Below are 115,343 nucleotides of genomic sequence, written 5' to 3'. Positions count from 1 at the left end.
AGTGAAAAGTGAAAATGCAAAATTAAAAAGAGAACTGATTCGTAAAGAAAAAGCACTAGCTGAGGCGGCAGCGATTCTGGTTCTTCGAAAAAAGCTCAACGATTATTACGGGGAAGTCGACGAGGACAATTAACGAGTATTGATCATCGCCAGCTAATTATTTTATGGATTGGTGAAGCAGTAACAGCAGGTGCGCGCTTAAAAATAGCCCTTAAAGAGGTTAATTTAAGTTTACGGACTTGGCGTAGATGGCAGAAATCGAGTGAAGATCGTAGAACGACTGTTATCCGCCCAACACCAGTCAACCGATTGAGTATTGAAGAAGAACAACAGATATTAGAGATCTGTCATCAGCCTCGATATGCTGAGCTTCCACCTTCTCAAATTGTTCCAAGGCTTGCAGATCAAGGCATTTACATCGCCAGTGAGTCTACATTTTATAGAGTGCTTCGACGCCATGGGGAGATTCATCACCGAGGACGACAGCACAAACCAAGGAACATAAAACCACCGACAACTTTCAAAGCCCACACCTCATGTCAGGTGTGGAGTTGGGATATTACTTGGCTCCCCTCAAAGGTCCGTGGTCGTTGGTATTACTTGTATCTGATTGAAGATATATTTAGTCGCAAGATTACTGGAGCTGAAGTACATGAAGTTGAGAGTGGTGAGCTTGCGGCTGAACTCGTTCATCGTACGGTACTGCGTGAGCAATGCTATCGCCAACCATTAATACTGCATGCAGATAATGGGGCTGCAATGAAATCTCAAACTTTACAGGTGAAGTTAACGGATTTAAATATCTCGCCTTCACACAGTAGACCGCGGGTGAGTAATGACAATGCCTATGTTGAGTCATTATTTAAGACCTTGAAATACGTACCTTATTGGCCATCGTCAGGCTTTGAAAGTTTAGATCAAGCCCGAGTTTGGGTTGACGGTTTTATTCACTGGTATAACGAAGAACATCGTCATAGTGGTATTAGTTATGTTACGCCATCACAACGGCATAAAGGTGAGGATATTGGGTTATTAGCGCAACGGTCTGAAGTATATCGTATAGCGCGAGAAGCAAAACCAGAACGCTGGTCAAAGCAGATTAGAAACTGGCACAGAAAAGATGTTGTTATGCTTAATCCTGAGCGATTAAAAATAGCGGCTTAAAATCAACAAAGGGTGACAACTACCTTGACATTTACCGGCCATCATCAGGCTTTGAAAGTTTAGATCAAGCCCGAGTTTGGGTTGACGGTTTTATTCACTGGTATAACGAAGAACATCGTCATAGTGGTATTAGTTATGTTACGCCATCACAACGGCATAAAGGTGAGGATATTGGGTTATTAGCGCAACGGTCTGAAGTATATCGTATAGCGCGAGAAGCAAAACCAGAACGCTGGTCAAAGCAGATTAGAAACTGGCACAGAAAAGATGTTGTTATGCTTAATCCTGAGCGATTAAAAATAGCGGCTTAAAATCAACAAAGGGTGACAACTACCTTGACATTTACCGCGCCTTAGCGAACTCAAGTGAATCTATAGCAGCAATCGCCAATAAGCTTGGTATTGGTTACTCAACACTTGATAAATGGGTTCGTCAATCTAGCGAGGCTGGCTCTAGCAAACGTCAGTTTACACCTGAGCAGCAGCGTATTCTGGATTTAGAAAAAGAGAATAAACGTCTCCGCGAGGCGAATGACATATTAAAAAAAGCGCATGTATACTTTCTCACCGAGGATGCCAAGAGAAATACACGTTAATCAAAGGAATAGCACCAAAGATTGTTTCTGTTACCTCCGCCTGTGATTACATTGGTGTGAGTCGATCAGGCTATTATGCGTGGCTTAAACGAGCTCCTAGGTGTCAGAAACAACTCAATGATTTACAGTTACTTTACTGGGAGCATCATGCTCGTTTAGGTGCCCCATCATTGGTCTATGAAATGCGTGCTAAAGGTTATTGCTTGAGTGAAAGAACTGTGGGTAGAATGTTAGGTAAACTGGGTATTACCGTAGTAAAATAGCTCGTAAATTCAAGTATAAAATTGATCCAGCAGATCGATCACCCGCAGCACCAAATTTATTGGAACGCCAGTTTAAAGTATCGAAACCCTATAAGGTATGGACCACGGATATTACTTATATTTGGACTCAACAAGGTTGGGTATATTTATGTGTGATGTTGGATTTATTTAGCCGTCGTATTGTCGGTTGGCAGACCAGTAAATATATTGATCGTCATCTGGTTTGTGATGCATTTAATTATGCGATGGTACGGCAAGGCTATCCTCAGGAAGTAATGGTTCATTCCGATCAAGGTAGCCAGTATGGCAGTCATGACTACAGGGACTTATTGGTCGCCAATGGAGCTATTCAGAGCATGTCACGACGAGGCAACTGTTGAGATAATGCAGTCACTGAAAGCTTCTTTCACACATTAAAAGGACATATCGTACATGGTAGTGTATTTAAAACGCGAAAAGAGGTCTATAAGGACTTGTTCGAATATATTGAGGTTTACTACAATCGGATTCGACGACATTCTGCAAATGGCTGGATTAGTCCAGAAGCTTTTGAACAAGAATATTTGAAAAACTTAGAGGGAAATATTGTCTAATAATATGACTAGGATCAAGGATCAAGGATCAAAGAGAACATGGGAGTCGCCAATATTCCGGCTTTCTTAGGAGCTACGCGTGACATTCCATACTTCCTCAACAGCACTGGATTGCATGATGCTACGATACAACGCATTCTTCAAGAAGAGGGGCTCGAATCGGAAGCCGATGACGACATAATACAATTGGTTAAACAAAAGCTCGACACGATCCTTATGGATACCTATTCAAATAAGTATATATAATTCAATAAGATAAGAGAAGATTTGATCCAGTTCTATACATCCAATGTCATCTATGCATCCACTGTTGGCCATTATGTAAGAGACTTGATCGCCACTCAGTACTCAAGGGACGGAGCATCATAGAATAATCACAAACAAGCTTCAGAACACATACGGATCTGAGGTTCTCTAGTCACTCAAAGAAACCCAAGAGAGATAACTCATGTTCTTGATCGTAATGCCAATATTTCTCGTCATCCTCGTTGGCTATGTCTATGGAAGACTGAAACCTGACAGCGGTGAAGCGGACAAGCTGATCAACGACTATGTTCTCTATATCGCGCTACCAGCCTTGCTATTCATTGCTGTTGCTCGTGCTGACATAGCAGACCTCAAACAGTGGGGATTCGTCATGTCTACCCTCATCGGAATCGTGGCGTCATATGTCATTGCCACAATGTTTGCTAAAAGCATGAAGATCGGGCTACCACAATCCTCTATATTCAGCATGGGGGCATGCTACGGAACGACAGGCTATATGGGGGTACCAATTTTGATTTCAATTTATGGTGAGCAAGCAACATTACCGGCTGCCTTGGCAACGATTTTGCACAACATACCCGCCATCATGGCCGTCATCATCAGTTGGGGTGTGTTTTCAAATCGAACGACTAAAAACCAAATATCACTATTTCGTAGTGTGATAACTGCTGCATTGACTACGGTAAAAAATCCCCTAACAATCTCTGTTCTAGCGGGGCTCGCCTTTGTGCTATTCGACATCCGTGTACCGATTTTCATTGAGTCCTTTGCAAGTTTCCTTGGTAACGCAGCAGGTCCAACGGCACTCTTCGCACTGGGCTTAGGACTGTCCCGTCTCAACGTCAGGAAACATTTGAATGTAACGGCTGGCAGAATAGTCATCCCTATGATCGCATTGAAGTTATTCGCACAGCCCGCAATAACCTTTGCAGTAGCAACCTATGTCTTTGGCATGAGTCAAGGCGTTTGGCTAGCAGTGGCGGTAGTAATGGCAGCACAACCCATCGGTGCAGGGGTATATGTCTTCGCCAAAAAGTACAACTACCTTCAAGATATCATTTCGCTCTCCATCATCGTCTCGCTGCCACTTGCCCTAGTGACCATTCCGCTAGTACTGAATCTATTTTAAAAATTCTTATAGCACTATTCATCCACGCCAAATCCTTTATTTTATGTGATAGTTCTTTGAATATATAAGAATTAGCGTTTTATCTTTAGATCATAGACCTATATAAATGGGAGATTTATGTAGTACTTCAAGTTTTAGCTCGCCCAGCATTTAAGCATCTTTTTCGTAAAAATTGTCAGTCAAATTTGATTTAAAACTTATACCCGTTGATCTATTCTTTGATGTTATCCACTTCAGTTTTACATTCACTTAGAAATCTTTTTATCATAAAACCAACAATATCAGCTTGACCTCTGGATGCTCTGATTTCCCCCCCTATCCTGCGCATCATTATGGATTTGCCACACTTTATTCCAATGTGTTTCTATATAATCAACCATACACGCTTTATAGGGTGCTGGTGTATTAAAATATACCTGTCTTAAAAAATTTTCTTTGGGTTTAATTTTAGAATTGACACAAGCCAATAAAGAAAATACCAAAGTTAATCCTATACTGAATATTTTCATTTTTAAATATCCCTCTGCAAGCATCAAACTATTCAATTGCCTACTTAAACCGCAAAGTTTATAAATAAATCACGAAGCGACTCCATAAAATTGTAGCGTATCCACCACCCACAAAAAAGCCACCCGAAGGTGGCTCTTTGGCAATCGGCAATATTACATTGCGCGATTTTTAATTTTACGAATCGTCTCGAGCTGAGCTGCGGTTTCTGCCAAAGCTGCAAGTGCAGCGGCTGAGTCCATATCGCTTTTTTGATTGGCAAGCAAATGTTCTGCGTTTTTACGCGCTTCTAAAATTGCTGCTTCATCCAGGTTTTCAGCACGTACTGCAGTATCTGCAAGCACTGTCACCACATGCGGTTGAACTTCTAACACGCCACCAGATACATAAATTAATTCTTCTGAGCCATTTTCTAATAGCACACGAATTGCACCTGGTTTTAGCAAAGTGACGAGCGGAGCATGTCCTGGCATGATACCAAGCTCACCGCCTGCACCTTTGGCAATCAGCATCGAAATCGTGCCAGAGTACAAAGACTCTTGAGCACTTACGATATCACATTGCAAAGTTGACATGAGAATCTCCTAAAAGAGTGCTAATTAAAGTTTCTCAGCCTTAGCAATCACTTCGTCAATACCACCAACCATATAGAACGCTTGTTCAGGAAGGTGATCGTATTCACCAGCTAAAATACCTTTAAAGCCACGAATAGTTTCTTTAAGCGGTACCAATTTACCAGGCGCACCGGTAAATACTTCAGCAACGTGGAAGGGTTGAGAGAAGAAACGTTGGATTTTACGCGCACGGTAAACCACCAATTTATCTTCTTCTGCCAATTCATCCATACCCAAGATTGCGATGATGTCTTTCAACTCTTTATAGCGTTGTAGGACGTTTTGTACAGCACGCGCAATTTCGTAATGCTCTGTACCCACCACAAGCGGATCAAGCTGACGTGAAGTTGAGTCCAGTGGATCGATCGCTGGATAAATACCAGAAGATGCGATGTCACGGCTCAATACCACTGTTGCATCTAAATGCGCAAAAGTAGTCGCAGGTGAAGGGTCAGTCAAGTCATCCGCAGGTACGTATACCGCTTGGATTGAAGTGATTGAACCTGTTTTGGTAGAGGTAATACGTTCTTGAAGTACACCCATTTCTTCTGCAAGTGTTGGTTGATAACCTACTGCAGATGGCATACGACCAAGAAGTGCTGATACTTCAGTACCGGCCAAGGTATAACGGTAGATGTTGTCAACGAACAAGAGTACGTCACGACCTTTACCATTTTCATCTTTTTCATCACGGAAATATTCAGCCATGGTCAAACCAGTCAAGGCTACACGTAGACGGTTACCTGGTGGCTCGTTCATCTGACCGTAGACCATTGCTACTTTGTCTAGAACGTTAGAATCTTTCATTTCGTGATAGAAGTCGTTCCCTTCACGGGTACGCTCACCCACACCAGCAAACACAGACAAACCTGAGTGTGCTTTTGCGATGTTGTTGATGAGTTCCATCATGTTTACGGTTTTACCAACACCGGCACCACCGAACAAACCAACTTTACCACCTTTCGCAAACGGGCAAAGTAAGTCGATGACTTTAATACCAGTTTCGAGTAGGTCAGTCGAAGCTGCTTGGTCTGCATAAGAAGGTGCTTGACGGTGAATTGGCAAACGCTCTTCAGTTGCAACTGGACCCGCTTCATCGATTGGGCGTCCAAGAACGTCCATGATACGACCTAGTGTTGCCGTACCGACAGGTACAGAAATTGGTGCACCTGTGTTGGTCACGTTCAAACCACGTTTAAGGCCTTCTGTAGAACCCATCGCGATGGTACGAACTACGCCATCACCAAGTTGTTGCTGAACTTCTAAAGTGGTTTCAGTTCCGTCAACTTGGAGAGCGTCATAGATCTTAGGAACGCTAGTGCGTTCAAACTCGACGTCGATAACCGCGCCGATGATCTGAATGATACGACCGCTACTCATTGCTGTCTCCTCAATTCAAAATAGTGTTAAACGGCAGCGGCACCACCAACGATCTCAGAGATTTCCTGAGTAATCGCGGCTTGACGCAGCTTGTTATAAATGAGTTGTAGGCTCTTGATCAATTCACCTGCGTTGTCTGTAGCAGCTTTCATCGCCACCATACGTGCAGACTGTTCACAAGCAATATTTTCAATTACACCTTGGTATACCATAGACTCAATGTAGCGTACCAATAGACCATTCAGCAGTGTCTCAGCTTCAGGTTCATAGAGGTAATCCCAACCATAGGTACGGTTGAGGTCCATTTCTTCAGCAGCAGCTGCCAAAGGAACGAGTTGTTCTACTTTTTGGTTTTGAGTCATGGCATTGACAAAACCATTAGATACCAAATAAATGCGATCAATCTCGCCTTTATCGAATGCATCTAACATGATTTGTACTGAACCAGATAACTGTTCCAAACTTGGTGTATCGCCTATATGCGTCGTTACACCGAGCACTTTACCGCCGTAGTTTTTAAAAAACGAAACCGCTTTTTGCCCAATTAAAGCAAATTGAACTTCAATTGATTGCTCTTGTTGCTGTTGCACATGCTTGGCAACTTTTTTAAACAAGTTAATGTTTAAGCCACCAGCCAATCCACGATCCGAAGAAACGATGATATAACCCACACGTTTTACCGGACGTTCCACCATATAACGATGTTTATATTCTGGATTTGCTTGGACTAAGTGAGCAATAACACGGTGCATATTTTCGGCATACGGACGGCCTTGAGCCATGCGCTCTTGCGCACGACGCATCTTCGAAGCAGCTACCATCTGCATCGCACGCGTAATTTTCTGCGTGCTTTTGATACTAGCTACTTTGGCGCGAATTTCTTTTAAATTTGCCATACGCTTAACCTAGTATTCGAAGGCCCTTGCAAGCCTCCGAAGGTTGATCCGTGATTCAAACTTAACTGTGATTTAGACACGGCTAAACTTAGTAAGTTTGAGTCGCTTTAAAGCTCTCAATACCTGCTTTGATTGCAGCTTCGATGTCTTTGTCATAGTTACCAGTTTCATCGATTTTTTGCATCAATTCAGCATGCTCTGAACGGAAGTAAGAAATGAGTGCAGCATCAAAATCTACAATTTTCTTCACGTCAACGTCAGTCATATAACCTTCGTTCGATGCATAAACTGAAACAGCTTGGTCAGCAATTGAGTAAGGCGCATATTGTTTTTGCTTCATTAACTCAGTAACGCGTTGACCATGCTCAAGTTGCTTACGTGTTGCTTCATCAAGATCAGAAGCAAACTGAGCAAATGCTGCCAATTCACGGTATTGTGCAAGCGCGGTACGGATACCACCTGACAATTTTTTGATGATCTTCGTTTGTGCAGAACCACCAACACGCGATACCGAAATACCCGCGTTCACCGCAGGACGAATACCCGCGTTGAATAAAGAAGTTTCTAAGAAGATCTGACCGTCAGTAATCGAAATTACGTTGGTTGGTACGAATGCAGAGACGTCACCCGCTTGAGTTTCAATGATCGGTAAAGCAGTTAAAGAACCTGTTTTGCCAGTCACTTCACCCTTGGTGAATTTCTCTACATAGTCTGCAGATACGCGCGAAGCACGTTCAAGTAGACGAGAGTGAAGATAGAATACGTCACCTGGGTACGCTTCACGACCTGGTGGACGACGAAGGAGCAATGAAATTTGACGATAAGCAACAGCTTGCTTAGACAAATCATCATAAATGATTAATGCATCTTCACCGCGGTCACGGAAATACTCACCCATTGTACAACCAGAGTATGGTGCAAGATACTGCATCGCTGCAGGATCTGCAGCCGCCGCTGCGACAACAGTGGTATATGCCAATGCGCCAGTTTCTTCTAGTTTACGTACCACGTTGGCAATGGTCGATTGTTTTTGACCGATCGCAACATAGACACACTTAATACCAGAATTTTTCTGTGCAATGATGGCATCGATGGCCATTGCAGTTTTACCAGTTTGGCGGTCACCAATGATAAGCTCACGTTGACCACGACCGATAGGAATCATTGTATCTACTGATTTATAACCAGTTTGTACAGGTTGGTCTACAGATTGACGCCAAATTACGCCAGGTGCTACTTTTTCAACAGCATCTGTCAATTTTGCATCGATTGGACCTTTACCATCAATTGGATTACCAAGAGCATCGACCACACGGCCTAAAAGTTCTGGACCAACCGGAACTTCTAATACACGACCTGTGCAACGCGCTTTTTGGCCTTCTTGAAGGCTTAAGTAGTTACCTAAAACGACGGCACCCACTGAATCCTGTTCTAGGTTCAGTGCCATACCATATAAGCCGCCGTCGAATTCGATCATCTCACCGTACATTGCATCTGCAAGACCGTGAATGCGCACAATACCGTCGGAAACCATTACAATGGTCCCTTCGTTTTTAGCGGTCGCGCTGGTGTCCAGATCGCCGATTCGCTGTTTAATGAGCGCACTGATCTCGGATGGATTCAGTTGTTGCATTGCGCTATACCTCAATCTTTTATAAGTTCAGTCTTCTTCAAGCAATTAAGCAAGAAGACGTGTCCGCATTTTCTCAAGCTTGCTAAGCGCAGAATCATCTATCACTTGGTCGCCTGCACGAATAACAACACCAGCGATTAATGCTTTATTCACCTCAACGGTGACTCGAACAGCACTGTTAAAACGCTTTTCAAGCGCTTGAGCAATTTTCTGTTCTTGTTCGGCATTAAGTGGAAATGCTGATTCAATCACAACATCAACAACATTGTTATTTTGTGCTTTGAGCTGCTCGTATTCGGTTGAAATTTCGGGTAATAAAGCTAAACGACCATTCTCTGCAAGCAGTGTCAAAAAGTTAGACACAGCAGCAGATTGTTGGTCACCCAAAATCTTAGCAAATAAGCTAACTTGCTCAGCAGGCGTTAACTCAGGGCGATTCAAATAATCTGAAAATGCATCGTCTTGTACCGTAGCACCAAGCACTTGTAACGCATTTGACCAGTTGTCTGTTGCACCTTGCTCAGAAGCATAAGCAAATGCTGCTTTGGCATATGGGCGTGCTAACGTCAAGAGTTCAGCCATATCTCGCCTCGCTTAAAGTTTAGCAGCCAGCTGATTTAGCATGGCATTGTGAGCTTCTGCGTCAACTTGTTGATCCAGAATTTTCTCTGCACCGGCTACGGCAAGCGCAGCGACTTGTTGACGTAATTCTTCGCGAGCAGTATTGATTTCTTGATCAACAGCTTCTTTCGCTTGTTGACGAATACGCTCACCTTCAGCTGCTGCTTGGGTACGCGCTTCTTCTACCAATTGTGCTGCACGGCGGTTCGCTTGTTCAATCAATTGAGCCGCTTGTGCTTTCGCTGCATCGATTTCTTGCTTCACTTGTGCTTGCGCATCGGCAAGGTCAGATTTGGCTTTCTCAGCAGCATTCAAGCCATCAGCGATACGACGCTGACGCTCACTAATCGCATTGATTAGTGGTGGCCATACAAACTTCATGCAGAATGCGACGAATATCGCAAACGCAATCGCTTGGCCAATCAATGTGAGGTTGATATTCATTGCAAATTCCTCAAATAGTGGATTTCGGAATTAAGCTGATTAACCTGCAAACGGATTAGCGAAGATGAAGAACAAGCCAATACCAACACCGATCATAGGTACAGCATCTAAAAGACCTGCGATTAAGAACATACGCGTTTGAAGTTGTGGCGCCAATTCTGGTTGACGAGCAACAGCTTCAAGGAAGCGACCACCCAAAAGACCAAAACCGATCGCAGTACCGAGAGCACCAAACGCGATTAAGATAGCAGCTGCGATCGCAACAAGACCAAGACCTAGTTCCATGATAATTCCTCAGAGGTTAGGTTTTCACCAAATTAAATTAAAAATCAGCGCCCAATCACCATGAGATAATTAGGCAATTCTATTAATGTTTTTCGCTTGCCATGCTTAGATAAACAATAGTAAGCATCATAAAAATAAAGGCTTGTAAGGTGATAATCAAAATATGGAATATCGCCCAAGGCACAGAAAGTGCCCATTGAATCCACAAGGGTAATAATGCAATAAGGATGAAGATCAACTCACCCGCATACATGTTACCGAATAGTCGAAGCGCCAATGAAATTGGTCGCGCCAAAAAGGTTACCAACTCTAAGAGTAAGTTGAATGGAATCAACAACGCTTTAAGAACTGGATTTTTTGGATTAAATGGGTTCAGCGCCAACTCACCAACAAAGCCACTAATGCCTTTTTCACGAATACTGTAAAAAAGAATCAGCGCAAATACAGATAGAGACATGCCTAGCGTCACGTTCGGATCTGTTGTTGGGACAATTTTGAAAAACACACTGTGTGGGTCCATACCAAATACGTTACTACCAATCACAGCAGCAAGATGAGGGATGAAATCAATCGGCATCAAGTCCATTAAGTTCATGAGGAAAATCCACACAAAAATGGTTAATGCAAGTGGTGCAATCAAACGTGACTTGCCATGAAAGGTATCACGTACGCTTGAATCTACGAACTCAATGATCATTTCAATTGCAGATTGAAATTTACTTGGCACACCAGCATTTGCGGCACGGGCAACCAACCAAAACAATAAACAAAAAATCACACCAAGGCCGATAGACCAACCCATTGAATCCAAGTGAATTGCAGTGAATCCCATATCTTGAGCTTCTTGAGCACTCTCAGCCAACTTCCATGTACCATCTGGCATTTTGCCATAGGTCATATTGGTCAAGTGATGCTTAATATACTCAGTCGATGTCAGGGCATGTTCTTCAGCAGCCATAAAATCACACCTGGTCAATGTCAAATACAAAAGTGAGTTTCCGAATACCTGCAATCTGCACAGTATCTCGTACACTCCCTAAAAAAAACTTTAAAGCACGTTTATACTTGTTTCTGTAGTCGTGCTAGCCAAATTGGTGCAATCCACGACATGCTCTGTACAAGCATAAAACCACAAATCAATGCCAAAGGCGACAATGTTTTTACACTGCTTAAAATAATGATAAAACCGACAACCACGATCGCAAACTTCCCAATCATTCCACGATACATATTGGAGAGGATTTGTTGTGAAGCTCTAGCACCTGCGACACGAAAAGATTGCCAACAAAAATAACTACTGGCGAGCCAACAGACAAACGCGCCTAAAGCAGCACTCTGTGCTGCTTTGAGATCTTGTATTGCCCATGCCAATAATGCGACCACAGGAACCATCACAGTTTGTAATAGAACGATCGCTTTGGCTAATCTTCGATCGACCAAGCGCTGAGGTCGGCTCATTTCTTTTTCCTACCTACAGTGTATCTGCTTGACAAGTGGTACTTTAGGTTAACAATCGATTTTAATCGCAGGCATTATAGAGTTACCCCCCTAAACATGCAATCATTTCCCGACCTTAGTCGAGTTTTTTTGCAAGCTATTTTTAATTTTTGCAAACTATTTTTAGCTTATTTTTCCGACTATTGCCGCGCATTCATCACACATTGTTGTACATTCTTTGCCAAAGCCTGCCACGCTTGAATAAAATTCTGTTGCTCAGATAGATTTTCATCGACTTTTTGAAACCAAACATCACCTAATTTTTGGTATTGGCTAGGGCTGGTATTGGCTTCTGCTAATAAACACATTTTCTTGAATGGACGGTTGTCATTGAGATACTTAATCTGATTAATATTCATCGGTACATGCGGGTCATCAGTCAAAGCACCAGCAAATTTAATATTTAATGGGCGCTCAAGATATTGATATGCATCATGAAATGCCCAGTATGGACGCGCAGCACGCTGTGTGTTGAACTGCTGAGATGCTTGGAATAACTCTTTACCAAACTTACGTGCGTTGTTCCAATATTGCTGTTTATGTTCTGGATATTGCTGTGAACGTAATGCTGCGATAAAGAATCCAATCCGTATCGCATTATTGGGATCTAACCAAACATGCGTATCTACTGTATTTTTTAATGCAACACCACGCGTATTCCGTAGTGGCAGTGCCTCAATAATGCCCGAGTCCAAAATTGAAATGGCCTTTTTATTTGAACTCAACAGTTTTTCTAAGGGGGCTTCATGTGCTTTGCCCACCCAAATCACCAAACCCGCATCTTGAATGGCTTTACGATCAGCTGGTGTTAACTGTACATCATGACCCGTCTGATTTTTTAACAATAAAACGGGCTGCTCAACCCCTTGCGTGACTTCCTTGGCAATCAAATAAATTGGATAGGTGGAAATCAGCAAAGGTGACTGTGCAGCCCACCCTGCACTGAACATGCATACACTGCATACACTAAGAAAAAAAATTAAATATCGCAACATGGCACCGCATACCTTTAGCTATTTTTTGTTATATTATAACAAAAGTTATCAATCCACTATTCTTAGATGACACTTTAGTGTCATGATATCATTCCAATTTAAAGATTATTTTTAAATACTCTTTTTCATTATTTGTGTTTACCCGCTGCAAAGAGGTTGATTATGAGTGTTTGTTCACATGGGCATCATGACGCTTTACATGGCGTGCACGATCATGTCAGCACAGTACAACGCCTAAGAGATGCTGAAACGATGTGTGCAAATGCCGGCACACGCTTAACCCCTTTGCGTAAAGAGGTGCTTGAGCTCATCTTAAATGCCAATGCCCCGATTGGCGCCTATGACCTTTTAGCCAAACTCAAAAGCGCCTCGGAACGCCCTGCCGCACCGCCGACGGTATACCGCACGCTAGATTTTTTACTTGAACAAGGGCTTATTCATCGACTGACCTCGATCAATGCGTATATCCCCTGCTGCCATCCTCGTGAAGGACATCAAGCAGCTTTTTTAATTTGTACCCAATGCCGTACCGTCAAAGAAGCATCTGCACAAGCGCTAATTGAAGAAATTAATCAAATTGCCAGTGCGGGTCAATTCAATGCACAACACAGTATTATTGAAATTTCTGGAACCTGTCAGCAGTGCAATCACGCCTAAAAACCGATGCGCTGATTCAGCTCCAACAGATTAATGTTGAAATTGATCAGCGTAATATTTTAAAAAATATAGATTTTGCTTTATATCCTCAAGAGATCGTTACCTTAATTGGTCCCAATGGCGCAGGCAAATCGACACTCATAAAAGTATTGCTTGGCATTATTCGTCCAAGCACAGGTCAAATCATCTGTGCTGATGCATTAAAAATGGCTTATGTGCCACAAAAATTTAATCCTTCGCATAGTTTGCCCTTACGTGTGCATGACCTATTACAACAAGAGCAGTGTAATGCCCAGATCCGCCAAGAAATCATGCGAGATGTCGGCATAGAGAAACTACAATATGCCAAAGTACAGCAATTGTCAGGCGGAGAACGACAACGGGTCTTACTCGCCCGCGCCTTACTCAGACAACCCGATATTCTGGTATTGGATGAGCCGATGCAAGGCTTAGATATTCAGTCTGAAGCCGAACTATATGATTATGTCCGTAGCCTACCTGAACGTTATGGCTGCGCGATTTTAATCGTGTCACACGATTTACAATGGGTGATGCAAGGCACTCAGCGCGTGATTTGCCTCAATAAACATATCTGTTGTAGCGGCACACCAGAACATATTCAACAAGATCCAGCTTATGTTGCTTTGTTTGGTCAGTCTCGCGTGCTGTATCAGCATCATCATGACCATTGCTTACATGGTGATACCGCAACACCTTGCCAACAACATCGTCCTCCTCATATTCACCCCGAACCGGAAGCCTAAGTAATGATCGAATGGCTTAATTTATTACTGCCCTCCTGGATTATGGGGAGCTTATTGGTCTTTCTAACAGCACCTCTGGGCTGTTTGATGCTGTGGCGCCGCATGTCTTTTTTTGCAGATACCATGGCACATGGCACGCTCTTAGGGGTTGCCATTGCCGCAGCCCTCAGTTTACCGCTCTGGTTTGGTGTCGGTTTGTTGGCTTTATTGTTGGTCGGAATTTTATGGATACTCTATGACCCGCGCCTCCCCAATGACGCACTCTTGGCATTATGCTCGGCAACTTTACTCTGTGCAGGCTTAGTCTTTATCCAAAACATTCCAAGCCTTAGACCTGAGCTACTGAGCTACTTATTTGGTGACTTACTCACCATCAGCTGGGAAGACCTGCCGATTTTTGCAGTCATTATTGCGCTGTCTCTGGTGATCCTATGGAAAAATTGGCGCGCACAATTACAAGTCGCCATAGACCCAGATATTGCCGTCAGTGAAGGCGTCAATGCCAAATGGCAACGTCTCATCTTTATGTTATTACTGGCATTATTTACGGTATTGGCCTTGCGTGCGGTCGGTTCACTGCTGATGGGGGCGCTACTGGTGATCCCCGCACTCAGCGCTAGACTGTTGGCACACTCACCGCGTCAAATGGTGATCATCACTTTTATCTTGGCACAGCTGGGCATCGCCATTGGCTTATGGTCCAGTGCTTGGGTCAATATTGCCACCGGTTTAAGCATTGTTTTATGTATGGCTTTTATTTTTGCACTGATTTTTGTGCTACAGAAATTTAGCAAAACCAGCTAAAACCATGCGCAAATCGGCGCATATTGCTTCAAACAAAGCGTAAAATAAATGCCAAGCAGCTCAACTATTTATAGGATAATTTCCAGGAGAGTCACAGAAGCTTCTCGAATAATGCCCAACTTGTTATGATAGTGAGCAATCGTTGTATTGACTGTTTTTCTTTATTTTAAAGTTCACTATACATTGACGTCAGCCGTTGAATTTTGAAATTAGCCGTTGAAATTGCCATATGCATTTAACTTAGATGAATGAGTTCGCTTATTCACATGGGCAAGCGCCCTTAGGAGCCATCGATTCATGACAGCACAATCCTTAATTTTGCCTTTACCCTCACCGCATGCACGTTATTTGGTCTTAAATTTAACAACGCTCTCTCTTGAAGAGCTAAAGAAAAAACTCACGCAATTGCTGAGCACCAGAGATCGACTCATCACTCAAGATCCAAAGGCCAACTTAAAAACAGTCATCGCTTTTGGTACGCAGTTATGGTCGCAGCTCTATCCTGAACGTCCAGCAGGCTTTCACGATTTAGCTGCCATAGACGGTCCGCTACCAATGCCGGCACGTGCAGCGGATTTATTTATTCATATTGCAGCTGATCGGGAAGACTTTTGCTTTATCTTAAGTCAGTGTTTTTTTGAAGGGATTCGTGAGCAGATTGAAGTATTAAACGAACGTGTCGGTTTTCGTTATCTCGACAGCCGTGATTTGACTGGGTTTATTGATGGTACTGAAAATCCACAGCAACTGGATGAGCGCGCTGAAACCACCTTACTCGATGCACAACATGGTGTATTCCAAGACAGTTCTTTTGTCTTTGTCCAGCGCTATGTTCACCATTTGGACCGCTGGCAAAAGCTTTCTGTAGATCATCAAGAAAAAGTCATTGGTCGGTCTAAACTAGAAAGTATCGAAATGGCTGATGACGTCAAACCGGATGATGCGCATATTGCCCGTGTGGTGATTGAAGATGATGCCGGTGAAGAGTTGGAAATTCTACGTCACTCCTTGCCTTATGGTGAGGGTCATGGCGAACAAGGTTTATTTTTTGTGGCCTATACCCGTGATTTAAACATTATTGACCGTATGTTGGGCAATATGTTTGGTCATACCGCAGATGGTATCAATGACCACTTAATGCGCTTTACCACGCCTGTTGATGGTGCGTATTTCTTTGTTCCAAGCCAACAACTCTTAGAAGATGTCATCGACGCAGATTAATTTCATCGACCTCATCTGCCCAATCTAGCTGATTTACAATGCGCTCCGAGGTGAGCGCATTGCTATTTATGCCGCAGCACAGTATTAATGATAAAACCTATTTTAAAATACAGAGCAAGCCAATATCTCCCAACGCAATGTTACATGCCTCAGCACAAAGCACACATGCGCTGACCTAGAGTACTTTGCAAGGCATTGGCGATATGCTATATACATGAGTATCCAACAGTTTTGTTGGAAATCCACCGTATTTGAGCACCCATCAAATACTTTTTTCAACCCCATAGACCATCGAAATATTGCATCTTCAAAGCTGATTAATTGATTAAGAAATAAACAGATTATCATCAAGGCGCAACCTAAGCTCGATAAGCTAGCAATGCAGCACAACAATCGACTTTAAACTGCAAGTTGTACTAATCGAAAACTGCTATTCCGGAGTGACTATGAATAACAGCATCAATTATGTAAAACAGATCAAAAATGCTAAACGTGGCGGTTACACCCCAACTATTGCTAAAGACATCAACAAACATAAAGTGCAAAAGGCAACCAAATTAATTGAAGAATGGAGAAGGCTCGCCAATGAACTCAAACCGCAAATGCAAATCGATATGGCACTCACACTAGAAGAATGTGCCCAAGCTTTAGATAGTGCGCTTAGAGGAAGATAACCACTCCATAACAATCACATGATTTAAATCCAAATATTTACGGATAACACAATATTTAGATTTTTAAATACCCAATCACTCCCATGTAGCGCTACATGGGAGCCTATCATCCCCCTGCAATATCGCTTTATTTTTATACAAAAAAACACAGCAAATTAAATCAGAGCTTGCATTCATCTGAAAAGCCGCTAAAATTCACGCCATATTGCCGACATAGCTCAGTTGGTAGAGCAACTGACTTGTAATCAGTAGGTCCTCAGTTCGAATCCGAGTGTCGGCACCAGTATTAAACCTCATAAGTCTAAGATTTATGGGGTTTTTTATGGTCTAGTGTTTTTGGAGCCGTGCTGTTTCTTGGTCCATAGCTTCGATAGTCTGATGGTCTAGGTCTTTGGCGTAGCAAAAAACTTGGTGGATATAGTAGGGGGAAAATTTGATCGCTGTCATTTTTTTGGTTTGCTGTTGGCTTTCCTTCTGCCTGTGTCATTTGCTAGGGGGAGTTTCGCTTATGATTATTTTTTGGCTGCGCTACGCTTTGGGCACAGCCATAATTACGAGGATCGACACAGATTCGGTTGCTCTCACCCTCAATACAGGACCCCAGCAATGCTGTTTACTTAGGGGCATTTTGGAGCAATCTCGCCGTAAGCATGGTCTGTGACGATGAACATCATAAATCAGACATTTTTATTGGTGAGGATATAGACACTTTAAATGGGTTCTAACAATGGTGTTTCGTATAATGCCCATTATGTTAAATAGAAACAGAATTTAAGTTTGTTATTTGGATTTCTAACATGTTTTTCTAACTTCAGATACATTTTAAATTTTCTCAATTGTATCGACATCCTTAGATGGGTGCCTCTAGAGTTTTTAGTAACATAGCTAAGTGTTCATCAAGATTTTTAAGAACATCTGCGGGCAATTTTTCAAGTATTATATGTTCATTCTTAACATGTTCCTCTACAGCAACATCAATCAGCTCAAGCCCCTTCTCTGTAAGTTGTACAAGTGTACTACGAGCATCTTCTACGTTTGAGACGCGCTTTATCAGATTTCTACTTTCCAGTCGCTTTAGTCGATGAGTCATCGTTCCAGAAGTGACCATCAGCATTGAGAAAAGTTCTGTTGGACTTAGGCAGTATGGGGCACCTGAACGCCGCAATGTAGCCAACATATCAAACTCCCAAAGATTAAGATCAAACATTGCAAATTTTGATTCAAGTTGGCGTTCTAAAAGAATTGCACATCGCTTAATACGCCCAATAGGTCCCATAGGTGAGATATCAAGATCTGGGCGTTCTTTCTGCCATTGCTCAAGAATGACATCCACCATATCAAAATTATTACGATTAGATTGTTTATTCATTTATCTTGACTTCAAGGTAATTGGTCTGCACAATTATTTTATCTTAAATTCAAGATAAATGGTAAAAATATGCCAATAAAAACTTCTTTCCCATGGAAAGATGCCATGCTGACCGCTTTTGCACCCATTATTTGGGGGTCTACTTACATCGTAACATCTGAGCTACTTCCAGCAGATCGACCTTTCACAGCTGCTCTGATACGTGTATTGCCAGCGGGATTTTTATTACTTTTATTTACCCGACATATGCCTGCAAAAAAAGACTGGTGGCGTTTATTAATTCTTGGGGCATTAAATATCGGTATTTTTCAAGCTCTTCTATTTATCGCTGCTTACCGTTTACCCGGAGGATTAGCAGCAGTACTCGGTGCAATTCAACCATTATTAGTGATGCTAATAGCTTGGCTAATAGATGGACGGTCTCCTTTATTATCCACTCTATGTTCAGCTATGGCAGGCATATGTGGAATGGCGATTTTATTATTATCACCTCGCACAGTATTTGATCCTATTGGTATTGTAGCAGCATTACTGGGAGCGGCTTGTATGGCTTGTGGAGTATGGCTTACAAGTCGATGGAAACTGGACTTACCATTATTAGCAATGACAGGCTGGCAACTTGTCATTGGTGGTTTGATGCTTATGCCTATGATGTATTTCTTTGATGCGCCTCTTCCTCTATTAAAACCATTGCAATACTTTGCCTACATTTACCTTAGCATGGCAGGTGCTTTACTTGCATATGCACTCTGGTTTAGAGGAGTCGTACGGTTACCCACAGTAGCTGTTGCATCACTTGGTCTACTCAGTCCACTGACAGCTGTAGTATTAGGTTGGTGGCTACTTTCACAATCAATTTCTGGAACTGCACTTTGGGGGTTAATCATTGTGCTAATTAGTGTGTTCGCTGTCCAATGGACAAGTTCACGAGCTATTTAAATTTTATTTGGTACTTATTATGAATACTTCTCTAAAAAATATTATTAATACTCGAATTTCGGTAAATAGCTTCCAGCCGAATCGTCCACTAAAAGATGAAGTCATTACATCATTGGTTGATTTAGCGACCAAGTCACCATCAGCCTACAATTTGCAAAATTGGCGGTTTATTGCTGTAAGGTCAGAAAGTGCAAAAATACGTTTGCAAGCTGCAGCATTTGGGCAGGACAAGATTCTGAATTGTTCAGTAAATTTCATCATATGTGGTACTTTGGAAGCACATAAACAATTACGCTCAGCGTTACAGCCCAGCTTAGAAGCAAATATCATGGAGCAAAAGGTTGTCGATGCATGGGTTACCCAAATCGCTTCCCATGAGGGAAACTTTATATTACAGCGAGATGAAGCTATTCGATCAGCATCTTTAGCAGCGATGTCTTTAATGCTTTCAGCTCAAGATATAGGTTTAGGAACCTGTGCAATAGGAGGTTTTGATGGGACACAGGTCGCTTATGAGTTTGGACTTAACTCAACTGAGATACCTGTTTTGATTGTTGCTGTAGGTTATGCAACGAGTAATAATTGGCCTCAGAAACCAAGAAAACCCCTCTCTAAAGTTCTGACTATAATTTAATCAATATGAGTGGATAATTAAGATGCCTTATTTCTTCCATTAGTGTATTTGATTCTTAAAAATATCTAAAATTAACATGGTACACCTTATGCGAAATGGCCTAACTTTCTCTTTTTAAATCAGTCTCTTAAAACACAAAAAAAGCCCCATCCTTACGGATCGGGTTTTTTTATGAATTTTCATGTTCCACGTATTTTTTTTTGATCAAAGTTCCACAATGTTGATTAGTTAAACTTCATTTTTCTATCTGCCTAGTATTTCTGGGCAGTTTGTCTTTGTATTTTTAGGCTATGAGAATCACAGACCAGCATTATTTTCACTTCATCCAAGCCCATGCTCGACAGGTGTATTGCGGACTCGCAATGTGCTTTGGCGAGGTAAAAACTGAGGTGGAGTATTCAGGGGGAAAATTTGATCGCTGTCATTTTTTTGACTTGCTGTTGGCTTTCCTTCTGCCTTTGTCATTTGCTAGGGGGAGTTTCGCTTATTTTTTTATTTGACTGTGCTGCCATTTTGGCGATGAGCATTTTGCAAGGATTGCCTTGAATTTGGACTGCTCTCACACTGGGCACAAGACCTAGCCAATTGTGTTGATTGCGGTATATTTTTTGGCAATCTGACACCCCCTGTAATTTGTTCTGCCGAACAAAACACTTTGCGAAATTGGACTATTTGGGTATCACTCGCCATCTATGGGTACTGGGAATTTGCAATGACTCATCCCAGAAAACAATAGGGTCTACGACGGTCTTTGAAAAGATTCTTTATTTTCTTCGAGTTACGTTTAGGGTTCATCAGGATAACGACTGCGAAACAAGGTCCAAAACGTGGTCTATCTCCAAAAATAATTACTTATTATTCTGATACTTAGCTATTTTGGAAATTTGAATATCGAGCGACCTCATATATGCTTTTCCTTACAAAACAACGCCTTACATTTTATACTATAGCCCTCTTGATTTTATTGATCTTGATACAAAATAAATATTATAACTTATTGTTTTTTATATATTTTATGTTAATTTACCTTTACTTGTAATCAGTAGGTCCTCAGTTCGAATCCGAGTGTCGGCACCAGTATTAAACCTCGTAAGTCTAAGATTTATGGGGTTTTTTATGGTCTAGTGTTTTTGGAGCCGTGCTGTTTCTTGGTCCATCGCTTCAATAGTCTGATGGTCTAGGTCTCACCATATCTTCTCACCCTTCCCTACTTTCTCTCACGCATAGGCATTTTCAAGCACCCCACTTTCCAGTCGGGCTACGCTAGAGATGCGGAGACGTATGTGAGTTGTTTGTTTGCTACAGGATTTTTAGGTTTGTAATCTATCATTAAGTATTTCCAAGCCTACTTCTGCCCACTCGGCAACCTCACCACCTTGTTTTAAGTAATCTGTATAAATTTTACGTATTTTTTTATTACCAGAAGAAGCTCCCAACGTTATAGACAATGCTATCCTAACCACTTTAGATTTATCTTTTGAATGCCTAATGACTAGATTTTCAATGTCTTTATCCAATCCATCGATATACAGATGTCCGAGGCCTGCTATTGCTGCTGCCCTTACAGATTTTGATCTATCATCCACTAAACTCATTAACAGAGATTTTGACTGTAATTTAAAAGGATATTTTTCAGATCCAGTAAATAGACAACCTAATTGTCCTAAAATAAATGCAGCGATCTCTCTTTGGTAGACTTTAGATGATTTTGTTCTTTTCTTTGCAAATTTATAAACTTCTTTTGTACCTCGACACTGCAAGTTCCTTGCAACCAAAGTTCTAACTTCTGCACTCTTATCATCAATCCATTCAAATAATTCTGCTGTCGGTAATGTATCTAAATATCGACTTGCAAAAATCGCTAAACTAGTTTCATTATCTTTAATCATTTTTTATCCCTACTTGCTCTACTATGACGACAGCCCCAAGCCTTTTCAGTTGCTTTAACCGCTGCTTTCGGAAATCTATGAGCATTTCTTCTAAGCCATTCACATCTATCATCAGATCTACTAGCTTCTCGCCCAAACGCATCAACTATCGCTGAGTCTGCTTGGTTTCCTGGAGCCGCCATTAACGTCGTGACAGAATCCCAAGCCTTTCCACCAGCCTCCATTGCTACAGGAATAACTTCACCGCAATTATTTATATAACATGCACCACCAGCTATAACAGCAGCACCGAACGCATATACCCCAGTCCCTGCACCGACATGTGCTGGGGTTTCTCCTCTTGGATCTGTATATGATAATGGATTCTGCTAGAAGATGATTGATGCTGTGTATTCGTACTCGTGCTGATCATTAAGAATTAGCACGAGAACTCAACTACTTTATACTGCTAGCTCATCCGCCAATTGCTCTGCTTGTTGCAATACTGTTTCTGTCGCCAACAACGCCATATCTGGTGGATAACCGTATTTTTTCAGTAGCCGCTTCACAATCACACGGATTTTTGCCCGAGCAGATTCTTTGATTGACCAATCAATACTAACATTCTGACGGATTGAAGCAGTCAGTACGATGGCTAACTCCCTAAGCACGTCTTTCTCCATGAGATCACGCGCACTTTCATTTTCGGCTACAGCGGAATAGAACGCATATTCATATTCGGTCAGATTGAGTTCAGCAGCCAAGTTATCTGACTCTTGAATGGTTTTTGCAAGCTTAATCAACTCTTCAATCACTTCCGCAGCCGTGAGAACTTTGCTTTGATAGCCTTTGATCGCAGAACTCAGCATATCCATCAATTTTTTACCTTGTGTAACACTACGGTTCTCTCGTACTTTGATTTCATCTGCTAGTAATTTCTTGAGTGTCTCAAGGGCAATATTCTTATGCTCATAGCCACGCATTTCATCCATAAACTCATCAGATAGAATGGAAATATCAGGTTTTTGAATACCTGCAGCATCAAAAATATCGATCACTTGCTCTGTCACCAAAGCTTGGTCGATTGTTTGTTTAACCTTAGCTTCTAGTTCAGCGTCATTGCCCGTTATACCTTGGCCAGTGCCAGAATTGAACTTTATTAATCGTGCTTTTAGTGATTGGAAAAAAGAAACTACGGCTGCAAGTTCCATCGCGGTTGGATGGGGGGTCGCTAAGGCAAAAGCTTGTGACATCGTAGATACTGCACTCAAAAAACGTGTTTTCGCCTTACCTTGATCAAGTCCGAGGATATGCTCTTCAGCCTCTAAAATAATCGAAAGTTTTCTGGCAGTATCTGCTGAAAAATAAGCACGATAATCATAACCATGCATCATGGCATCCAACACTTCGAGCTTCTCTTGCAACAGCGTAACGGCTTCTTCTTGCACCAAAGCAGGATCACCTTTCCCCCCTGCATCGGAATAGAACGATAGGGCTTCTTTGAGATCAGATGCAATGCCGAGGTAATCCACCACTAAGCCACCGACTTTGTCTTTATAGACACGGTTAACCCGCGCAATGGCTTGCATCAAGTTATGACCTTTCATCGGCTTGTCGATATACAAGGTATGCATACTTGGCGCATCGAAGCCTGTTAACCACATATCCCTGACAATAACTAACTTCAATTTATCGTCATTGTCTTTCATGCGATTGGCTAAAGTTTGTCGCTCACGTTTAGTGGTATGGTGTTTAGCAATATCCGCACCGTCATCTGCGCTGGCAGTCATCACCACCTTAATCACGCCATCATAGAGATCATCGCTATGCCATTCAGGTCTAAGCGCAACAATCTCATTGTAAAGTGCAACTGCGATACGCCGAGACATACTGACAACCATGCCTTTACCTTGATTGGCATTGGCGACCAAGCGTTGTTCGAAATGCTGCACAATATCTTGGGCAATGGCTTTGATACGCTCACGACTTCCAATCAGCCCTTCAACACGTGCCCATTTACCACGCGCTTTTTGAGTTTCGTTGAGCTGATCTTCACTAAACTGATCATCAAAAGCTTTGATCAGCTCCTTGCCTTCGTCGCTGATACTAATTTTCGCCAAACGACTTTCATAGAAAATTCTGACCGTAGCACCATCTTCAACCGCTTGAGAAATATCATAGATATCGACATAGTTACCGAATACTGCAGGTGTATTAACATCATTGCTCTCAATCGGTGTACCTGTAAAACCAAGATAGGTGGCATTTGGCAGTGCATCACGCATATATTTGGCAAAACCATAAACGGTTTTCTTCCCTGTCACCTGACCATCTTGGTCTTTGACATTGACCTCTCGCGCACTAAAACCATATTGTGAACGGTGTGCTTCGTCTGCCACCACAATGATATTGGTCCGATCAGACAGTTGCTCATAGATGCTTGAACCATCTTCAGGTTGGAACTTTTGTATCGTGGTAAAAATCACCCCACCCGAACCGACCTTCAACAATTCTTTAAGTTCTTGACGCGAATCCGCTTGCTGTGGTGTTTGTCGAAGCAACTGCGCTGATGCAGCAAAAGTTCCAAATAACTGATCATCAAGATCATTACGGTCAGTCAGCACCAGCACAGTAGGATTGTCCAATGCCAGTACAATTTTACCTGTATAGAACACCATCGACAAAGATTTCCCTGAACCTTGGGTATGCCACACCACCCCAGCTTTACGGTCACCTAATATTTGCTCTGAAACGAGGTTATTTTTATTGCCTCCTTGGATCTGCATGGCGCTTTCGGCAGATTGAGAACTGCTATTGACCGCTGTCGCCCGAATGGTCGAAAGTACCGCCTTATTGACCGCATAATACTGATGATAAGCTGCTATTTTTTTAATGGTTTTTATCGTAATCAGACCTTGTGCATCTTGATGCTTGGTCGCCTCAAACACGGTAAAATGTCGGATCATATCCAGTAGCGTGATTGGGTTGAGCAACCCTTGGATCAGTACTTCAAGTTGTGGCTGGGTCTTAGTTGCCTTGTCTACGCCATTACCAGTCTTCCATGCCATATAACGGCTGAAATCTGCGGAAATGGTGCCTGCTTTGGCTTCCAGTCCATCCGAAATCACATTGAATGCATTATAGGTAAATAGCGTCGAAATTTGATCTTGATAGGTTTGAATCTGATTGTAGGCCGTCTCCACGCTGGCACTCTCACTCACGGCACTTTTCAACTCAATAACCACCAATGGCAAGCCGTTGACATAGAGTATCAAATCTGGACGACGCGTACGGCGCGCCTCTTTAATGGTGATTTGGCTGATCACTTGAAATTGGTTATTGCTTGGCTGTGCGAAGTCGATGAGCCAGACCAGTTCACCTTGAGTATGACCATTTTTTTGCACTTCAAGGCTAATGCCTTCGGTGAGCATACGATGAAATGCTTGGTTATTACTAAGCAAATCAGGTGATTGGATAGCAAGCACCTGTTTCAATGCTTCTTGGCATTTGTCTTCAGTCAGTTGTGGATTGAGACGCTGTATGTTCTGCAACAGTTGCTTTTCCAGCACAACTTGCTTATAGCTACGCATCGGATAAAGCCCAGACGCTTCAATATCGGGGCCATAAACCGCGGTATAACCTTGTGCTTGCAATAGCGCGATCGCCATATGCTCAATATCGGACTCTTTCATACGCTTTCCAACTTTACTCAAGTGCTGCCCATAGGCTGGCTTATCTTTCTATTTTGCTTCTGTAGGACAGCAGCACTGCGGAGCTGTCCTGATCAATGACTATTGGGTTTGTTCCTCAAACTGTACCCGTACTTCACCACTCATAAGCTTTGGTAGTAAGGTATCTCTGAGTTTTTCAAGGGTTTGGATTTGATTAGTATTTGCATGAAACTTACTAAACCAAGGACATGTAATCTGATTAAATTCTAAAATACTCTTGTGCGGAGGTATTTGAATCTGTGTACCTAGCGCGATATCCCTATTCAAACCTGGCACAGCAGAATCACTGTTCATGTTAACAAAGTCTAATGACTTGAGCAGGAAATACTCAAAAATCAGATTACTTTGAGAGACTTTGGATTGAATAAAATAGCTTGTATCAATTGGATAGAAGTTATCCACTATAAAATAGACTTTACCTAATGTACCTTTACGGCCTATAACAATACCTGGCCCTTCTACTAAATATTCTTTATGAAAACCAACAATACCACTAGATGCCATAACAGGATATCCTGTACCAGAACGATCTTCTTGCTTCAAAGCTTTACCATATTTAAGGTCTATAAGTTGACCCAACACTCCCTCCTCCCAATCTGCCTTTGTCTCTTCAATAAACCATTGCCTAAATAGCGTTTCAGCCATCGCTTCTAGGGTTTTATTTTGGCGATGAAGTAGATCGATTTTATCATCCAGTGATGAAAGCACTGCGGCAATGGCTTTTTGTTCAGGGAGAGGAGGTAAAGGTACTCTAATACCACGCAGAATAGATAATGTAAGGAATCTAGTTGCTGATCCTGCTGAATTATTCTTCAACTCAAGCAATTTGGTTTTCAGATAATAGAACAAGTACTTGTAAGTCGTTGCAGACTCATCATCAAGTGTTAGTACATATGTTCTTTGATAAGCATCAAACTTACCTTCATAGTACTTGAGACAAAAGTTACCTTCAGCATTGTTCCCTGCCAAAAGCAAAGCCTTAGTATCAAATGAAAATTGCTCAATTAACAATGTTTCAGGTGAACATGTAAAGAATGGATACTTTCCATTTTCCACAGCCATATTAGAGTTTAACTTACCGGTCGTAAGATTAACTAAATCCAATAAGCCTTGCTCCCTCATACCATCACCTTTGCCAAGTTCTCCACAATAGCTTGATTCAGCTGAGCTTCCTCTACCAACTGCGCCTCAAACTCTGCTTTTAGTGCTGTAAAGCGTTCTTTAAAGTCAAATTCATCTTCATCATCCGCTAGTCCAACATAACGCCCTGGGGTGAGTACATAGTCGAGTTCTGCGACTTTATCACGTGACACTGAGGCACAAAAACCAGCCACATCCTCATAAGCACCTTCTGGATTACGCCAATTATGGTAAGTATCGGTGATCAATTGAATATCTTCTTCAGAGAGCACCTTGCTACGACGGTTGATTAGATGGCCTAAGTTACGTGCATCGATAAATAGGATTTCACCGCTACGATCACGGTAGCTGCTGGAGTTGGCACGATCACGCCGCATAAACCATAGTGCAGCAGGGATTTGCGTGTTCAAAAAAAGCTTTGCAGGCAAATTGACAATACAATCAATCACATTGGCCTCAGCCACCAAAGCCTTACGGATCTCACCTTCACCACTGGTTTTAGAGGTCAGTGCACCTTTGGCCAGTACCACACCTGCTTGGCCTTTGGGTGATAGATGAAACAAGAAATGCTGCATCCAAGCAAAGTTGGCATTGCCCGTTGGTGGTGTTCCATATTGCCAGCGTGCATCACCTGCCAATTGCTCACCACTCCAATCAGAGACGTTAAAGGGTGGATTGGCAATAATATAATCGGCTTTCAGGTCTTTATGCGCATCATTGAGAAATGAACCTTCCGAGTTCCACTTGACATGTTCTGCATTAATGCCACGAATCGCCAAGTTCATCTTGGCTAAGCGCCAAGTTGTCTGGTTACTTTCCTGACCATAGATTGAGATGTCATCAATACGGCCTTGGTGTGCTTCGACAAATTGCTCCGACTGCACAAACATACCACCCGAACCACAACATGGATCAAAGACACGGCCTTTATAGGGCTCAAGCATATTCACCAAGAGGCTTACGATGGACTTAGGCGTATAGAACTGACCACCTTGTTTTCCTTCTGCAAGCGCAAACTCACCAAGAAAGTATTCGAATACATGACCTAACACATCAGCAGAGCGCTCTTTGGCATCACCGAGTGCGATATTGCCGATCATATCGATCAACTCACCCAGTATGGTGGCATCTAGATTTTGCCGCGCATAGACTTTAGGTAGTACACCTTTGAGCTGTGGGTTTTCCCCCTCAATGGCTTCCATTGCTGCATCAACCAATTGACCAATCGTAGTTTGCTTGGCTTGGCTAAGCAGATAGTTCCAACGTGCTTGCTCAGGTACAAAGAAAACATTATAGGCAATATACTCATCACGATCTTCAGGATCAGCGCCTACAAATTCACCTTCACCTTTGACCAATTGCTGATAATGTACATCAAAAGAATCAGAAATATATTTGAGAAAAATTAGACCGAGTACCACATGCTTATATTCAGCAGCATCAATATTTTTACGCAATTTATCTGCTGCTTTCCACAGTACAACCTCTAGAGATTCCTGCTTGGTTTCTTTCTTTGGAGCACGTGCCATATAACGCCCTGTAAATTATTGATATAGAATAAATTGCACCTATTTTACTACAACACAAGTAAATTAAGGACCTTTGTTTTACCTTCATAAAAAGTGAGAACTTAGCCAGCAGATTCGTTTTAAAGCTGATGATGGCAGTGAGTTTGGCTCATATTACAGCAAACCTAAAAAAGCATGAAATTTCCTATAGTTTAGCGTGAAATATGTGATTTGAAATAGCTTTCTTAGCCTAAACGACAACATAAGTCGTTTTGTAGCGTGATACGATCTCTGCAACCCTCTGCGGGGCTTGATGCGGTATTTTAAAGTTTTAAAATGCTGACATTACTCAGAAAATTTAATGAAACGCTTTCAAGCCCACCATGACCAGCGCCATGGCAAATGACACCACAAAATAGCTAAACGCTAGCGCTACCCTGCTCTTGCGGTCACCTGCACATAGTCAATCAAGCCATCGGTATACAGCTTATGACAGAGTTTTGCCGTCATGTTAATTTTTAATTGTGCCCAGATACTCGATGCTGACTGCTTTTGCATCTGCGCCTGTTGTTTGGCATAGTTTGCAAAGCCTGCCAACACTTCACGCCCACAAGACTGCATCTCAATGTGCTGTAATTGATGTTGCTGAAGGCATTGCCGTAATTGTGCTGCATCGGGAAGATGAGCCAAATCAACTGCAGCAGCCTTAAGCAAATAGCGATACTGTTGCCGCTGCCAAGCAGAGCAATTTTGCCATGCTGCGGTGCGTAGCAAATAATGAAAGCCGATACGACCCTGCGGCGCCAGCACCGTCTTTACTGCACTGATAAAATCATTTAAATCATAATGGTAGGCGGCATCTATCGATAGAACTACATCGGCTTTTATCGGTAAATGTGCGAGCTCCAAAAAAGAGTGTTGATACACAGAGACTTTATGCTGCAAGACTTGTTTAATGCGTTGCGTACATGCCGCTTGCAGCTCTACCGCAGAAATCTGTTGCACCGCATAATGCTGTTGCCAATGTTGTAAACTGGCGCCAAAACCACAGCCCAAATCTAAGACATGATCATTGGGACCCAGCTGTAGCGCTTGCGCTAAACGATCTGCCAATTGTTGACAGGCCTGCACATAGCTTAGATCAGAACCATGCCAATAGCCGAGATTACTCCAAGCCAGTACAGCATCATCCCCCAAATAAGCCGTATCGATTGCAAACTTATGCTGTGCAGCCTGTTGCAGGAGGCGCATGACCATCATATTGCGCGCAGTCACAACTTAATAACCCAACTGCGGAGCAACTTCAATTTTCGGTTTCATACCGACAAACTCTAATGGCGCACCAAAGATCTCGGCAATGTGCATTGCCGAAGTAACAGCAGACTCTAAAATGGGTAAACCATCACATGACCAAGAGCCACAATAAAATACTTTACGGTTGACATCTAAATGACGTTGCTGCAATTGTTTATTAAGCTCAACAGTTTGCTTGTCTACCACAGCTCGCGTTAATGACACCGTAGAAATTACTTTTTTAGGGTCAATCTCAGTCACAGGACGCCAAGTTTGGAATACTGCATTTTTACCCACCAAACTGGGTTCGACAGAGTTTAACCATACCGTAAATTGCTGACGGGTAAACTTACGATCCATCATATAACTCAACACGGTCCAGTCTTTGCGTTTAGGCGGCATTACTGAACTATCGGTGTGAATCACCAAATCACCCTGTTCAAAACGGAACTGTTTGAGCAACTCTAGATCTTCAGCAAATTGTTTGGCATCAAGGAACTGCTCAATCTTATGCGTGGGGGTTGCCACCACCGCACGATCAAACTGAAAACGTTCACCATTTTCATCTTCAACCCAGAGCCCATCGGCATGTTGTGCCACATGGCGGATTGCTGATCCACTTCGAATCTCAATACCAGCAACCAGTTTATCGACCAATGCCGGTGTCCCCCCTTGCAAACGCAGTAGAGCATCACCATCGGTCAAATGCTTTAAAAATTTGAGTAACGGTTTGGCCGGCCATTCACCAATTGTCTTTGGATTACAAGTACAAATGGTGTAGAGCACCGGCATGACTGCGCCATGCCAAAAAACTTCTTCAATTTCATGCTGATTAATAAATTCAGCCAAGGTCATTTCTTGATCTTTAGTCTTAAAAAATTTATGAATCGCCGTTTTAAGCTGCAACATGCCTTTGACCAAACGCCAGCCATACTGCTTAATGCCCTTGCGGTTATTAATAATAGGGAAGTTACCGATACGACTGCGCGTTGTGGTCAACCATGTTTCGACTTTGTCTTCAAAAAGCCAACTACAAGCCATATAGGTACGCACTGGAAAAGTCGGAATCTCTAAGTATGCCGCTAGACTTAAAGTGTTTTTCCAAAGATGAGCATTCATCACCCGTAAAGGCGCATCAATTAAACCATCCTCAAATTGGATACTATGACTATCCATCCCTCGTCCAGAGAGTGCTTCAAATATAGTGACTTGGTGCCCTGCATCTTTTAGTATTCTTGCCGCAGCGAGCCCTGCCATTCCACTACCAATCACAGCTATATTCACAGTTATATTCCATGCTTATATGATGCGTTTTATTATGCGGCAAGCGACAACAAAACTTCTTATTAAAAACTTCCAGTTTTACCCTCAAATAGATAAAAGCCAAAAATCAACAACTGAAGCGAGCCATCAAGCGGCTGCTTCAGCGATAAAATCGCCAATAAATGTTAAAAATAAGTACGTTTGTTAACTTATAGTTATTATCTGTAGATCGTTTAATAATAATACGTTGTAGTATCACAACATTTAGACCAAATAATGTTCATATATCGCTTATTTGGTTTACAGCCTACCACTCTTAACTTACTATGACAGCACAAAAATGACAACTTGATCACAAAAACCAAAGTAAAAGTAGAACACAGCGTGCGGGCTTCTGTTTTGTGGGACAGAAGCCCTTCCTTTTTATTACAAGCTCATTTTTCCAACGCATCCTTCGCTAAACATATACAGAACATTTTTGCTAAACACACAATTTCGCAACTCTGTGTTCTAAAAATAGACTTTCTCCAGCCCAGCTCAATTTATATCATGTGCAGCACATACAATTTATTTTGAAAATCGTGCGCTGTAATCTCTTTTTAATACATCTTGCTTCTAGCGGCAGATGTATTTTTTTTGTCCATGGTTTTTATGAATGACTTTTATAGACTACTTTGATGTTTTGCTTTGACGCATTGTTTTTACTCTAACTTTTAACTAGCGCTTGATATATCACCATTTATAACCTTGCCACTTCAGCGCAAAATGCACAGCGCTCAAAGCACCGTCTCAGCTCACTACAAATGATCCAGCCAAACGCTTAGCTGAGAGATTGTCGGTATAACATGGATTTAAAATATATTATGCCCATTATGATACAGGGGAAATTTGATGAACTTATGCTATTTATCTGATATTTAAATAATATTCTGAGAATAATCCAAAAACCCGATCATTATAATCAAGATTCTAAATAAAATTCATTGACAAACGATAATAATTATCAATAATAGTGGATATCGCAATTTAATCATGGGTTGTGTTAGATGTACGTTTGTTTATGTCGTGGAATTACTGATCAAGATATACAAGATGCCGTGAATAATGGCTGTGAAAGTTTTCGTGAAGTTCGAGATTTATTAGATTTGGGCACATGCTGTGGGCGTTGTGCGCCAGAAGCACGTAGTATTATTAGTGAAGAGTTAGCAGCTATTGCGGCAAAAATTTCAGTTGCTGCATAAGCATTGATGACGGATCAAACACACCTCAATAAAACCATTATTGCGATAACTAAAAAGCCAAAATAGTAAAGATAAAACAAAAAATATATGATGATCGCGAGATCTTACAGTTCCTCCCCCGCCCTAAAAAGCGGGATTATTTTTGCCTAAAATTAATTTTATTCATGCCAGTCGCAGCGAGACAAAGATTCTAGTCGATTTCGATTTTCATTTGCTGTTCAATAAATTACTCGCAGCTTAGGTCCCAGTTGGTTAATATACTGACAAATCGTCTCGGCAAACTTAAGCCTGAGGCAAAATGCTTTCTGGAGTTAAATTATAATGAAAGGCCATCGCGACGTTATCACTCAGCTCAATCAGGTTCTTTTTCATCATCTGACTGCCATTAACCAATATTTCTTACATTCTCGTATGTTCAATGACTGGGGAATCGAAAAATTAGGCTCCGCAGACTACAAAGAATCTATACGCCAAATGAAACATGCCGATAAAGTCATTGAGCGCATTCTATTTTTAGAGGGTTTACCGAATCTACAACATCTTGGCAAGCTATATATCGGGCAACATACTGCTGAAGTAATCCAATGTGACATTCGTAAAGTCGTTGAAAATGTTGAAGCACTTAGAACAGCGATCAATGTGTGTGAACAAAATCTAGACTATGTTAGCCGTGACTTATTACAAGAAATCCTTGAAAAAGAAGAGGAATTCTGGGATTGGCTCACCACACAAGTTGATTTAATTGGCAATGTCAGCATTGAAAATTACATTCAGAGTCAAATGTAATTCTCTAGGTTAAAGCATCATGATCTGGCATTGTATGCCAGCAAAAAAAAGCTGAATCTTAAATATTCAGCTTTTTTGTTGTTGAGAAATTTAAACATCCTTGTCTAGGATGTAGTCTTCTGCTCCAAATCTTGCAAGCTTATATTTTTGTTATGTAAGGTATTGATGATCCAAATTTGATGGCGCGCTTCTTGAACCTGACCATTGGCAAACAAGACTTTTGCATACTTTAGCAGATCATAATACGATGCTGACTGGGCTACCATGCGCTGAATATATTGAATTTCTTCTATAGAACGCTTTTGATAGGGATCAGTATTTAACCACCATAAACGCTGCTTAAACTGATCTAGTAAAACAATACTGTGCTGATCTTTGCTACTCAACTGACCATTGCTAGCAGCAATATTCAATGTCTTATATCGGGTATAATCTAAACTAAAAACCGTCATACACACCACCACAATGACAATCCATAGTGCCATCACCGGGCGAGGCAAAGTCCATGCCGGCAATTTGGGATATTGCGCCTGAATCACACCGAGTAAAAAACCCATCGGCAACAAGAAATAAGCATAATGAATCGGATACTCCAACAAGGCATGGATGAGAATCGCGGCAACCATTAAGGATGCAAAAACAGATACCACATCACGCACACCTTTTTGCAACCAGACCATCCATAATGATAGATAGCTCAGTAATACAATAGCGATCGGAATACCGTTCCAAATTACTAAATCTAATACAATATTGTGCGCGCTCTTATACCATTCATTGGACGGATAATGATCAAATGCCGCAATCTGTGCCATACCGGTCTGGTTCCAACCATAACCGAACCATGGCTGCTGAAAGATCGCTATTAATGACTGCTTCCACATATCTAGACGTAGATAACCCGATGATGCACGTTCAACTGCTGAGACTGTATGAGTGATGGGTTGCCCAGTCCATGTGGTTATAGTGGTCGTAATAACGGGTAAATAAACAACGCAAAGCACAAACCAGGTTAGTCCCAACAGCAACTGCCATGGTTTGATGCGTAAGCTCGCACGTTTCCGAAACCCCCAGCAATATAGCAACAAAAATAGGGCAACCACCCATGACGTTCGAGACTGAGTCAATGCAATACTAAAAATGAATAGTGCGGCAAACAAGCTAACCCATACTGCTGGCAAATGGCGTTTCTCAAAACAATACAATGTTGCCAACAAGCCCATAGTTAAAAATGTTGCAAAGTTATTCGGTTGTGCAAAATTTGCATAAGGGCGATTACCTTTAAGCGCACTCATATACGGACCATATAGTGGTGACAGATGTAACCACTGCACCATGGCAATAAAACAAGAAGCTAAGGCAACTACGAACAACAGTAAACAGCCCCATTTAAACAAATTTTCCCGTGCTGCTGTTGTCTGACTCAGCTGATCACCCATTGCGATCATCAACCAAAACATCACGATATATGCTGTGCATAATAGCGCATTGCTCAAATAAAGCTGCTGCCCAAATAACCATTGCCCCATTGGCAAAAGTAAAAAAATAGCACCGATCAATTGTGGTTTACGAATCGTTAATGGTCGCAGCACAAAAATCAAGCATATGCTTAAAACTGCTGAAAAACTTAAAATTTCGCTATGGAAAGTAGTCCAAGGTGTTCGATGTACAGGCACCATCCATGCCCAAGCAAATAGAATTGCAGATAACACCAGCAGAAGGGCTTTCATATACAAGTATCTCGGGGTCGCCTAAGGTGCAAAAGATAAAATCTCTTGCTCCATCAATCTCATGCGGGAGCAAAAAATTGCGCCCATCATAGCAAAAAAATGATGTCTAATTGTAAATTTGCAAACCCAGTGCATCATGAAAATAGCAACTTTCTAGCTTTGAACTCATTCTAAGCGCTTCATTTTCTGAGCGCTTCATTCTTTTCATCGTTGTAAACTTTTCATCGCTGTACATCTAAACACATTACTAGCCTCAGCCTCCAGCTGCATTGGCATCGACCTGACACGCTTTGGGTAAAAATTGCGGCGCAATATCACTACTACTACAACGCCAATTGTTGACAGCAGTGCTATTGGACATGGTCAACACCAATGATTTGGCTTGAATATCACTTGCCACACCCTGGCTTTTCATTTTGGCGGTAATCGTACAGCTGGCATCACCACCTGTACCCGCAGCCAAGCTAATTGATTCGACATAGCGTCCGGTAATATCTTGTGCCGCAGCAACGCCTGTTTGCTCGACTTGAGCTTGTGTATTATCCAAACATTGACCATCTTGAATAAAAGCCTCTACCACCGAGGCTTTTAAACTACTGGCTAAATTGAAAGCCTCCACCAATTGCGCTCTTGCGACATAGTTCTGATAGGCAGGTACAGCAACAACCGCCAAAATACCAATAATGAGCAATACAATCACCAGCTCTAATAAACTAAAACCAATTTGGTGATTTTTCATCCTTCACCTTCCTTTTTTTATTGTTGTTTATCGCTATAGCAACTTTAAAATAGCAATTTAAAAATAACAGTTTTAAAAAAATAATTTAGAAATGAATACGTCAAACAATGAGTAAAATAGACAATAAAAAAGTGACAGCCTATGTCACTTTTCAAAATCTTGACGTTTATTCTCAAAGTATTCACTTTTACGACCAAAGCATTTACTTTTATGATCAAAGCATTTGCTTTTATGATCAAAGTCTTAACACTTATTTTTAAGACTTTGAACGTTTCTAATACTTTGGACGTTTTTAAGACTTTGAGCGTTTTAAAACATCGTGATTTTATTGGACTGTTTTAGTCTAACAGGATCGGAGCATTTGCCAATTCATTCCCGATATCCTGCTGAGGATAGTGCGCATAATAAGCACTGAGATGTGCTCCAATTTGCATCACCCCATCAACCACAGCCTGACAGTATTGTTTTTGCTGTAGTTGTTGCCCCATGTGCTGGCAAATTTGCTGCCAATTTTCTTGTAGCGTTTTGCTGTGTATACCACGATCAATCACAATTTCAATGCGTTGCTCACAAAGATTGAGATAGAGCAACACACCACTGTTATATTCGGTATCCCACACACCAAGCTCGGCAAATAATTGCTCGGCACGCTGCCGTGTATTATGACGATAAGCCAACGCACAAGGAATATGCCCTTCAATGACGACTTGAATTTCTCCAGCATGTCCTTGTTCAGCCAGATCAACTGCGCTCGCAATAACCTGCTGATCTGCTTTTTTGAACCAGCGCTTAGTCATTGGGAGATAGCACAAATGCTTGAACCAACGCTTAAAACTTGGCGCTGCTTGTAATTGCAGTTTTGCCGTCGTGACGATTTGGGTTGTATCTGTTGTTGTTACCATGAACCTGATGCTCCTCCGCCACCAAAACCACCGCCGCCGCCACGGTAACCTCCACCACCGCCTCGACCGCCGCCGCCACCACGACCACCACCAGAAAGAAAAGCTTGTAAAATTAACTGGGCAAGTGGTGTTACCAATAAGATAAATAAGATGATGCCAATCATCAAACTATGAACAATACCTGCGCCATAAATCAAGCCAGCAGCAATGCCTGTCACGCCAGCTGTTGCAGCACTAATCCGACGACCAATGAACATGGATGCAAAGGCTGCAATAATAAAAATAACGATTGCGGTATTATAAATACGTTCTGTGGCACGTTGTTGTTGTAAAGCCTGTTGTTGTTGCTGTTTTAAGTCTTCTGCAGCTTGTTGTGCCAGCTCAGGGTCCATATTGAGCACACGCTCTATTTCTGTCACAGCCGCTTGAATACCTTGCCCATAACGTTGCTCGCTAAACTCAGGCGTGATTTTGTCACGAATGATGCGACCCAAAACAATATCTGGCAATACACCTTCTAGACCATAACCTGTGGCAATATGAACCTTACGATCATTGATGGCAATTGCCATGAGCAGACCATTGTCTCGCTTCTTGGAACCGAGCTGCCATTGCTTGGCAATACGCATGGTAAAATCAAAAATACTTTCTTGACCTGTTGTCGGCACAATAATAATCGCCATCTGCGCCTTAGCTTGTTGATAAAGCGCATCGATTTGCAGACTTAAACTTTGTTTTTGCTCCGCTGTCAGGACATTGGCAACATCGATGACGGGTGTATTGAGCTCAGGAATACTCACATCTGCTTGATCATGGGCACTTTGCTGTACTGCTTGCAGACGTGCTTGCTCATTCTCAACTTGCGTAGGTACAACAGTTGATTCCTGACCCACTGGCGCAGACTCAGCCGCGACAGATGCAGTGCTCAAAGCTAAGATTATGCAGAGTATACAACTGCATACCCATAATAAATAAGGTGATATTCTCTGATGTTTGATCATCTGCATCCACTTAGCTCCATCACCATAACCACTGATTCAATACTTAAAACTCGACTTTGGGTGCTTTTTCGGCACCTTGCTCAGCTTGGAAATTCGGTTTTACTTTCATACCGATGACTTTTGCTGTGACCACTTGTGGGAACTGACGGACATAGGTGTTGTAATCTTGCACCGTCACGATGTAGTTTTTACGTGCGGTTGAAATCCGGTTTTCGGTGCCTTCCAATTGCACCTGTAAGTCACGAAATTGTTCATTGGCTTTCAAATCTGGATAATTTTCAGATACAGCCAATAACCGTGATAAAGCACTGGTCATTTGCGATTGTGCTTGTTGGTACTTGGCAAAGAGTTCTGGGTCTTCAAGCACAGCACGATCTACTTTTAATCCGGCAACATTGGCGCGTGCTTCCGTGACTTCGGTTAAAACTTGCTGCTCATGTTTGGCATAACCTTTAACGACATTGACAAGATTCGGCACCAAATCTGTACGTCGTTGATATTGGTTTTCCACCTCTGACCATGATGCGACCACTGCTTCATCTTTGGCTTGTAGCGCATTATAACCACAGCCCGAAAACAATAAGCTGCTGGCTAAAGTCGTGGCAACAAGAAGTTTTTTGAGTTGCTTCATTCCATCTTCCTCTCGGTATTTCATTGTATTTGTTAAGTTAAAAATATTTTAAACTGAAATACTTAATATTGTGTTGCGATTATGCTATTGCAACTAAGTTGTTAAATTTTTTGGAAAAAAATAAAAAGCTAATAGTAATCATATTGCAAAAAGCCACCCGAAGGTGGCTCTTGTTTGAGATTTTGGATCAATCTTGATCTTCACGCTCTGGTAAGTCTTTGACTGCTTCAGCAATCAAACCAAACATATAATTACCATAGGCGTTGGTTTTGTCGTAATGGAAACGCAAACGTGGCGTAATCCGAGTTTTAATACGACGACTCAACTCTTGGCGCAAAAAACCTGATGCTTTATTTAAAATATCTAAGGTTTCTTGGTGCGCTGTTTCGTTCTGATCATCACTGAGCTCACGCCCCATAACCGTCACATAAACATCGGCATAGCCAAGGTCTGGGCTCACCTTCACACTCGAGATGGTCACAAGACCACCCAAGCGTGGATCTTTAAGTTCTTGGCGGATCAGCTCAGACAACTCACGCTGTACTGAATCACCCATCCGCTTCAGACGCTGACTTCCAGCCATTAAAGACTCCGTTTAACCATTTGCACACTATAGACTTCGATCTTGTCGAGTTCTTTAATGTCGTTATAACCTTTCACAGCAAGGCCACATTCCATACCCGCACGAACTTCGTCGACAACATCTTTGTAGCGACGTAATGATTCAAGTTCACCTTGGAATACCACAACATCGTCACGCAAGACACGGATTGGTTTGTTACGATGAATCACACCTTCCATCACCATACAACCTGCCGCAGCGCCGAACTTACTTGAGCGGAATACTTCACGTACTTGCGCCACACCGAGAATCGTTTCACGATGCTCTGGTGCAAGCTTACCACTCATCGCATCTTTTACGTCATCAATTAATTCATAAATGATGCTGTAATAACGGATATCGATACCATCTTGGTCTGATTTCTGTCTTGCTGTTGCATCGGCACGTACGTTAAAGCCAAGTAACACGCCATCAGAAGACTCAGCCAAGGTCACATCAGACTCAGTAATCGCACCTACGCCTGAACCAATAATGCGAACTTTTACTTCATCGGTAGACAGCTCATTCAAGGCAACAGTCAAGGCTTCTAACGTACCACGGACATCAGTTTTGAGCACGATGTTGACGGTTGGAATATCTTTTTTGCCCATAGAGGCCATGATATTTTCCAAACGCATGCTACTTTGACGTTCAAGACGTTTTTGACGCTCACGATCTGCACGTGCATCGGCAACTTCACGCGCTTTTTTCTCGTCATTCACAACAAGTACTTCATCACCTGCCATTGGCGCTTCGGGTAAACCCAGAATTTCCACAGGAATTGATGGACCAGCAGATTTGATGCGCTTGCCATTTTCATCAGACATGGCACGAACACGACCATGTGCAGAACCTGCAAGTACCAGATCGCCCACATGCAAGGTACCGTTTTGTACCAAGATAGAGGTAACCGCACCGCGACCTTTGTCTACACGTGATTCAATCACCACACCTTGTGCAGCACCTTCATTCGATGCTTTCAATTCCATTAATTCGGCTTGAATCGAAATCAGGTCGAGTAATTCATCGATACCTTGCCCACTGTGTGCAGAAACCTTGGCAACAGGTACATCACCGCCCCATTGTTCTGGCACAATTTCTTTGGCAGTCAATTCGTTCAACACGCGATCTGGATCGGCTGATTCTTTGTCCATTTTGTTGATTGCAACAATGATCGGGGTGCCGGCAGCACGCGCATGATCAATCGCTTCAGCGGTTTGTGGCATAACGCCATCGTCTGCTGCAACAACCAGAACAACAATATCCGTCGCTTTGGCACCACGAGAACGCATTGCTGTAAATGCAGCATGTCCTGGGGTATCAAGGAAAGTAATAATGCCTTTTTCTGTTTTAACGTGATATGCACCAATGTGTTGGGTAATACCACCCGCTTCACCAGCAGCAACTTTAGAGCGGCGAATACAGTCCAGCAACGAGGTTTTACCATGGTCAACGTGCCCCATGATCGTCACCACAGGCGGACGTGTACTGAGTTCACCACGTGCTTCTTCAGCCGCTTCTAACAAGTTATCTTCGGCTTGGGTATCCGAGACTAAAATAGGCTTATGACCCATTTCTTCGACCACAAGTGCGGCAGTATCTTGATCAATGCTTTGATTCTGCGTTACCAACTCACCCATTTTCATCAGTGTTTTGATGACTTCACGGACTTTGATCGCCATTTTTTGTGCTAAGTCAGCAACAACAATGGTCTCACCAATTTCAACGTCATAAATTTGTTTTTTAACAGGTTTTTCAAAACCGTGTTTATTGGATTGGCTGGTTTTCAAACCACGTTTGTGTTGGTTGTGGCTGAAGTTTTGCTCTTCCTGACCACGACGACCACCTTTCTTTTGGCCACGCGTTTCTTTCGCACCACCACCACGTTTAATTTCGCGGTCTTCTTGGTTGAAAGAGTCTTCATATGCCTGACCCACCAAGCCAGCTGCCAACGGAGAATCATCAATCACACGAATGGTTGTGGTTGCTTCATCACCAGAATATTTAGATGCCATTTTACGCATCTGCTCTAGCGTACGTTGTTGCGCTTCTTCAGCGGCTTTACGACGTACTGCTTCTTCTGTGGCTTTCAGCTGTGCAGCTTGCGCTTCACGGGCTTTTTTCTGCTCAGCAGTTTCAGTCACTTTTGGGGTAACTTTGGTAATCGGTTTATTGGTCGAACGACGCTTAACCACGACTTCTGCTTTTTGCGTTACTTTTTCAGTTTGTTTCTTTTGCGCTGCACGCATAGCATCAAGTGTCGCTTTGGCTTTTTGCTCAGCCTTATTGCGTTCTTGTTGCTCAGCTGCTTGCTTCGCTTTACGTTCTTCAGCAACTTTGGCTTCTGCTTCTGCTTTCGCCAATGCTTCTGCTTTAATTTGCTCAGGATCTGGTTTGGTAAAAGTATGTTTTTTACGTACTTCTACATTAATTGTTTTGGCTTTACCCGAGGTACTCGCCAATTTGGCTGTACTGGTTGTTTTACGTTTCAACGTGATCTTTCCTGCATTGCCTTGATTACCTTGACCTTGTTTCAGGTGGGTCATCAGACGATCTTGCTGCTCATTACTAATTTGATCTGCCGCATTTGTTTGTGGTAGACCCGCTTCGCGCACTTGATCTAATAGCTTTTCAACCGGAAGCCCTACCTTGACCGCTAACTCTTGAATTGACTTATCCGTCATGTATTACCTCCTAGTTAAACCATGATTCACGTGCTTTCATAATGAGTTGACCCGCTTTCTCAGCATCCAAACCTTCGATATCTTCGATATCATCGGTTGCTTGATCTGCTAAATCATCTACAGTCACGATGTCACGTTGCGCTAATGCTTTGGCGATCTCGAGTGTCATTCCTTCCATTGCCAGAAGTTCTTCACTTGGATCTTTAATGTCTTGTTGCTGCTTCAAAGCATCTGCTAAAGCAGCTTCTTTGGCACGGCCTTGTAACATGATCACCGAATCTTCATCTAACTCGATTTCATCAAATGTTTCAGGTGGAACATAGGCGATTTCTTCTAAAGAAGTAAAGCCCATTTCAACCAAAGCCATGGCTAAGTTTTCTTCAATATCTAGACGCGTTACAAACATATCTAGATATTGCTGTGCTTCATTTTGTTGGCGTGCACGGTATTCGTCTTCAAGCATCATATCGAGTTTATAACCCGTCAATTCTGAAGCCAAACGTACATTTTGCCCTTGCGAACCAATGGCACGTGCCAACTGATCACTGGTTGCAAAGATGATATCAGCAGTCTGTGCATCTTCATCGATCACAATACCGGAGACATCTGCAGGCTCAAGGGCACTTGCGATATATTGTGCAGGATCATCAGACCACACCACAACATCGATACGCTCGCCATTTAACTCTTGCTGTACCGCTTGAATACGTGTACCACGCATCCCGATACATGCACCAACTGGATCAATACGATGGTCGTTGGTTTTGACCGCAATTTTAGCGCGTACTCCGGCTTGACGTGCTGCTGCTTTAATTTCGATGATTTCTTCAGAAATTTCAGGAATTTCTTTTTTCATCAATGCAATCAGCATATCTGGATGAGCACGGGACAATAATAATTGTGCACCACGCCCTTCACGGTTCACACTATGTAAAATTGCAATCATCCGTTGTTTAGGACGGAGGATTTCTTTCGGGATCATTTCTTCACGCGCTAAATACGCTTCAGCATTATCACCTAAATCTATAATAAAGCCATCTTTGGTTTGTTTTTTAACTTCACCATAGACTAATTCGCCGACTTTAGACGCATAGGCATCGGCAACTAAGGCACGTTCTGCTTCACGAATCTTTTGTACAATCACTTGTTTAGCGATTTGTGCAGCGATACGACCGAACTCAATCGATTCAACTTCTAACTCGCGTATATCGCCAATTGACCATTTTGCTGGATCAACATCAGAGATCGCATCTTGGCAAGCAGGCATTTCATGGTCTTCATCTGCGACCACTGTCCATTGACGGAATGTGCGATATTCGCCTGTTTTACGGTCAATTTCAACACGCAATTGCGCTTCTTCGGAATTTGTTCCTTCGTAGAACTTTTTCTTCGTTGCGGCTACTAAAGCCTGTTCTAACGCCTCGAAGATCGCTTCTCGACTAACACCTTTTTCGTTACTAACCGTTTCAGCGACGGTAAGAATTTCGCGGCCCATAAGTCACCTACTCTTCAAATTCTTTTTGATAAATTAGTCTTGATAGATCAAATTTGCTTTGTCAATATTGTGACTATCAATATCCAGTATCTGTTGCTTTTCCACTTCGACTTGAATGCGTTCTTGTTCAAGATCTACAGCAACAAGTTTCGCTTGAAACTTACGACGGTTTTCAACCGCAACAATCAAACGTAAAGCGATTTGCTCACCAATGTAGTCTTGTAGCTGTGCGAGTTGGAAAAATGGACGATCCCAGCCTGGTGATGATACTTCTAAAGCATACTCACCTGAAATTGGATCATGAACATCTAAAATTGCACCCACTTGCTGGGTTACGCGCACACAGTCTTGGACACCAATACCGCGCCCTAATTCTTCTTCACCATCTTCATTGGTCACTGCAACAGCATTTTCATCAACATCTTTATCGATATAAATGCGCAATAAAGATCGCTTACCTTGGGGAAGGAATTCAATCCCCCAAAGCTCAACATCACAAGCTTGCACTGCTGGTGCAATTAAGTCTTGCAGTGCTTGAGTTTTATTTGATAGCTTCATTTACTCTCGTCATTTTGCATGCAATACAATCGGTCTGTGGGGCCGATACCACTCGCTATAGTGAAGCATGATTTGTTGACCGATTGATGTCGACACTACACGATAGCCAATAAAAAAGGGCGTCAATCGCCCCTATTATTGCACAGAAAATCAAAATCTACTGTGCAAAAAGGCCCACCTATCTGTGAGCCTTCTTAGAAACTTGGTAGCGGGAGCTGGATTTGAACCAACGACCTTCGGGTTATGAGCCCGACGAGCTACCAGACTGCTCCATCCCGCATCAACGTGCAAATAGTATATACAATAAATAAAAAAACTCAATCATCGATTTATTTATTGTCAATTTAAGTTGCACCTTAAATTGAATTGGTAGCGGGAGCTGGATTTGAACCAACGACCTTCGGGTTATGAGCCCGACGAGCTACCAGACTGCTCCATCCCGCATCAATATATTAGCTGCTCACTCAACGATCTGGTTTATCGTTGGTGCGGAAGGGGGGACTTGAACCCCCACGCCCGAAGGCACTACCACCTCAAGGTAGCGTGTCTACCAATTCCACCACCACCGCAGCTGCACGCATTCTAGTAGCTTCATTCTAAAAATGAAAGCAAAATTTGCAATTATTGCGAAGTTTCTGGTGCAGTTGGTGAAGTTTCAGGCGTTTTTGTGCTTGATGGTACAGTTGTTGTACTTTGAACCGGTCCTAGACTATACGCGCTCGCCGTTTGCTTCTTGGCAAACACGGCTAAACTAATACTGGTAATAAAGAACAATGCTGTCAAAATAGCCGTGACTTTGGTCAAGAAGTTACCTGAACCTGACGCACCAAATACCGTTGCCGCACCGCCGCCGCCAAAAGATGCGCCAGCATCAGCACCTTTACCATGCTGTACCAAAATCAAGCCGATCATAGAAACGGCTAATAAAATATGTATGACCAACACAAAAGTTTGCATGCGCAACTCCTTATTATTTTGTTTGAGCAAAGGCTGTTGCGATCTGATAGAAGCTTTGAGCGTCTAAAGATGCTCCGCCGACCAACGCACCATTAATATCTTTACACGCTGCCAATTGCAGCGCATTGTCTGCTTTTACACTACCGCCATAGAGAATCGGCATCTTTGCTGCATAGGCTGTGATTTGCGCAAGCCCCTCACGAATCGCGGCATGCATGGCTTGTGCATCTTCGGGAGATGCCGTCTTGCCAGTGCCAATCGCCCAGATGGGTTCATAGGCGATCACGATTTGCGCCCATTGTTCAGCTTGCACAACCCGTGCAATATCACAAATTTGTTGTAATACCACTTGATTTGCCAAACCTTCTTCACGTTGTGCCAAGCTTTCACCCACACAGTAAATCACGCGTAGCCCTGCGTTTAAAGCATTTTTAACTTTTTCTGCCACCACAACAGATGTATCTGCAAACAGTTCACGGCGTTCAGAATGCCCGATCAACACGGTGTCTATGCCACTGTCTTTGAGTAGTTCAGCACTGATTTCACCCGTATATGCCCCTGTGCCCGCTTGACGCGATACATCTTGTGCAACTACGGCGACGGGTACTGCGGCATCTGCAAGCTGCTGTTGCACAGTTAATAAGTGTAATGCAATGGGTGCCACGGCAATATGACATTGTGCTGCACTCAACGGTGCTTGTTGCAATTGTTGTTTAAAGGATTGAATGAGTTGCTGAGCATCCGCCTGCATTGGGTTCATTTTCCAATTGCCGACAACCCAAGGAGTAATAGCCGAACTCGACATACATCTAGCCTTTTACCAAAAAATGCGCTCATTCTACACGGAATTTTAAAGTTATAGAATTTTTTCACAGTGATTTACATAATTTAATCCCGCCATCCAAGTAGATTAAATATTCACCTTGGTTTGTCAACTTCACCCAGCAGATTTTGTCACGGGCTATCGAAATACCACTGAAAATATGGTCAAGGCATCATCAATCACGCTACTTTCCCTCTACGGCTTACAATCAGAACCATATATTCTAATTTGAACCAGAACACCCTGAACTAGAACACCGATCAATGTTCACATTCAGCACGAAAGATTTTTCATTACAAACAAAAATAATGACTGAAGTAACGGGAGTAATCGCCTATGGCTCGCTTTGATCGCGCAGAACACCCCATACTTCCAGCGCTCAATCAGCAGATTGTGCTGTCTGGCTTACTCAGACGCTTCGTGGAACAGCAATTACTCAGTCAAGATGCCATGCTACTCGCCATGCAACAGGCTGAGGCACAGCAAAAGCACATCATTGCTTATCTGGTCGATGAACTTCACTTAAATGCCGCCCAACTCGCCCAGCAAATCGGTTTAGAATTCAATGAAACGGTACTGGATCTCTCTCATTATGACCCTGATCTATTGCCTAAAAATCTAATCAATCCGAGCTTATTACACTATTATCAGGTATTACCACTTGGCATTACACAGGATCGTTTGCGTTTAGCCATGAGTGACCCGAGTCGTCTCGATGCCATTCAAGCCATCGGCTTTCATAGTAATCTCAACATAGAACCGGTATTGGTCACACATGATCAACTGTGCCATTGCTTAGATCAATATTTCCCAGACCATCATGATCATAATTTTCAGGAACAAGATCTGGCACAAGAAGCTCATCAAGGCACGACAACAGAAGAGCTTATTCCAGCAAGTTTAGTGTCACATAATGAAGATACCCCCATCGTGGTGCGCTATCTCAACAAATTGGTCGCGGATGCACTGCATTTGGGTGCATCGGATCTGCACTTTGAGCCCTATGCCAACAGTTATCGTGTACGTTACCGCATTGATGGTTTACTTCACAGCATGAGCTCGCCGCCACCACAACTGGCTCTGCGGATTGCGGCGCGGCTCAAAGTCATGGCACAACTGGACATTGCCGAGAAACGTATCCCACAAGATGGTCGCATTCGCTTTCATGGTTTAGGACAACATGTAATTGACCTACGTATCAGCACCTTACCGACTTTATTTGGTGAAAAAATTGTGTTGAGGATTTTAGATACTCGCAATAGCCATTTCAGCTTTGAGCAACTGGGGCTAAACCCACAACAAAGCCAATTATTTTTAGACAACTTATATAAGCCACAAGGCATGTTACTGATTACAGGACCAACCGGCTCTGGTAAAACCGCATCGCTCTATAGTGGTCTGCGCTTACTCAATCAGCAACATCTCAATATCAGTACCGTTGAAGACCCTGTAGAGATTCAGCTAGAAGGTATTAATCAAGTCAATGTCAATCCCAAAGCGGGTCTAGATTTTGCTACCGCACTGAAAGCATTTTTACGCCAAGATCCAGACATTATGATGCTGGGTGAAATTCGAGATATCGATACCGCAGAACTTGCCATTAAAGCAGCACAAACGGGGCATTTGGTGTTATCGACGTTACATACCAATAGTGCAGCAGAAACACTGACCCGGCTCAGACATATGGGCATCGCGGCATTTAATATCGCCAGTGCAGTCAACTTAGTGATTGCCCAACGTTTATTACGGCGTTTATGTCCGCATTGTAAATATGCCTTAGATGTTCCTTTAGACAGCCTATACGCGATGGGTTTCCATGCCTCGCAATTACAGCACCATCCAACCCTCTATCAAGCAGCGCAATGCAACAAATGCCATGATGGCTATAAAGGGCGTTTTGCCATTTATGAAATGCTGCCGATCACGCCTGAAATTCACCAGCTGATTTTAAGGGATGCCAGTGCGACTGCCATTGCCCAACAGGCGGAGCAACAAGGTTTTAACAACTTACATCAAGCAGCTTTGACTCAGGTACTGCAAGGGCAGACCTCTTTACAAGAAGTAAATCGCGTACTCAGCCATGCGCTCAACCCAGTAACATCCAGCATTGTATAGACTTTCGCCATGCTCAAACCGACTATTGTGACGCAAACGGCTCAATCTGCCGCGACAAGCAAGCCTCTCAAATACTATGTATATCGGGGACAACATACCCAAGGGCAAAAAGTACGCGGCAACTTACATGCCGAAAATCTTAGTCGAGCCAAACAACAATTACGTCAGCAAGGCATTCATATTCATTATCTGGTTGAGAAAAAAATTAGTCGCTTCGTCTGGCGTTCGCAGCGCATAGACATGCGAGATCTTTGCGCATTCAGTAAACAGCTCGCAACCCTGCTACAAGCAGGCATTCCCTTATTACAAAGCTTACAACTTCTACAAAGCGCAAGTGCAAAACTCAGCATGCAAGCCTTATTGCATCACTTACAAGTCGATCTACAAGCAGGTCATAGTTTCTCTCATACCCTGCAAGCACATCCTCAATATTTTGATGCTTTATTTTGCGCCTTCATTGCATCTGGTGAACAAGCGGGTGAACTCGATGCCATGCTTCAATATGCGGCGCAATATCAAGATCGCACGCTAAAATTGCAAACACAGCTACGACAAGCACTGCGTTACCCAATCCTGGTGCTACTCACCGCTGCGGGGGTGAGCTGTGTTCTATTGATTTACGTCATCCCAATTTTTCAAACCATGTTCCAAAGCCTTGCTGCTGACTTACCTTGGCTCACCTTATTCGTGCTCAAACTATCGGAACAATTACAACAGCATGGGCTAATTATACTCGGATGTACTTATCTCATATATCGATTACTACGTCATGCCTATCGACAGAATCAAAAATTGCAATATTATGGTCATGCGTTCAGTTTAAGATTGCCTATTTTTGGCAATCTGATTCAACAAAGCATTATTGCGCGTTTTAGTCGAATTTTAGCAACGACTTTTGCTGCTGGATTGGCGTTACCCGAAGCGCTGCAATTAGCCGCAAATGCCAGTCAAAATCAGCTTTATGAACAAGCAATTCAGCAGATTCAAGCCGATGTTTCCGCTGGACAGCAACTGCATTTTGCCATGCGTCGAAGCCAACGCTTTCCAGCATTGCTGGTACAAATGATCGCAATAGGTGAAACATCAGGACAACTCGATTGTATGCTACAACAAATTGCACAACAGCTTGAACAAGAACTGGCACAACAAATGGCAAGCCTCATGGTGCTCTTAGAACCGTTATTGCTATTACTATTGGCAGCCATCGTAGCAACACTGATCATTGCCATGTATTTACCGATTTTTCAGATGGGATTAGCCATTTAATGCAAGAGATTTTTTAATGCAAGAACTACTCATTTTTTTAGCCAGCTCCGAGCTTGCATGCTATAGCAGCATAGGTCTACTGAGTCTTTGTGTGGGCAGCTTTTTAAATGTAGTGATTTACCGCATACCCTTGATCATGCAATCACAATGGCAACAAGAATATCTAGCCGAACAACAGGCGCAACATACACAACACACACCAGCAGCCGAAGCTGACATTGATACCAATTCACAGCCCTCACCTGCGACAATGAGTCTTAGCTTACCGGCATCACATTGCCCACAATGTCAGCATAAGATTCGCTTTTATCATAATATTCCACTGCTGAGTTGGTTGCTACTCAAAGGTCGTTGTGCCGATTGTCAGCAACCCATTCCTTGGCGCTATCCGCTGGTTGAAGCACTGACACTGTTGTGCTCCTTATGGGTGGTTCATGTTTTTGCTGTCAGTAGCACCATGTTGGCTGCCTTATTGTTGACTTGGGCACTGATTGCACTCAGCTTTATAGATCTTGATTGGCAGCTCTTACCCGATCGCATCACCCTCCCCCTAGCCGGTTTGGGTCTAATGTGTAATAGCTTCGGTTTATTGAGTACAGCACAGTCAGCCATTTGGGGCTATGTCTTTGGTTTTCTAAGCTTATGGATGGTATATTTTTTATTTAAGTTGTTTACAGGCAAAGAAGGCATGGGCTATGGCGACTTTAAACTTCTGGCCGCATTGGGTGCCTGGCTCGGTGTAGAACAGCTGCCTTTGCTAATCTTGCTTTCATCCATGCTCGGTGCAATCATTGGAATGATTTTATTAAAAGTGCGTCAAGATAATCGTGCTTTTGCATTTGGTCCCTACCTCGCCATTGCTGGCTGGATTACTTTACTGTATGGCAAAGACTTGATGCATTGGTATTGGCAACTCTAAATACAGAGCAAATACATCAACAGCAAAAGTTTAGGAAAGTTTTATGCAGTTTATTGTCGGTTTAACCGGTGGTATCGGAAGTGGCAAAACAGTTGCCAGCGATTGGTTTGCGCAGCAAGGTATTGTCATTGTCGATGCCGATGTGGTGGCCCATCAAGTCGTCGCTGCGGGTCAACCGCTACTGGCGCAGATTCAACAACACTTTGGTGCTTGGGTCATCAATCAAGCAGGTGAGCTAGACCGCCGCGCCTTACGTGAACATATTTTCAATGATCCCAGCGCAAAACAACAACTTGAAGCCATAACGCATCCTGCTATTCGCGCGGAAATTTTAAAACAATTACAGGCTGCACAAAGCCCCTATGTGATTTTAGTTTCACCCTTATTGTTTGAAACAGGACAGCACCAACTGACGCAACGTAATGTACTGATTGATGCCACAACTGAGCTACAGCGACAACGCGCCAGTCAACGAGATCAACAAAGCCACGCACAGATTGAAAAAATTATTGCCACTCAAATGCCGCGCCAGCATAAGCAACAACATGCCGATGACATTGTGCTCAATGATGGTGATCTCAGTCATTTATATCAACAGCTTGCTACATTGCATCAGCAATATTTGCAATATGCCCAGCAAGCAACACAGCCGCCGCAATAAAACCATCTTAGGACTCACTTAGAGAGCAGTTTATTCTTGGTGTTCTTGCGGTTTTTCTTGCTGCTTTGCTGACTGTTGCGGCTGGTGCTGGTGTTGTTCTCGTTGTCGTTGCTTCGCCAATGATCGGCTTAGACTATCCTGGCGCCCAATCCAACGCCAAGGCTGTAGCGCTCCTATTGCCATACCAATCAAACCGGACACAATAGCCATATTGAGCGGTTCATTCAGCAGCGGAACAGCCACCAAAGCCGCAATAAATGGTGCCAAGGTTACAATACTACCCGCCTTAAAAGCCCCTAGACGCTTAATCGCCTCCACATAACTTAAGGTCGCAATCATCACCACCATGATGCCGTGAAATAGCGTTTGCACAACAAGATGAATAGACTCGGCATCGCTTAAATGTTTAGGAATAAAAAGGAGATATAAGGGGATATAGATGATCGCAGACCAAATTGCCACTCCCGTCATGGCATGCCATGCAGTGATTTGCCATTGTCGTAAAAGGACAGTAAAAATACCCCAGAGGATAGCGCTAATAAAAAACAAACCATCCCCCAAACTAAAGGCAACACCCGTCATCTGGTACATTAAATAACTCATCACAGCGATGGCACTGAGCATGATCAACAAACTTAACCAAGTATCTCGACCAAAAGGATATTTAAACAGCACATATCCGGCCACTGCGGTACACAGTGGCACACAACCATTGAGAAAGATTGCTGCATGAGCAGCAGGAACATATTGAAAAGCACTATAACAAGTCAAACAATATGCCACGCCCCCTACCATTGCCAACACAAAGGGCTGTTTGTTTTGCCATAAAAAAGCAATATCTTTTTTAATGCATAAAATCGGCAATAAAATACAAAATGCTAAACCAAAGCGCAGCGCGGTAATGTCCCAAGCACTAATATGCCACATCGCATTTAAGCGCGAAGTGATGGTGAAACCGCCCCAAATCAACATCGTGATGGTCACGAAGAGATAGCCCTGGTTCCGGGTGCTTAACATGTTCTTTCTCGTATTGGCTAAAAATAATGCATGAATCAATCAATAAAAAGGTACAAGCTTATGAGAGCTGGCGCTGACGCTGTGCCTCATACAACGCCATCCCCGTTGCCACACTCACATTGAGACTTTGGAGCTGACCTGCCATCGGAATATAAACCGTTTGGTCACACTGTGATTGAGTAATAGGGCGAATGCCAGTATCTTCAGCCCCCATCACGACCACGAGGCCACCCGTTAAATCACACTGATGAATGGGCAAAGCGTGCTCATCCAGCATGGTGCCGACCACACGCAATAGGTATTGCTCACGCACATGCGCCAAAGTCCGCGCCAAGTTAGTGACTTGAATAAACTTCACTTTCTCTGCACCACCTGCTGCGACTTTGCGTGCAGTGGGTGTCAAACTGGCAGAACGATCTCGCGGCACAATCACTGCCTGCACCCCCATCGCTGCCGCAGTACGGATGCAGGCACCTAAATTATGCGGATCTGTTATTTGGTCCAAAGCCAGTAGTAAAACCTGTGAATTGGCATCCAGCAGTTGGTCCAAGTCTTTTTCATTTAAAGTTGGATGTGGACGCACGGCAGCCACGACCCCTTGGTGAAAAGGCAACCCAGCCAATTTTTCTAAACTGTCACGACTGGCTTTTTGCACACTAATCCCAAAGGGTTCAGCCAACTGCAAGATGTGTTGCAAACGTTGATCGTCACGACCTTTCAAGGTAAACAAGGTCAAAACGCGTTCTGGCTCAAGTTCTAATAATGATTCTACAGCGTGTACGCCATAATAATATTCAGCTTTTGCCATGCATGACCTCGGTTTATCAATCAGAAATACAGCAATAAAGAAAATGAAAAATCCTGCAAAGCCAGCTTTACAGGATTTTATCTGTAGCCATTTTACCTGAAACTACAGCTGAAATGTTGGTGAATTGGTCATAGCTGATCAGATCAATCGTGACCTTAGCCTTCCAGATGGCAAACGTAATCTAGCACGTCATCACTCTCGATGGTAAAGGTACTATTGCCGGGTACATAAAAGGATTGCCCAGCACGGAATAGTTCATCTTCTGCACTGTCGGCGATTTTGACACGGCATTCACCAGAAATAATTTCCATGCGCTCAGGTACATGGGTCTCAAAACGCAGTGGTTGATTGGTCGGTAAAATCACTCCCAAGGTTTTTTTCGTGCCATCTTCAAATTGAACGGTATGACTAACACACAATCCACCAAAATAGACATTAGACTTTTTAATTACAGAAACGTGATCAAACTGTGATGACATGCGTATTCTCCAGATAATGCGCACTTATTTAAATTATGATGCTGCTAGTTTACATGTTGGTCACTAAATGAATCAATCAATTCACCAACTTTCGCAATTAACAGGCATTATTCAGCAAATAGCAATGTTTGCTCACCCATTTTGTAAACATTGCCAATTAAAACTCAAACACAACATATTATCCGATGTAACAGGCACATATAATGACATTTTTTGACGACTTGAGAGATCGTCAGTATTTTGTTTGTTCACACAAAAGAGCCTTTTTATGTGATATTTAATTGGAAACTTAGGTCGGCAATAGTGGGAATCTACCCGCTGTTCGTGTTATTTTAACACGATAAAAATAGGGTTTGTTGATCACAGTAAGATCAAGCGCCCTACAAAAGTGATGCTAGGTATTAAGCCCTAGATCCACCTAATCACCTTGAAGTTTGTGGCTTTCGTGCGGATGCTTTTATGCTGACACATTTAAATCTAATCAATTTTGCATTAGCAGATCATTTGGCTTTAGACATTGAGTCAGGCTTCAATGTCCTGACTGGCGAAACAGGTGCGGGTAAATCCTTATTACTCGATGCCCTTTCAGCTTGTCTTGGAGAACGGACTGACAGTAATTATGTACGTTATGGTGCAGACAAGGCTGACATTACCGCCGTATTTAGCTATCAAGCGACCAGTCCTGAAGCCCAGTGGCTGAATCTACATGAACTCAATGATGATACGGGTGAAATCCATTTACGCCGTGTAATTTTTGCGACCGGTCGTAGTAAAGCATGGATTAATGGTCGACCAAGCAGTTTGGCTGAACTCAAAGAAATTGGTCGACTCTTGGTTCAACTCTATAGCCAACATAGCCAACAACAGTTATTAGACCCCCCTTATCCAAGACGTTGGCTGGACCTGTATTGTGGCTTTGCTGAACCAGCCAAACGTGTGCGTGAAGCCTATAGTCTTTGGCAAAAAACCATTCGCCAACATCAAGCAGCCATTGCCGCACAAGCCAGCCGCTTACAGCGTATCGAAACCCTACAACTACAACTTGAAGAATTAGAAGATGTTATAGCAATCAACTACAGTGAGATTGAGCAAGAATTCGATCAACTCAGTCATCATGAAAGCATTATGCAAGATTGTAGTTATAGCCTGAATGCGCTAGAAGAAGCTGAACCGAATATCAGCCAAGAAATATCGTCTATTATTCGTCGTCTCGAAAGCCATGCTGGTCGTAGCCAACAACTAGCAGACATTCATGCGGCATTACTCAATGCGCAAAGTGAACTCGACGATGCCACCGCACAGCTCAGACAATATATCGATCGACAAAGCTTTGACCCAGAGCGTATGGAAGAACTAAACTCTGAGCTAGAAGTATTTCACCGTCTCGCACGTAAGTACCGTGTGCAACCAGAGGATCTGCTTGGACAATCTCAACAATGGCAACAAGAACTTGAGCAATTACAAGCCTTAGAAGACCCAGAAACACTGGCTGAACTGGTCGCTCAGACCGAGCAAAACTTCCTAACCGAAGCAACACAGCTTGATAATATCCGCCGTGAACACGCCATACCGCTAGCCAAACAATTGACCGAACAAGTCAAACTCTTGGCTCTACCCGAAGCACATTTTGAGTTTCGTTTTGAACCGCTAGATGAACCCAATGCTGAAGGGCTGAGTACCATTCAGCTGCTGTTTAGTGCCAATAAAGGCATTCCAGCACAACCTTTGGCAAAAGTTGCCTCTGGTGGTGAGCTATCCAGGATTGCTCTGGTTATGCAAGTCATGAATGCTGAAAAAACCGAAGCGGAAGTGTTGGTTTTTGACGAAATCGATGTTGGGATCAGTGGTGGTACGGCCGAAACCGTCGGGCGATTATTAGCAGACTTAGCGCAGCATGTGCAAATTCTTTGTATTACCCATCAAGCACAAGTTGCCGCACAAGCTGACCAGCATTTATTGGTGAAAAAACAACAAACTGACCCAGCGAGCAGCACTATTCTATGTTTAGCAGAAGCAGAGCAAATACTTGAATTGGCGCGCATGAGCGGTGGTTTGGAAATTAATGAAACCACCCTACAACACGCCAAACAACTGCGGCAGATTAAGTTTCAGAAAACATAATTGCTTCAAGCTGAATTAAAGAGCGCCATCGATTATAACCAGATGATCGAGGCGCTAGGGCTTAGCCTCAAATATATGTTCAATACAAGCATGCAATGGGCAACAACTTTAGAAAGTTTTCCCAATTCATGAAAGATCATGGCGCTTTATGTTGCTGTATTCCCCGTTTAAAACGGAGTATTGCATTCACGCTAATCTATCGTTCTGGAATACAATTTCCCTCGTTTATAAGCCCAAGCCTTATTGCTTTCAGGATCAAAATAATTGCCTTGCAGCCAACGACCTTCCTTTTCTTCACGCCAGTTTTTCCCGCCATCATGACTGATAAAGGCGATATCATCATAAGAACCTATACCGACTTCTTTCATGCCAATGATATAGAGTAGATTATCTTTACCTTGGAAGAATGCCCCTAATAAATATTTTTTACCAAAATCATGATCCAGAGTAATTCTATTTTGATCTAATACAATAAAATGTGAGTTCTTAAACTCCATACTGGTATGATATCTCTCAAAACCATAAACTTCTGTTAATAAATAGAATTTATTCTCTCCTGCCAGCTTAATATCAGTCACGAATTGGTTTTCTACAGTTGCAACGGGCTGTAAGCTATTTAAATCAACTAAGTTTGCATCCCAAGGAACAGCATAAATAATACTTTTTCCTTTACCCTTCACCGCTTTGTCATGGACAAAACACGATAAATACAAAGTTTTTGTTTTTTGATCAAAATAAAATGCATCCCAATCATAAGACACATGCGGTCTATCTGCTCGATCTTTGGTTTGAATTAACTGAAATTCTTTGGGTATTTTTATCTTTTTCCAAGTTTCAGCGCCATCGTCTGTACGCCATAGCGTTCGATCACTCCCTAAACCATAACCATATACACCCGTCGAATCAAATAATATCTGCTTTATTGAATTGGTCGAATTCCATGGCATGGCTTTAAAATTGCTTCCGCCATCAATGGATTTATATAAATTATAAAAATATATTTTTCTGTCATAATTGGGATCATTTGTTGGAACAACAGTCGCTATTTTATAATCTAAGAACTCCGTGGAAATATATATCGTTTTTTTATCATCAGAAATAGATAAAGAACTATTTTGAGATTGCTTGGAAAAAATTTTTTCGACTGGCTGATTATTAAATCCACGATAGAGCTCTGTATAAACACGATTAGACAACTCACTGACATCTCTCATCCAATCTTCGGCATAAACGCTATCGAGATAGTTTCCATCTTGATCACGAATATCTTTAAATGTAATTTTTTCTTGTCGATTTACTAAAAAATAAACCCGATCATCATAAACATTGAGTAAACCACCATCGAGCCCATCAATATTATTTGTAAACTCACGTTCAGAATCCCACTGATAGGTACAACCCATTATTGGGAAAAAGCAAAGCAACATAGACGCATAAAAAAGTTTTTTTACCATGATACATATTCACTAAATTTCTGAGCGGCATGGACTATATGTGTAGCAACTTTAGAAAATTTTTCCCAATGCATTGACTCCATTTCAGTGTCAAATCATCTAATATAAAATAGGATTCTTTCACAATTAAATCATTTGTATTTAAATACAATATGATAGCTTTGGTCACAAACATTTAGGCAATTAAACCGAATATTAATAAAGTAAGTCCTTAAGTTTTTTAAAATCAATAAGCCCCCCTCTTATACAATATTAAAAGCTTATTATTTGTTATTTGCTTGAAGAGCAATATTGGCTGAATGATCGAGATTACTCAATACGCTCGACTCTTATCGAAATACAGAAGAAGTAACTTGAGAGAATTAACTACAACAATATTGAGGTATCCACGCGCAGCTGCATAGATACCGATGACCTTTGGTTTAGGTCGGAGAGAATGTTAAATGCTGGCTAACAGCTTATTCAACCAATAAATCTTTCGGTGCAATACTGCTGCCATATACTGGTTTTAACGTTTTTTCATAGGCTTTTTCAATTTCACCGGATTGAGCCAAACGTTCTAAATCTTGATTTAACCAATCGAGTAATTCTTTATCACCTTTTTTCACCGCTGGTGCAATCAAGTCATGTTCGCCCAATTGTGGAATACTCACGGTATAGTTTGGATTTTGATTAGCCCATGCCAAAACCAAGAGATTGTCATGCGCCAAAGCAGCCCCACGACCATCTTTTAACGCAGCAAAAGTTTCTGTATTTTGCTCATATTTTTGTAGGCGGATATCTGGATAATTCTTGGTAAAATAAGTATCGGCGGTGGTGCCTTTATTGACCAATAAAACCTTGTCTTTTAACTGTGATACATCAGTAATCGGCTGGTCTTTCGGAGAAACCACACCCAAAGAGACTTTAAGATAAGGTTTGGCAAAATCTACCGCCTGTTGACGCTCTGGGGTAATGGTGAAATTGGCAAAAATAATATCTACTTTATTTGACTTGAGGTATTCAACACGGTTGGCCGCCTCTGTTAAAACAAACTCGACTTTATTTTCATCGCCCAATAAATCTTTGGCAACCTGTTTGGCAATTTCTACATCAAAGCCTTGGTTTTTACCTTGTTCATCCAAATAACCAAATGGTGGTTTATCACTAAATACCCCTATACGCACCACACCATTCTTTTTAATCTGTTCGATGCTTGAGCTGGCTTGTGTGTCAGCTTTGTCTTTATCTGCACTTGGTTGGCAAGCCGTTAATCCCAAGGCAACAACTGCTGCAGCACACCCAGATATAAATTGATGCTTAATACCCATATTTTATCCTTTGCTTATCTAAAATGTTGAAAGCCAACTGCTGATGAACCGACTCAAACCTATTTCAGCGTTATCGATATTCAATGAAGAACGCATAAATAAACTGTTGCAATCGTTCAGTTAATAATCCAGCATATTTAAGAAACTACGTGCCCGTTCGGTTTTAGGCTGCGTAAAAAACTGTTCAGGCGATGATTCTTCTATAATCTTACCTTGGTCCATAAAAATAATGCGGTCAGCCACTTTACGGGCAAAAGACATTTCATGTGTAACAATCAACATGGTCATCCCCTCTTTGGCCAATTGTAAGACCACGTCCAACACTTCGCGCACCATTTCTGGATCTAAAGCCGCGGTAATTTCATCCAATAATAACACCTGTGGTTGCATCACCAAGGCACGGACAATAGCAATACGCTGTTTTTGCCCACCCGATAACTGACGTGGATAGGCTTGTTTACGTTCATACAAACCAACACGTTTTAATAGGATATCGGCATAACGCTCTGCTTCAGCACGAGATTTTTTTTGCACATGTACAGGACCGAGCAAAATATTATCGATCACATTCATGTGACCAAATAACTCATAATTTTGAAAGACCATACCAATCAGCTGACGCGCTTTGACCCAGGCTAAATTACGCCCCAGCTCACCCTGACCATTTAAGATGATTTTTCCACCTTGAATCGGCTCTAAACCATTAATACAACGCAATAAGGTGCTTTTACCACAGCCAGATGGACCCAGAATAACCACCACCTCGCCCTGTTGTATGTCTAAATTGATGCCTTGTAAAATACGGGTTTCTGCAAAAGATTTCTGTAATTCTTGTATAGACAATAACACCTTAGTTCTCCCATTTCTGTTCTAGATACTGCGCCAAACGTGATAAGGGATAACACAGCAAGAAATACAGTATAAAAATAAAGCCATAAATCCAAAGCGCAGCATCAGGCACTGTCAGTAAGGCATTTTCAATAATCTGTTGCCCCACTTTAATGACCTCGACCACGCCTATAAGCATTGCCAATGCACTGGTTTTCACCATCCGAGTAAATAGATTTATAGCGCTGGGCATCACGCGTTTAAAGCTCTGTGGGAAAATAATCCGTAGCATGGTTTGCGGTGGGGTTAAACCCAAGGCATAGGCTGATTCATATTGGTGGCGGTCTATAGAACGAATGGCTGCACGAACTAAATCACCCATTTCTGCCGTCCCCCACAATACAAAAACCACAATACAAACCATTTCGGCAGGTAATTGCCAGTTAAACCATGTGGCAAAACCAAAATAAAAAATAAATAGCCACACCAAAATCGGAATAATCCGCACAGCTTCTAAATAAAGTCGGCACACGCTACGAATCCATAAAGATTTCGCGCACATTAATACCCCAAAGAGGCTACCCAATAACGCCGACAAGACCACCGAAATTGCAGCAATACGCGCAGTCACCCAAAGCCCTGTCAAGAGGCGTTCAATATGACTCGCTTGGAATAGATATTCAAACGCCATGACTCACCTTACGACTACGATATTCGAAATAACTGATTAAAATAGAAATGGGCAATAGAATAACCAGATAAGACATCACCAGTAAAAATAAAGCTTCATTGGTTTTATAATCCATACCAATCAAATCTTTGGTCAAGAATAATAATTCTACAATCGCAATTGCACTGAGGACTGAGCTTTCTTTAATCAGAAATAAACAGTTTGCCCCGAGTGCTGGAATGGAAACAGCCAAAGCTTGAGGGAAAATTACCCGATGAAAAATTTGTATGGGGCTTAAACCTATACTTTTAGCGGCATCAATCTGCCCAGCACGAACTGATTGTAAGCCCGCGCGAAAGGCTTCTGCCATATAACTGCCACCTAAGAAAGTTAAACCAATAATCCCGCAACTAAAGCCATCAAGTTTGATGCCTAATTTAGGTAAACCGTAATATAAAAAGAAGAGCTGAATCAGTAAGGGGGTATTACGTGACAGCTCAATATAGCACTGCACGATTTTATCGAGTACTTTGACACGATAGGTCACTACGATACTGCAGCATAAGCCCACCAGCATTGCCAAGATAATACTGATTGCTGAAATTTTTAATGTCATCACCGTTGCAGAAAAAAACTGCGGTAACACACTAGAGATATATTGCCAATCCAAAATCAAAGTCCACGTTGATGTTGTGAGGATATTAAATACAGTTTTGCACTGTATGAATATGTAATTTTTACGATTATCTCGAAAAGACACAAATAATTAAATGGGAAAAGCTATACACAATTTGCGGTGCACGACATTCTGAATTAAAAGTCCCTATAAAATAATGCATATTTTAACGCAGCCGAGCAATGCAGCAATTTTTAATTCCAAAAGCAATTATTTAGTCTCGAACACAATATACTTCATCTACTTTTGGACATGCTCTTTTTTGTGTCAATCCTCACTGTATCGCCATGACCGACTTTGATCTATCGCCCGAATGACAGTACTTTGGCATCGGATGCTAGACCCAACCGACGCAATACTAAGCGATAGCGCGTCTATTCCCCCTCAATAACAGCACATTGCTGACACAATTTAGCCCAAAGCAATAACTCAATTTCCCTAAGCGCCAAGCAGATCACCACATTGTTGTTGCATTGCAGATTTTAGCAAGGCATGAGATAGTGATCATCCATAAGCGCATAAATGACCCGGCACGACCGCTATACCCAAGACTGGTTTTGACTAAAATAATCGGAGCTATTCAATAAACATATGATTTCAGTTATGGTAATCACCTCACACTGTGCTAAAAAATGTGCGAAAAACAGAATATTCCGTATTGTATGTCTGGGGCAGCGAACACAATCATACGCCTGTGTTTGGCAACCACAGCATCAACACAGTGCCGCAAATTATTTCTAGGAGCTCAGCTTAGGTGACTAAACACTATTTAACCCATCGTTGCCTGATTGCCCCACCTAATTTAGTCGATGATTTTTTTTCCAACACTGTCGTGTATTTGGCAAGACATGATGAAGATGGCGCTCAGGGCATTATCATCAATCGACCTTCTGGCATTCAGGTCAAGGAATTATTGCATGATCTTGATATCAATGCAGACCACGTCAACCCACACGAAGTTTTACAGGGTGGGCCGCTCAATCCAGAAGCGGGCTTTGTGTTACATACAGGTCAACCGACTTGGCACTCTTCTATTGCGATTGGTGAAAACCTTTGTATTACCACCAGCAAGGATATTTTAGATGCCATTGCGCAAAACCAAGGCGTCGGTCGTTATCAAATTGCGCTCGGCTATGCCAGTTGGGGCAAAAAACAACTTGAGGCAGAAATTGCACGGGGAGACTGGCTGATTTGCGAGTCCGATATGGACCTTATTTTTGATCTGCCCTATGATGCACGCTGGGATGCAGCCTACCGTAAAATCGGTATTGATCCCATCTGGTTATCTCCCGATATCGGGCATGCCTAAAGCATTGCCCCTGCCAGCCATCAGCCAGCGCTCATGGATATCTCTGAGCGCTGTATGGTGAATGGCGAAATGCTTTCGCTTTACCTGCACCGTTAAACGCTTATCTTTTAAACGCTTTGATAGATAGACCCACGCTATGTCAGATTCTACACCACCTCTTCGCCCTGCCATCGACAAACTCATGGCTTTTGATTTTGGCACCCAAAAAATGGGTGTTGCCGTGGGGGCTTGCTTGATTGAAAGTGCTACACCTTTGGCACTGCTGAGCATGAAAGATGGTATTCCAAACTGGGAACAGTTGCTGAAACTGATTGCAGCACATCAACCCGACCTGCTTTTGGTTGGGCTGCCGCTCAATATGGATGATAGTGAATCTGAGCTTTCACAACGGGCCCGTAAATTTGCACGGCGTGTAGCACACCACAGTAAAATTCCAGCCTATATGGTTGATGAGCGCCTCAGTACCCGTGAAGCGCGTGACCAATTAGAACATTATCAAACTCAAGGACGAGCCAAAAAATTAAGCGCAGATAGCATGGCTGCGGCACTGTTGATCGAGAGCTGGTATCGCGATCCACAGCAGATTATGACAGCTTAACGAGTCGTCTTTTGGGCTTCAACAATATGTACCGTTGCGGTACGCCCTGCAACAAAAGCCAAAGTATTGTGTGGCATTTCATCTAAAGTAATTTTAACAGGAACACGTTGTGCCAGACGTACCCAGTTAAATGTTGGGTTTACATTGGCCAATAAGCCTGATGCAACGCTTCTTTCACGATCTTCAATCCCCGAGGCAATACCTTGCACATGCCCTTTGATTTTTTGTGAATCGCCCATGAGCTGTACGGTTGCGGGGTCACCTAAATGGATGCGATTAAGTTTAGTTTCTTCAAAATACCCCACCACATAGAGCTGTTTACGATCAATCAAGGCGGCTACACCTTGCCCCACTTTGACATAGTTACCTACCCGTAAGTCAAAATTGGATAACGTACCATCTGCTGGGGCAAGCACGGCAGAACGTTGTAAATTCAGCTGTGCCAAATCCAAGCGACTTTGTGCCACGGCAATTGCCGCTTGCTGCTGTTCAATATTGGCTTCAGCTTGCTGAATCGCTGCTTTGAGTTGTAGATGTTCGGCATGGCTTTGATCACGCGCAGCCAAGACTTGATCGCGTTCCTGTTTGGAAATAGCACCATCTATCAATGAGGTATAGCGCGCTGCATTACGATCTGCCAAAGCAATATTGGTTTCAGATTTCAATACATTGGCTTTGGCTTGACTGAGTGCAGCTTGTGCTTGAGCCAAAGCTGATTTGGCTTGCAACACATCGGCACGGGCTTGCTCAACATCAAGTGCCTGACGGGCTACATCTATTTTAAAGAGCACCTGACCTTTCTTGACTTGCTGGTTATCCTGTACCAAAACCTCCGTCACCAAACCCGACACATCGGAAGATACTTGCATGACATCACCACGCACACGACCATCCCGTGTCCACGGCGCAGCATTATAATAATTCCATAAGTGCACAACACTATAAATGGCAATGAGTGCGACCACTGCCAAGATAAGCGGTCGAATCATTCTTTTTACATCAAGCTGTCTCATGTCTACTACCCTCTCAAAGCGCTCTGCTGAGCCATGCTAAACTCCAACTGCCCTAAACCCTAAATCCTAAAATCTAAAATCTAAAATCTAAATTCCAAAGAATAAAAATATGCCGTGTACCAACATGACCAGCATGATATAGACGCATAAATTAAATAAACTCGGCAATATGACCCAGCCCGAGGCAATCAAAAACTGCCACACAGGACCCAACACGCGATACAACACATAGGCTAAAATCGCCTGCAATAACAAGGTGGGAATATAAATATCGTAAAAATTAAACTCACCCATTGGCCTGATCCTTATTCTCTGTTGCCTGCGGCAATGCAGTTGCTTTCTCCAAGACCTCAGTTCGGGTCAGCATCGCCGACTGCATCGCCTCGCGTGTCATTGCCATAAAATCTTGATCAAAATGGCAGAGACTGTAGGCAATATTATTTAAAGAGATTTGCCAGCGTTGCTGCACGCTAAGATCTTCAATACCTGCGACTTCAAGCGCCAAAGCCGTTAACTGCTGTTGTAACTGTTGCTGCATATGGTCACTGGCATGCAGTTGTTGCGCTTGCTGGGTAAATAACTGCTGCAATTGTTGTTTCAGTTGCCGCATCAATTCACGCATGCGCGCACTACTCTGACGCGCATGGGTCAACTCATCTAATCGGGTAAAATCCACCAAAGCACTACATTCATACAGTGCATGTCGAATAGCCTGCTGTACTGCTGGTTGTTGCACCATTTTGCTGTTTAAGACCCCAACACGATCTAACATGCTACGCAAATGCACTTTAAAATCTGCACCATAACTCAGTCCCAAAGCCTGACGTAAAGCACGATAATGCAATGCCAAGATTCGCCTTGCACTCTGATCGGGTGACATCGCACGGACCAAGTCAATAACAATCAAAGACACCATCACCCCAACCAACATAGCCATGGTGGTATCTAAATAAGTCACGGCATCCATGCGATAACTATTATGTAAATTTAGCCCCATCATGGTATTAATACCCAATACCATGCCTATCGGCATAAGCATTTGATCGGTCATCATCGACACCGAAATCAAAACCAATGGCAATAACACCAAAGCCAGCTGCCAAAATGCCGTAATGTGTGGAAATACCCCAAAGGCATAAATAAAGACCAAAATACCAGACACAATACTGCCCCATAAAAAGATCTTTAGGACGGGGACTGGATTATCTAAAGCAGTTAAAATACACGCGGTGATTGCCCCCATTTGCGCCATCATATAACCGGTTTTCCAACCCGATAAAATCCAGATCGCAGTCACAATAAAAGTCGTCATCACCGCACTAATTCCCCCACGAATCGCCACCCCATGATCGCGGTGTAAACTCGGATAGTGCGTTGTCAGCGGGGTAATTTGCGTAGGAATGTTTTTATCCCCAGCCTGAATATGCTGCCAGATCACTTTAACCGCCAACACATTACTCATAAAATGCCGCACATCCATTTGGATGGCAGCCAATAACACCTGATCTTCAGCCGGTGCTGTAGCAATTAATTGTTGAAATTGTTCATTATAATTTTCTGGTAACGCCAAGATATCATCATTGTGCAAAAGTGCTGGTGCTTTTAAAAAGCTTAGAACCTGCTGACAAATCTGTGTTAAAGCGGTGGCATAGGGTTGGCTATCGCCCTGTTGCAATTGCTGTACCCTTTCGAACATCGCAACCAAATTGGCCACCACCATGGAAATCTGATGCAACATCTCTTGCAAGGGTTTGGTCATGCCTTTGAGATCGCCTTTCTCATAACTCAAATGCACCGCCAAAGCATGAATCTCGGTGGTATCGCGGGTAATTTGTGCCAGAATCTGCGCGGGTTTTTCCTTCGCATGTTGCGCTAACGCGGCACTGTCTTGCAACACATTGGCAAATAAACGCTCGATATCACCCAATGCTTTGGTCACACGCAGGCGAATGGCACTCCCGATATGTACAGGAAAAATAGTGGCCGAGACCACGGCTGAAGCAATCACACCAATCGAAATCTCAAGCACCCGAGCCAAAGCCAAATCAAAAATACTATATTGATCGATAAAAGTTACTGCGTTATAGACAATCATAGCCGTAGAATAACCAGCCAACATAAACACATAACTACGTGGTGTACGATCTAATAAAGACACGTATAACGCAAAGCCAACCCACAAGGACAAAATAATATTAAAAAGCCAAGGGGTATTAATAAAATGTGGGGTTAATACAATCGCCACAATCGCACCCGCCAAGGTCCCGATTAAACGATAAACACATTTTGAGGACACCATCCCCGAATAAGGGCTGGCAATAATTAATACCGTACCAATGGACCACATTGGATTGATTAAATCCAATTCAAAAGAGGCGAATAATGCCAACATGCCAGCCAAAAAAGTTTTAGCAGCAAAGATTAAAGCCATCGTTGACGGTCTAAAATTGAGCAGATGCTTAAACAATGTCATTGCTCCAGCCACGATACCTTATAAATGCACCTCTTACATTGCGACAGCTCAAATCCTGCGTCACCTTCTCTCACCTCTTCATCCCGCTTTGGAAACAGCGCGATTCACTTGCTGGATACCTCAGCACCAACTGACTACATGTCAGCAGATATCGACTTATCTTGAATGGTTGGTCGATCTGGCAATCTTTATGCCGAGCCACAAAGCGATGTGCCAAGCCACACATGATTGATTGTGCGCATTTTGCAAAAACGGCAACAACAAAGCCCTACTGATAACAGAATCAATAGCAACCATTAAAAAGATATAAAATTCAAAAGTTTGTCATAGATTTCATGATCGCTATTACACCACCTCCTCAATAACAATGAGGCATGGTCATAATCTGGCTTGATGAAATGCTATGCAGTCGTGATGATTGTTCGATGTCAAAATATAAGTATCAGCCTAAATATTTTGCACAACCAACAAACACTAAAGTCATATATAGATATTTGCTTGATGATTTTTTCAAAATAAAAGCATATAGTCAATAGTTAATATCTTATTTTGATAATACGTCTATTATTTTGAGATATTTTCTCTTTTAGCCAATACTGCCATATCTCAGCACTTTATTTTAAGATAAGATTGCTGAAGTCGCTTTGCATCTGTGCATGCAATGCACATACATTTAGATCAGCGAAAGAAGCTTCTCTTATCATTCTATACCGCATATTTAGAGATTGATCATCTATGGCGCTTTCTAGTTTTGGTAAAATCCTTACCGTTCTTAATTTATATTCCACCTCAAGACCGGTCATTCATGTGGATATTATCGCTGAAGAGTTAGGTCTCTCTCGGCCAACCAGTTATCGCTATCTCAAAGAACTGGTCGCTGCCGATTTATTACAGCGTATTGGTGGTACATCGGGTGATTATGTACTCGGACCTAAAATCGCTGTATTAGATTATATTTCACGTACCACCGACCCGATGGTAGAAATCAGTGCGCCTTTTATGAAAGAGATTGCCGAGCGCACTGAATTATGTTGTTTACTGACTTTTCTCAATCGGGATTATTGCCTCGACATACATCATGAAGTTTTAAATAACGTGCGTTTATTTTCCTATGGTCGCGGCTGCCCACGCCCCGTCTATATGGGGGCTTCACCAAAAATGATTATGGCGCATTTGCATAAAAGCAAAATTGTGGACTATTACCAACGTTATGCCCAACAATTACAAGAATTAGGCTTTGCCGAAGATGAGCAGCACTTTGTGCAGCAATTGAAAAAAATTAAAAAACAAGCTTATGTATTATCACGTGGTGAGATTGACCCCAATGTGTACGGACTTGCTGTCCCCATTCATTTTTCCAACAAAGATGCGCCTTTGGCCTTAACTGTGGTCGCCAGTAAGAACCGTTTTGAGTATTTAAATATTGAAAAACTAGTTCAAACTTTGCAGCAATATGCCGCACAGATAGAAAAGCAATTTCAAGATTTCTCTGCTAACTCCAGCTTTACCGCAGCGCATTCCGCTACAGGCGAGAACAACGAAGATCCAGCATCAAGACAAGCGCACATGGACCATTCTTCCGAACAAAATTAAATTCTTGCAGCAAAAGGACTTGGCAAAAAACAGTATAGAAAAAAGCAGTATAAATGACGGCTTCAAATCACTTATACTGCAAGACTGCACGGCACTTCTATTTAACATTGCACGTTAAAATTTTACTTCAATGCTAATATTATCGTTATAGTCACCGGCAGGGAGTTGACTGTTATCCCCTTCCAAAATCTTAGCCACAAAGTCATAACGCTGTTGTGCCAAACCATCATAAATCGCAGCATTGGCACTGGCATCTTGACTAAGCCATCTTTCCTGACCAGCACTGCCCCAACGTGCTGTAGTGTTGCCCTTATAAAGTTCATAGCCCATATAATTCGAACCACTACGCATATTACGGCGATTATTCTTGTAATTTTGACCATCGCTCAAGCCCACACTATAGGGCGTACTGCTAGAACAACGCACGCCCACAGAGCTTTTCACCGGTTGTAGCATATGGGCAAAAGGTGCTGTACCAAAATTCACGTCATTGCTCACAATGCGACAATCTTTCGTCACTGTGATCTTGATATTCACCGTTGACTCCACACCCGAGCCCCAATCCTTCACAATATTGAATGCACCACGTTTAAAACCCGGACTTTCATGAAAAAACCCCAGCCCAGCCGCGGCGAATGCTGGTACCGAATAATACCACTGCACACGAAAAGGAGATGACGCGACATAGTTGCCCGGGCGAATCGACTGCCCTGCTGGCACATTGACAAAGAATTTCACGGAGTTATTCGGTCCAGTAAACAGGTTAATCCAACCATATTCACTGAGCACAACACCACTAAAAAACTGGACCGGATTTTTTTTGATATCCAGAATATCGATCTTCATAGATGCCGCGATGCTCTCATCCCACAAACGCAAAGGCATATCATGCACTTCATATTTTATATGGATATCATTTAAAGCACCCAATCCCGTACAGGACAAACCGGAGTTAAATGGCGCATCTGCCAGCCCTTCATCATGGAGCTTAATCGATGGTGTAGCTTCCAGAACTACAGTATCACTTTGACTTTGCTTACATTCAGCCCAAGCACTCAGCGGCAATACTGCAGTACCGCATAGCCCAATTATGCAATATATATTCTTCATGGCTGCTCCTTACGGCACAAGACACCTTTCACCACAACAATCTCTTGCGCAGCTTGCTGCACATCGATATCAAAACTTGCGTGACAAATTTCACCCTGAGGCTGTTGTACGCTAATGGCGTTATGATGTTGTAAATCTTCTAAATAAACGATGCCATCCATACCGACATACCGTGATTCCTGTGCAGCACGATGCACCAATGCACCTATGGCGATCGGTTGCCCAGCTTGATCCTGTAAATAAACATTGGCAGATAGAGAATGATGAATAGGAAAATCCACCACAATGCCTGAACCACGTTGTGCGACCACGCGTTGCTCGGTACGTGCGGCATTAAAATTAGAATTGAGATCTAAGGGGTCGATACGATACTTGGCACTATAGTAGGGGGTTACAGAGGGTACAAAAACATAACCACGGCGATTACTACGACCAATATAACTATTCTCATAATAAACGGGGACATCGGCAACGCCATGGGTATCGACCAAACTAAATGATTCACCCAATTGATTTGCGGCAAATAAGCCCTGTTTACTCAACAAGAGACCACCAGACAAGCCCAACCAATAACGATAATCCTGATCAATGCCTGAGAGACCAAAGTCACTGTTAAAATATGCGTTACGATAGCGTATACGTGCTTGGTTTAAATCATCTTGCTCATGGTTGAAGCGTCGACTGATTTCAAAACCAAAGCCACCACCAGAGGGTACGTTACGGTTATAGTTGATATAGCCAGAACGCGTAGAATAATCTTTATAATAACCAGAACTTAAATTACTATTCTGTTTAAAGAGCGGGATCGAAAGTTGAATGGCGGCACTCCACTGATGGGTCATCAAATCATGACCAGCACTCACAGAAACCATCAACCCTTGCAATGCGCTAGGGAGAAGCGGCGCCCAAGACATATTGAGTAATTTATTTTTATAATCACTGACAGCTGTTTGAATATACCCCAGCCCAAAGGTCCCAGAACGATTCGTCGAGACATAGCTCTGTGCAGTATAGGTATCCTGACTGTTGACGGAGATGAGATCGTTATATCCTAAGCCAGATAAATCACTAAAATTTTCATTGCGATGGCGATGCGCAAAACTAAAACCAAAACGATTGCGATTGTATTGATAGGCCACAGTATATTGGTGACCTTGTGCTGCAACCTCGTCATGCCGCACCTTGTCATCAACATGACTCAGACTATATGCTGCGCTCAATATCCCATAATTCCATAAACGCAACATTGACCCCAAACCAGCCACTTGAATATCACGAGAATATTCTGCTCGCCCTTCTAGGGTCCAAAAGTTATTTAAGCCATAACGTGCATCAAATGAACTTACAAATTGTCCATAATCAAAATCACGTCGTGCATAATTTTCTCTGAGCTTCCCAGCACTAAATGCATAATCCAATAAACCCTTTTTCAATAAGTTATTGGATACATAAAAAGGTACTGTCGTAGAGACTTGGCGACCTAATTGGTCTGTCGTCACAATCACGGCATCGCCACGCCCCGACACAAAGGGCAGACTATTAATCACAAAAGGACCAGACTGAACATGGCTTTGCTGAGCCGTTTGACCATTAATAATCAGGTCTACACTACTGGGTAAACTGGCTTGTCCTGTAAACTGCGGCAAAGGATAAGTGATTAAATCTGGGCGCGTACCATAATCACGACGGATCTGTATTCCCCCCAAACGAATAGCCGATCCCCAGCTATTTTTACTGGCAGAGATCACATCGCCGATCAACCATGAGGTCGCGGAAGGTTGATGATCATATTGCCAATAGGTGTCATAGCGGCGATAACCATTGTCTTGCTGCAGTTTCTGTCCATCTATACTATATTGCTGCTGGTTATGCGTGTATAAACCCGTATTTTTCACAATACCAAATTTAGAAAACAGCCGTTGTTCCAATAACACATTGCTGTTATAGCGATCATTCTCATCACGGGTCATATAAAAATCATAGTTATTGAGCAGACCAAAACTAGACTGTGCTTGCTCAGCTTGGTACCAGGAATCACGTCCTAACATTTGTGTTGGCAGCCATGCGGCGGGAAGTTCAAGCAACAAACTTTGTTGGCTCGCAGCATAATCCATTTTCAGCTCAGGCATCTTTTTCAGATTCAACCAATCTTCAACCTGATTGCTCAACCCCAAAAGTAAGATATCCTGATAACTTAAACCGTCAACCTCATTGACTGACTCTACTGTGGAGTTAGACCCTGTGCTAGGGAGCAATGCCGTAGCATCAAACTGTATACCCAACTGCTGTAAGGCTTTTTTCTCAATATAAAAATCATCACCTTTAACGATGACAGGAATAATTTTTTGCGTTGCTGTGTCATTTACAACCAAGCTTAAATATAGTTTAAAAATTTGATTTAAATCGGCTTCGCTGCGCGGTGGTGGCGGTAATTCACCCGCATAAACCACTGCTGTCAGCCCAGTAACAGCGCAGAGTAAGCCGAGGCAACAGCATCGCAGCTGCTGCCACATAAAATAAGAGCGTAACATTTTTATTTTCCGGCGGGGGTCAAATCAATGGTGACTGCGGATGCACCTGAGGTATCTACAGCATATAACTGCTTTGCTTGTCTGATTTGTTGTAAGTATTTCGAGGGAATGGTAAATTTCATGCTGCTATGCGGCAGAATATAACCCAAAGACAAGCCCTCCAATGCTGTAGCAGCTTGATCTCGCTCAAACTTCAATGCGGTAATGCGTGCAAATTTAGCCCCATTATTTTCAATCAACAGTTCACTTTGCCCATCTCGGTCATCCAGTAAACGGTAGCTTAAAATCGGTTTGGCGAATGCATGCTGACTATTTTCTTTGCTGCTTTTTTCGGTTAAACCGCTGCCCAAACCCGCACCATAACTAAACAATGGAATGGAATAACGCATTTGAAAACTCAGTTGAGAATTTTGCTGCGCATTGTCCTGATCAAGTTTAATCGGCAGTTCATCTACAATAATGCGATATGCATTTTCAGTTTGATCTTGCACTGGCTTGGTTCGCGTAATACGCAACATACTGCGCTCACCCGCTTTGATTTTAGCGACTGGTGGGCTGCTGATAATGTCTGATTGTTGTTGATAACTATCGTCATAATCTTGTTGTTGCCAGGCAAAAACACGAATTTGCACCAAGGCATCGCGATCGCCAGTATTTTCCAACCAAACTGCTGTCGCCTTTTCATCATTTTCAATTTTTGGATAAATTGGCCAAATTAAAAATGTCGCCTGTGCATATAACAACTGGCTGCTCAACAAAGTACATAACAGCGAGATGGCAGCTAAAATAAATAATCGATGAAAATTTTGCTTAAGGTTTAGATTTAGATTTAAAAATTGATTCAACATATTGTCACCACGCTATCGTTATTGCGACATTGTCTTGATAAAGTCCAGCGATATTTGATCGCGTACTATTGGCCAAATCCACCACGGCAAAAATAGAGAATTGCAGCAAGTTGCCATTTGAGCTACTTCGTTCTAAACGAATATTTTGGTTGGCAACATATGCTTGCTGATGTGCGCTATCTTGATATAACGCATATGGAATATAAGCCTGTGCTACGCTATGCTTCATTCGACGCCAACCAGCTGAAGCATACTCACCTGCATCTAAACTAATTTTGACGGGTATTTTTTCAGTACACTGAATATTCCATGTATCGAGCGCATTGCTCAATTGGGCATCAACCAGATCATTTGACAATGCCGCATAACGTCCAAAATTGAGTTGTTGTGAAGTGCTTCCGATTGAGCAGCCGCGTGCGATCTTGGCACTGACTTTAAAATTAGCCTGTGTTTCAGCCATACTTGTGCTTGATATCAAAACTAAAATACTGATAAAACCCCACTGCTGTAGCATCACGATTTCCTAAAATTTAATCGTCATTGGAATAAGGTCTGTATAATTACCCCGAGAAACCATCTGATTGGGTGCTAACTCAACTTGCCCATACAATTGCAAATAAAATATTTTCTGATCATTCGGTAAATGAATGGCTTGTTGTGGCTTAATCACCTGTTTATCCGAACCATGTAATAGGTTATAAGCAATAAAATGTTGACCATTTGACATGGCATGAAAATAATTATTTTTCATTTGTGCCGGAATATGCTGATCATTTTGACCCGCACCAAATGTCACGCTCAGCAAGGTCTGATCACTACACTCAATTTTGATGCGATTTAAATAGTCATTTTTTAAAGTTGCTTGAAGAGCACCACGATGGTTTAACGCCATATCGCCAAAGTTAATCTCACCCCAATGTATTCCACTATGATCTTGTGCATAGTGCTGATCATTAATTTTGCATGATGGTAATAATTCAATTTGGCTTGTTAGATTCGCCTTTAACTCTGCGGCGTGATTATGCCCCATCGCCATAACCACCGCAGCCAATAGAAAATATCGTCCGAACCGCATAATAAAACCTCAGCTTATTGATGGAATATGACGCATCAATCGTCATATTCCACAGATCGTGATTTAAAAAATACGGTGTTTTAGAATGAGACACTCACCAAAAGCGTATCGGTATAAGTCCCCTGACTTTTACCTGCTAGCTCAGTTGGTGCAATCGAACCATAAATGGGAATTTCAGTTGCTGCACCGCTTTTTGCATTAAATTGCTGCGCATCATTGAGTCGATATTCATCACTACGTGCAGCATTGCGGTACACGTTATAGTGAATGGTATTGTCATCTGCAGCATTCTTCAGTTGGCGATCACCTCTTAATCCCCCATCAATCGCCACAGTAAATGCCACATCATCTGTTCCATCACATTTCACTGCAAGTTTACTCGCCTGTGCCGCAGCCGAAACTTCAGCCGTTAAAACGTTGGGGAGACTCGCTGAAGCTTTACCGAAATCCAAGTCGCCAAATTTATTAATACTGCCATTGACAGATGATCCATCAACACTACAGCCAGCTGAAACTTCCAGCTTAACCTCGACCTGACCCGTCACATTGGTCGCAAAAGCCGAGTTGATACTTAGTGCAAGTAAAACTGCAGCTGAAAGAGAATTTACAATGTTCATTTTTTAAATATTACCTGTTTTAGTGGTTAAAGAACTTTCGCAATTTAAACAAAAAATAACCGCAGAACAATAATTATTTTTACAAATAGATTTATTTTTTTAATTATACCTAATAATATTAAATAATAATACCTATATATTACAATGACTTATATTTAAAATTATCACAGCAAATCAATCTAAAATAATTTTGAAAAAATAATATACCAATAGGTAAATTAATTTTTTACCATTTGATAAATTAATATATTTAGTCAAACAAAGGATTATTTTAAATGTCACATAATGCAATTGATTATAAATAAACAATAAATAGTAAATATAAATACGCGAAGTAAATCACATTAATATCGCGATTAAATAGAGATGCATTAAACAATATGCCAATTACTATACAAAAGTATAGTAATGAGCATTTATGCCAATTATTTTAAATATCACGTTTCCCCAAAAAGTGAATTTTGCTTATTTTTTGCGCACAGATACGCGTAAAAAAACAAAAACCGCAACATATATTGCGGCTGCTCATACAGATAAAATCCCTGCGTTTTAACTTGCTTTATACCTTGTTTTAGTTTCTCAGCTCGAGCGTAAAACTGTCCTTGAGGTCGGGGGAGGATGGCAAACGTTTCTTTAAAAGCCCAAGACAGCGCGCCAGATATCGTGGCATTTTGTGCTGATGATGCGATATGCTTTGCTCAATGCTTTGTTGGCTATAATTGAAAGTTTGATCACGCTTTATAGATAAAACATAATCGACAAATAAAATATTTATAAATTCGCTTTTGCTGTCTATAATAGCGCAATCATTTAGACTTAATTGACAATCTCATTCTATTGAAGAGTATTTATGAATAAATTCAAATCAATTGTTCTTCTCATAACCGCAACTCCTTATTTCTCTCCCGCCTTTGCTCAAATTGATCCTGCCAGCATGGCAGCATTGACTAAATCTCTAGAAAATAAAAATGTTTTTAATACCCATCCCACGCAACAATTCGATCGTTTAGATCCTTTTAAACAGTCCGCAAAACCCAAAAATGCAGAAAAAGCAGATGCTTTTGAAGCAGCGAATCACAAACCTAAAACCCCAGAAAAAGTAGATTTTTTTGAGCTATCTAAACAGTATCAACAGCAACCCAACCTCAATGCCAATATCGACCATGATTATCAAAATACAGTCAATATGAGTGATTATGAACGCCAACAGTATTATCTAACCCATAATAAAAATAATGCTTATCGTGCTGAAATGATCAAACAGAATTTCGATGCGCTAATACAACAACGAGAGAGAGGTGCAATCTCACAAAAGGAATATAAACAGCAATATATTAAATTACTGCAAGAGCATGAAAGGAACTATAACGTATATCCTCAAAGCTCAAAGACGACATTTTTTGAATTTGAACGCTAATAAAGCAATCGCTTTAACGCTTTAACGCTTTAAACAGTACAGCTTGGTAGTTGGTATTTGGCATTAGAGTTAGAATTAGAAACTCAATAAATGCTCTTGTTTCAATGATTTCAACTGCGCCTTACGCATAAAGCATAATGCTAAAATACCTATCTCAATTAAATGTTGCGAAAATTCAAAGCAATGATTGTTTTTCTATAGATTTTTGCTGTATGCTTATGGGCAACGAGAAAAAAAGTTTTTGTACCCTTCAAGATCACCACATTTCGTAGTTTTAGTCATAATCCTTCGTTTTATCAGATTTTAAGTTACATTCTTTATTTTCCAAGTTAACTTTTCATCATTTTTTTTCAAGATCAACGTTAGGATATATTATGTCTGATACAGTTAAAGGCACCGTAAAATGGTTTAACGAAACCAAAGGTTTTGGTTTTATTCAACAAGAATCTGGTCCAGATGTATTCGCTCACTTCAGCGAAATCAAAGGTTCTGGTTTCAAAACTTTGGCTGAAGGCCAAGCTGTTGAATTCAGCGTAAGTCAAGGCCCTAAAGGTCCAAATGCTGTGAACATCATTCCTCTCTAATGGAATGCTGACACACCTCAATATTCTCTACCGTACCGCGCTGTCATATCGGCACCTATTCGGTCAAAATACCCTATCTGAAGCATAGGGTATTTTTTTGTCTGTGCGGTCGCATTGTATTCATGATGGGGTACTGTTTACACTGGGTTTGGCTTCAGAATTTGCTTTAGGCTAAAAACTCAGCCAACGCGCTACGCTGAAAATGAAAGGGGGCGATAAGCGTGCCATTGCTGTTTTAAGTGCTGGAGCAAGGCTTGGATATCTTCTAGACGGCTATAATGCCCAAAACTAAAACGAATCGATTGCTTTGCCAACTCCGTAGAACGCCCTAAGGCCAATAGCACATAAGAAGGCGTCATTTGCTTTGAATTGCAAGCTGAACTGCTTGAAACTGCTGCTAAATTCTTAATTTGCTCAACCCACCATGCCGCATGCGGTCCATAAAAACTCATATTGAGATAATTGGCAACCTGATATGGCTCAGCAGCACCATTCAGCAATACTGGTGTTAATGCTTGTAATTCTTGTATAAGATAACGGCGAATCTGAGCGAGACGTTGTTGCTCTGCTTCAATACGTCCAGCAGCAAGACGATAGGCACTTCCCATCCCCACAATTTGATGGGTCGCCAATGTACCTGAGCGCAAACCACGCTCATGCCCACCGCCATGGACTTGAGCCTGTAAGCGTGCTTGCACAGCCTGTCGCACATACAAAGCACCAATGCCTTTGGGCCCATAGATTTTATGTGCCGATAAGCTCATTAAATCAATCTGCATCGCTTCTACGTCGACCCAACGTTTACCTACTGCCTGTGCAGCATCGACATGCAAGAGAATATCGTGTTGCTTGGCCAAGGCACCAATGGCTTGGATATCGGTCACGGTACCAAGCTCATTATTGACCATCATTAAAGAAATCAACACGGTATTCGGCTGTATTGCCGCAGCCACTTGCTGCACATCAATTAGACCGGTATTGGCTGCTGGGGCTAAATAGGTTACGGCAAAGCCTTGTCTTTCGAGTAATGCGCAGGTATCGAGTACCGACTTATGCTCTATCTGACTGGTAATAATATGTTTATGTTGATTTTTATATGCATCTAAAATGCCTTTTAAAGCTAAATTCGTAGCTTCTGTAGCACCTGAAGTCCAAATAATTTCTGCGGGCTGAGCATGTACTAAAGCGGCGACATCGGCTCTGGCCTGTTCTACGCGTTGTTCTGCAACTAAACCATATTGGTGTGAACGCGAAGCTGGATTGGCAAAATCTCCATCGATGTGTAAACATCGAATCATTTCTGTAGAGACTTCCGTTAATATTGGCGTTGTTGCTGCATAATCGAGATAAATAGGTTGGTTCATTATCTTCACCTGATTTGTTATTGTCATTTATTATAGATATAAATCAGTGCAGCTTACGCTTTTGGCTTATAGCATTTCATTACAAGGTCATTCGATTACATGCTAATCTTTGCACGATATAATCAAATAAAATCAGAATTTATAATAATACAATAAGCAAAAATAAATACCATGTGATCAAAATTTCATGACACATGGTAAAGCAATATACACCCCAAAACGCCAGATAATAGTGCTTGCGCGCATGCTTATTATAATACCCGCGATAAAAAATCACGCGTGCGTTGCTGCTCGGCTTGTTCTAAGATCTGCCGAGTATAGCCTTGTTCAATGACTCGCCCTTGATCCATAAAAACAATATAATCAGCAACTTCACGTGCAAAAGCAATTTCATGTGTTACGATCACTAAGGTTTTGCCTAACCGCGCTAAATCACGAATCACGTTAAGTACATCACCCACCAGCTCTGGATCTAAAGCAGAAGTCGGCTCATCAAATAAAATAACTTTGGGGTCTAATGCCAATGCACGTGCAATCGCGACTCGCTGTTGCTGACCTCCAGATAACTGTTTTGGCCATGCATTTATCTTGTCACTTAAACCAACAATCTCTAGTAATTGCTTCGCCTTATGAATGGCATCTGCCTTAGACAATAGTTTACGCGCAATAGGGGCTTCAATAATATTTTGCAACACGGTTAAATGTGGAAATAAATTAAAGTTTTGAAAAACATAACCTACCGACTCACGCTGTTTCAATAAATCTTTTTCTGCCAGCTCATAGAGTTTATTGCCCTTATTTTTATAGCCAATAAACTCACCATCAATTTGAATAAAACCATTATCAACTTTTTCTAGATGATTAATGGTACGTAATAGTGTCGTTTTACCTGAGCCAGATGGACCAATAATAACCGTCACTGAGCCACCCGGTATATTTAAAGAAATATCCTGCAGTGCCAAATGAGCACCATATTTTTTATAGACTTGGTTAATAATAATATTGCCACGTGCTGCCGTACTCACATGACTCGCATGGTTAAGATTCATGATTTTCCCTCACTGGACGAAGTGCCGCTGGGATTCTGACTTTCCAAGAATGTGCCCAATGGCTTGTAGATTTACGCTCACCGCGCGCCAAAATAGCTTCCAAATAATATTGCATCACGGCGAATATACTGGTGATGATGATGTACCATACTGCTGCAACCATTAATAATGGAATGACCTCTTGATTACGGTTGTAAATCATCTGCACGGTATAAAATAATTCAGGCATAGCCAATACATACACAATGGCCGTTCCTTTGGATAAACTAATACATTCATTGACGATGGCTGGTAAAATACCGCGAATCGCTTGGGGTAAAATAATCCGTGTAGTGCGTCGCCACCATGACAGTCCCAATGCGGACGAGGCTTCGACCTGACCATGATCTACCGCCAAAATACCACCTCGAATAACTTCTGCGGTATAAGCACTTTGGATCATTGCCAGCCCCACCAAAGCCGTGGTGAATTGATCTAGTGCATTAATGGTTTTTAGCTGACCAGCATGAATATCGGTAAACGGTATGCCCAAAGCAATATATTCATATAAATAAGAAAAGTTATATAAAATAATCAACACCACGATCAACGGCAAAGAACGGAATAACCAGATATAAGACCACGCCACTGAGCGAATGAGCCATGAAGAAGATAAACGCATCACCGCCAAAATACCGCCAATCACAAAGCTCAACAGCATGGCAAATACCGTGAGTTTAAGCGTGAGGTACAAACCATTTAAAATAGCTGGGTCAAAAAACCATTGTCTAAAAACCGGCCAACCCCATTTGGCATTAAAGAAAACCGATTCAATCAATAGTACGATCACAAAAATACAAACCACTATGCCGATATAACGCAGTGGGTTTTTAGTCGCAATAATCTGATAATTTTTTTCTGTAGACTTTGCTTCTTCTGTAGGTTTTGCTTCAGTAGGCGTTGCTTCTGTGGACTTTGCTTCTGTACGCTTTGTTAAAGACATCGTCATGCTCCCCTATAGTTTTTTTCTAAAAGGCAGCGAGCCTTGTAAGGGAGAATCAACCAATGCCTCAAAATCAAACTGCGTATTCAACTCAAACTGTGGGCTATAACCCAAGCTGAGATATAATTTAACCGCTGCCGTTTGTTTAAAGCCTGTCGTCAGATAAACCTGCTGATAACCCGCCAATTTGGCACGGCGTTCTAATTCCAAGACTATTTTTTGTGCCAGTCCTTGTTGTCTTAAATCATGCCGTGTCCAAATCCGTTTTAACTCCGCTGTTGCATGGTCAAAACGCTTATAAGCCCCCATCGCGATAATCTCCTGATTACGCTGCAAGGTAATAAATAAACCATCCGGAGGGGTATACCAGCTTGCAGGTTCTGCTTTATCAAGTGCTGACTTTTCGGCATATTGCTCGGCACAACCACGTTGTTGGAAAAAATCTCCATATATCGCAAAATATTCATCAAATAAACCATCGAGGTATGGTTTTACCCGCTGCGCGTTGACGGGAATATCCTGAAAGTTTTCACATAGGCTCTGCATGACTTAATCTCCAAAACCCAGCGGATTGATTTCAGACTGTTTTACCGCTTCTTCAGCAACACCCCAACGCGTCAAGACCTGATTAAATGCACCACTGGCAATCACACCATTTAAAGCTTCCTGTACGGCATAAACCAAGCCCGTATCTTTTTTGAGTGTCACCGCAATATCTGCGGTCTTTGGCCACCCGCCTTCGATATACCCAACCCGTTTAAAGTCCTGAGGATGACCTTTTACAATCCAAGAACCAGTTGAATTGGGTAATAAAAAGCTGTCTGCCCGACCTGACTGCAAAGCCAAGGTTGCTGCGGCAATATCTTGCAAATAAATCGGTGTTGCAGGTTTTAGACCTTTTTGTTTATTTTCTTCAATCCACGCCAATAAAATCTTTTCTTGATTGGTGCCTGCACCGACGATAACGTTGAGCCCTGCGACATCATCTGAGGTCTCAATCTTTGTGATTGAGCTTGTGCTTGCCGAGAAAAAACCAATCATATCTTTACGATAAGTCGCAAAATCAAACTTCTGCTTGCGTTCTTTGGTGACGGTTATATTGATTAAAGCAGCATCATATTTGCCAGAACTCACGCCCAATGGCCAATCTTCCCAAGAGCTTGGAATGACTTTTAACTTTAGTCCCAAACTGTCTGCAATCAAGCGTGCTGTGTCCACTTCTGTCCCAATATAGGTTTGATGATCTGCAGCCACGGCAGACAAAGGCGGAACATTTAAGGTTTGCACAGCAACCGTAAAATAACCAGCATGCACAAATTGGTAGTCCTTCGGAATTTTTGCAATCGCCGCCGCATTGGTTGCCACATGAATTGGCGTGCTATTTTGCAATAATATTTGTTCAGTCACGGAGACCGGTGCTGTCGTGCTAGAAGCTGTGCTGGCGCTTTGCTGTGTCACTTGCTCGCGCTGTTGCACCTGCGGATCGGATGATGAACTGCATGCACTCAAAACCAGACTGCTCAATAGCGCCGCGTATAAAGAATGATTAAACTGCATGCTCTAGCTCCTGTTGCGCCGCAGATACAAAACGATTTTCCGGTGCTGCCAAATGGAAACTTTCCCGTAGCGTACTGCCCTCATAGTCGCTACGAAAACGACCACGTTGTTGCAAAATCGGTAGCACTTGCGCGATAAAAGTGCTCAGTGTATGGGGGGTCAATGCCTGAATAATAAAACCATCTGCTGCACTCTGATCAACCCAATCAATCAATTGTGTCGCGACCTGTTCTGCTGTTCCCTTAAATTGCGGTAAAGGTGTTGCAACCCTGAGCGCCACTTCTCTTAAGCTATAAGCATTTTCTTTGGCTAATTTTTTAATCTCCTGCGTGGTACTTCGAAAACTATTTTCACCCAAATCCCCTAAGTCGGGAAAAGGTTCATCCAATGCATGTTGACTAAAATCATAATGTTCAAAATAACGCCCCAGATAATTTAGAGCATCGTCTATCGAGACCAAAGCTGCGGTTTGCTGGTATTGTGCAGCAATATCGGCATCGTCCTCGCCAATCAAAACAGGAATACCTTGAAAGACCAATAGTTCATCGGCTTTACGCCCATACTGTGCCAAGCGTTGTTTGACATCCGCATAGAAAGCCTGCGCTTCAGCCAAGGAGTTTTGATGGGTAAAAATTGCATCGGCATGTTTTGCCGCCAGCGTCTTGCCACTATCCGATGCACCGGCTTGAAACACAATGGGACGATGTTGCGGTGTTCTTTCTATATTGAGCGGTCCTGCAACATCAAAAAACTTACCGTGAAAATTTAGAGTATGTAATTTGCTGGCATCAAAAAACTGTCCTGTCGCTTTGTTACGTACAAATGCGCCTTGTTCCCATGAATCCCAAAGCCCTTTGACCACATCTAAATACTCATCGGCAATCTGATAACGTAAAGCATGTTCTGGATGTTGTGCTTTGGAAAAATTTTTTGCCGTTCCCTCTAAGGGCGTTGTCACCACATTCCAACCAGCACGACCAGCACTCAGATGGTCTAAACTGGCAAATTGCCGTGCCACGGTAAAGGGCTCACTATAAGAGGTCGATACCGTACCAACCAAACCAATATGCTGAGTCACACTCGCCAACGCTGACAACAAGGTCAAGGGCTCAAAGCGATTTAAAAAATGTGGAATAGACTTATCATTGATATATAAACCATCGGCAATAAAGACAAAATCAAATTTGGCCTGTTCGGCTTGAATCGCCAGTTTCTTAACAAAATCAAGATTAATACTGGCATCTGCAACCGCATCTGGATGGCGCCATGAGGCCATATTTCCACCGGCGCCCTGTAAAATGGTCCCGAGGTGTATCGTCTTTTGTGCTGACATAATGCGTAACTCCTATATTGCGTTCTTTTACATGCTTCGGCTCAACCTCTGCTCTGAACGCTTGCGTTATATTTTTGCTATACCGGCTTGCTCTACGTTTTGTGCTGACCGTTTATATAATGTTTGGGCTTAGATGATGTTTGGATAGATGTTGTTCTGGCGCACCGCTGTTGCTGTGTAGTTCCCATAAGGCTGCCTGTGCTAAGGCGGCAAAATATTGTGCTGCGGGATAAATCAATGCCTCATTGCCATGAAATTCGGGATGATGTAAACCATAGCTGCTGGCACTGCCAATACTGACAAAGGCACCGGGGATCTGCTCTAAATAGGCTGCAAAATCTTCACCGCCCAAATGTAAATCGGCTTGCTGTACCTGATAGCCCTGTTGTTCCGCCAGCGTTGTGGCAAAATCAGCCCAATGCGGATGATTGATAACTGCCGCAGGACCATGCTGCCAATCAATTTCGATCTCTACGCCATAGGCACTGGCGATGCCTGCTGCGATTTGTTTAAAGTGCTGTTCTACCAACTGCCGCGTTGCTTTACTGTGGGTTCTGGCAGTCCCCTCCAAACTGACTGTTGCCGGTAATACATTCCAAGTATTGCCCGCATGAATCTGGGTCACGCTGACAACACAAGTTTCTAAGGTATCGATACGACGACTGCTAATCGCTTGTAAGGCCACTACCAATTGGCTGGCAATATAAATTGCATCTTGTCCTTCATGCGGACGCCCAGCATGAGCCCCCTTGCCTTTCACCAACACATTAAATTTATCGACATTGGCATAAAAAGCGCCTTGCCGTGTTGCAAAATGTCCCAATGCTAAATTGGGCTCATTGTGCATGCCAAAAATTACATCGACATCGGTCAAAATACCTTGGGCTAACACCGCATAAGCACCGCTATAATTCTCTTCTGCAGGTTGAAAAATAATTCTGACCCGCCCTGACAAATTGTGTTCTTGCTGCTTCAATAAAATAGCCGCACCCAAGATCACAGCGGTATGCAGATCATGCCCACAGGCATGCATCACGCCTGCAACCGTCGACGTATGGTCATGCGAACTCTGTTCTTGAATCGGTAAAGCATCAAGGTCAGCACGCAATGCCACTACTGGCTGACCTTGACCAATATCGACCACCAAGCCGGTTGTGAGACCATACTGCTGGCTGCTTATGCCAAATTGTGCTAACCAATCTTGTAAACGTGCAGTGGTCTGATGTTCTTGCCCTGATAATTCTGGGAATTGGTGTAATTCACGACGCCATACTAAAAGCTGTTGCTGTAAATCGATGTTGGTCCTATGACTTGTCATTTTTTATCCTTAAATATATCCGTCTGATACTACAAATTTGTCAGGTCAATTTATGCCGCCAAGCGTGTGACAGCGACCAAGTCTTCAAGCATCTGTAAGCGCTGTGCATGTTGGGTTAAAGGAATTTCCACCATCAATTCATCGACTGCATATTGTTCTGCCAAAGCGACTAATTGTTGTTGCACGGCCAAAGCTGAGCCTTTCACAATGTTGAGAGCTTCTGGTTGTAAAGAAATAATCTCTGATTGTGCTTGCTGTGCAAATGCATAGCCCATCTGCTCACTGAGTAGCTTTACCCGCTGCCCATTGGCCAGATGTAAGCTCCAGACTGCTAACTTTTCCGCCCAATGCTCGGCCAACTGCTGATTTTCAGCCACAATCATTTGTACTGCGATAATGGCTTTATTGTGTTGTGGGTGACGATGTTGCGCACGGCGTTGGCGAAAGGCTTGTAATGCATCATGTAGCTGCTGTTGATTGGCATTTAAGTGCGCTGCGAAGACGAAATTCCACCCCAATTCTGCTGCCAAAACAGCGCTTTCAACACTCGCACCCAGTAAAAAAAGCTCGGCTGGCTGTTGTGCTAAAGGTGTCGCCGCAAGTGCGGATTCAGCTGCTAACTGTTGCGCTTGAATAGCTGGTTTTTGAATGGTTGGCTCTTGAACGACTTGCTTCTGAACGACCTGCTCTTGAACGACTTGTTTTTGAACGGTTGGCTCTTGAACCGCTGGCGCTTGGATGTACTGCTGAACTTGGAGCAACTGTTGTTTAAAATCGCCTTTTTTGACTTGATCCAGACCCTGTTGTAGGGCTTGGGTCGATTGTGGTAATCCACCTGGTGCTTTACCAATGCCGAGGTCGATACGCCCAGCCGCCAATGCTGACAATACATTAAAATTTTCAGCCACTTTATAGGGGCTATAATGCTGCAACATGACACCACCAGAGCCTAATCGAATCTGCTCGGTCTGTTGGATCAGCCAAGCAATCATTAATTCTGGTGATGGGCTAGCGTATTGTGAACTATGATGATGTTCTGCAACCCAATAACGGTAAAACCCCAGACTTTCTACTTTCTGTGCAATCTCTGCTGCATTGTGCAGTGCTTGTTCTGCTGTTAATCCTTTTTCAATTGGGCATTTATCTAAAAAACTTAATTTTAACGTCATGACCAGACTCGGTTATAATCTTGCACTCAGTTGTACCGCTTTATTTTTAATTTTATAAATATTAAATAATGGCTAAGTTATCTAAAAAAACACAAAAAATATTCTATTTAAATATGTTTAAAGTCAATTTAAAGATATAGCCAATCTGGATTTATATTGTTATTTAACTTATTTATAAATTTAAAATCACCCCATTATGATCCAATAACCTCAAAATAGGATCAACAAAACTAAAATGCGATTTATATTACAGATATTATCATTATATTTATTTATTCATGCCTTACCCAGTCAAGCTGAGATCAGTTTAATGCAACAAGATGATATTTTAAAAACAGGAGACCATTTTCAACTGACCACATCAGGCAGTTTAAGATTACAGGCACTCAATTTTGAGCATTATAATGCTGCCAATGCAACGCAAAAATATCAACGCAATGGTTATAGCGCTGCGAGTCGGATCTACCTCGATGCACATTATCAAGCCACACCGAATATCGGTGTATTGGCAGAATATGAAACCTATATCAACCCTGCCAAGATTCTCGACTGGCAAGGACATTACAGCACGCAAGATCATTCTCTAGATACAGTGCAGGCTTATTTTGGCGTGGCACATAAAGACTATGGCACACTCAAATATGGAAAGCTCTCTAGTATTTATTATGATGTTGTCGGCAGCAAAACCGATCTTTGGGATTACGCCCCCTTGGCTCAACCCGCCACATGGAGTAGTCACAGTTATTATGATGGGTCAGCTGTATCACGCAAAACTTTACGCTATGAAAAAGAAATTGCACCCTTGACCGTATACGCAGCCTATCTCTTTAAAGATCAAACAAATACAAATCAAGAAATTGAATACAAAAGAGATTATGGCTTAGCCTTGGCCACAGACCTTAAGATCACCCCGACCTTATCATGGGCAGTGGCATGGCAACATAATAAAGCTGAGCTCTATGCACACCCAACAGCACAACATGTGCAATATCATCAAAATATTATTGGCAGCTCAATTTTTTATTTAAAAGATCCGTGGATGCTTGGGCTTGGCGTGGGCTGGTATCATAATGTTCACCCCAGTAATCGCTTAGATCAACAACAGCATTTTGATCCGGCTGAATTTTTAAACACTCAGTCTTATGGTCTGGAATATTATCTAGGATACAAAATACCGATCCAGCAAGCAGGTATACAATTTATTCGTCCCTACATCATGGGAGATCGTTTTGCTTATCGTACTGGTCGTCAGTTTTATCGACAAGATTATGGTTTAGGGCTCGCGATTCGTTTTAAATATGGTTTTGGCTTTGATATTGAGCATTTTAAAACCAAGGATTCTTTCAACACCCCCGATATGAATTTATTTCGTTTACGTTATGAATTTTAATTTAAGACATGTCGAGCATAGGGCTACTCGACATTTTATGCAAAAATTTATATTTTAAATTTAAATATTGCACTACTCCTTTAAACAGTACGCCATAATCAAAACTAAAATAAATTAATCTACAAGACACAGATCAAGATCCTAAAAAAATTAATCAATTAAACTATGCCTATTAAATAAAAGTTTATAAAAAATATGCAGATAAGTTAATCAAGATATCTTCTATTTAAACTTAAGCTTTCAACAGCATAAATGCTTATGCTGTACAGCAACTTTTAAATTTATCGAACAGGATTATCTATGGCTATTGTCCTTTGGGGGCGTCCCAATTCACTCAATGTACACAAAATTTTATGGCTTGCTGCGGAGTTAGAACTCGACTTTGAACATATTTATGCTGGTCAGCACTATGGTTTAATCGATCAACCCGAATTTCTAGCCCGCAATCCCAATGGGCTCATTCCCGTACTACAAGACCACGAGACAGTTCTCTGGGAATCGCATACAATTTTACGTTATCTTACCGAGGTCTATGGTCAAGATAGCGTGTGGATTGCCAACCCACAGCAGCGTTTTCAGGCTGAAAAATGGCTAGACTGGTATCTCACCACCATCTTCCCTGTCTTTTCTATTCTTTTTCGGCACTTGGTACGTTTACCCGCCGAACAACGTGATCTAGCGGCCATCGCACAGGCGAGCGTAGAACTGGAAAAATTGTTTGATATTCTGGATGGCATCTTGAGCAAACAAACGTATCTCTCTGGTCAGCAATTTGGTATCGCCGACATTCCATTGGGACTGGCGGTGCATCACTGGTTTAATTTTGATATCCCACGTCAACATCCGCAGCCCCATTTAAAAGCTTGGATTGAGAAAATTAGAGCACGCCCTTATTTTCTCAAAATCGCGACAGTACTGTAAGTTCAATCTGACAGTCACTACAAATTCAATCTGGCAGTTATCAGTAATCACTCTCAATCGCCCGCATGACTGTCAGGCCTTAGGGTTCCGTTGCGATGGCAACTTTAAAATCAGCAAGTTGAGGCGGTCGAACGGCTTGGTCTGTTTGTGGGGGTGCGACGGGAACCCACTGATAAGCTACAGGGGTCGCACGATATAGACCATTACTGGCGGGTCGCCCTGCTTTCGCCTCAGCAAAAAATGGGCTGACATATTCCCAAACGATTTCACCCTGTGGCGTGATTTGGAATATCCGTCCTGTTTGCCCCTCGGTAATGCTGGTATTTCCATTCGGCAAACGACGAGCCAAACTGGTAAAGGCACTAAAGAATGAAGTGCCAGGGCGATATTCCCACACAATTTGTTTGCTCTGTGGATTAATCTCCACCACACGAGAAGCCCCCGTGGCTACTTGATAGGACACCGCGGGATAACCTGAACCACCTTGATTATCAAAGACCAAGATATTGCCAGCCCCCGGTAAACCTTTGCCAATCATTTTTGCATCATGCAAACCACTGAGCTGATCTACTGCGCGTGGCAACTGAGATTTATCAGCAAAAGGATTTTTTAATTCAGCAGAGGGATAATTCGGTCCGATACGCCAAACGATTTGCTTGGTTTTTTTATCAATAATGGCGATAAAATTGGCCTGGCGTGAATCGATAATAATATTATCGGGATGGAAGCGCTGATCACCAGCGTCATACCACGGATTTTCGCCCAAGCTTCGCGCATTATTCAAATGTAAATAATCGGCTAAATCGGTTTGTTGAACCAATTTTAGTTGTTCTGGACTAAAACCCAACTCAGCTAAATGTTCTGACGCCAGCCATTGCCACAGCACTTGACCCGTTGCATCCACCTCATAAATCACATCATCAACCAATTGCGGCAATTTAAAACCTGCAATGGCATGGATTTTATTAGCCAACAATAAGGTATTGCCATTATTTAAACGCTCAATCTCATGATGTTGGTGGGCGTGGCTTGCCGCATCTGGACCGGACCATTGCCATAGCACCTTGCCCTGCCAATCTAGTTCAGCCACGCTGTGGTTATTGACCCCATTACCATAGGCATGTGGGTCTTTATCTGGGCGTTCTTTGAGCTGTACAAAGATATGCCCTAAAGCGCCCTTATTCACGGCGGGATTAATCACCTCTGTCGGGAATCCTTTATACGGCCACTGTTTTACCACTTGACCATTCATATCAATTAAATAACTTTTCTGGTCGGCTGCACTAAAGACCGTATAATGCTTCCAAGCTTTTTCTGGCTGATAAATCGTTACCCCTGTAGGATATACCGATGGTGCACTGTGTACGGCATTGCTCAACCATAATCCCAGCCCCAAGGCAAAAATATACTTTTTCATCAATCTAATATCCTGCAAAATTCTTTAAAAATCGTATTTAATATTGAGACTCAAGGTACGTGGTGCAGCAACACTGAGTGCATTACTCGATGCCAACCAGTATTTTTTGTCGAATAAATTATTAATCTCAGCACGGTAAGTCAGTTGCTGCTCTCCTAAGGGTACTCGGTAACTCAGTCCGATATTCACCACCTCGAAGGTCGGCACTTTAAGACGATTGGCAGCATCAATATATTGACTGCCGATATACTGCACATTGCCATGCAGTTTTAAACCCGGAATCGCTTCAATCTTTTGTTCAGCACCCAAATTGGCTTGAATACGTGCCACTGCCGCAGGTCTATTCCCAATGAGTTGTGCTTCTGCTTCTTTATATTCTGCATCTAAAAAGGTTGCACTGGCATTGAGTCGTAAACTCGGTGTCGGCTGATAATGCCCAGCCAGCTCAAAACCGTCATATGTTACTTGACCATCGGCAATATAATAATTCTCAGCATTGGCATAGCCCATGCCCTTTTCAATCCGGAAAAGTGCAGACGTTAAAGCCCAATTTTGATATTCCGCTTTTAGTCCTAACTCATATTGTTTACTTTCTAGCGGGCTTAACTGTGCATAAGCATTGGCATAGGTACTGCCCACATAACCACCATCATCCAATGCCTCAACATAACTGGCATATAAGGTGGTATTTTTATTGGGATAAAATAATAATGCTGCAGTGGGTGATAATGGCTTTTCACGATAATGATTACGCAGTTTGCCTGAAACAAAATAATTTTTATTTTCATAATCAAACTTACGTAAGCCCAGCAATAAAGACCACTGCTCATGAATACTCAAAGTATCACTAAAATAAACAGAGCGCGTTTCCCAGTCAGAAATTCTAAAATACTCTCGTGGTGAATCACCGTCATAATGCAGTGCTAAGCTCCCCGCATAAATATTGCCACTGGGCAAAACCCCTCCAGCTGGATAGACATGATTTTGACCGCCCGTATTGAGGTCTGGATCAATATTGGGATCACCAATATTTAAATCACGGCTTTGCGTTTGCCGTTCTAGCCCCGTGACAATCTTGTGTTTTAGCCAGCCTGTTTGCCATTCACCTTCTAAACGTAATTGCCAAGAATCATATTGCAAAGTTGGTCGATAAAACTGCCGTAATGCCAGATGATAATCACCCTGTTCATTCACTAGATGTAGCGTCTCATCACGTGATTCTATACGCTTAAAAGTATGCGCATAACTCGCATCAAGCCGCCAAAGATCATTAATTTGCCAGTTTAAACCCGTCGATAATGCCCATAAGTCAGAGTCATAATAGGATTGATCATATGCTGTGAGATTCTTAGCACCACTGATCGCCTTCGGTAGCGCATCGCCTTGATAAGCATAGGCACCCGCTCCCGCGACACTATAGCTACTAATTCCGCCTTTTAAATCACGCTGTTGATATAAACCATTGGCACGCCAGACTAGGTTTGGTGTGATTTGTGCATCAAATGCGGCAGATATGGCTTGTCGCTCTAGATCTGTACCATTAAAAGTTTGACCCTTTTCATTGACCACATTAAAACGATAGCCATAACGTTCATCCGAACCTAGACGGCCGCCAGTATCGGCATGGACAGTCACTATACTGTCCGAGCGATAGCCAATAGACAGCGCGCTTTGCGTGTCATCTGTGGGTTTTTTCGTGATGTAATTGAGCGTCCCCCCAGGTGAGCCAATCCCATATAAAAACCCTGTCGCCCCCTTCAATAATTGTACTTCTTGAAATAATTCTAATGGCAACTCAACACTGGCCATCTGAAAAGGATGACCATCAATTTTATAGCCATTGACAAAATCTAGGCTTAAACCACGCACCGATAATGCATGTGAATTGATGGCATAACTGTTTCCTTGCGCAGCAACACCCGCTTCATTGGCAAATAACTGTCCTAATGATTTCGCTTGCTGTTCTTCAATTTGCTTGCTATCAATTTGTTGAATTGAAAAAGGTGTTTCGCGCGCACTCCGGGCACCCAAAGTCCCTGCAGCAACAACAGCTTTCTTTTGCGCAGTCGCCACAATGGTGGGTAATTCAATAACATCTTGTTCTAAAACTGGACTTGTAGCGCTTGTCTGCGACGCAGCTTGCTCAGCATAACCAGTGCTGGCGACGGAGATCCCCAAGCAAATCAATCCAATGCTACGAGATAAAGGATTGAGTCGTCTGAGATTCAATGGCTTGAGGCTCGGTTTTTTTAACTTCGGTTTTTTAAAATTCGGCTTTTTAAAGTTGAGTTGTTTAAAATTGAATTGTTTAAAATTGAATTGTTTAAAAGATTGCTTCACATCCATTCGATAAGGTGTAAAGCGCTGTCGATCAATCATATCAGCATCCCCCATTTGTTAGGGATTTATGCTAATCAACTCAAATGGCCAATACTGTTCACGACATGACTGTTGTCATGAGGAATTCATCTTTGAATATCAGAATAATGCACTAGCTATTGATGAAAAAATTATGCTTTTGAATGGCATATTAAAAAAGCCCCGACATCCTGTCGGGGCTTTCTGGTATTTGTTACTCTGGCAAGACTCCTTGTCGTACCTTTGCATCCATGTTATTTGATCTATTGTTTTTATTATCCAGTGCATCCTGCGCTGTATGTAGCCATATTAAGTCTTTCGTTCAAGTCTGCCTATTGGCAATTTTCTTGAATCCTTGTAAGCAAAAACCTACATCAATAGTTACTGCTGTACGCCGGTTTTAACTGCGGCAATTTGCTGCTCCGCACTTAACTCAGTCCAAGCGCGCTCCACCCAGCTCGTATCTGCCCACTGGCTGACCTGAAAAGGTTGATGGATCAGCTGCGCTGCCGCCGCAGCATCGACACTGCGTTGCAACTGTTGCAGATATGCGGCATCCAAACGCGGTTGATAAATCTGCCCCAATGCAATGCCTTCCAAATAGCGTTGATATAAATCATTGGGATAATTAGCATTTTTTGTCACTAGCTGGATGGCAACCTGACGATTTTTTTCATCAGCAGTCCAAGCATAGGCTTTGAGCACCGCATTGACCAGACGTTGACTCAGTGCCGGATTTTGCTGTAGAAAATCGTTCCGAGCGACCAAGCCCGACAAAATAGCACCACGACCATCCTGCGTATCGCGTGTGCTAAAAGGAATATCGATCAAACCTTGTTTTTGTAGCGCCAGCATCGGAATAATGCCCCAACCCGCATCGATTTGCTTGGATGCCAAGGCGGCATTCGTGGCTGGAATATCTAGATTGACAATGCGGAAATCTGAACGCTTATAGCCCTGACTTTCGATAAACTGTGCAAAAGACAGCTGAAAAGCAGTGCCTTGCCATACAGCAATGCGTTTGCCTTTTAATTGTTCTAAGCTCTGATAATTATGCCCCTTCAAAACCCCCAAATACACATCAGTACCACGCCCCATCGCCGCAATGAGTCTGGTATCTAAACCATTGGCCTTGCCAATAATGGCAGCTAAATCACCCAAAAAAGCAAAGTCTAACTGTTTATTAGCCAAAGCCTCATTAATCGCAGGTCCAGCCCCCTTAAAAAATTTCCATTCAACCTGAATATGATCTTTGGCAAATTCTTGTTCTAGTATTTTATGGGTATATAAATAGTCCACGACAATATTGGCACTACTGCTATTTTTACCCGCACTCAAATCGGGAACCGCAATCACAATTTTTGTACTGTTGGGCGATGCGCTTGTAGCGCGCTGATGCGTCTCGGTGCCCTGTTGTGCTTGTGGTTTAAAAATCAAAAATAAAAGCAGTAACAGGCTAAATACTGCAAAGGTCCAATAATGGGTTGGCTTTTTTGTGCTGAGCATAATCATTCCATTAGGGCATCGAAAACATAAATATCAATTGCTTGATCCGAAAAGCTTGATCTACAAAGCTCGGTCTAGAAAGATTGTCTATGCGCCAGCATCGCTGATCTAGTGTAAATCAGACTAAGGATAGCGTTTTATATGATTCTTTTATGCGCATAATGCATATCATTTTTTTAACTAATCATAGCGAGATTAACTGTTTGAGCATGCTGCCACAGCACGATATATTGCAAAGTTCTTCACTTTTATGGGTCTTTCTCTATGTTAAATTCAGCGAACCCAATTTCTCTTTATCAGGCTGAAATTCTGCGTCTGCCCAAAAATAATTGCTCAACAGCGGACTACATTCAACGCGCACTCAAGATCCTACAAAATTATAATTTTCTACAGCACTTAAGCGCCAGTGAACATGCTTTATTGTTAAATCATTTAAAAATTAAACGCTATGTACATCATCAGGTGATTTACCATCAAAATCAGCCCAGTAATGAAGTAATGATTATTATTGATGGCACACTCAAACTCGGTTGGCATGTGCCAAATGCTCAATATCATACCGATAGCTTTATTCCTTCGGGTACCATGATTAATATCGTGCCGGTGATTACCCAGCAACCCCTGATGCATGAATATATCGCCCAAGGCAGCACCATCGTTGCCAACCTCGCGGGGGATATGATGAGAGAGATTTTACAGCACAATGCCCGCGCGCAATATGCGCTATTCAATATCATCTGTGTCCGCACACAGCTACAACGTGCCAATGCTGTCTTTGCCTCAACCCTATCTTTGCGTACTCGCTTAGTCAAAGAGATCTTATTTTTGATTCATTATCATTTTTATCGTGATGATATTAAATTAAACCAGGCCAATTTTGCTGAGCTTTTACAAAGTACACGACAGAAAATAAATAAAGAATTTGCCTACTTGGTGCAACAAGGCTTGGTCGAGGTAAAATATAACCGCATCCGAATACTAGACTATGCTGGCTTAAAACAATTAAGTGAACATGCCAACCCTGTTGCCACAACAGAGTTTATTTAACCTGAAATGACGTGCAAACCCAGTGTTATGATCTTTCAAGCAGAGCATTTTTCCCTGCGGTGGAAAAACCTGAGCTTGTAAAGAGCTACAGTATGACAAGCATGACCAGATCGGGGCTTAACTTTGATGATTACGCCACGATGATGCATATATCTCAAGCTTAGTCCCAGTCCACGCCAAGAATGCACCTAAAATCGCCACCAATACCGTTGCCGCAATGACTTTGTCCATTTCAAAATGTTGTTGTGCAGACATCATATAGGTACCCACGCCGATCCCTGATCCCATCAGATATTCAACCCCAAAAGATGCCATCCATGCATATAGCAATGCAATCCTCAAACCAGCAAAAACAGCCGGGCTAATTGAAGGTAAAACCAAATATATTAATCGTTGCCAATAATTTAGCTGCAAAATAGCTGTCACATCAAATAGCTGTTGCGACAGCCCTTGTACCCCACGCCATGTCGCAATATAAAAAGGGAAAAAAGTTGCCAAGGATACAAAGACCAACTTGGCTTGATCCCCCAGACCGAACCAAGCTGTAATTAAGGGAATCCAAGCAAAAATGGCAATCAAACGCAGTACATTGAGGCTCGGGGCAACAAACGGCTCCAACTGCTGATTGAGTCCTAACCATAAGCCCGCTGCAATACCCAAAACCCCACCCACCAAGAAACCAACCACAGCACGGTAAAGACTATGGTGTAAGGCATGTAAAAGTGAGCCCTCTGTCAGCTCTTGCCATAAACAATGCAGTACCTGTTCAGGTGCTGGTAATAGCTGTGCATCAAACCAGTATAGATGACTGCCGACACGCCACAGCACCAGCAAGAGCAATGGCACGATCAGCTTCAGTGCATAATCGGACCAGACAGTCCTTGCAGATTTGTTGTGCCAGATACTTAAGGCTGCGGGAGGCCAATACACAACTTTTTGTTCTAAGCGATAAAATAACGCATCCAATAACACACCGATGAGAGCAATCGCTGCAATACAGACAAATACCACATCGAGCTGAAACAGTTGCCGACTATTGACCATCAAATAGCCAATACCATCCGAGGAAGCAAGCAATTCAACTGCAATCAAGGTCGTCCACGATGCAGCAACCGCTAAGCGCAGCCCAGTCATAAAAGCAGGCAATATGGCGGGTAAAAGTAATTTACGAAAGCGTTGATAGGGGGAAAGTTGTAAGACCTGTGCCATTTCCTGCAACGATGGCGGAATATCCCTTACCGCACTATGACAATGGATCACAATTGGAATCAAGCTTGCTTTAAAGATCAAAAAAACTTTAAGGCTATTTTCAATCCCCAACCACATCATCAAAATAGGCAGCCAAGCCAAGGTTGGAATCAAGGCCAGTGCATAAAAAATGGGTGAAACCAATTTATCTAACCAGTGTATTCGCCCTAAAGCCATCCCAATCACTAGCCCAGCCAATACACCCGAGATCATTCCGAGTAATAAACGCTCCAAGCTCAAGCCCACATGCCAGAGTAAATCTGCTTGTAATAACTGCCACGCACTGTGAAAAGTCTGTTGCGGGCTGGGTAAAATTTGACTCGGCATCCAATGTAAATTGGCGGCACACCACCATAAAATAAAGATCACCAGAGGCAACAGCAGTGGCGTGACAAGTCGACTCAAAAGCGCGTTGTAATGCTTTATCTGTCGCAATAACGGTTTGGGCTGGGCACTGTTTTCAAGTGCCTTGCGATGCAATGTTGTCATATCAACTCACAGGGCATGGGGCATGGAAAGAAGTTTAAATAGCCATATCGCGCTGGCAATGTAGTCAGCGCAGTAGCTTAAGTCTCGGCATTCGCCACTAAGGGTTGGTATTGGTTATTAATCAGGGGATTACGCGCTTCAGCACTTTCCACCACGCCATTTTCCTGCACATAGACCGCCCAATGCGCCAACAGCTCTTGTAGTTTTTCAGGATATCGTTCTGCCAAATCTTCGACTTCGCCTTGATCACTGGCTAAATGAAAGAGTTGCCAACGGTTTGGACCATTCGGTGCCGGAATAAAGAGAGCCTTCCAATCTCCTTGGCGCAATGCTTTTTGGCCAAATAACTCCCATCCGGTAATATGCTCAGCACTGTGAATATAATCTTGTTGTTGCTGCAAATAAGGCAAAATAGAACGCCCGCGTAACGGTGCCAGCTCACGTCCTTGGTAACTTGTACCCGGATGTTCAACACCGATTAAATCTAAAATCGTGGGTAATAAATCCATAACAGTCAAAAATTCATGACTAATCTGCTGCTGCCGCGCCAAGGCTGGATAATGTATAAAAGAGACGGTGCGAATCCCTCCTTCACTGGTATGCGCTTTATATAAACGCGACGGTGCAGTGGCAGCTTGTGCCCAATGTTCACCATACCAAACATAAGAATTCGCACGACCAATATTATCCAGTGAATTATCATAATAATCCGCAATGACCTGACTTAAATTGGGACCAAAAGCAGGCAATGCCTCTAACTGTGCGCCTTCTGCGCCATTATCCGAAAGGAAAATAATTAGGGTATGCTCTAACTGTTGTTGTTCACGCAAATAGTCGATGACCCGCCCGACATTTTGATCCATGCGATCGACCATGGCGGCATAGACTTCCATGGTCCGTGCCGAACGTTGTCGTTCTTCCTCAGAGAGCTGTTGCCAAAAAGGCGTGCGTGCCAAGACTGGGTGTACCGTGGCATCTGCTTCAACCAAGCCCAAGGCTTTTAAACGCTCTAAACGCTCTAAACGTAAAGCATTGGGTCCAGCATCATAGCGACCACGGTATTTGTCGACATCTTCTTTGGGGGCTTGCAATGGCCAATGCGGCGCAGAAAAAGGTAAATAGGCAAAAAATGGACGATCTCCTCGCGCCTGATTATCTGCCAAAAATTCGAGTAATCGGTCGGTGAAATAATCTGAAGAATAAAAGCCTGCTGGCAATTCTTCTGCAAAATGATCATCTTCACTGTATAAGCCTCGCGTCGATTTTAAAATACGCGGGATTTTCTCTGCGGGAATATCTGCTTCAAATAAATAATGATTGGCAGCACCGGGCAATAGTGCAAAAGAACGCTGAAAACCTTTCTGACTCGGGAAATGCTCTGGGGTGAGTCCCAAATGCCATTTACCCGACATCACGGTATAATAACCAGCATCTTGTAACAGTGCCGGCAATGCCGCAACTTTATGATTTAAATAGCCTTCATAGCCAGGCTGTCCCACATGTTCCGGGGCAACTTTTTCAGCCATGGTGCCCAGCCCCACCAAGTGATGATCTGTTCCAGACAGCAACATCGAACGTGTCGGTGAACAAGCCGATGCGGTATGGAAATCGGTTAGGCGTAGACCCTGCGTTGCCAGTTGATCTAGGTGAGGAGTTGCAATTTCTCCACCAAAGGCACCCAGATCTGAAAAACCTAAGTCATCGGCGACAATCAATAAAATATTCGGGCGTTGCGGTGCTGAAATGCTCATCGTTCTGCTGCTCAATGTTATTTTGAGCTATCCTCGCAAAATCAACAGCCACTTTCAGTGTCAGAAGAGACTATGTATCGATCTAAAATCGATAAACTTATCTCTATCTCCTCATAAGCTGCTGAGCCAGTCCGCACCAGCTCAACACAACGTCAACACATGCTTTACACGCCAGCCTTATCTTATTTAGCAGATATGAGTGCATCATTCGGCTGGTGTAAGTGCGTCCAAGAACCAAATATAGTCGGCATGTGCCGCGTCAATCTCGGTACCTTCTTCAGTCAAAACCACTACTTTCACTTGACCCGCTTGCGGCTGGTCAGCCAAATATAACGGCACACCCAACAGTTTTGACGTGTGAATCGAACCTGCAATCAACCATGCCGGTTTGGGTGCGGCAAGCAGAGTTTTCGCCATAAAGTCATCTTTAAACTGTTGCTTACCCACCAAAGCATGCTGCGGACCAACGCCCATGATTTGTCCCAAAGCCTGACGCACTTCTATTGATTGTGCCAACGCTGCACTAGGCATAAATGCTCCTGCGGCCTGTACATCTTCACGATTCGGGTTGGCAGCCAGTACAGCTGGTTTTTGGTACATGATTAAATTCATCACCTGCTGATAACGCGCCCAAGGCCAAGCCTCATTCCAACCTAGTTTTTGGGCGAGATTACGTTGCCCAGATTTGCCGCCTTTGGCCAACCACCTTTGCACTGTATCGACTTGTTTCTGTTGCGATGGTGTCAACATCTCCAACAAGACTGAGCCGTGTTGACGTGCGGTGGCACTGTCTGCCAGCAACCGATACTCAGCCTGATGATGTGCAGAATCATCATGTTTTTCACCGATTAAAACAATATCGGCTTGGCTGAGGGCAGCCACCAATTCAACCTGACTAATATTTTTTTGCTGTTCCCGATCATAAATATGCGCGGAAAAACTTTGTACACTGTGCAGACATAAAGCAACGATGGCACAGACCCTATAAGCACTTCTTTTTAACCCGTGTTGCATCTCGACCCTCGGCAAAAATATGATGATAGTTTAGAAATTAACAGTGATCCCAGCAGACAGGGTCCGTCCACGTCCAGTACCTTGGTTGGCCCAAGTATTACTGGTATTCCCAGTTCCAATGGTGCCACCGCTGGCTGGATAGTTGTACACGCGGTTGGTCACATTCTCGACATCAAAGAATAACTGGGTATGTGGATTAAATTGATATTTCAAAAATACATTGGCCAAGATCGGTGATGCCTTAATCTGGGTGGTGAGCTGAGCATCTAAGTCAGTATCTACCCCATCCGCCACGGTATCTTGTCCGGTATAGCTGAGCTTTAATCCCGCCAAGAGACGATGATCAAACCAATAGCTTCCCAACTCTAAGCCCCAATAAGATGATGGCAAATTGTTTAAATGTGAGAAGCCCATATCGGCTAAATAGTTGATTGGAAAATCAGTTTTGGTTTTACTATAACTCAAACGCGCATAGCCTAGACCCGTTTGATAGGACATTTCCAGTTCATAACCATCCATTTTGGTGGTATCTGCGACATTGTGATATATCCGCACAGATTCATAGTAGCTATCATTTTGCATCATTTCGTTGAAATCACATTGAAAAACCGTATCCTCCATACAAAGATAGAAGTTGTCCTCAACAATATAATTTTTGACGCGGTTATTAAAATAATTCAACTTGGCTTTAAAAATATCATCCTCGCGAAAAATACCTGATTGGATAATATTAATCCCCACATCGCGGTTTTCAGATTCTTCACCTTTTAAGAAAGGGTTAATCGAAAACGGCGCGCCTGGGTTACTGGCATACATCACTTCATTGACATTGGGGCTACGACTGGTCAAGGCATAGCTGCCATACAATTGCAACCAATCGCTAAAACGATAAGCCAAACGAATGTGTGGATTAAAATGCGATTCTTTACGGCTAAAATCGACATCGCCACCTTTGGGGAAAATCACTTCAGTTTCGACATCAACAGGTGGCAGATAACCTTTAATTTCATAGTTTTCTTTTCTTAAACCTGTCTGTACACTGAAGCGTCCGAGGTCTAAGGCTGCATCTATAAAATAACTTTGAATATTTTGCTGCCCCTCAACAATACCACTATACTCGGTATCGTTATATTCTTGTGGTTTACTACTCTGATAACGGTTACGTAGCAACTTGGCACCATAATGTAGGTCTAAATTGCTGGGACCAAACTCGAAACTTGAGGTATTTTCCACATTAAAAGTCAACGCCGGGTTCTTGGTTTTACGTCCGGCATTTTGACTACTATGGCTGCCATCATCGATATATTCTTGTTCAGCCACATTATAAGAACTACTAAATTTAAAATTAACCCAATCAGACAAAGGATTATATTTATATTCAAATAACCCCATTTGGGTATCGATTTGCAATGGGGTATGGTTATTTGAGATCTCACTATCGTTGGTGATATAACTCAATAAAAAGTGATGATAGGCATTGGGGCTAAACTCAACTTTACTGAGCAATGAGCGCGCTTGCGACCCTGCATCTTGTGCCAGCCCTTCAGAAAACTTATCACCCGCCACTTTCTCACCAGCGCCATTTTTATAGCCATATTTATTTTTAGCGCTAAAAGCAAGCGTGGCGGCGACATTGGCGTCATTGGCAAAACGATGACGCATTGCTGTGGCGAGCATACCATTTTCACCATAGCCATTATCACCACTACGCAACACAATCCGTGCACCATAATGCTGACCCTCCTTGATCAAATCATCCGCATTAATGGTTCTAAAATTGACACTCCCCGCCAACGCATTGGCACCTGCTGCACCGGATACACTGCCTTTTTCAATATCTACACCCGCCACAAAATTTTCATCAATATACGTGGTATTCCCATTCCAGCCATGCGGTGTCGATTGATAAAACGTTTGGCTTACCCCATCGATGGTGGTATTGACGCGTCCCAATCCTTCTAGACCACGAAGATTGACCGCGATGCCGCCTTGACCAATATCATGCTGAGTAAAACTACCCGGCATATCACGTAATACGCTATTGAGATCACGACCAAACTCATCTGCTCCACGCTGACTCGCAGCACCAGCTTGATCAAATGCATCTTTGGCTTTCAAATGAATGGTCGACAATTTGACCGGTTTAACCGGATCTGTATTGTTCTGCGTAGATTGAGTTTGAGTGACTTCTTCTTGCTGTTCAGCTTGAGCATTGCTGAGTTGCTCTGCTGCGTGCACCGCAGCTGAGGTGCTGGCGACACAAAGCAATAAGCCAGAAAGTGGGCTTGCTTTTTGCATAATGAAATAACCTAGACGTGTGTGTAGATGGCATCGGCTCAAAGCGCCGATGCTTACACTCAAATGGAAGATATAAAATAAAATTTAAAACGCTAAAACCGGATTTACGACACGGCGTTCTACTCAGCCAGCTACGCTGGAGTCAGGTTTAAAACTGACTGAGCTAAGCGTTGCTAAATCTAAGTTCTTAAAATAACGACATAAAAATTAACGACATAAAAATTAAAGAATTAACGTACTTCACCGCGAATTAATTCGCTGTTCAGCAGTTGTTTGGCTTGCTGATAACGTTGTTGGTCACTGAGTTTTTTGCCTTGTAGCGCTTCTGCTTGATCTAAGAAGGCAATATAGTGCGGCTTACGCGGTTCTACATCTTTGACTTCAGGTGAACGTAGTGCAATGGTGAAATTATTGCTTAAAGCCTGATTCCATAATTTGCGTACTTGTGCCCAATAGGCTTGATTGGCTTGCCAATATTGCGTGACAGCATGATCATCAATGGCAGCATCTTGGGTATAGCGGTTTATACCCACTTCACGTACCACACTCTGCTGTTGCGCGGTCTGATATTTCCAGTTTTCTTCTTCTTGTACCCAACCTTGAGGGGTAATGACATGGCGATTAATCGATTTCATTAAATCATAGTCATCACGTTTGCTATATTCACGACGTGGCAAAGGCTTATCGGTCAAATCTGATGCCCAAGCCAGCATTCCCGTTGTATTACTCCATTCACCCAGTGCGGCATAACGAGGGGAATCATCTGAATTCCATACTGTTTGTAACCACTTACCTTTGACTTGTTGTGCATCATACTGCACTTTTTCCCATTGATAATGCCCAATATAACGCCATGCTTGTGTGGGCTGATATTCCCAGTCCTGACGCCAATGCTTGACGACAGTACCATTTGGAATCAACAACACATGTTGTAAAGAGATTTTGTTTTCAGAAATTTCTATTGGAAATACAATATCCTGAGCTTTGGTTAGGGTTTTATCTTTCACGGTATAGTCAGCATCGGGACTATACAATTCCTCAAATTCAAAAGTGACATTAAACTTACCAGCCATTTTTAAAATAGCTGCATGTGCCTCTGCTTGAGACAAGGTATTCGTCACAGCAATAACTTGATTTTGCGTTGTTACAGGAGTTTTCACATTTTCAGCGTGAGACAAACCACTTAAAGTTAAAAAAGAGGCGAGCAATACAGTAAGGGACGTAACTTTATGCATGATTTAATGAATTAAGAGGATAATGAGAATCCTTATTATTACAATTTGAACATTATTTGTATAGATATTGTTTTATGTTTATGCATATCTTTAAGACATTCTACAGTGCAGTTGCTTATTTTTTGACTCACCGTTTCACATGAAACACGGCTGCGCCTCTGCTCAACCGTGTCCCTCAACCGAGTCCTCGTTCTGATCAAATCGACTTAACCCAATGTGCAACCCATGCAATGAGCAAGCAAACCTAAACTTAGAACTTAGAACTTAGAACTTAGAACTTAGAACTTAGAACTTAGAACTTAAAGCTTGCGCCAAGACGATAACTTCGACCAGGTGCCGGCATATAACTCTGCGCCAATGGATCTAAATAATAACGATCTGTCAGGTTATCTATGGAGAAATTCACTGCTAAACTCTCTTTAAGCTGATAATTGGCAAATACATCAAAGATACGCACAGGCTCATAGTAAATTTGGAAGGTTGTGGTTTGTGCTTGCCAGCGTTTGTTAAGGTTGGCAATTGGACCACTGGTTTGTGTCATTCGAGTACCTAAAGTCAATTTATTATCCAACCAACGACTTCCTAAAGTCAGTGCAATCGTGTGATCAGGTGGATTTTGTGTATTCACATAAGAACCATCAAAACCACCTTCGGTACAGTCTGGTGTATCCGGCAAGCCCTGCTCACGGATCCGTTGGGCAATTTTTGCATCACAGGTTCTGGCTTTAAAGTACTTGGTCACCGCCAGATCGGCAAAATACTGCCCCACATCATACATCGCCTGTAGTTCCATCCCAGAAACACGATAACTATCACTGTTATACATGTTGAGGTATTCACCATTAAAGTAGCGGGCAATATAGTTTTTAATGTCCGTATTAAAATAATTGACCTTGAGCCGTGCCATATCATTTGTGCTAAAGAGCTGATCTTTATAGGCACTGATACCCACTTCAATATTTCGAGAACGTTCTGGTTTAAGGGCTTGATCGGTTGGAATTAAACCAGCCATGGTTCCCATTGTGGTTTCAAATAAACCAGGTACCCGAATCGCTTCTTTATAGCTGGCATAGACATGTGCATAATCGGTCAGTTGATAACTCGCACCAAAGAATGGAGCAAAACTTTCACCACTTTGTTTTAACTTATCATCATAGTGATATTCATAGCGGTCAATTACACCCGGCTGTTCATTTTTATCAACATCATAGCCGATGACTTTCCCACCCAAGAATTTTTCAAATTCTTCCAGCGTATACGGACCCCCATAGGCATTGATCATAATATCCTTGCTATTGCCACTGAGGAGCAATTCACCTGGATTTTGTGCAGCAACATATTCACCATTTTGTGTTGGATACCACTCGACATAACCATAACGCGTCCAACCCGTTGCTGTCCGTAAACTTAAATGCACGCGTTTATGCGGTTTATTACTATAAATCGTTTCACGATGCGCCATGCGGTTACGGTCTTCATTGCGGAAATAAGTATAACGCCCCCCTGCATAAAGTTCGATTTTATCGGTCGGTTTAAAGTTTAATTGCGATAAAAAACTCGCTTCGTAACGTTTGGCATCTCTGAGCACCCGATTATTGAGACGATCTTCTTCTGTCACCTCCACATGATTCGGGCGAATATCCTCCACCAAGAACGAACCTCCAACAGTCCACATGAGATCGCCCCATTTGGGCTTGAACAATAACTCATTGCTAAAGTCTGTTCCCCAGCGCCAGTTACGCAGTCTAGACCAGTTATAGTCTGGACTCACCGTAGAGGCTTGAGATGCGGGTGCAGTTGGTCCGGCATTGAGCTGATGATTCTTCGCATCGCTAAACCAAGTATTGAGTTTAAAATTGATCAGCGGATTTTCAGGGTTGTATTGATATTTGGCGGTATAGCTATTGATGCGCATATTACCAGTTGGCCACTGTGGAATACTGCTGCCATTGCCACGGAATAACGCCGACCCCATAATCTCGCCAAACTCGCCATCAAAATAACGATAGCCCAATTCCAAACTTTGTGTATCAGTCGGTCGAATGGTGGTTTTGAGCAAGAATGACTCGCTCTGGTTGGAAGTATTCAGCACTTCTTCACCGGCTTTATACACATCTGCTACGGTACGCATTTGTGGCGTACCATCATAGCGACTACTGCCATGTTTACCAGCATAGTAATTGCCCTGATGCTGTGTCGCATAGGCTGCTACAACATCAAATTTTTCACTTTGCGTTGCGACGGCAATACTACCTGAGCGTCCTTTTAACTGTGATAAGCCTGAACTGCTATGCCGAGGTGAATAATCATGCGCACCCTCTGCTGTTTGTGGGTCGACACTATTGCTCCATAGATTCCCCGTAAGACGTGCCCCCTGTTGTTGCCCCTCCAGCAGAATATCTTTCACCCCTATTGTCTGCATGGCAACAGTTCCGGCAATCCCACCTGCTGAGCCAGCACGGGTATTTGGACCTTTTTCAATCGTCACATGACTAATCAATTCGGTTGGAATATAACTCCGATTTGAAGTTCCTGCATAACCACGATAACTTTCAATGGCTTGTTGTGCACCATCGACCGTTACAGCCACACGCCCCATGCCTTGAATACCACGAATATTGACATCCAGAGCACCACCATTACGGCTATCACCGGTTTGTACCCCAGCAATACCCTTTAAAATATCTGATGGAGAACTACGGTTAAAACGATTCAGTGCTTCGGCAGAAAGATAGGTACTGGAGGCATTGGCTTTATAAACAGCATCAGCAGCCGTGGCTTGCGCATTTAAAATAATTGGACTCATTTGTGCCACCACAGCCGTCTGCCCTACTGGCAAATTGACACCAAGTGGCGCAGTAACCTGCTGTTGTTGCGTTGCTGATGCTGTGGTCGAGGTCGGCTGTGGCGCTGTGGTCCGCAAGATATAGCCACGACTGGTTTGCTGCGCCTCTAAACCATGTGGTGCCAATAACGCAGTAAGCCCAGCGTCTACACTATAACTACCTTGTAGACCCTGACTTTGTAAATGCTTAATACCTTTGGGATCAAATACAAACTCTATTTCAGACTGTGCACTAAATAAAATCAATGCATGATCCAAACTACTGGCTGGAATACGATAATGCAGTGTTTGTGCTGGTGCAGCCTGAACCAGTGCGGCCGCACTATAAAACAAAGCACCTGAAATACCACATACGATTGAACGTTGTATGGCAAGGGAGAGCGGTGTTACCAAAAATCGTGTCATGGTTAAAAAACCCTATGCTGAAACTGATGTAATCGCAACATCAAAAACATGCTGTCTATAGGGTTAAGACTTGAGATCATCAAAAGTATCATTTAAAACTAAAAAAAATTATTTATTTTTTAGTTGAGATATAAACCGTACCGGTAAAACGTGAACGTTCAATTGCTACAGGATAGGTCGTCACCAGCAATTGCAATGTGCGATTGAGGTCGTTACTTGGGAACGTGCCTGAAATTTCAATCTTTGCCAATTGCTGTTGTTGCTGTGGATCTAGCTGAACACGTACACCATAATTTTCTGTCAGCATGGCACTAAACTGCGCCATGCTATAACGATTCGCCAGTAATAACCCTTTACGCCATAACAACTGTTCAGTCTGTAAAGGCTGAGCATTAAAAATTTTGTGATTGTCATACTCAACTTGATAACCTGCTGCTAAGGTTTGCTGTTGATGACTATATTGGGTATCAATGCGTACCGCATGTTCAGTCACCCATAAAGTGCTCTTTTTCTCATGCTGCTGTACGGCAAAAGCTGTTCCCAAGGCCAATAAACGACCATGTTGACCATATACATGAAAAGGACGTTGCTGCCGATCTTTGCCTGTTTCAATATACACTTCGCCATAGCGTAGATGTATGGCACGCTCATTTTGCGCATAATCGATATCAATTGCAGTTTTACTGTTGAGTGTGAGTACAGAGCCATCGGCTAAAGTGATTTGTCGTTGCTCGCCATAGGCGGTACGATAATCCGCATCCCAAGCCTGCGTACGTACTACAAAGTATCCACTGCCAATAATCCCCGTAATCCCCAACAGCAACACCAGATTTTTAAACAGCATCGGATGAGCAGGCTTTTGTGCTTGCAAGAAACGCTTCGCCATATGATCAGGCAAATAATCGGCACGATGATGCAGCTTACGTTGTAATTTCTCGGCACGCTGCCATAGTTTTTGATGTAAAGGACTTTGAGCCAACCAATGCTGAAAAAGCAATTCCTCGCTGCTATTTAATGGACCCTCTTCTAAACGCACCAGCCACTCAGCGGCTTGCTCTAAAATCTCGGCTTCGCAATCGTTATGCTGTGCTGTCACGACAATCCCTTCAATCTTCTTGATTCGCAGTGCGTCTCAGTCATCCAGCTCAAATAGCTTTAAACAACAGAGCATGACTTTTTTCATATCACGTTTGACTGTAATCAAAGAGACACCCAATTGTTCTGCAATCTCAGCATAACACAAGCCATCGATCTGCCATTTTATAAAGACTTGTTGTTCACGTTGTTGTAATTGATCCATTAACATATAAAGTTCAACCAGTAACTGAATGGCTTGTAATTCTTGTTCTGGTGACGGGTAATACTGCGGCGCAATGAATTGTAATTGTTGTAGATAAGCTTCTTCGATTTGTTTTCTATGCCACCAGCGATAACTCAGATTTTTGGCAATCGTGGTCAACAGTGCTCGTGGTTGTTCTAAGCTATAACGCTCTTGATGCTGTAAAATTTTGACAAAAGTATCATGTGCTAAATCAGCTGCAAGACTGTCTTGTTGAAGACGATGCTTCAGCCATCCATATAACCACGAATGATGGTCTCGATAGAGATGTTCAACAGTGGGAGTCTGCATTGCGCCAAATCTAAATGATAATTATTAGCGATTATATCGACTAAGTCACAATGGCACAATGCATTATTTCAAAGAATTTCCCAACAAAACCAAACGCTGTTTTTCCCCAAAATGACGTTGGACAAATGATTTTTTAAGTCATGCGAATTTTATCTGGCACTTACTCGACCCATCGTTAAACCTAAGATGTATCTATGGGCTGAACCAGAATAAGTCGCTTCACTAGTCTGCAATGACAATACGCCCGTGAGTGGGTTGAATCGGACGATTATTCGAATGCCCTTTTAATATTTTTTGAAATTCAGCAAGTTGTTGTTTTGAAATCGTCATCGGTTGTTTATAGACGATCCAGTTCACCCCTTCACTACAAGGTGGTGTGGTTAAAGAACCAGAAAAACGATAATACTCCCGATTTTTAGGCAATAATTTTTCTAAATCGACTTCTTGCGCTAAGCTTTTTACATCATTTTCTTTATAAGATAAATCTGCCCAGATTTTATCCCATTCACTATTTTTCTGCCCGAGCTCAAACATCACCGCCATGACCGTCAGTTCACCCTGTGCATTGGCATTTACAAAGTGCAGCTCCAGCGGAAAACTTTTCCCATCAATCTGATTTTCACTTGGGGTATGCAAGTGAAATTGCTGTAAATAATATTTTTCTTGGTCAAGCACTAAATAATCTGATTGATCTTGGCTATTGATCTGTACAGTATGACCATTAAACACGACATGATTGGGATGAACTTGATATTCCACATCTATCGGATGTTTATGTTCACTTTCATAAACATTGGTAATATTGATCGGTGTCTGATTTTTACCATCACTACAGGCTTTATAATCTGCGCTCAACTTACCCCATTGCGCTGGTCCACGCTCAGCATCATAGCCCCAATGTACCGTTTCATTCGCATGTGTTATCAAGCTTACCGTTAAAATCGTACTACTGAATAGATATTTTTTTATGGTATGCATCATGACCCGTCTCACAAATAACAATTAAATCAATATTATGCGCCTATGATCTAAGAATTGGACGGCAAATCTGCATCATGTTATAAGTTATTATTTTTAAAACCTCGGTTACCATTCATTTAAACAATAAAACAACTGCCATAATGCAAACCACCTTACAAAAACACCTCGCAGCCACGAGCATACGAGGTTATGTAAATAGATATCCTTATCTTTACAGCGCAGATTTTTCTATTTTCTACAAAGCAGCTGTGAGCATAATCTCAACCAGCACTTCTGGACGGGCGAGATCAGCTTGTAAAGCAGCGCGTGCTGGTGCTGCATCAGCAGGTAACCACGCTTCCCAGCATTGATTAAATACGGCAAAATCACGCGCAATATCTTTTAACCAGATTTGCGCACTGAGAATACGACGGTTATCGGTATTGACCTGCGCCAACAAAGCGTCAATTTTTGCCAAGACCTCTTCAGTCTGTACTTTGACATCTGCATCTAGTGTTGTTGGAACTTGTCCAGATAAATACACCAATCCATTATGAACCACGCAACCAGCTAGACGTGCTGAAAGCTGGTGACGCTGTATTTGATTACTCATATTATAACTCCATCGATAAACCATCTAATGCGATTGGGGGCTGTGCTTGACTGATTAATTGTGACAATACCTCAGCACTCCCAGCGGCTAAGGTAAAACCTAAGCTTCCTTGTCCAATATTAGACCAGAGATTTTTATAACGGGTACGACCAATAATAGGCGGTCCTTTGGGTGTAGATGGTCTTGCACCGCACCATTGCACCGCATCATCAAGACCTTGTAAGGCTGGAAAAGTCGCTTGTACGATTTGTTTCAAAGCTTGAATACGTTCAGGGCGAATGCCTAGATCGTCATAGCCAATATCGACCATGGCAGCAATACGTAATTTATCCTTCAATTTGGCATAGACAATTTTATGCGCATAATCCGTCACACTGATATTCGGTACAATACCTTGCTGGGCGGGAAAGTCTAAAGTCAAACTATAACCTTTTAAACCGTAAAGCGGCACGTGAATACCTAATAACTCAAATAAGGCAGTACTGCCATTACCCGCTGCAATTACAAATTCATCAGCCTCTATACGAGCTTGTGTACTTTGAATAGCACGAATCTGATCATTGTGGCGCTCAAAAGCCATCACTTGATGCTGATACAAACAATTAAAGCCCTGATATTGTTTTAATTTTTCAAGCAAGCGTAAACAAAACTGATAGCAATCTGCCGTTTCATCTGCTGGTGTATAAATAGAACCGCAAATTTGCGCAGTAATGCCTGTCAATGCCGGTTCTACAGCAACAGTTTCATCCCGTGATAAAATTTGTTGAACTTGAGCATCTACCCCCGTCTGGGCTTTTTGAAAAATTTTATCTTGACGATGGATAACCATTTTCCCTGATTTCGCCCAACAAAAATCACCTAGGTCTTCACGCCATTGATTCATAATGCTTTGGCTATATAAAGATAAACGTAAAATATGTTCGCCATTGACGATATTATCTTTGCGATTACACGCCCATAAAAACTTGAATAGCCATGCCCACTGCTGAGGAGAGCATTTCAATCTAAAATTAAGGGGTGAATCCACTTTATAGAACCACTGTAAGGCTTGTTGCGGTACACCCGCATCCGCCAAAGGTGCCACATAGCGATAACTAAGTTGCCCACCATTGGCAAAGCTGGTTTGCTGCGCCACGGCATCCTGTGCTTCGACTAAAGTCACGCTATGACCAGCTTGGATCAGCGCATAACATGTACTTAAACCAATGACACCGCCACCGATGACAACTACATGTTTTTTCATTTTCCACCACGCTTTCTTCCCTAACTCAGCACATTAAAGAAGATGTCTAGATGGCAAACAAATGAGAATTTAGCGGGTGGTCATAACCTTTTGTTAAGAACCGGGGTAATTGCTTCAATCTGATTTTTAATTAAAGTAATAAAGTTATCGGTCGCATGTGTGGTCGGGACGTTGGCATTTCTCAATAAATAAATAGTGGTGTGTAAAGGTGGTTGTATCGGATAAATCATCTGTTCAGGTAAACTATAAACCGCAGTATAAACATCAGTAATACTGCACCCTACTCCCTGTCGAACCAACTCAGCTGCCATATAATAAGTCTGTGCATTTAAAATGCTGCGTTCAAAACTACGATATTTCTTAACTACTCTTAATAATGAGTCTGCATCAGGTTGAATCCAACGCTGCTCATCTATATCCTGAATATCAATAACTGTACCATGCTGTTCCGAGTCAATATAAACCAGTGGAATATCTAAAATAGGAGTAGCAATCACGCCATTTAACGTATCCGGTTCAAAAGTAACAGCAATATCAATTTCACGTTGTAATAATTTTTGCTCTAAAGCCTGTGTATGATCAGTCCCAATATTTAAAAACACCCCAGGATATTTTTTCAAATAACTGGCTGCTAACTTGGGTAATAAGCTTAAACCCAAACTTGGTAAACATCCTACTGTAATGCGTCCTTTCGGATTTTTACTTAAATTATGGGTAAGTTTATTCAGCTTATTAAGCTGGTCATAAATTGGCTTAATCTGCTCATACAAAATAAAGGCTTCATTGGTTGGTTGTAGTTTTCCCTTCACCCGTTCAAATAATGAAAAACCCAAACGTTGTTCAGCATGTTTCAGTAATTTACTGGCTGCAGGTTGAGAAATACACAATACAGATGCTGCTTCAGTTAATGATCCATACACCATAACTAAATAGAATATTTCAATATGTCTCAGATTCATCTTAAAGCACATCATAACCAATAGTTATAATCAATCTAATAGAATTCATTATAGAAAGTCAATTATCTGCTGTACATTGCAAAAAATATGCATACCTGCATCAAGGAGCGATTAGCAAATGGTTGAATCTTCTGTTTCATCATTAGATCGTATATGGACGAAAAAAAATCTTTCATTAATGATCATTATTATTTTGGGTTTTGGACTCGCAATTTATGCACGAGGCTTGTCACAAGAACAAATCGGGCTGATCGGGTTTCTACCGATTGTTGCCTTAGCCTTACTTACGGTCATCGGACTTGATATCGTACTTTCCGTGATCATCGCCATTCTACTCAGTGTGGTAATGACCTCCACCTCTGTACTCGAACTCGGTACGATATTGGCACAATCTACGGGCTCATTTATTGCCACAGTTGGCTTAATCATTATGCTTGGTGCAGGTGTTGGTGAAGTTGCCAATCGTACTGGTGCTGCCAAAGAATTGGTTAAATTTATTGTCAATCGTGTCGGTTTATCTAGTCAAAGCCGCGTTAAGCTTGGCATCGTAATTTCGTCGATGGTGATCTGTGGTTCTCTTGGCACCATGGCGGGTGGCAATGCCATTATTGTGGCAGTGATTATTCCCATTGCTGCTGCTGTAGGTCTCACACCACCAACCGTTGCCATCTTACTCATGACTGCAGGATCTATTGGTTTATTTATCGGTCCCTTTACACCCAGTACCGTAACCATTTTGGAGCTTGGTGGTTTAAGCTATCCACAATTTCTGATCTCATCTGCCCTACCCATGAGTGTCGTCACGCTGGCTACAGGTTGGATAATGTCAGGCTATATCCAAAAATGGACCGTTGGTAAATTTTCATATAATGAAAATTTCCTTGAACAAACAGAACAACCTACGCCTGCAATGGAAAAACGCAGTAAACGTGCCGCGATGGTCTTTATTGCTACGATTATTGTGATGGCGCTGATTGGCATAAGTCTCAAAGCTGGATTTAGTTACGCCATTATTGTGATGCTTACGGTTGCCATGTTAACAGGCTTAGTCGCAGGTTTCACACCCAAACAAATTCTCAATGCACTATACGATGGTTGTGGCAAACTGGTCTGGATGTTTATTCTCTATTGGCTCTACAACCCAATTTTAGTCTTGGTCGAAAAACTAAATGCTTATCACACTTTACTCGACAACGTTACACCTTATTTAACGGGGCTCAATCCGGCATGGCTCTGTATGGCGATTTTCTTGTTCAATATCGTTGGACATATTCCTGGTGCAGCGGTTGCCCAAATGACTTTTACGCATAAAATTTTTGGACCGATCTTAGCTGCGCAAGGTGTGCCTCCTGTCGCTATTACCGCAGTTTTATTATCCAGTTCGCAAGTTGACTGGTTTGGTCCTTTCCCATCTTCTGATATGTTTGGACAAATGGGGCTGGCACGCTCAACACAGTTAAAATATATGTTATACGGTGGCTGGGCAATTGTACTGAGTAATATTGTCTTATTCGCAGGGTTATTCTATCTCTTAAATCTCTAAGCACATTCCCCTTAAACAACCCATTAAAAAAGCATCAATGTCTTGATAACATTGATGCTTTTTACGCTATAAGCTCATCTGCAAAAACGAATTCATGCAAAACGTCATCGCCTCAAAGCAATGCATCACATCGCAATAGCATGACAGCTTATTGCCTATGATGCTTGCTCTGGGCGACGCCAAATCCAAATTAACACCAATGCTAAGACCACCATTAAACAGATGCGAAGGTGTAGATGTAAACTTGAAAAATAAATAATCACAGCAGCAATACTCATGCTGATCGTAATCAAAACCTTACGCTTACGCGGAATGGTTCTAACATTCCCCCACTCTCTTAGCATCGGTCCAAAAATACGATGCTGGTGCAACCAACGATGCAAACGTGTAGAGCCCTTCGAAGCAAAAAAAGCGGCTAACAATAAAAAGTCAATCGTTGGAATTCCAGGAAGGATAATACCGATTACGGCCAACACAATACATAACACGGATAAAAAGATGCAGAGTACACGTACCCAAACAGAGGAATGTACTTTGCTTTCGATCACCGGTGATGCAGCTACGGTGGTTGATGTTTCCACTTGCTTCGAAGAGATGTCTTTCATCATGCGTATTTCAATTCAGTCGCTTCAATTATTTTGCATCAATAATTTCTTGCAATAGCTCACCAAAACGATCAAAACCTTGTTTAGCCCCAGCAATAACACGATCTTGTAATGCTTGGCTAAAGTTGGCTTGGTCTAGCTCAGCCGTAAAATGTTTCCACACTTTGGCACGACCTTCAGGATAAGCTGCTAAATTACGCGCACCAAACTCAGCCGTTAAGTCCAAGTCTTTTTGTGCTTGCTTAAATAAGAATGCTGCACCTAAGGTTGAACCTTCTGAAACATAGATCCAGCCCAATGCTTCGGGAAAACCTACCCCAATCGAAGCAAGTTCACGCTCTGCAATAGTTACACCTAAATCTTGTAAATCTGCTGCAGCTTCTTTAGAACGACCTCGAATATCAAGATCGGTAATTAACTCTGCAACTTGTTGGTTATCAAATAGATATTCCACATCTTTTTGGAAATAATATTGTGATAAAGTAAATAAAGCATATTTATCACGATTGGCAAAAACGTCTGCTTGACCCATCAGTTGGTGCATACGCTCATGATCAGTAGCCGTTTCCTGTTTCAAGCGTAGTGCCAAGCTTTCTAAAGTTTCGAGGTGTGACATAGTAGGTCTCTAATTGACATAACTTTACTGTATTACCCAGCGACAATGAAAAATATGACAGCTTCATGCGCATATCTTCACCAAGTCATAGACGAACTGGGCTTCATTCCATTCACAGTACCAATCCAAAGAATATTTCTGATCGGCTATTATGATGTAATAAGAATATCTACATCCTAATATTGGGAGATTTAAAGACCAGTAACAAATACCCTTGCAAGAATTTTACTGTACTGCAATGTGTTGATTGCAATTGTTTTAGCGTGCAATATTATCGATGACAACAGCGCTCCTTGTGCTTTGCTTTACACCTTTTATATACTTAGGTCATATAAACCGTGTAAACAGTACACCGATGTTGCCTGCATTTTTTCATCAATCCTTGCTCCCCCATAACATTTCTGCAATTGCGACACAGACATTGTGTCTTAAATTTTGCTTTAGAAAAGCTTAGGGAAAGTTGGAAGCACCTTGATGTTTCAGCTAAATCTTGCTTAGCGATCGCATCATCTTTGCTGCTATGAACGGTCTTGATGAGAAAATTGATAACATTCTTTTGGACATTAAAAAAAGTAGCTCTGTCGATCTACATTTTAGCGGGTCAATAACAATCACCCTTGCCATCCACCAAAAGAATTACAATAAGGTCATGATATCAAATCAGTCTCAGGTTGAGAATAATTATTCTTATCAATTATCTTATTATGCTATATCATTGTAATCGCTTGTCGCCAACTTGAAAATAAGCCGCCTTAAAAAATAAATTTATATTACTTTTCATAAAGATATAAAAATAACACAGCGCTTTCCTTTAATAGGAACAAGTGTAATTTAGCGCGTAAAAATAATTAGTCTGCCGTTTTTAATATCATTAATTTATTTAAATGTGTGATAATTCGCGTTATTAATCATTACCCTTTCCGTTTATTTATACCCATTAAAAAAAACTATTGAAATGAATCAAATAATTCAAATTAATCATGAAGGCTGCCAAAGATTATACATATAATTATCATTCTCATTTGTTTGAAGATTTTTTAAAGCTTGAGCTGGCATTATTTCACAATATTGTCTTGAGTAAGCATTTTCAAATCTATCGCAAACATTGAATTTCTTTACTGCATGCCTGCAGCAATTCAACAACAGACAGCCGCTAGGCTGCTTGTGACATAGGGAAATCACCCATGAAACTTGTTGCGATGATGTTATGTATAGCCACATGCTTCATTTTATATTTGACCCATCCGAACCAAACTGTATTGACTCAAGCGCTCAGTAAACGTTGGCGCATTCCTGTCTGCATCCTGTTATTGCTCAGCGCAGTTTGGTTATTTTATCTGCTGCCCGCCTTAGTCGCCTGTTTTATGGTCGTACTCAGTATGATGATGGTATGGACCTTTGCCCCTTTTATTTCAATATTCAAAAAGTATTTTCCTCATGAAAGCCAAGCAACTCAAAAAAATTCATCCTGATTGGTGGAGTAAAACCTTTGCTGGGGCATTGCTCGGCCTCAGTTTTTCCGTCGCCGTTGGGTGCTGCATTGCACTTCTCGGTTTCTCTACGATTGATCGTGGTTTAGCAGCACAATTGGGAATGTGGGCAGTTCCTTGGATTTGGTGCCCATTATTTTTTCTCGCCTTTTTCTTCCATCGCGGTTGGCATGTGCTCGTAGTCTACAGTGTGCTGAACCTATTGGCCTATGGCTGCTTTTTTTGGTTTAGAGGCTAAACATGAAAGTTCGTACCGATATTATAAAAACTGCAAAAGATTTGCATACTTGGGTTGGTATTAGTGCAGGAATTTTACTGTTTATCTGTTTCTTTGCGGGTGGGCTGACCATGTTTCAGCATGATCTCAGCCGTTGGGCTTCTCCTCCCGCACAACAGCTTGCGCCCATTCAAGCAGAGCAATACCCGATCTTAATTCAAAAAGTTCAAGCAGCCTATCCTGAGACCCAGCAAAGTTTTGGAATTAATTTCTCATCCAAAGAACATTTTAATGCGCCAATGCAATGGACAACGGGCAATGCTGGGCGAAGTTTTGATAGTCAGCAACGTACCATGCTGGCAACACTCAACCCAGATGGCAGTATTCGGGTTGAAGAAGAAAATGTCTCTAAACTCGGCTGGCTAATAGAACAACTCCATGAAACAGGTGGAATCCCTGGAACCGTTGGACACCATACTTTGGGTGTTTATGTAATGGGAATTGTAGCTGTACTGTATTTCCTCGCAATTATGTCTGGGCTGATTATTTTATTACCAACGTTGGTCAAAGATTTTTTTGCGATTCGTAAAGGCAAAAATAAGAAAAGATTTTGGTTAGATACCCATAATGTCATCGGCATTACCAGCCTACCTTTTCATATCTTGATCAGTATTACCGTTATTGTGTTTGCTTTTCATGATTTATTTTTTGTCGCTCTGGGCAAAATTGTTTATCGTGGTGAAGCTTTATTTAAACCAGCGATAGTACAAATCGCAGACCCTAAACCAGCTTTTGATCTCGATACGATTTTGACGCGTATTCAGCAACAAGCTCCTGAATATGAAATCAGAGCCATTACTTTTAACCGACTTGATCAGCCAGAAAAAGCCTCAGCATTTGCAGCATTATATAGTGACAACCATATGCTGCGCGGTGATTATTTTGATTATATGTCTTTCAATCCTTACCAAAGTGACGCCTATAATAATCAAACGCTCAATGCACATAATGGTGCTTGGGATAAGTTAATAAACAGTATGTTTAGCTTACATTTCGGTAATTATGGCGGTGATATTACACGCTGGCTCTATGTGCTATTAGGAATAGGTGGTGCTTTCTTATTTTATTCTGGCAATATTTTATGGGTAGAGTCTCGTATTAAAAAACATAAAAATATGAATCTCCCGGCACCAGCACAACGCAGAGATGTTAAGTTTATTGCCAATTTAACCGTAGGTGCTTGCTTAGGCTGTGTACTGGCAGTATTTACAAGTATGCTTGTAGGGCGTTGGGCTTATGTCTTTAGCCCACAATTATCCAATCACAATCTACTCTTTATGTATGCTTATTATGTGGTTTTTTGTGCTGCGCTAGCCTATAGCTTTATTTTCGGTGCTGCCCGTGTATTACCACAACTTTTAGTCAGCATTGCTATCGTCTTAGTACTATTACCAGTTAGCTCACTATTGGCTTATATCCTACAAATCAATGGTCTATGGTATAGCACTGGGCAACGCATTTGGGTGGACGTATTTGCTGTCATTTTTGCACTGGCTTTTTTACGTTTTTACCAACAAGCCTATACCCGTGCCAAAACAGCAAGTGCAGGTTCATTATGGGCAATACAAAAATCTTCCCAACAGTCTTCTGAACAATCTTAAGAGCAACCTTAAGAGTAGTATTCTAAATAAATCAAAGACCTCGGTAAAATATACCGAGGTCTTTTTTAAATAAAAATAATTTTAAAAAATATCAATAGCAAAATAAACATAAAATACTATCATTACAAACATAAATAAGAACATTCAAGCAGAATATTATGGGAATAACTCTCATTTAAAATCTAGAAAATAAATAATTTAAAATCAATAAACAAATTAAGGAATTAATATTACTTAATAATAAAACCCGACAAAATGCACATTATTAAGTAAATCTAAATAATTACAAATTAATAGAAAAATTTATTTTAAAGTACTTTTGCAATTTTTTTTTTGCTTGTAGAATGCGCGCCATTAATTAACCACCAAAGGCTATGTGCCAATAGTCTTTGTCCCAACATATATAAAGCCTATAGACGTAAATTAACTTATTTCTATGTACTTTATACTACTAACGCAATTTATCATTATTTTTCAATAGGGTATTTATAAATGTCTAAGCTTTCTAATGCTTTACTTATTGTATTCGCAACAAGTAGTGCCAGTGTATTTGCTGCGGATGGTACGATTACCATTAATGGTCGCGTACTTGATAGTACTTGTACCTTAACCTCTGATGGTGGTTCTACTCAGAACAAGGATAATATTACAGTAACTTTACCTGCTGTTAAAACGTCTGCCTTCACTGCAGTGGGTTCAGTTGCGGGTAGAACTGACTTCCA

At 42.2% G+C, this 115,343-nt stretch carries 101 protein-coding genes, 4 tRNA genes and 2 pseudogenes (2 of these 107 running past the window's edge); 33 read left to right on the top strand and 74 right to left on the bottom strand.

The window, feature by feature from the left end; translation table 11 throughout:
* The 5 genes and pseudogenes from BFG52_RS16740 to BFG52_RS01230 form a co-directional block, all read left to right on the top strand.
* A protein-coding gene (locus tag BFG52_RS16740; protein WP_099092610.1) for an IS3 family transposase occupies positions 1–1,164 on the top strand; the annotation gives its coding sequence in 2 pieces (ribosomal slippage) (positions 1–95 and positions 95–1,164; 1,515 coding nt in all); it begins 350 nt to the left of the window's first position.
* Complete coding sequence (locus BFG52_RS17465; RefSeq protein WP_081408740.1) at positions 1,146–1,475, top strand: integrase core domain-containing protein; 330 nt, start codon at positions 1,146–1,148, stop codon at positions 1,473–1,475. The genes BFG52_RS16740 and BFG52_RS17465 overlap by 19 nt, the downstream gene beginning before the upstream one ends.
* Positions 1,476–1,504: 29 nt before the next feature.
* Positions 1,505–2,615 (top strand): annotated as a pseudogene (locus BFG52_RS01240) (IS3 family transposase).
* A gap of 39 nt (positions 2,616–2,654) precedes the next feature.
* On the top strand, positions 2,655–2,861 hold the full coding sequence (locus BFG52_RS01235; RefSeq protein ID WP_067551510.1) for a hypothetical protein: 207 nt from the start codon (positions 2,655–2,657) through the stop codon (positions 2,859–2,861).
* A gap of 202 nt (positions 2,862–3,063) precedes the next feature.
* A complete protein-coding gene (locus BFG52_RS01230) occupies positions 3,064–4,011 on the top strand; it encodes an AEC family transporter (RefSeq protein ID WP_067551507.1) in 948 nt (315 codons plus the stop codon).
* A gap of 662 nt (positions 4,012–4,673) precedes the next feature.
* On the opposite strand, the gene BFG52_RS01220 is transcribed toward BFG52_RS01230, so the two are convergent.
* From BFG52_RS01220 to BFG52_RS01175, 10 genes are all read right to left on the bottom strand, one after another.
* Positions 4,674–5,093, bottom strand: coding sequence for a F0F1 ATP synthase subunit epsilon (locus BFG52_RS01220; protein WP_067551505.1), 420 nt, complete (start codon positions 5,091–5,093; stop codon positions 4,674–4,676).
* A 24-nt stretch (positions 5,094–5,117) separates the two neighbouring features.
* Positions 5,118–6,512, bottom strand: a complete 1,395-nt coding sequence (gene atpD / locus BFG52_RS01215) for a F0F1 ATP synthase subunit beta (protein ID WP_067551502.1) — start codon at positions 6,510–6,512, stop codon at positions 5,118–5,120.
* A gap of 26 nt (positions 6,513–6,538) precedes the next feature.
* The gene (atpG, locus tag BFG52_RS01210) at positions 6,539–7,408 is read right to left on the bottom strand and encodes a F0F1 ATP synthase subunit gamma (protein ID WP_067551499.1); all 870 of its coding nucleotides are present in this window, start codon (positions 7,406–7,408) and stop codon (positions 6,539–6,541) included.
* Positions 7,409–7,496: 88 nt separating this feature from the next.
* Positions 7,497–9,041 (bottom strand): F0F1 ATP synthase subunit alpha, encoded by a 1,545-nt coding sequence (gene atpA / locus BFG52_RS01205; protein WP_067551496.1) that lies wholly within the window; start codon positions 9,039–9,041, stop codon positions 7,497–7,499.
* A gap of 45 nt (positions 9,042–9,086) precedes the next feature.
* On the bottom strand, positions 9,087–9,623 hold the full coding sequence (locus tag BFG52_RS01200) for a F0F1 ATP synthase subunit delta (protein WP_067551493.1): 537 nt from the start codon (positions 9,621–9,623) through the stop codon (positions 9,087–9,089).
* 12 nt (positions 9,624–9,635) lie between these two features.
* Positions 9,636–10,106, bottom strand: a complete 471-nt coding sequence (locus BFG52_RS01195) for a F0F1 ATP synthase subunit B (protein WP_067551490.1) — start codon at positions 10,104–10,106, stop codon at positions 9,636–9,638.
* 39 nt (positions 10,107–10,145) lie between these two features.
* Positions 10,146–10,391 carry a F0F1 ATP synthase subunit C gene (gene atpE / locus BFG52_RS01190; RefSeq protein WP_067551487.1) on the bottom strand — a complete coding sequence of 82 codons (246 nt, stop codon included), beginning with the start codon at positions 10,389–10,391 and terminating at the stop codon, positions 10,146–10,148.
* An 82-nt stretch (positions 10,392–10,473) separates the two neighbouring features.
* Positions 10,474–11,349, bottom strand: coding sequence for a F0F1 ATP synthase subunit A (gene atpB / locus BFG52_RS01185; RefSeq protein ID WP_067551484.1), 876 nt, complete (start codon positions 11,347–11,349; stop codon positions 10,474–10,476).
* 101 nt (positions 11,350–11,450) lie between these two features.
* Positions 11,451–11,849, bottom strand: a complete 399-nt coding sequence (locus tag BFG52_RS01180; RefSeq protein ID WP_067551481.1) for an ATP synthase subunit I — start codon at positions 11,847–11,849, stop codon at positions 11,451–11,453.
* 179 nt (positions 11,850–12,028) lie between these two features.
* Positions 12,029–12,883 (bottom strand): metal ABC transporter substrate-binding protein, encoded by an 855-nt coding sequence (locus tag BFG52_RS01175; protein WP_067551478.1) that lies wholly within the window; start codon positions 12,881–12,883, stop codon positions 12,029–12,031.
* 162 nt (positions 12,884–13,045) lie between these two features.
* Between BFG52_RS01175 and BFG52_RS01170 the strand changes: the two genes are divergently transcribed.
* The 6 genes from BFG52_RS01170 (at position 13,046) to BFG52_RS01145 (ending at position 17,286) form a co-directional block, all read left to right on the top strand.
* Positions 13,046–13,540: a transcriptional repressor gene (locus BFG52_RS01170; protein ID WP_067551475.1), complete on the top strand. Its 495-nt coding sequence runs from the start codon at positions 13,046–13,048 to the stop codon at positions 13,538–13,540.
* Positions 13,516–14,304, top strand: a complete 789-nt coding sequence (znuC, locus tag BFG52_RS01165) for a zinc ABC transporter ATP-binding protein ZnuC (protein ID WP_218921018.1) — start codon at positions 13,516–13,518, stop codon at positions 14,302–14,304. Before BFG52_RS01170 ends, znuC begins: the two co-directional genes overlap by 25 nt.
* Positions 14,305–14,307: 3 nt before the next feature.
* Complete coding sequence (gene znuB, locus BFG52_RS01160; RefSeq protein ID WP_067551469.1) at positions 14,308–15,108, top strand: zinc ABC transporter permease subunit ZnuB; 801 nt, start codon at positions 14,308–14,310, stop codon at positions 15,106–15,108.
* Between the two features lie 297 nt (positions 15,109–15,405).
* On the top strand, positions 15,406–16,329 hold the full coding sequence (locus BFG52_RS01155; protein ID WP_067551466.1) for a Dyp-type peroxidase: 924 nt from the start codon (positions 15,406–15,408) through the stop codon (positions 16,327–16,329).
* A 446-nt stretch (positions 16,330–16,775) separates the two neighbouring features.
* Entirely contained in the window at positions 16,776–17,003 is a 228-nt protein-coding gene (locus BFG52_RS01150; protein ID WP_067551463.1) for a hypothetical protein, read from the top strand.
* A 207-nt stretch (positions 17,004–17,210) separates the two neighbouring features.
* A tRNA-Thr gene (locus BFG52_RS01145) sits at positions 17,211–17,286 on the top strand.
* A gap of 567 nt (positions 17,287–17,853) precedes the next feature.
* On the opposite strand, the gene BFG52_RS01140 is transcribed toward BFG52_RS01145, so the two are convergent.
* Positions 17,854–18,372 carry a MarR family winged helix-turn-helix transcriptional regulator gene (locus BFG52_RS01140; protein ID WP_067551460.1) on the bottom strand — a complete coding sequence of 173 codons (519 nt, stop codon included), beginning with the start codon at positions 18,370–18,372 and terminating at the stop codon, positions 17,854–17,856.
* A gap of 69 nt (positions 18,373–18,441) precedes the next feature.
* Between BFG52_RS01140 and BFG52_RS01135 the strand changes: the two genes are divergently transcribed.
* Together BFG52_RS01135 and BFG52_RS01130 are read left to right on the top strand one after the other, a co-directional pair.
* The gene (locus BFG52_RS01135) at positions 18,442–19,311 is read left to right on the top strand and encodes an EamA family transporter (RefSeq protein ID WP_067551456.1); all 870 of its coding nucleotides are present in this window, start codon (positions 18,442–18,444) and stop codon (positions 19,309–19,311) included.
* Between the two features lie 19 nt (positions 19,312–19,330).
* Positions 19,331–19,945 carry a nitroreductase family protein gene (locus tag BFG52_RS01130; RefSeq protein ID WP_067551453.1) on the top strand — a complete coding sequence of 205 codons (615 nt, stop codon included), beginning with the start codon at positions 19,331–19,333 and terminating at the stop codon, positions 19,943–19,945.
* A 1,310-nt stretch (positions 19,946–21,255) separates the two neighbouring features.
* Here BFG52_RS01130 and BFG52_RS01125 read toward each other — a convergent pair.
* The 7 genes from BFG52_RS01125 to BFG52_RS01100 form a co-directional block, all read right to left on the bottom strand.
* Positions 21,256–21,834 carry a hypothetical protein gene (locus BFG52_RS01125; RefSeq protein WP_067551450.1) on the bottom strand — a complete coding sequence of 193 codons (579 nt, stop codon included), beginning with the start codon at positions 21,832–21,834 and terminating at the stop codon, positions 21,256–21,258.
* On the bottom strand, positions 21,831–22,016 hold the full coding sequence (locus tag BFG52_RS17460; protein ID WP_157758056.1) for a polymorphic toxin type 34 domain-containing protein: 186 nt from the start codon (positions 22,014–22,016) through the stop codon (positions 21,831–21,833). Before BFG52_RS17460 ends, BFG52_RS01125 begins: the two co-directional genes overlap by 4 nt.
* Before the next feature lie 258 nt (positions 22,017–22,274).
* The gene (locus BFG52_RS01120) at positions 22,275–25,505 is read right to left on the bottom strand and encodes a type I restriction endonuclease subunit R (RefSeq protein ID WP_067551447.1); all 3,231 of its coding nucleotides are present in this window, start codon (positions 25,503–25,505) and stop codon (positions 22,275–22,277) included.
* Between the two features lie 99 nt (positions 25,506–25,604).
* Positions 25,605–26,666: a restriction endonuclease subunit S gene (locus BFG52_RS01115; protein WP_067551444.1), complete on the bottom strand. Its 1,062-nt coding sequence runs from the start codon at positions 26,664–26,666 to the stop codon at positions 25,605–25,607.
* Positions 26,663–28,213 (bottom strand): type I restriction-modification system subunit M, encoded by a 1,551-nt coding sequence (locus tag BFG52_RS01110; RefSeq protein WP_067551441.1) that lies wholly within the window; start codon positions 28,211–28,213, stop codon positions 26,663–26,665. Before BFG52_RS01110 ends, BFG52_RS01115 begins: the two co-directional genes overlap by 4 nt.
* A gap of 411 nt (positions 28,214–28,624) precedes the next feature.
* A complete protein-coding gene (locus BFG52_RS01105; RefSeq protein WP_067558984.1) occupies positions 28,625–29,452 on the bottom strand; it encodes an SAM-dependent methyltransferase in 828 nt (275 codons plus the stop codon).
* An 18-nt stretch (positions 29,453–29,470) separates the two neighbouring features.
* Positions 29,471–30,769 (bottom strand): FAD-dependent oxidoreductase, encoded by a 1,299-nt coding sequence (locus tag BFG52_RS01100; RefSeq protein ID WP_067551438.1) that lies wholly within the window; start codon positions 30,767–30,769, stop codon positions 29,471–29,473.
* 1,025 nt (positions 30,770–31,794) lie between these two features.
* Here BFG52_RS01100 and BFG52_RS01095 point away from each other — a divergent pair.
* Together BFG52_RS01095 and bfr are read left to right on the top strand one after the other, a co-directional pair.
* Entirely contained in the window at positions 31,795–31,989 is a 195-nt protein-coding gene (locus tag BFG52_RS01095) for a bacterioferritin-associated ferredoxin (RefSeq protein WP_067551435.1), read from the top strand.
* 321 nt (positions 31,990–32,310) lie between these two features.
* Positions 32,311–32,775 (top strand): heteropolymeric bacterioferritin subunit Bfr, encoded by a 465-nt coding sequence (bfr, locus tag BFG52_RS01090; RefSeq protein WP_067551432.1) that lies wholly within the window; start codon positions 32,311–32,313, stop codon positions 32,773–32,775.
* 104 nt (positions 32,776–32,879) lie between these two features.
* On the opposite strand, the gene BFG52_RS01085 is transcribed toward bfr, so the two are convergent.
* The 14 genes from BFG52_RS01085 to tpiA all read right to left on the bottom strand — a co-directional run bounded on the left by BFG52_RS01085 (position 32,880) and on the right by tpiA (position 44,878).
* The gene (locus BFG52_RS01085; protein WP_067551429.1) at positions 32,880–34,505 is read right to left on the bottom strand and encodes an O-antigen ligase family protein; all 1,626 of its coding nucleotides are present in this window, start codon (positions 34,503–34,505) and stop codon (positions 32,880–32,882) included.
* A gap of 253 nt (positions 34,506–34,758) precedes the next feature.
* A complete protein-coding gene (locus tag BFG52_RS01080) occupies positions 34,759–35,244 on the bottom strand; it encodes a pilin (RefSeq protein ID WP_067551426.1) in 486 nt (161 codons plus the stop codon).
* Between the two features lie 338 nt (positions 35,245–35,582).
* Positions 35,583–36,146: a TPM domain-containing protein gene (locus BFG52_RS01070; RefSeq protein WP_067551420.1), complete on the bottom strand. Its 564-nt coding sequence runs from the start codon at positions 36,144–36,146 to the stop codon at positions 35,583–35,585.
* Positions 36,140–37,153, bottom strand: a complete 1,014-nt coding sequence (locus BFG52_RS01065; RefSeq protein WP_099092609.1) for a TPM domain-containing protein — start codon at positions 37,151–37,153, stop codon at positions 36,140–36,142. Before BFG52_RS01065 ends, BFG52_RS01070 begins: the two co-directional genes overlap by 7 nt.
* A 37-nt stretch (positions 37,154–37,190) precedes the next feature.
* A complete protein-coding gene (locus BFG52_RS01060; protein ID WP_067551416.1) occupies positions 37,191–37,778 on the bottom strand; it encodes a LemA family protein in 588 nt (195 codons plus the stop codon).
* A 187-nt stretch (positions 37,779–37,965) separates the two neighbouring features.
* The gene (locus BFG52_RS01055) at positions 37,966–38,361 is read right to left on the bottom strand and encodes a ribosome-binding factor A (RefSeq protein WP_067551413.1); all 396 of its coding nucleotides are present in this window, start codon (positions 38,359–38,361) and stop codon (positions 37,966–37,968) included.
* On the bottom strand, positions 38,361–41,063 hold the full coding sequence (infB, locus tag BFG52_RS01050; RefSeq protein WP_067551410.1) for a translation initiation factor IF-2: 2,703 nt from the start codon (positions 41,061–41,063) through the stop codon (positions 38,361–38,363). Before infB ends, BFG52_RS01055 begins: the two co-directional genes overlap by 1 nt.
* Before the next feature lie 10 nt (positions 41,064–41,073).
* On the bottom strand, positions 41,074–42,558 hold the full coding sequence (gene nusA / locus BFG52_RS01045) for a transcription termination factor NusA (RefSeq protein ID WP_067551407.1): 1,485 nt from the start codon (positions 42,556–42,558) through the stop codon (positions 41,074–41,076).
* A gap of 33 nt (positions 42,559–42,591) precedes the next feature.
* On the bottom strand, positions 42,592–43,116 hold the full coding sequence (gene rimP / locus BFG52_RS01040) for a ribosome maturation factor RimP (protein WP_067551404.1): 525 nt from the start codon (positions 43,114–43,116) through the stop codon (positions 42,592–42,594).
* 203 nt (positions 43,117–43,319) lie between these two features.
* Positions 43,320–43,396, bottom strand: a tRNA-Met gene (locus BFG52_RS01035).
* An 87-nt stretch (positions 43,397–43,483) separates the two neighbouring features.
* A tRNA-Met gene (locus BFG52_RS01030) sits at positions 43,484–43,560 on the bottom strand.
* A 40-nt stretch (positions 43,561–43,600) separates the two neighbouring features.
* Positions 43,601–43,685, bottom strand: a tRNA-Leu gene (locus tag BFG52_RS01025).
* A 52-nt stretch (positions 43,686–43,737) separates the two neighbouring features.
* A complete protein-coding gene (secG, locus tag BFG52_RS01020) occupies positions 43,738–44,073 on the bottom strand; it encodes a preprotein translocase subunit SecG (RefSeq protein WP_067551401.1) in 336 nt (111 codons plus the stop codon).
* 13 nt (positions 44,074–44,086) lie between these two features.
* Positions 44,087–44,878 carry a triose-phosphate isomerase gene (gene tpiA, locus BFG52_RS01015; RefSeq protein WP_067551398.1) on the bottom strand — a complete coding sequence of 264 codons (792 nt, stop codon included), beginning with the start codon at positions 44,876–44,878 and terminating at the stop codon, positions 44,087–44,089.
* A gap of 354 nt (positions 44,879–45,232) precedes the next feature.
* Here tpiA and pilB point away from each other — a divergent pair, with 354 nt between their 5' ends.
* The 4 genes from pilB to coaE are packed head-to-tail and all read left to right on the top strand — an operon-like array spanning position 45,233 to position 49,857.
* Positions 45,233–47,011 carry a type IV-A pilus assembly ATPase PilB gene (gene pilB, locus BFG52_RS01010; protein WP_081408587.1) on the top strand — a complete coding sequence of 593 codons (1,779 nt, stop codon included), beginning with the start codon at positions 45,233–45,235 and terminating at the stop codon, positions 47,009–47,011.
* Positions 47,012–47,020: 9 nt separating this feature from the next.
* Positions 47,021–48,277 carry a type II secretion system F family protein gene (locus BFG52_RS01005; RefSeq protein WP_067551395.1) on the top strand — a complete coding sequence of 419 codons (1,257 nt, stop codon included), beginning with the start codon at positions 47,021–47,023 and terminating at the stop codon, positions 48,275–48,277.
* Positions 48,278–48,293: 16 nt separating this feature from the next.
* Complete coding sequence (locus BFG52_RS01000) at positions 48,294–49,196, top strand: prepilin peptidase (protein WP_067551392.1); 903 nt, start codon at positions 48,294–48,296, stop codon at positions 49,194–49,196.
* Positions 49,197–49,239: 43 nt separating this feature from the next.
* The gene (gene coaE / locus BFG52_RS00995) at positions 49,240–49,857 is read left to right on the top strand and encodes a dephospho-CoA kinase (RefSeq protein WP_067551389.1); all 618 of its coding nucleotides are present in this window, start codon (positions 49,240–49,242) and stop codon (positions 49,855–49,857) included.
* A 30-nt stretch (positions 49,858–49,887) separates the two neighbouring features.
* Here the strand turns inward: coaE and BFG52_RS00990 are convergent, their stop codons facing one another.
* From BFG52_RS00990 to ppnP, 3 genes are all read right to left on the bottom strand, one after another.
* Complete coding sequence (locus BFG52_RS00990; protein WP_067551386.1) at positions 49,888–50,874, bottom strand: DMT family transporter; 987 nt, start codon at positions 50,872–50,874, stop codon at positions 49,888–49,890.
* Between the two features lie 58 nt (positions 50,875–50,932).
* Positions 50,933–51,682, bottom strand: a complete 750-nt coding sequence (rlmB, locus tag BFG52_RS00985) for a 23S rRNA (guanosine(2251)-2'-O)-methyltransferase RlmB (RefSeq protein WP_067551383.1) — start codon at positions 51,680–51,682, stop codon at positions 50,933–50,935.
* 155 nt (positions 51,683–51,837) lie between these two features.
* On the bottom strand, positions 51,838–52,161 hold the full coding sequence (gene ppnP, locus BFG52_RS00980) for a pyrimidine/purine nucleoside phosphorylase (RefSeq protein WP_067551380.1): 324 nt from the start codon (positions 52,159–52,161) through the stop codon (positions 51,838–51,840).
* Between the two features lie 459 nt (positions 52,162–52,620).
* On the opposite strand from ppnP, the gene recN reads away from it, so the two are divergent.
* Complete coding sequence (recN, locus tag BFG52_RS00975; RefSeq protein ID WP_067551377.1) at positions 52,621–54,282, top strand: DNA repair protein RecN; 1,662 nt, start codon at positions 52,621–52,623, stop codon at positions 54,280–54,282.
* A 191-nt stretch (positions 54,283–54,473) separates the two neighbouring features.
* Here the strand turns inward: recN and BFG52_RS00970 are convergent, their stop codons facing one another.
* The 5 genes from BFG52_RS00970 to BFG52_RS00950 form a co-directional block, all read right to left on the bottom strand.
* Positions 54,474–55,736, bottom strand: a complete 1,263-nt coding sequence (locus BFG52_RS00970; protein WP_157758055.1) for a hypothetical protein — start codon at positions 55,734–55,736, stop codon at positions 54,474–54,476.
* Positions 55,737–56,194: 458 nt separating this feature from the next.
* Positions 56,195–57,046: a cysteine ABC transporter substrate-binding protein gene (locus BFG52_RS00965; protein WP_067551371.1), complete on the bottom strand. Its 852-nt coding sequence runs from the start codon at positions 57,044–57,046 to the stop codon at positions 56,195–56,197.
* 120 nt (positions 57,047–57,166) lie between these two features.
* The gene (locus tag BFG52_RS00960) at positions 57,167–57,895 is read right to left on the bottom strand and encodes an amino acid ABC transporter ATP-binding protein (RefSeq protein WP_067551369.1); all 729 of its coding nucleotides are present in this window, start codon (positions 57,893–57,895) and stop codon (positions 57,167–57,169) included.
* A gap of 1 nt (position 57,896) precedes the next feature.
* Complete coding sequence (locus BFG52_RS00955) at positions 57,897–58,565, bottom strand: amino acid ABC transporter permease (protein ID WP_067551366.1); 669 nt, start codon at positions 58,563–58,565, stop codon at positions 57,897–57,899.
* Positions 58,555–59,214 carry an amino acid ABC transporter permease gene (locus BFG52_RS00950; protein ID WP_067551363.1) on the bottom strand — a complete coding sequence of 220 codons (660 nt, stop codon included), beginning with the start codon at positions 59,212–59,214 and terminating at the stop codon, positions 58,555–58,557. The genes BFG52_RS00955 and BFG52_RS00950 overlap by 11 nt, the downstream gene beginning before the upstream one ends.
* Positions 59,215–59,974: 760 nt before the next feature.
* Between BFG52_RS00950 and BFG52_RS00945 the strand changes: the two genes are divergently transcribed.
* Positions 59,975–60,529, top strand: coding sequence for a YqgE/AlgH family protein (locus tag BFG52_RS00945; RefSeq protein ID WP_067551360.1), 555 nt, complete (start codon positions 59,975–59,977; stop codon positions 60,527–60,529).
* Positions 60,530–60,665: 136 nt separating this feature from the next.
* Complete coding sequence (gene ruvX, locus BFG52_RS00940; protein ID WP_067551357.1) at positions 60,666–61,127, top strand: Holliday junction resolvase RuvX; 462 nt, start codon at positions 60,666–60,668, stop codon at positions 61,125–61,127.
* Here ruvX and BFG52_RS00935 read toward each other — a convergent pair.
* The 3 genes and pseudogenes from BFG52_RS00935 to BFG52_RS00925 form a co-directional block, all read right to left on the bottom strand.
* Complete coding sequence (locus tag BFG52_RS00935; RefSeq protein ID WP_067551354.1) at positions 61,124–62,140, bottom strand: HlyD family secretion protein; 1,017 nt, start codon at positions 62,138–62,140, stop codon at positions 61,124–61,126. The genes ruvX and BFG52_RS00935 overlap by 4 nt on opposite strands.
* Positions 62,141–62,227: 87 nt before the next feature.
* Positions 62,228–62,434, bottom strand: a complete 207-nt coding sequence (locus BFG52_RS00930) for a DUF1656 domain-containing protein (protein WP_067551351.1) — start codon at positions 62,432–62,434, stop codon at positions 62,228–62,230.
* A gap of 103 nt (positions 62,435–62,537) precedes the next feature.
* Positions 62,538–64,613: pseudogene (locus tag BFG52_RS00925) on the bottom strand (FUSC family protein); the annotation flags it as partial.
* Positions 64,614–65,348: 735 nt separating this feature from the next.
* On the opposite strand from BFG52_RS00925, the gene BFG52_RS00920 reads away from it, so the two are divergent.
* The gene (locus BFG52_RS00920) at positions 65,349–66,206 is read left to right on the top strand and encodes an IclR family transcriptional regulator (RefSeq protein ID WP_081408585.1); all 858 of its coding nucleotides are present in this window, start codon (positions 65,349–65,351) and stop codon (positions 66,204–66,206) included.
* A gap of 114 nt (positions 66,207–66,320) precedes the next feature.
* Here BFG52_RS00920 and BFG52_RS00915 read toward each other — a convergent pair whose 3' ends face one another.
* The 6 genes from BFG52_RS00915 to BFG52_RS00890 form a co-directional block, all read right to left on the bottom strand.
* Entirely contained in the window at positions 66,321–67,316 is a 996-nt protein-coding gene (locus BFG52_RS00915) for a Csu type fimbrial protein (RefSeq protein WP_067551345.1), read from the bottom strand.
* The gene (locus tag BFG52_RS00910; protein ID WP_228703792.1) at positions 67,313–69,847 is read right to left on the bottom strand and encodes a fimbria/pilus outer membrane usher protein; all 2,535 of its coding nucleotides are present in this window, start codon (positions 69,845–69,847) and stop codon (positions 67,313–67,315) included. The genes BFG52_RS00915 and BFG52_RS00910 overlap by 4 nt, the downstream gene beginning before the upstream one ends.
* Positions 69,848–69,849: 2 nt before the next feature.
* On the bottom strand, positions 69,850–70,695 hold the full coding sequence (locus tag BFG52_RS00905; RefSeq protein ID WP_081408584.1) for a fimbrial biogenesis chaperone: 846 nt from the start codon (positions 70,693–70,695) through the stop codon (positions 69,850–69,852).
* A 4-nt stretch (positions 70,696–70,699) separates the two neighbouring features.
* Positions 70,700–71,209 (bottom strand): Csu type fimbrial protein, encoded by a 510-nt coding sequence (locus BFG52_RS00900; protein ID WP_081408583.1) that lies wholly within the window; start codon positions 71,207–71,209, stop codon positions 70,700–70,702.
* 9 nt (positions 71,210–71,218) lie between these two features.
* Positions 71,219–71,770 carry a spore coat protein U domain-containing protein gene (locus BFG52_RS00895; RefSeq protein WP_067551342.1) on the bottom strand — a complete coding sequence of 184 codons (552 nt, stop codon included), beginning with the start codon at positions 71,768–71,770 and terminating at the stop codon, positions 71,219–71,221.
* 80 nt (positions 71,771–71,850) lie between these two features.
* Positions 71,851–72,387: a Csu type fimbrial protein gene (locus BFG52_RS00890; protein WP_067551339.1), complete on the bottom strand. Its 537-nt coding sequence runs from the start codon at positions 72,385–72,387 to the stop codon at positions 71,851–71,853.
* Between the two features lie 418 nt (positions 72,388–72,805).
* On the opposite strand from BFG52_RS00890, the gene BFG52_RS17360 reads away from it, so the two are divergent.
* The 3 genes from BFG52_RS17360 (at position 72,806) to BFG52_RS00880 (ending at position 74,388) form a co-directional block, all read left to right on the top strand.
* Positions 72,806–72,940, top strand: coding sequence for a hypothetical protein (locus BFG52_RS17360; protein ID WP_267284031.1), 135 nt, complete (start codon positions 72,806–72,808; stop codon positions 72,938–72,940).
* 297 nt (positions 72,941–73,237) lie between these two features.
* Positions 73,238–73,804, top strand: a complete 567-nt coding sequence (locus BFG52_RS00885; protein WP_067551336.1) for a hypothetical protein — start codon at positions 73,238–73,240, stop codon at positions 73,802–73,804.
* 374 nt (positions 73,805–74,178) lie between these two features.
* Entirely contained in the window at positions 74,179–74,388 is a 210-nt protein-coding gene (locus BFG52_RS00880; protein ID WP_067551333.1) for a cold-shock protein, read from the top strand.
* A gap of 191 nt (positions 74,389–74,579) precedes the next feature.
* Here the strand turns inward: BFG52_RS00880 and BFG52_RS00875 are convergent, their stop codons facing one another.
* From BFG52_RS00875 to BFG52_RS00840, 8 genes are all read right to left on the bottom strand, one after another.
* The gene (locus BFG52_RS00875) at positions 74,580–75,752 is read right to left on the bottom strand and encodes a cysteine desulfurase family protein (protein ID WP_067551330.1); all 1,173 of its coding nucleotides are present in this window, start codon (positions 75,750–75,752) and stop codon (positions 74,580–74,582) included.
* A gap of 251 nt (positions 75,753–76,003) precedes the next feature.
* Complete coding sequence (locus BFG52_RS00870; RefSeq protein WP_099092608.1) at positions 76,004–76,801, bottom strand: amino acid ABC transporter ATP-binding protein; 798 nt, start codon at positions 76,799–76,801, stop codon at positions 76,004–76,006.
* Positions 76,791–77,783 (bottom strand): amino acid ABC transporter permease, encoded by a 993-nt coding sequence (locus BFG52_RS00865; protein ID WP_081408582.1) that lies wholly within the window; start codon positions 77,781–77,783, stop codon positions 76,791–76,793. Before BFG52_RS00865 ends, BFG52_RS00870 begins: the two co-directional genes overlap by 11 nt.
* Positions 77,784–77,795: 12 nt before the next feature.
* Complete coding sequence (locus tag BFG52_RS00860; RefSeq protein ID WP_067551327.1) at positions 77,796–78,329, bottom strand: GNAT family N-acetyltransferase; 534 nt, start codon at positions 78,327–78,329, stop codon at positions 77,796–77,798.
* Positions 78,330–78,332: 3 nt separating this feature from the next.
* The gene (locus BFG52_RS00855) at positions 78,333–79,340 is read right to left on the bottom strand and encodes an ABC transporter substrate-binding protein (protein WP_081408581.1); all 1,008 of its coding nucleotides are present in this window, start codon (positions 79,338–79,340) and stop codon (positions 78,333–78,335) included.
* Positions 79,330–80,673, bottom strand: a complete 1,344-nt coding sequence (locus tag BFG52_RS00850) for an LLM class flavin-dependent oxidoreductase (RefSeq protein WP_067551324.1) — start codon at positions 80,671–80,673, stop codon at positions 79,330–79,332. The genes BFG52_RS00855 and BFG52_RS00850 overlap by 11 nt, the downstream gene beginning before the upstream one ends.
* A 112-nt stretch (positions 80,674–80,785) precedes the next feature.
* Positions 80,786–81,991, bottom strand: coding sequence for an amidohydrolase (locus BFG52_RS00845; RefSeq protein WP_067551321.1), 1,206 nt, complete (start codon positions 81,989–81,991; stop codon positions 80,786–80,788).
* Positions 81,992–82,041: 50 nt separating this feature from the next.
* Positions 82,042–83,160: an MsnO8 family LLM class oxidoreductase gene (locus tag BFG52_RS00840; protein WP_067551318.1), complete on the bottom strand. Its 1,119-nt coding sequence runs from the start codon at positions 83,158–83,160 to the stop codon at positions 82,042–82,044.
* Between the two features lie 235 nt (positions 83,161–83,395).
* Between BFG52_RS00840 and BFG52_RS00835 the strand changes: the two genes are divergently transcribed.
* Entirely contained in the window at positions 83,396–84,550 is a 1,155-nt protein-coding gene (locus tag BFG52_RS00835; protein WP_067551315.1) for a porin, read from the top strand.
* Positions 84,551–84,850: 300 nt separating this feature from the next.
* Entirely contained in the window at positions 84,851–85,471 is a 621-nt protein-coding gene (locus BFG52_RS00830; RefSeq protein ID WP_067551312.1) for a glutathione S-transferase family protein, read from the top strand.
* Between the two features lie 79 nt (positions 85,472–85,550).
* Here BFG52_RS00830 and BFG52_RS00825 read toward each other — a convergent pair whose 3' ends face one another.
* The 3 genes from BFG52_RS00825 to BFG52_RS00815 all read right to left on the bottom strand — a co-directional run bounded on the left by BFG52_RS00825 (position 85,551) and on the right by BFG52_RS00815 (position 90,752).
* On the bottom strand, positions 85,551–86,888 hold the full coding sequence (locus BFG52_RS00825) for an aryl-sulfate sulfotransferase (protein WP_067551309.1): 1,338 nt from the start codon (positions 86,886–86,888) through the stop codon (positions 85,551–85,553).
* A gap of 24 nt (positions 86,889–86,912) precedes the next feature.
* Positions 86,913–89,267 (bottom strand): TonB-dependent siderophore receptor, encoded by a 2,355-nt coding sequence (locus BFG52_RS00820; protein ID WP_228703791.1) that lies wholly within the window; start codon positions 89,265–89,267, stop codon positions 86,913–86,915.
* 360 nt (positions 89,268–89,627) lie between these two features.
* Positions 89,628–90,752: an ABC transporter substrate-binding protein gene (locus BFG52_RS00815; RefSeq protein ID WP_067551307.1), complete on the bottom strand. Its 1,125-nt coding sequence runs from the start codon at positions 90,750–90,752 to the stop codon at positions 89,628–89,630.
* A 264-nt stretch (positions 90,753–91,016) separates the two neighbouring features.
* Between BFG52_RS00815 and BFG52_RS00810 the strand changes: the two genes are divergently transcribed.
* A complete protein-coding gene (locus BFG52_RS00810; RefSeq protein ID WP_067551305.1) occupies positions 91,017–91,799 on the top strand; it encodes a Crp/Fnr family transcriptional regulator in 783 nt (260 codons plus the stop codon).
* A gap of 117 nt (positions 91,800–91,916) precedes the next feature.
* On the opposite strand, the gene BFG52_RS00805 is transcribed toward BFG52_RS00810, so the two are convergent.
* From BFG52_RS00805 to BFG52_RS00750, 12 genes are all read right to left on the bottom strand, one after another.
* Positions 91,917–93,536 (bottom strand): ABC transporter permease, encoded by a 1,620-nt coding sequence (locus BFG52_RS00805; protein WP_067551303.1) that lies wholly within the window; start codon positions 93,534–93,536, stop codon positions 91,917–91,919.
* Positions 93,537–93,613: 77 nt separating this feature from the next.
* The gene (locus tag BFG52_RS00800; RefSeq protein ID WP_067551301.1) at positions 93,614–95,287 is read right to left on the bottom strand and encodes an arylsulfatase; all 1,674 of its coding nucleotides are present in this window, start codon (positions 95,285–95,287) and stop codon (positions 93,614–93,616) included.
* 204 nt (positions 95,288–95,491) lie between these two features.
* Positions 95,492–96,301 (bottom strand): ChaN family lipoprotein, encoded by an 810-nt coding sequence (locus BFG52_RS00795; protein WP_067551299.1) that lies wholly within the window; start codon positions 96,299–96,301, stop codon positions 95,492–95,494.
* Positions 96,302–96,331: 30 nt separating this feature from the next.
* On the bottom strand, positions 96,332–98,599 hold the full coding sequence (locus BFG52_RS00790) for a TonB-dependent receptor domain-containing protein (RefSeq protein ID WP_067551296.1): 2,268 nt from the start codon (positions 98,597–98,599) through the stop codon (positions 96,332–96,334).
* A gap of 230 nt (positions 98,600–98,829) precedes the next feature.
* Positions 98,830–99,834, bottom strand: a complete 1,005-nt coding sequence (locus BFG52_RS00785; RefSeq protein WP_067551294.1) for a DUF6607 family protein — start codon at positions 99,832–99,834, stop codon at positions 98,830–98,832.
* A gap of 292 nt (positions 99,835–100,126) precedes the next feature.
* A complete protein-coding gene (locus BFG52_RS00780) occupies positions 100,127–103,084 on the bottom strand; it encodes a TonB-dependent receptor (RefSeq protein WP_081408580.1) in 2,958 nt (985 codons plus the stop codon).
* Positions 103,085–103,196: 112 nt separating this feature from the next.
* Positions 103,197–104,180, bottom strand: a complete 984-nt coding sequence (locus tag BFG52_RS00775; protein WP_067551291.1) for a FecR family protein — start codon at positions 104,178–104,180, stop codon at positions 103,197–103,199.
* 36 nt (positions 104,181–104,216) lie between these two features.
* A complete protein-coding gene (locus BFG52_RS00770; RefSeq protein ID WP_067551289.1) occupies positions 104,217–104,714 on the bottom strand; it encodes a sigma-70 family RNA polymerase sigma factor in 498 nt (165 codons plus the stop codon).
* 222 nt (positions 104,715–104,936) lie between these two features.
* A complete protein-coding gene (locus BFG52_RS00765; protein WP_228703789.1) occupies positions 104,937–105,695 on the bottom strand; it encodes a carbonic anhydrase in 759 nt (252 codons plus the stop codon).
* Positions 105,696–105,930: 235 nt separating this feature from the next.
* On the bottom strand, positions 105,931–106,287 hold the full coding sequence (locus tag BFG52_RS00760) for a RidA family protein (protein ID WP_067551286.1): 357 nt from the start codon (positions 106,285–106,287) through the stop codon (positions 105,931–105,933).
* A gap of 1 nt (position 106,288) precedes the next feature.
* On the bottom strand, positions 106,289–107,530 hold the full coding sequence (locus BFG52_RS00755) for a D-amino acid dehydrogenase (RefSeq protein WP_067551284.1): 1,242 nt from the start codon (positions 107,528–107,530) through the stop codon (positions 106,289–106,291).
* Positions 107,531–107,610: 80 nt separating this feature from the next.
* A complete protein-coding gene (locus tag BFG52_RS00750; RefSeq protein ID WP_067551281.1) occupies positions 107,611–108,489 on the bottom strand; it encodes a LysR family transcriptional regulator in 879 nt (292 codons plus the stop codon).
* Between the two features lie 118 nt (positions 108,490–108,607).
* On the opposite strand from BFG52_RS00750, the gene BFG52_RS00745 reads away from it, so the two are divergent.
* Positions 108,608–110,032 carry a Na+/H+ antiporter NhaC family protein gene (locus BFG52_RS00745; protein WP_067551279.1) on the top strand — a complete coding sequence of 475 codons (1,425 nt, stop codon included), beginning with the start codon at positions 108,608–108,610 and terminating at the stop codon, positions 110,030–110,032.
* A gap of 155 nt (positions 110,033–110,187) precedes the next feature.
* Here the strand turns inward: BFG52_RS00745 and BFG52_RS00740 are convergent, their stop codons facing one another.
* The gene (locus BFG52_RS00740; protein WP_099092607.1) at positions 110,188–110,640 is read right to left on the bottom strand and encodes a YbaN family protein; all 453 of its coding nucleotides are present in this window, start codon (positions 110,638–110,640) and stop codon (positions 110,188–110,190) included.
* A 25-nt stretch (positions 110,641–110,665) separates the two neighbouring features.
* Positions 110,666–111,253: a biliverdin-producing heme oxygenase gene (locus BFG52_RS00735; protein ID WP_067551276.1), complete on the bottom strand. Its 588-nt coding sequence runs from the start codon at positions 111,251–111,253 to the stop codon at positions 110,666–110,668.
* Between the two features lie 1,437 nt (positions 111,254–112,690).
* On the opposite strand from BFG52_RS00735, the gene BFG52_RS00725 reads away from it, so the two are divergent.
* From BFG52_RS00725 to BFG52_RS00715, 3 genes are all read left to right on the top strand, one after another.
* On the top strand, positions 112,691–112,981 hold the full coding sequence (locus tag BFG52_RS00725) for a hypothetical protein (RefSeq protein ID WP_067551272.1): 291 nt from the start codon (positions 112,691–112,693) through the stop codon (positions 112,979–112,981).
* Between the two features lie 2 nt (positions 112,982–112,983).
* Positions 112,984–114,621: a PepSY-associated TM helix domain-containing protein gene (locus BFG52_RS00720; protein ID WP_067551269.1), complete on the top strand. Its 1,638-nt coding sequence runs from the start codon at positions 112,984–112,986 to the stop codon at positions 114,619–114,621.
* 492 nt (positions 114,622–115,113) lie between these two features.
* Positions 115,114–115,343: the start of a fimbrial protein gene (locus BFG52_RS00715; RefSeq protein ID WP_067551267.1), read on the top strand. The gene runs 343 nt beyond the window's last position; 230 of the gene's 573 nt are visible here — the first part of the coding sequence; the start codon lies at positions 115,114–115,116; its stop codon lies off the right edge, out of view.

Source organism: Acinetobacter larvae, assembly GCF_001704115.1.
Lineage (GTDB): Bacteria > Pseudomonadota > Gammaproteobacteria > Pseudomonadales > Moraxellaceae > Acinetobacter > Acinetobacter larvae.
Note: the sequence above shows the minus strand (reverse complement) of the source record. Positions and strands in the feature narration are given on the sequence as shown.

Excerpts from the sequence above, each read along its gene's own strand:
- BFG52_RS01130 (WP_067551453.1), top strand. The coding sequence starts at position 19,331 with ATGAATACTTCTCTAAAAAATATTATTAATACTCGAATTTCGGTAAAT.
- ruvX (WP_067551357.1), top strand. The coding sequence starts at position 60,666 with ATGTCAGATTCTACACCACCTCTTCGCCCTGCCATCGACAAACTCATG.
- secG (WP_067551401.1), bottom strand. The coding sequence starts at position 44,073 with ATGCAAACTTTTGTGTTGGTCATACATATTTTATTAGCCGTTTCTATG.
- BFG52_RS01140 (WP_067551460.1), bottom strand. The coding sequence starts at position 18,372 with ATGAATAAACAATCTAATCGTAATAATTTTGATATGGTGGATGTCATT.
- BFG52_RS00810 (WP_067551305.1), top strand. The coding sequence starts at position 91,017 with ATGTTAAATTCAGCGAACCCAATTTCTCTTTATCAGGCTGAAATTCTG.
- coaE (WP_067551389.1), top strand. The coding sequence starts at position 49,240 with ATGCAGTTTATTGTCGGTTTAACCGGTGGTATCGGAAGTGGCAAAACA.
- znuB (WP_067551469.1), top strand. The coding sequence starts at position 14,308 with ATGATCGAATGGCTTAATTTATTACTGCCCTCCTGGATTATGGGGAGC.
- tpiA (WP_067551398.1), bottom strand. The coding sequence starts at position 44,878 with ATGTCGAGTTCGGCTATTACTCCTTGGGTTGTCGGCAATTGGAAAATG.
- BFG52_RS00920 (WP_081408585.1), top strand. The coding sequence starts at position 65,349 with ATGGCGCTTTCTAGTTTTGGTAAAATCCTTACCGTTCTTAATTTATAT.
- BFG52_RS01055 (WP_067551413.1), bottom strand. The coding sequence starts at position 38,361 with ATGGCTGGAAGTCAGCGTCTGAAGCGGATGGGTGATTCAGTACAGCGT.
- rlmB (WP_067551383.1), bottom strand. The coding sequence starts at position 51,682 with ATGGCAAAAGCTGAATATTATTATGGCGTACACGCTGTAGAATCATTA.
- BFG52_RS00935 (WP_067551354.1), bottom strand. The coding sequence starts at position 62,140 with ATGAGACAGCTTGATGTAAAAAGAATGATTCGACCGCTTATCTTGGCA.
- BFG52_RS00815 (WP_067551307.1), bottom strand. The coding sequence starts at position 90,752 with ATGCTCAGCACAAAAAAGCCAACCCATTATTGGACCTTTGCAGTATTT.
- BFG52_RS00750 (WP_067551281.1), bottom strand. The coding sequence starts at position 108,489 with ATGAATCTGAGACATATTGAAATATTCTATTTAGTTATGGTGTATGGA.
- BFG52_RS00965 (WP_067551371.1), bottom strand. The coding sequence starts at position 57,046 with ATGGGTATTAAGCATCAATTTATATCTGGGTGTGCTGCAGCAGTTGTT.
- BFG52_RS00830 (WP_067551312.1), top strand. The coding sequence starts at position 84,851 with ATGGCTATTGTCCTTTGGGGGCGTCCCAATTCACTCAATGTACACAAA.
- atpA (WP_067551496.1), bottom strand. The coding sequence starts at position 9,041 with ATGCAACAACTGAATCCATCCGAGATCAGTGCGCTCATTAAACAGCGA.
- BFG52_RS00740 (WP_099092607.1), bottom strand. The coding sequence starts at position 110,640 with ATGATGAAAGACATCTCTTCGAAGCAAGTGGAAACATCAACCACCGTA.
- BFG52_RS01135 (WP_067551456.1), top strand. The coding sequence starts at position 18,442 with ATGCCAATAAAAACTTCTTTCCCATGGAAAGATGCCATGCTGACCGCT.
- pilB (WP_081408587.1), top strand. The coding sequence starts at position 45,233 with ATGGCTCGCTTTGATCGCGCAGAACACCCCATACTTCCAGCGCTCAAT.
- BFG52_RS01005 (WP_067551395.1), top strand. The coding sequence starts at position 47,021 with ATGCTCAAACCGACTATTGTGACGCAAACGGCTCAATCTGCCGCGACA.
- BFG52_RS01105 (WP_067558984.1), bottom strand. The coding sequence starts at position 29,452 with ATGATGGTCATGCGCCTCCTGCAACAGGCTGCACAGCATAAGTTTGCA.
- rimP (WP_067551404.1), bottom strand. The coding sequence starts at position 43,116 with ATGAAGCTATCAAATAAAACTCAAGCACTGCAAGACTTAATTGCACCA.
- BFG52_RS01220 (WP_067551505.1), bottom strand. The coding sequence starts at position 5,093 with ATGTCAACTTTGCAATGTGATATCGTAAGTGCTCAAGAGTCTTTGTAC.
- BFG52_RS00970 (WP_157758055.1), bottom strand. The coding sequence starts at position 55,736 with ATGGTAAAAAAACTTTTTTATGCGTCTATGTTGCTTTGCTTTTTCCCA.
- BFG52_RS01125 (WP_067551450.1), bottom strand. The coding sequence starts at position 21,834 with ATGATTAAAGATAATGAAACTAGTTTAGCGATTTTTGCAAGTCGATAT.
- BFG52_RS00875 (WP_067551330.1), bottom strand. The coding sequence starts at position 75,752 with ATGAACCAACCTATTTATCTCGATTATGCAGCAACAACGCCAATATTA.
- BFG52_RS01195 (WP_067551490.1), bottom strand. The coding sequence starts at position 10,106 with ATGAATATCAACCTCACATTGATTGGCCAAGCGATTGCGTTTGCGATA.
- BFG52_RS00785 (WP_067551294.1), bottom strand. The coding sequence starts at position 99,834 with ATGCATAAAGTTACGTCCCTTACTGTATTGCTCGCCTCTTTTTTAACT.
- BFG52_RS01070 (WP_067551420.1), bottom strand. The coding sequence starts at position 36,146 with ATGGTAACAACAACAGATACAACCCAAATCGTCACGACGGCAAAACTG.
- BFG52_RS00870 (WP_099092608.1), bottom strand. The coding sequence starts at position 76,801 with ATGAATCTTAACCATGCGAGTCATGTGAGTACGGCAGCACGTGGCAAT.
- BFG52_RS00990 (WP_067551386.1), bottom strand. The coding sequence starts at position 50,874 with ATGTTAAGCACCCGGAACCAGGGCTATCTCTTCGTGACCATCACGATG.
- BFG52_RS01230 (WP_067551507.1), top strand. The coding sequence starts at position 3,064 with ATGTTCTTGATCGTAATGCCAATATTTCTCGTCATCCTCGTTGGCTAT.
- ppnP (WP_067551380.1), bottom strand. The coding sequence starts at position 52,161 with ATGTCATCACAGTTTGATCACGTTTCTGTAATTAAAAAGTCTAATGTC.
- BFG52_RS00840 (WP_067551318.1), bottom strand. The coding sequence starts at position 83,160 with ATGACGTTAAAATTAAGTTTTTTAGATAAATGCCCAATTGAAAAAGGA.
- atpB (WP_067551484.1), bottom strand. The coding sequence starts at position 11,349 with ATGGCTGCTGAAGAACATGCCCTGACATCGACTGAGTATATTAAGCAT.
- BFG52_RS01155 (WP_067551466.1), top strand. The coding sequence starts at position 15,406 with ATGACAGCACAATCCTTAATTTTGCCTTTACCCTCACCGCATGCACGT.
- recN (WP_067551377.1), top strand. The coding sequence starts at position 52,621 with ATGCTGACACATTTAAATCTAATCAATTTTGCATTAGCAGATCATTTG.
- infB (WP_067551410.1), bottom strand. The coding sequence starts at position 41,063 with ATGACGGATAAGTCAATTCAAGAGTTAGCGGTCAAGGTAGGGCTTCCG.
- BFG52_RS01180 (WP_067551481.1), bottom strand. The coding sequence starts at position 11,849 with ATGAGCCGACCTCAGCGCTTGGTCGATCGAAGATTAGCCAAAGCGATC.
- BFG52_RS01060 (WP_067551416.1), bottom strand. The coding sequence starts at position 37,778 with ATGAAGCAACTCAAAAAACTTCTTGTTGCCACGACTTTAGCCAGCAGC.
- BFG52_RS01065 (WP_099092609.1), bottom strand. The coding sequence starts at position 37,153 with ATGCAGATGATCAAACATCAGAGAATATCACCTTATTTATTATGGGTA.
- BFG52_RS00820 (WP_228703791.1), bottom strand. The coding sequence starts at position 89,267 with ATGATTGATCGACAGCGCTTTACACCTTATCGAATGGATGTGAAGCAA.
- BFG52_RS17460 (WP_157758056.1), bottom strand. The coding sequence starts at position 22,016 with ATGGCGGCTCCAGGAAACCAAGCAGACTCAGCGATAGTTGATGCGTTT.
- BFG52_RS00835 (WP_067551315.1), top strand. The coding sequence starts at position 83,396 with ATGCGATTTATATTACAGATATTATCATTATATTTATTTATTCATGCC.
- BFG52_RS00765 (WP_228703789.1), bottom strand. The coding sequence starts at position 105,695 with ATGATGCATACCATAAAAAAATATCTATTCAGTAGTACGATTTTAACG.
- BFG52_RS00955 (WP_067551366.1), bottom strand. The coding sequence starts at position 58,565 with ATGGCGTTTGAATATCTATTCCAAGCGAGTCATATTGAACGCCTCTTG.
- BFG52_RS01170 (WP_067551475.1), top strand. The coding sequence starts at position 13,046 with ATGAGTGTTTGTTCACATGGGCATCATGACGCTTTACATGGCGTGCAC.
- BFG52_RS00930 (WP_067551351.1), bottom strand. The coding sequence starts at position 62,434 with ATGGGTGAGTTTAATTTTTACGATATTTATATTCCCACCTTGTTATTG.
- BFG52_RS00780 (WP_081408580.1), bottom strand. The coding sequence starts at position 103,084 with ATGACACGATTTTTGGTAACACCGCTCTCCCTTGCCATACAACGTTCA.
- BFG52_RS00855 (WP_081408581.1), bottom strand. The coding sequence starts at position 79,340 with ATGCAGTTTAATCATTCTTTATACGCGGCGCTATTGAGCAGTCTGGTT.
- BFG52_RS00915 (WP_067551345.1), bottom strand. The coding sequence starts at position 67,316 with ATGAAGAATATATATTGCATAATTGGGCTATGCGGTACTGCAGTATTG.
- BFG52_RS00895 (WP_067551342.1), bottom strand. The coding sequence starts at position 71,770 with ATGCGGTTCGGACGATATTTTCTATTGGCTGCGGTGGTTATGGCGATG.
- BFG52_RS00885 (WP_067551336.1), top strand. The coding sequence starts at position 73,238 with ATGAATAAATTCAAATCAATTGTTCTTCTCATAACCGCAACTCCTTAT.
- atpD (WP_067551502.1), bottom strand. The coding sequence starts at position 6,512 with ATGAGTAGCGGTCGTATCATTCAGATCATCGGCGCGGTTATCGACGTC.
- BFG52_RS00770 (WP_067551289.1), bottom strand. The coding sequence starts at position 104,714 with ATGCAGACTCCCACTGTTGAACATCTCTATCGAGACCATCATTCGTGG.
- atpE (WP_067551487.1), bottom strand. The coding sequence starts at position 10,391 with ATGGAACTAGGTCTTGGTCTTGTTGCGATCGCAGCTGCTATCTTAATC.
- BFG52_RS00725 (WP_067551272.1), top strand. The coding sequence starts at position 112,691 with ATGAAAGCCAAGCAACTCAAAAAAATTCATCCTGATTGGTGGAGTAAA.
- BFG52_RS00755 (WP_067551284.1), bottom strand. The coding sequence starts at position 107,530 with ATGAAAAAACATGTAGTTGTCATCGGTGGCGGTGTCATTGGTTTAAGT.
- BFG52_RS00845 (WP_067551321.1), bottom strand. The coding sequence starts at position 81,991 with ATGACAAGTCATAGGACCAACATCGATTTACAGCAACAGCTTTTAGTA.
- BFG52_RS01080 (WP_067551426.1), bottom strand. The coding sequence starts at position 35,244 with ATGAAAAATCACCAAATTGGTTTTAGTTTATTAGAGCTGGTGATTGTA.
- nusA (WP_067551407.1), bottom strand. The coding sequence starts at position 42,558 with ATGGGCCGCGAAATTCTTACCGTCGCTGAAACGGTTAGTAACGAAAAA.
- BFG52_RS01095 (WP_067551435.1), top strand. The coding sequence starts at position 31,795 with ATGTACGTTTGTTTATGTCGTGGAATTACTGATCAAGATATACAAGAT.
- atpG (WP_067551499.1), bottom strand. The coding sequence starts at position 7,408 with ATGGCAAATTTAAAAGAAATTCGCGCCAAAGTAGCTAGTATCAAAAGC.
- BFG52_RS00900 (WP_081408583.1), bottom strand. The coding sequence starts at position 71,209 with ATGCTACAGCAGTGGGGTTTTATCAGTATTTTAGTTTTGATATCAAGC.
- BFG52_RS00760 (WP_067551286.1), bottom strand. The coding sequence starts at position 106,287 with ATGAGTAATCAAATACAGCGTCACCAGCTTTCAGCACGTCTAGCTGGT.
- BFG52_RS01120 (WP_067551447.1), bottom strand. The coding sequence starts at position 25,505 with ATGAAAGAGTCCGATATTGAGCATATGGCGATCGCGCTATTGCAAGCA.
- BFG52_RS01200 (WP_067551493.1), bottom strand. The coding sequence starts at position 9,623 with ATGGCTGAACTCTTGACGTTAGCACGCCCATATGCCAAAGCAGCATTT.
- BFG52_RS00800 (WP_067551301.1), bottom strand. The coding sequence starts at position 95,287 with ATGAGCATTTCAGCACCGCAACGCCCGAATATTTTATTGATTGTCGCC.
- BFG52_RS00905 (WP_081408584.1), bottom strand. The coding sequence starts at position 70,695 with ATGTTGAATCAATTTTTAAATCTAAATCTAAACCTTAAGCAAAATTTT.
- BFG52_RS00890 (WP_067551339.1), bottom strand. The coding sequence starts at position 72,387 with ATGAACATTGTAAATTCTCTTTCAGCTGCAGTTTTACTTGCACTAAGT.
- BFG52_RS00825 (WP_067551309.1), bottom strand. The coding sequence starts at position 86,888 with ATGAAAAAGTATATTTTTGCCTTGGGGCTGGGATTATGGTTGAGCAAT.
- BFG52_RS00720 (WP_067551269.1), top strand. The coding sequence starts at position 112,984 with ATGAAAGTTCGTACCGATATTATAAAAACTGCAAAAGATTTGCATACT.
- BFG52_RS00805 (WP_067551303.1), bottom strand. The coding sequence starts at position 93,536 with ATGACAACATTGCATCGCAAGGCACTTGAAAACAGTGCCCAGCCCAAA.
- BFG52_RS01150 (WP_067551463.1), top strand. The coding sequence starts at position 16,776 with ATGAATAACAGCATCAATTATGTAAAACAGATCAAAAATGCTAAACGT.
- BFG52_RS00735 (WP_067551276.1), bottom strand. The coding sequence starts at position 111,253 with ATGTCACACCTCGAAACTTTAGAAAGCTTGGCACTACGCTTGAAACAG.
- BFG52_RS00795 (WP_067551299.1), bottom strand. The coding sequence starts at position 96,301 with ATGCAACACGGGTTAAAAAGAAGTGCTTATAGGGTCTGTGCCATCGTT.
- BFG52_RS00790 (WP_067551296.1), bottom strand. The coding sequence starts at position 98,599 with ATGCAAAAAGCAAGCCCACTTTCTGGCTTATTGCTTTGTGTCGCCAGC.
- BFG52_RS01115 (WP_067551444.1), bottom strand. The coding sequence starts at position 26,666 with ATGAGGGAGCAAGGCTTATTGGATTTAGTTAATCTTACGACCGGTAAG.
- BFG52_RS00860 (WP_067551327.1), bottom strand. The coding sequence starts at position 78,329 with ATGCAGAGCCTATGTGAAAACTTTCAGGATATTCCCGTCAACGCGCAG.
- BFG52_RS00865 (WP_081408582.1), bottom strand. The coding sequence starts at position 77,783 with ATGTCTTTAACAAAGCGTACAGAAGCAAAGTCCACAGAAGCAACGCCT.
- BFG52_RS00880 (WP_067551333.1), top strand. The coding sequence starts at position 74,179 with ATGTCTGATACAGTTAAAGGCACCGTAAAATGGTTTAACGAAACCAAA.
- BFG52_RS01110 (WP_067551441.1), bottom strand. The coding sequence starts at position 28,213 with ATGGCACGTGCTCCAAAGAAAGAAACCAAGCAGGAATCTCTAGAGGTT.
- bfr (WP_067551432.1), top strand. The coding sequence starts at position 32,311 with ATGAAAGGCCATCGCGACGTTATCACTCAGCTCAATCAGGTTCTTTTT.
- BFG52_RS00910 (WP_228703792.1), bottom strand. The coding sequence starts at position 69,847 with ATGTTACGCTCTTATTTTATGTGGCAGCAGCTGCGATGCTGTTGCCTC.
- BFG52_RS17360 (WP_267284031.1), top strand. The coding sequence starts at position 72,806 with ATGCCAATTATTTTAAATATCACGTTTCCCCAAAAAGTGAATTTTGCT.
- BFG52_RS01235 (WP_067551510.1), top strand. The coding sequence starts at position 2,655 with ATGGGAGTCGCCAATATTCCGGCTTTCTTAGGAGCTACGCGTGACATT.
- BFG52_RS00850 (WP_067551324.1), bottom strand. The coding sequence starts at position 80,673 with ATGTCAGCACAAAAGACGATACACCTCGGGACCATTTTACAGGGCGCC.
- BFG52_RS01000 (WP_067551392.1), top strand. The coding sequence starts at position 48,294 with ATGCAAGAACTACTCATTTTTTTAGCCAGCTCCGAGCTTGCATGCTAT.
- BFG52_RS01085 (WP_067551429.1), bottom strand. The coding sequence starts at position 34,505 with ATGAAAGCCCTTCTGCTGGTGTTATCTGCAATTCTATTTGCTTGGGCA.
- BFG52_RS00745 (WP_067551279.1), top strand. The coding sequence starts at position 108,608 with ATGGTTGAATCTTCTGTTTCATCATTAGATCGTATATGGACGAAAAAA.
- BFG52_RS01175 (WP_067551478.1), bottom strand. The coding sequence starts at position 12,883 with ATGTTGCGATATTTAATTTTTTTTCTTAGTGTATGCAGTGTATGCATG.